Raw genomic sequence first — 111,929 nt, forward strand, 5'->3', positions numbered from 1 at the left:
CCGGATCCGTCGCTGCCTCAAGCGCTACATCGCCCGCCAGCTGTTCCGGACCCTGCACGTCAACGCGAACCCCGCGGAACCCGGACACGACGTGCCGTTGGCTGCTTGACAACCATAGAAGCGTCTCCGGCATGTCGCGGGGATGTCGTGCGCAGCCGAGGGTGACCCGGTCGAAGCCGCCGGGCGCCCCGCGTGGTCTGGACTGAGCGCAGCGAGGGAGGAACGAGCGAGCGAAGACCACACGCCAAAAGGGCGCCCGACATGCGCGAGCGGAGCGAGCGCCAAACGGCTCAGATGAGGGCGGCGTCCGGCGAATCGTGGATGACGAACACCTTGGCGAGGCCGGTGATCTTGAAGATCTTGAGCAGCCGGTCGGCGTTGCAGACCAGCTCGAGCGAACCGTCGTGGGCACGGACCTTCTTCAGGCCGCCGACGAGGACACCGAGGCCCGTGGAGTCGAGGAACTCGACCGCCTGCATGTCGACGACGATGTTGTACGTGCCGCCGGCAACGAGCTCGGTGATGGTGTCGCGGAGCTTCGGGGCGGTGTAGACGTCGATCTCGCCACCCACGGCAACGACGGTGCGCCCACCGACCTCGCGCGTCGACAGTGTCAGATTCACGACCTCACCCCGGGATAGCCCTTACTTCCTACGTCTGGTGACACTCATCAAACCATGCCCAGCACACGCACGTGCAAGGAGCGGACATCCTGTCGCTATGTCCCGGGTCTCGTGTCGGGGGTCCGGGGGACAATCGGAGGGTGAGCGCCCAGCCCGATCTCGACGTCGCCCCGGCCCGGCGACGCGACCCGGAGGCCCTGCTCGACCGGCTGGTCGCGCTGCCGTCCCGGGCCGATCGGCTGACCCACCGCGAGCACGTCCCGGCACGGCCGGCGGCCCTGGCGCACTGGCCGGCATGGGCGGATCCGGCAGTGGTGGCGGCGTACTCCTCCCGCGGGGTCGAGCGCCCCTGGCAGCACCAGGTGTCGGCGGCCGAGGCGGCACACCGGGGCGAGCACGTCGTCGTGGCGACCGGTACGGCGTCCGGCAAGTCGCTCGCGTACCTCCTCCCCGCGCTCTCCGACATCCGCGCCGCCCGCGGCCCGCGGGGGCAGCGCGGGGCGTCGGTCCTCTACCTCGCCCCCACCAAGGCGCTGGCCCACGACCAGTGGGCGTCGATCCGCGACCTCGGGCTCGACGTCCGGGTCGCGACCCACGACGGCGACAGCACCGCCGAGGAGCGGGAGTGGACCCGCGACCACGCGGAGTACGTCCTCTCCAACCCCGACATGCTGCACCGCTCCCTGCTGCCCGGGCACGAGCGGTGGACCTCGTTCTTCCGGTCGCTGCGCTACGTCGTGATCGACGAGTGCCACCACTACCGCGGGGTGTTCGGCGCCCACGTCGCCCAGGTCGTGCGCCGCCTGCGGCGGATCTGCGAGCTCCACGGGTCCTCGCCGGTCTTCGTCCTCGCGTCGGCCACGGTCGCCGACCCCGACGTCACCGCCCGGCGGATGACCGGGCTCGAGGTGACCGCGGTGACGGAGGACGGCTCGCCGCGCGGGGCGCTCGCGCTCGGGCTCTGGGAGCCGCCGCTGACGTCGTACCACGGGGAGAACGGCGCGCCCGTACGCCGGCCCGCCACGGCCGAGACCGCCGACCTGCTCGCCGACCTCGTGGTCGAGGACGTCCGCACCCTGGCCTTCGTGCGCTCCCGGCACGGCGTCGAGACCGTGGCCCGCCGGGCGGGTGAGCTGGTCGAGGAGGTCGACCCGTCCCTGGCCGGGCGAATCGACTCGTACCGCGGCGGCTATCTCCCCGAGGAGCGCCGCGCCCTCGAGCAGGACCTGCGCAGCGGACGGCTGCTCGGCATGGCCGCCACCAATGCGCTCGAGCTCGGCATCGACATCAGCGGGCTCGACGCGGTCGTCGTGACCGGGTACCCCGGCACCCGCGCCGCCTTCTGGCAGCAGGTCGGCCGGGCCGGGCGCGACGGCGGCGGTGCGCTCGGGCTGTTCGTGGCCCGCGACGACCCGCTCGACACCTACCTCGTCCACCATCCCGACGCGCTGCTCGGCCGGCCGGTCGAGGGCACGGTGTTCGACACCGACAACCCGTACGTCCTCGGGCCGCACCTGTGCGCCGCCGCCCAGGAGCTCCCGGTGACCGTCGCCGACGCCGCGCTGTTCGGTCCCCGGATGCGCGAGGTCCTCGGCTCGCTCGTCGAGCGCGGACTGCTCCGCCGCCGGGCGGCCGGCTGGTACTGGACCGACCGCGCCCGCGCCGCCGACCTCGCCGACATCCGCTCGACCGGAGGCGCCCAGGTCCAGCTCGTCGAGGCCGTCACCGGCCGTGTGGTCGGCACCGTCGACGGCGGGCGCGCCCACAGCACCGCCCACGAGGGCGCGGTCTACCTGCACCGCGGCGAGACCTGGCTCGTCGAGTCGCTCGACCTCGAGGAGAACGTCGCCACGCTGCACCGGGCCGACGTCGAGCACACCACGACCGCCCGCGATGTCACCGACATCGAGATCGTCGAGGAGCGCGAGCACGTCGACTGGGGTCCCTGCCGCGTCACGTTCGGCACGGTCGAGGTGACCAGCCGGGTCACGTCGTACCTGCGCCGGCGGACCCGCACCGGCGAGGTGATCGACGAGAAGCCGCTCGACCTCCCCACGCGGACCCTGTCGACCGCCGCGGTCTGGTGGACCGTCCCCGACGACGTCGTCAGCGACCTGCTGACCGGCGCCGGGCTGGTGCCCGCCCACCTGCCGGGCGCGGCTCACGCCGCCGAGCACTGCTCCATCGGCCTCCTTCCTCTCTTCGCGACCTGCGACCGCTGGGACATCGGCGGCGTCTCCACCGCCCGCCACCCCGACACCGGCGTGCTCACCGTGTTCGTCCACGACGGCCACCCGGGGGGAGCGGGCTTCGCCGAGCGCGGGTACCGCACGGCCGCGGCCTGGCTGCGCGCCACCCGGGCCACGATCGCGGCCTGCGAGTGCACGTCCGGCTGCCCGTCGTGCATCCAGTCACCGAAGTGCGGCAACGGCAACGACCCGCTCGACAAAGCAGGCGCTGTCGCCCTCCTCGACGCGCTGCTCCGTGAGGCGCCTGCCGCCGAGTAGCCGCCGTTGCACGGCAGGTCCTAGTAGCCTGCCGCCATGCTGCTGCTCGGACTGGTCGTCCTGGTCGTCGGTGTGATCGGGCTGGTGCTCAGCTTTTTCGGCGCCAGCATCGACTACAAGCACCGGTCCGCCGAGATCATGAACTGGGACGTCGCGCCCGGGACTCTCGTGCTGTGGGGCGCCGTCTCCACGCTGCTCGTCGTGCTCGGCCTGTGGCTGATGAAGGCCGGCGCGAAGCAGGGCTGGAAGCGCCGCAAGGAGCAGAAGCGACTCACCGAGCTCTCGGACAAGCTCGACCAGGTCGAGCTCGACCGTCGACGCAACGAGCTCACGGACGACGAGGGCTGACCGAGTCCGTCATCGCGACGGACCCTCCGGTCCGGCCCGCGCGGAGGCGGCCAGGTCCCGGTCCTGACCGAGCCACCGGGGACCGCTGACCCGTACCTCGACGACGACGTCGGATCCCTCGACGCCGCAGGTCACCAGCTCGGCGCCGTTGGCCTCGGCCACCTCGGCGGCCGCTGAGCACGGATCCCGCCCCGGGTGCCCGACCCGGCCGCCGGCGAGGGACGTGGCTCCGGCCAGCGCCGCCAGGTCGGCCGCCGCCTGAGCTCGCCGGTGGGCGACCACGATCGCGCCGACCACACCGGTCGCGGCCCCGACCAGCACCAGCACGCCTGCCATCGCCACGGCCAGCACCGTGGCCGCGCCTCGTTGACTCACGGTCCCCCTCCTTCCTGTCCGCCGCCCTGTCCGCCGCCGGTCTCGCCCTCGGTGATCGCGACCGCTTCCGCGCGGACAGTCGCCCCGGGGAACACCCCGAAAAGGCCGCCCGGACCGGAGACCCGGCCGCGGGCCCGGACCACCACCCGGTCGCCGGAGCGGGAGGCGGACAGCCGGACCCCGTCGGGCGCCACCTGCTCCCCCAGTGCGAGCGCCTCGCCGGGGTCGTCGCCACGGGCCAGCGCACGGGCGGCCTCCCGGGCGGCGTCGATCGTGCGGACCTGGGCGACGGCCACCGCGAGCAGCCAGACCAGGCCCGCGGTCACGGCGAGGAGGACGGGCAGGGCGAGGGCCAGCTCGGCGGTCACCGCACCGCGGTCGTCGGCGCGGCGACGCCGGGCTCCGCGCTCAGCCGAGCCCGAGCAGGTTGAGGACATGGTCGAACAGCGTCTTGATGAGCTTGTCGCCGAAGCCGCCGCTGAGCAGCTTGTAGAGCAGGCCCGCGAAGCCGGCGCCGGCGGCGGTCGCGACGGCGTACTCCGCGGTGGTGACGCCCCGCTCCGTGCGGCGGGAGGCGCGGGAGGTGCGCAGTGCCACGGTTCTCTCCGTTCGTCAGCAGCCGCCCGGTGCGGCTGTCGGAACGAGAGTGCGCGCCCCGGCCGACCACCGCCGTTCGTCGTGCCCCGGCCTGTGGACGGGACCCGGCCGATCCGTGGCCTGGGGAAGATCGATGGCTCCTGTCGGTACGGATGGGGCTCCTGAGCACGGTCAGCCCACGATGCTCTCGGCCAGCGACACCGCCAGCGGGACGATGCCCAGGAACAGGAAGGACGGCAGCAGGCACACCCCCAGAGGTACGGCGGCCCGGACTCCGACCGCCCGCGCCCGGTCCTCCACCTCGGCCCGGGCCCGGGCACCGAGCTCGTCGGCGAGCCCCTCGACGGCGGCGACCACCGGTGCGCCCGTCCGGTGCGCGCGGGCGAGCGCCCGCCCCAGGGGACCGAGGTCCGGGTCGTCGGCCAGGCGGCCCCAGGTCGCGCCGGCGTCGCCGCCCAGGCGCAGCCGCGCAGCGACGGCTGAGAGCCGTTCGGACGCAGCGCCCGGCAGCGCCCGACAGACCAGCTCGACGGCCTCGACGGGCGCCTGCCCGGAGCGCAGCGCGGCGGCCAGGAGGGTGACGACGTGGGGCAGGTCGCGGCGTACCTCCTCGCGGCGCAGGCGCACCGCCCGCGGCTCGAGGCGACCGGCCGCCGTACCGACGACGAGGCCCACCACGACGCCCGCGGGGACGGCGAGCGGACCGCCGAGAAGGACTGCCGCGCCGCCGCCGGCGAGCAGCGCCCAGAGGACGCGACCACGGCGCAGCAACCCGTCGCCGCCGTCCGGTGCGCCCGGGTGCGTCCGGGCCGGCGCGCCGGTGGGACGGGGCGCTCCGGGGCCGAGGAGTACGCCCGCGCCGACGAGCAGGCCGACCAGGACCGCCTCAGCCATGACGCTCGACGTCCCGGGCGAGGGCCTCGATCCAGACGAGACCGGCGTACCCGGCGGCCAGGCCGCCCGCGAGGCAGGCCAGCCCGAGCGGCTGTCCGAGCAGGAACCGCAGCGGGTCGGCGCCGGCGCCGGAACCCATCAGCAGCGCGAGCACCGGCAGGGCGGCGAGCAGCCGGGCGGTCGCGCGCGCCGACGCCAGCTCGCCGCCGACCACCCGGCGGGTGCGCTCCCCCGCACGCAGGTCGGCTGCGACGCGGCCGAGGGTGTCGGCGAGGCCGTGGCCGGTCCGGTGCGCGACCTGCCACGCGCCGGCGACCACCCGCAGTGCTTCGCCGCCGGGTGTGGTCGCGAGGGAGCGGAACGCGGCGACGACGTCACCCCCGGTCCGGGCGGCCCGGGCGGCCGGAGCGACCAGCGGCCACTCGACGGCGGCCCGGTCGAGCGCACCCACCGGGGTCTGTCCGGCGGCCAACTCGGCGCGCAGTGCATCGCACAGGTCGACCACGCGTCGACGTACGTCGGTCGCGGCCCGGTCCCGGCGCCGCGCGGCGAGAGCCCTGACGACGGCCGTGACGAGCGCGAGCGCCAGCAACGGCAGCACCAGGCCCGGCACCGATCCGTGCGAGAGCAGGGCCACCAGCGAAGCCCCGGCCCCGACCGCCAGGACCGGCCATCGGTGGCTGCCTCGGGGGTCGTCCGCAGGGCCGGGGAGCCGCGGCGCCGCGGGTACGGCGAGCAGCAAGGCCCCCGCGACGGCGGCTCCGAGCAGCAGCGGGCCCATCACGCCCTCCCGTCGAGCAGGTCGAGGAGCCGGTGGGAGCCGGGGCCCTCGGTCGGCGTACCGGAGGCGTCGAAGGCGACCGCGACCTCGGTCCGGGCCAGTCCGTCGGGACCGCGGACGACGACGGCGACCTCGCCGAGCCGGCGCCGGCCGGTGTGTCGATCGCGGCGTACGTGGAGGACGGCGTCGAGGCCCGCGACCAGTTGGCTGTGGGCGGCATCGCGAGCCAGCCCGGCGCCGAGGGCGAGCGCCTCGATGCGGGCGGGTACGTCGGCCGCGGAGTTGGCGTGCAGCGTGCCGCAGCCGCCCTCGTGGCCGGTGTTCATCGCAGCGAGGAGGTCGACCACGGCGGCGTCGCGGACCTCGCCGACGACCAACCGGTCGGGGCGCATCCGCAGCGCCTGCCGCACCAGGTCGCGCAGCACGACGGCGCCGGTGCCCTCCAGGTTGGCGGGACGAGCCTCGAGCCCGACCACCTGGGGATGCTCGGGGCGGAGCTCGGCGGCGTCCTCGACGACCACGATCCGCTCGCCGGGACCGACCGCACCGAGCAGGGCGGACAACAGCGTGGTCTTGCCGCCGCCGGTTCCACCGGTCACCAGGAACGCCAGCCGGGCATCGACGACGCGCCGGACCAGCTCGAGCCCGGCGTCGGTCAGCGCACCCGCCGCCCGCAGGCCCGTCAGCGTGAACCCGCCGCGGCGTGGGATCCGCAGGGAGACCGCGGTCCCCGGTTGGGCGAGCGGGGCGAGCAGGGCGTGGCAGCGGGTGCCGTCGGGCAGCCGTACGTCGGCCCACGGTGCGGCGTCGTCCAGTCGTCGGCCGCCGCTCGCCGCCAGCCGCTGGGCCAGCCGACGACAGGCCTCTTCGCTGGGCAGCACGACGTCCGTCTCCTCCACTCCGTCGCCACGGTCGATCCGCACCGGGCCGGGCCCGTTGACGAGGACGTCGGTGACGCCGGGCAGGGCGAGCAGCGGCTCGAGCGGACCGGCGCCGATGACGTCGCGGCGCAGCGCCTCGTAGACCGCGAGGACCGTCGCGTCGCCGACGGGCCGTCCCGCCGAGCGCAGCGCGTCGGCCACGCGGTGCGGGCTGAGGTCACCGGGAGCTCGGGCCAGCTGCGCGCGGACGTCCTCGACCAGCGCGGTGACGTCGGCATCGGCGATCACGCCGCGACCTCGACTGCCGTCGGGACGTCGAGGACCCGCGCCGCCGCCCGGGCGAGCGGCCCCCGCAGCGAGCGCAACGGCCCGAAGCCGAGGTCGACCGCCTCCGCGAGCGCGCGCTGGTCCCGCATCTGGGTGCGTACCGGCAGCCCGACCGCCCGGGCCACCTCCTCGGCGGTGAAGGCGTCGCCCCGCAGGACCACCCCGGGCGCCGCGTGGTCGGCGAACCGGGCCCGCATCCGGGCGGCGCCCGCCACCCCGACGACGCTGCCGAGGGTCACCACGAGCAGCTCGTCGCAGCGCGCGGCGACCTCGTCGACCAGCGGGTCCGGCGAGCGCGGGAGGTCGACGACGACCACCCGGTGCCCGCGGCGCGCGGCCGACAGGGCTTCGCGCACGGCGAACGCCTGCAGGCTCTGGGCACGCCCGTCGACGTACCAGGACAGCACGCCCAGGCTCCCCCGCCGTGGCAGCGCCTCCCGCAGCGAGCGGGCGGAGAGTCGGCCGGTCGTCTGGCACAGGGCGTCCCAGCGGAAGCCGTCGCTGCGCTCGAGGCCCAGCATCCGGTCCAGCCCGGGACCCTGCGGGTCGCAGTCGATGACGACGGCGTCGCCGGACCGGGCGGCCCACTGGCCGAGGGCGCAGGCGAAGGTGGTCGCCCCGGCGCCGCCGGTGCCGCCGATCACCCCGATCACCCGGGCGCGGTCGGGCTGGTGCTCGGTGAGGTCGGCGAGCAGCTCCACCAGCCAGCCGGCGCAGGTGGGCAGCTCGAGGACGTTCTCGGCGCCGAGGTCCAGGGTCGTGCGGAACAGCTGGTCGGGCGGGCGCGGTCCGCTGACGACGTAGCTGCGGGCACGGGGTTCCGGGGCGGCCCGGACCATCGCTGCCGCGAGGTCGGCGCCGACGAGGACGACCGGCGCACGACTCCACGTGACCAGGGCGGTCAGCGGGTCGCGCGCGATCGTCGGGGCCACGTCGGCCGCGGCGGCGAGCGGCAGCAGCTCGGCCAGCAGGTCGTCATCGGCGGTCACCACCAGGGGAGGGACGTCCGCGGGGCGGGCGTGCGGGGACGGGAAGGGTCGGTTGCGTGTCATGCCGAGGTTGTCGCCACCCTCCGACACGACCATGCCGGCGGCACCCACGCCTGGGGACGAGCCCTCCGCGACGCAGGCCTGTGGACACGCAGCGGCGGCATTCGCAACGGGCGGGACACGTGCGATCCCTAGGATGGAGTCATGGCCTCCGCGGGCACGCCGCCCACCGCCGCGTTCTTCGACCTCGACAAGACGATCATCGCCAAGTCGAGCGTGCTGGCCTTCAGCAAGCCGTTCCAGGCCGGCGGGCTGATCTCGCGCCGGGCCGTGCTGCGCTCGGCGTACGCCCAGTTCGTCTTCATGGTCGGCGGCGCGGACCACGACCAGGTCGAGAAGATGCGCCAGTTCATGTCGCAGCTGACAGCGGGCTGGGACGTCGCGACGGTCCGCGAGATCGTGGCCGACACCCTGCACAACGTCGTCGACCCGCTGGTGTACGACGAAGCAGTCCGGCTCATCGACGAGCACCACGCCGCGGGCCGGGACGTCGTCATCGTCTCGACGTCCGGCAGCGAGGTGGTCGAGCCGATCGGCGCCCTCCTCGGCGCGGACCGGGTGGTCGCGACCCGCCTCAAGGTGGAGGACGGGCGGTACACCGGTGAGATCGACTACTACGCGTACGCCGAGGAGAAGGCGAACGCGATCCGTGACCTCGCGCAGAGCGTCGGGTACGACCTGGCGAACAGCTACGGGTACTCCGACTCGGTGACCGACGTGCCGATGCTGGAGGCGGTCGGGCACCCGCACGCGGTCAACCCCGACAAGGAGCTGCGCAAGATCGCGGCCTCCCGCGGTTGGCCGGTCCTCGTCTTCACCCGACCGGTCGCTCTGCAGTCGCGGCTGCACCTGCCGCCCCCGAAGCCGACCCTCGCGGCGCTCGCCGTCGGCGGGGTCGTCGCGGTCGGTGCGGCGGTGTGGATCGGCGCCCGGCGCCGCTCCTTCAGCGCCTGACCGGCGCGAGAACGGGGTCTGCTCCCAACCGGCCAGCGTTCCCCGTCCCCAGGGAAAAGACAACCCTTGAAGGTGGCCCGCCAGCGGCGTACAAAGGACAACAAGAACTCAAGAGCAACACGTGATCCCGGTACCCACGCGGCGATCTACCCTTCTGAATTGGGCGCTTGCATCCGGAAAACTTCCGGGGCAGTTGTTGATGGTGCACGCCTGGTAACCAAGGTTCACGTGTCAGCGGTGGCACCCGAGACACTCGATGGCTCGGGTGCCACCTGCTTTTGCCGCCCGCGGCGCTGCGAGGAACGAGCAGCGGCGCGGATCAGGCGGGAAGGTCGAGTAGGCGCGCGGGTGCGAGCTTGCGAGCACCCGCGACCGCCGTATCGAGACCTCGGCGGGGCGTCTCGATACGCCCTCGCCCAGGGGCTCGGGCTACTCGACGACCTCAACTACTCCGCGTCACGCACCAGCGGACTCGCCTCGGCGGCGGCCGACCAGGCCTCGACGGCGTACAGCAGCCAGGCATGCATCCCGGAGGTGCTGCCACTGGCCCAGCCACGCAGGTTGGACTCGTACTCGGGGCGCAGGGCGAGGTGCGCCGCCTCGGGTACGACGAGGGACTTCTCGTCGACTCCGCGGGCAGCCGCGACCAGCCGCTCGGTGGCGCGGGCCACGATGCCGTTGTGGGAGCCGAAGGGCGCGGCGGCGACCAGCTCGGCGTGGACGACGGCGGCGACGGCGAGCGCCGGGGCCTCGGTCGGGGCGGTGATCAGCTCAGCGATGCCGCGCAGGCGGGAGGCGGACTCGCCGTCGCGCGGCCGGCCGAGCAGCTCGTCGGGGAGCGTGCCGCGGGCGGCGAGGGTGTGGATCCGGGCCAGCGCCTGCAGCGGCTGGCGGCGCAGGACGGGGACGAGGGAGAGCAGCTCGGTCGCCAGACGTACGGCGGCGGCCGCGATCTCGTCGCCCTCGCCGGCCCGCACCTCGGCCAGCGTGGAGCCCGAGCCCTCGAGCACCGCGCTGGCGTGCGCGCCGCGCAGCAGCGACTCGGCGGTCAGCTCGGGGCTGGTCCGGCGCAGGCCCCGGTCACGGAGCACCACGTCGATGCCGTCGCGGGCGCCGGCGAAGCCGGACGGGACGCCCTCGAGGGAGATCAGCCAGGCGTGCGGGTCGGTGGTCACCCGGCAACGTTACTGGCGCCCTCGCGTGCCTCCGTGATCCGGAGCCGCCGCCGCCGTACGCTCGCCCCGATGGCTACCGACTCCACCCCCGACGCACCGGGCCTCTGCTTCGGCAGTGTGGCCGAGGCCTACGACCGCGGCCGCCCCGGCTACCCGCGCGAGGCCGTGGCGTGGCTGACCGGCGACGAGCCGCTGGCCGTGCTGGAGCTCGGGGCCGGGACCGGCAAGCTCACCGAGCACCTGGTGGCGCTCGGCCACGACGTGCACGCGACCGACCCGGACCCGCGGATGCTCGACCGGCTCGGGACCCGGCTGCCGGAGCTGCGGGTCTCGCAGACGTCGGCCGAGGAGATCCCGGCGGCGGACGCGACGTACGACCTGGTGATCGCGGCAGACGCCGACGCCTGGTTCGACGCCGACAAGGCACTGCCGGAGATCGCGCGCGTCCTCAAGCGCGGCGGCACGTTCGCTGTGGTGCGCAACGTCCGCGACGAGCGGATCCCGTGGGTCAAGCGGCTCGGCAACCTGATCGGGCACCACACGACCGGCGAGGGCGTCGGCGACGCGATCGACTCGTCGCCGTACTTCGGGCCGGCCGACGAGACCGCCTTCAAGCAGTGGCAGGTCATCGACCGCTCGTCGGTGCAGGACCTGGCGCGCTCGCTGCCCGACGTCGCCGGTCTCGACCGCACGGGCCAGGACTCGAAGGTCCGCGAGGTGCTGGCCTTCTACGACGACTTCGGCCGCGGCATGGACGGCATGCAGCTGCCGTGGGTGACCGAGTGCTTCCGCGCGGTGGTCGGGATCCAGCCCAAGACGATCCGTCAGGAGCCGGCCCCCGCCATCGGTACGACGGCCGCGGAGCCCGCAGCCGAGGCCGCGCCGGAGGAGTTCGTCGGCGAGGACACCGTGCCGGTCGCGCTGGCTCCCGCCGTCGAGCCGCCGGCCGACGACGACTCGGGCATGCTGCTCATCGACTTCCGCTGAGCTGACCTCGGCATGGGGACCCGGGCGCCGGCACCGCTGGCCCTGGCCCTGCTCCTGGCCGCCTGCACCACGGGCGGCACGGACGTCCCGCGCGACGCCGAGCCGGTCCCGGTGCCGGCCGCCAGTCCCGCGGGAGCGGCGTACGGTCGGCTGATGGACGCGGACGGCCGGTCGGTGCCGGGGGGCAGCGTGACGCTGACCCAGCCGTTCGACGACAACGTCGTGACCATCTCGCTGCAGCTGGTCTCGCTCGGCCTGTTCTGCCTGATCCCGGACTCGGGGATCTGCCCGACCGCCCATGGCGCCGACCTGACCGACAACGGCCTGTGGAGCATCGGCAGCGAGGACGTCGAGCCCGACAAGGTGCTTCGCCTCGGCGGTGAGGGGCCGTCGGGGGCACTGGCCGCGGTCGCGCTGCCGAACGGTACGGCGCCCGTGCACGTGCCCGACCTGGTGCTCTGGGAGCCGACGCTCACCCTCGACCACACCAGGGCCGGGACCCGGGTGTCGTGGCCCGAGCTGGCCGGCGTACCGCAGGGAAAGGCCCGTACCTACACGGTTTTCGCCACCGTCGGCGACCCGACCTTCGCCCGACCGGTGGAGATCGCGCACGGGCTGCGGCGCACCTCGGCGGTCGTGCCGGACTGGCAGACCGAGGACCAGCCGTTCACGGTGAGCGTGGTCGCGAGCAGCAGGAAGGGCGACCGCGCGTTCACCTACACCTCGCCACCGGCGTCCGGTGTCGGCACCGCTGTGCCGCTCTCCCGCGGGCACGCCTGCACCTCCGCCGAGCACGGCTGCCCGCTCACCGACGGCGTCCTCGACAGCCACGTCGAGGTCGGGAAGACGACGCTGCACCGGATCTGCGTCGACCTCGGCACGCCGCAGACGGTGCGCCGCGTCGTCGTCCGCACCCCGTTCGGCGCGGTGGACCGGGTCGTGGAGCTGTCCCGCGACGGCCGGCAGTTCACGACCCGCGGACGCCTGGCCGATGCGAACGGCGAGGAGTCCGGGGTGTTCGACGTACCCGTGCGACCGGCGACGACGGCCCGGTTCGCCTGCGTGCGCAGCGACGACTTCGGGTTCGCCGGCGCGATCCTGTCCGAGATCTCGGTGTGGTGAGGACGGTGGGACTGCGATGAGGGGCGGACGGTTCTGGCGACACGACCACCTGGGCAGCGATGCGGACCGGGCCGCGTTCCGGGCGCTGCACCGGGCCTCCCTGGCCGCGCCGGCGCTGCGCGAGGGCCTGACGACGGTCAGTGCCGAGCGGGCGATCCGGCACCTGCGGGCCCTGCTCGGTACGCCGGCCCTGGCCATCACCGACACCGAGGCGGTCCTCGCGTGGGACGGCGTGGGCGACCACCACCTCGACCAGGCGGCCGTCGTGGGCCTGCAGGCGATCGAGAAGGGCAGCACGCGCACGGTCGACCGCGACCAGCTCGGGTGCTCGGTCGGCGGCTGCCCCGTTCGCACGGGTGTGGTGAGCCCGCTCGTGGTGGAGGGGCGCGTGCTCGGGACCGTGCAGGCGTTCGCGCCGACCCCGACCGCCGGCCTGGTGCGCGCGACCGAGGAGGTCGCCGAGTGGGTCTCGGGGCAGCTGGAGCTGGCCGAGCTCGACGCCCACCGCAACCGGATGATCGAGGCCGAGGTGCGTGCGCTGCGGGCCCAGATCAGCCCGCACTTCGTCTACAACTCGCTCAACGCGATCGCGAGCTTCGTGCGCACGGACCCCGACCGGGCCCGCGAGCTGCTGCTGGAGTTCGCCGACTTCACCCGCTACTCCTTCCGCCGGCACGGCGAGTACACGACGCTCGCCGAGGAGCTGCGCTCGATCGAGCGGTACCTCCTCCTCGAGCAGGCCCGCTTCGGTGACCGGCTGCAGGTGACCCTCAACATCGCGCCGGAGGTGCTCCCGGTCGTCGTACCTTTCCTGTGCATCCAGCCCCTCGTCGAGAACGCCGTCCGCCACGGCCTCGAAGGCGCCGACCAGGCGGGCCTGCTGACGATCAACGCCCACGACCGCGGGCACGAGGCCCTGATCGAGGTCGAGGACAACGGCGTCGGCGAGGACCCGGAGAGGGTACGGCGCGCGCTCGCCGGCGACACCGAGCTCGACTCGGTGGGCCTGGGCAACGTGGACGCACGGCTGCGCGCGAGCTTCGGCGACGACTACGGTCTGGTCGTGGAGACCGCTCCGGGGGCCGGGACCAAGGTGATCGTGCGCGTGCCCAAGTTCGCACCGGGAGTCACGGCATGACCGGCCTGCGCGTCCTCGTCGTCGACGACGAGCGACCCGCGCTCGACGAGCTGAGCTACCTCCTCGGCGCCGACGACCGGGTCGGCGAGGTGATCGCCTGCCAGTCCGCCACCGACGGGCTGCGGATCCTGCGCGAGCGCGAGGTCGACTGCGTCTTCCTCGACATCCAGATGCCCGGCCTGACCGGACTGGAGCTGGCCGAGGTGCTCGGCCGGTTCAAGCAGCCGCCGCCGGTGGTCTTCGTGACGGCTCACGAGCAGCACGCCGTGGACGCCTTCGACCTGCACGCGGTCGACTACGTCCTCAAGCCGGTGCGGCCAGAACGCCTCGCCGAAGCGGTACGACGCGTCCTCGGCGGCACCTCACCGGCCCCGGCGGCGACCGACGCCCAGATCGCGGTGGAGCGGGGCGGCGTCACCCGGTTCGTGGACCGCGGCGACATCACCCACGTGGAGGCGCAGGGCGACTATGCCCGGCTGCACACCACCGGCGGCGACAACTACCTCGTCCGGGTGCCGCTGACGACGCTCGAGGAGGACTGGGCCGAGGCCGGTTTCCACCGGATCCACCGCTCCCTGCTGGTCGCGCTGGCCCACGTCACCGAGGTCCGCAGCGACGCCGGCCGGACCTCGGTCGTCGTGGGTGCCGGGACCGAGCTCCCCGTCAGCCGCCGCCACACCCGCGCGCTGCGCGACGTCCTCGTCCGCCGGGCCCGCGCAGGAGGCTGAGAGCGATGACCGAGCGGGTGCGGGTCACCGGACCGCCACGGCACGCGCCGGCCGGGCGGGCGGCGAGCCGGCTCGGCGACGTGCACGAGCAGACCGCGCTCGGCGACGTCTACCTCCGCTCGCTGCTCCGCGCCCAGCTCGGCCTGGCCGTGCGGCTGCTCCTGCTGCTGGCGGTCACGGTCGGGGTCCTGCCCCTCGCGTTCCACCTCTGGCCGTCGCTGTCCGACGTCCGGCCGCTCGGGATCCCGCTGCCGTGGCTGCTGCTCGGCGTGCTGGTGCACCCGTTCCTGCTGCTGCTCGCGTGGCGCTACGTCCGCAGCGCGGAGCAAAACGAGCGGGTCTTCGCCGACCTGGTCAACGACCCCGAGTCCCCCACCGAGGGCGACGCCTGATGGAGCGCGCCGACGTACCCGGACTGATCGCGGTCGTGCTGGTCACCCTCGCCACCGTGGCGATCGGCACCTGGGGCCTGCGCTTCTCCCGCACGACGAGCGACTTCTTCGTTGCCTCCCGCACCGTCCGGCCGGGCCTCAATGCGAGCGCGATCGGCGGCGAGTACCTCTCCGCTGCGTCCTTCCTCGGCATCGCCGGACTGCTGCTGGTCGGCGGCGCGGACATGCTCTGGTACCCGGTCGGCTGGACGGCGGGCTACCTCGTCCTGCTGGTGCTCGTGGCTGCGCCGCTGCGGCGTTCCGGCGCCTACACGTTGCCCGACTTCGCCGAGGCCCGCCTCGGGTCGCGCACCGTCCGGGCCGCCTGCTCGCTGCTCGTCGTCGGCATCGGCTGGCTCTACATGATCCCGCAGTTCGAGGGCGCCGGCATCACGCTGCGCTCGGCGATCGGCGCGCCCGAGTGGGCCGGATCGCTCGTCGTGGCCGGGGTCGTGCTCGCGAACGTGACGTCCGGCGGGATGCGGTCGGTGACCTTCGTCCAGGCCTTCCAGTACTGGCTCAAGCTCACCGCGCTGCTCGTCCCGGCCGCCGTGCTGGTCGCGGTCTGGTGGGGCGACGGCCGCCCCGGCGGCGTCGGGGGCGGCGACTGGTCGAACCCGGTCGCGGGCGACGGCGGGGTCGGCCTCTACACGACGTACTCCCTCATCGCCGGGCTCTTCCTCGGCACCATGGGCCTGCCCCACGTGGTCGTGCGGTTCTACACGAACCCCGACGGCCGGGCCGCCCGGCGTACGACGGTCGTGGTCCTCGCGCTGCTGGGGCTGTTCTACGTCTGGCCGCCGGTGTACGCCGCCCTCGGTCGTGTGTACGGCGGCCGCCTGGTCGCCGAGGGCCGCTCGGACGTGCTCGTGCTGGAGCTGCCGCGGGCGATGCTCGACGGCGTCGGCGGCGACGTGCTGACCGGGCTGGTCACGGCCGGGGCGTTCGCCGCGTTCCTGTCGACGTCCTCGGGCTTGGCGATCGCCGTGTCCGGCGTGCTCACCCAGGACGTCACCAGCCGACTGGTCAGCGAGCAGCGCGGCGTCGCGGCGTTCCGGTTCGCGGCGTTGGTGGCAGTGGTCGTCCCCGTGCTGGCGGCGCTCCTGGTCCGCAACGTCGGCGTCGCCCAGTCCGTGGGCCTGGCGTTCGCGGTGGCCGCATCGACGTTCTGCCCGCTACTGGTGCTGGGCATCTGGTGGCGGCGCCTCACCGACGCCGGCGCGCTGGCGGGGCTCGCGGCCGGTGGCCTCGGCGCCGGAGGTGCGGCGATCACGACCCTCGCGGGCTATGCCCCCGGCGGCTGGACCGGCGCCCTGCTGGCCCAGCCCGCCGCCTGGAGCGTGCCCGTAGCGGTGCTCGTGATGGTCGCCGTCTCGCTCGCGACCGCCGACCGGGAGCCGGCGCACGCGCGCCGGTTCCTGGTCCGGCTGCACACGCCGGAGTCGCTCAACCGCTAGTCGGTGAGATCGCTGTAACACGCTGTCCACCCGACTGGTCACCGGTTGTCAGCACGATCCGGCCGCTCTCCGCGGCGTGTCGCACCGAGAACCGTCAGGTAGTCGGGTGGACGGCGTGTTACTTGCGGATGGGCGGCGACGGTCAGTCCAGTGGCGTGATCACCCACTCGGCGTCGACGTCCTCGTAGGACCCGTCCTTGTGCCAGCTCCCGGTGATCTCGCGCCGGGAGCGGTCCCACGCCACGGTCTCGGGGCCACCCTCGGTGGCCGTCCATGCCTGGAAGCCCTGCTCCTCGGTGTGCCCGCCTCCGCCCGTACAGCTGATCGTGTAGGTGCCGACCCCACCGGCCACGACGTCGAGCCAGTACAGGCTCTGTGCGGGCACCAGGCCCAGGTCGCCGGTGAAGTCGCGGTCGAGCGTGCCCTGGTGGGACCAGGTGCAGTCGTCGTCGTGGCCCTGGACCGAGAAGGTCCCACTGACGGACTCCTCGCGCCAGAACGAGCTGGTCGCCGGGTCGCCGGCACGGAGCAGCACCATCTGCAGCGACCAGGTCCGGGTCTCGGTGTCGGTCTTCTCGACCGCGCTCACCTTGGCCAGCCACCGCTGCGGGAACTCGTCGCCCTGGCAGGACTGCTTCACCTCGGAGGTGCAGATGTCCGGATCCGTCGGGGAGTTCCCCGGTCCGCCCGGGGCCCCGCCGTTGCAGTTGTCGCGCCCCGGGCCGCCGTCGCAGGTGTCGACACCGAAGCCGCCGTTGAGCTGGACGTCGTCCCCGCCGGCCCCGGACAGGTGGTCGTTGCCGTCGCCGCCGTTGAGCTGGTCGGGGTCGGCGCTGCCCAACAGCTGGTCGTTGTCGCCCTCCCCGTTGAGCAGGGTCACCGGCCACGCGGTCTTGAGCAGGTCGTTGCCCTCACCGCCGAACAGGGCCTGCCCGGTGGCGCCGGTCGCCATCGTGTCGTCGCCCGCGTCGCCGTACCCGATTCCGCCGTTGCCCGGCCCCAGCGCGACCAGGTCGTTGCCGGCTCCGCCGTGCACGTAGTCCTGGCCGGGCCCGCCGTCGATGGTGTCCTTGCCGCCATCACCGCAGATGACGTCGTTGCCGCCACCGCCGTCGATCCGGTCGTTGCCGCCGCGCGCCACGATCACGTCGCGCTTCTTGGTGCCCTTGATCTTCTCGGCCTTGTTGGTGCCGACGATGGTCGCCTTGACGCCGTTGCACCGCGGCTTGGCGGCCTCGGCGCTGGACGTGATGCCGATGCTCGCCGGCAGCGCGAGCGCCAGGGCGAGGACGGGGAGGAGTCTTCTGCTCATCCTCCGATGCTCGGGCGCACCGCTTGCGGCGGGCTTGCGGACGGCTTGGCGGGACTCCCGACCTCCGTCACACCCGAGTGACGGTCCCGCCCTCGGATCGGCGAACCGTGTCGCCGACCGCGACGGCGTCCCACACGTCGCGGTCGACGCGTGCCTTCACGACCGATCCGTCGGCGATGCGGACCTTCAGCCGGCGGTACATGTTGGCGCCGTCGTAGAGACCACGCGACTTCTTGACCACCACGCCTTCCCAAGTCTCAGCCATGCAACGACGGTAACCGAGGAGGTCCCGACTTCCGGAGAACCTTCCTCGGAACCCTGCGCAGCCGCCTACGGTCGTCCCATGACCGAGCTCGCGCCCTCCGTCCCGTCCCCACCCGCGCCCGCCAGCCACGGCCGAAAGCGCCGCGTGGCCGCGGTGGCCGGCGTGGTGGGAGCCGTGGCGGCGATCGGCGCCGGCGGATGGGCGTGGCAGGGCTGGATGGCGCAGGGACCGCAGGCGGCGCAGGCACTACCTGGTGACACGCTTGCGTACGTCGGCATCGACCTCGACCCGCCGGGCGGGCAGAAGCTCGAGGCCTACCAGGCGCTGAAGAGGTTCCCGAGCCTCGCCAAGCACCTCGGCCTCACCAGCCAGGACGACTTGCGGCGCTCGCTCGTGGAGCAGGTGACGGCCGAGAGCGGCTGCGACATCGGGTACGACGACCTGGCGGCCTGGGCGGGTGACCGCGCCGGTCTCGCCGTGGTGCCGGCGGCCGGCGGGAAGGGCGGCCCGGAGGTGGTCGCGGTGGTCCAGGTCAGCGACGTCGACAAGGCGCGGAGCGGGCTCGACGAGGTGCTGGCGGGCTGCGGGGACGAGGTCGGGTACGCCCTCGGCGACGGCTGGGCGGTGCTCGCGCGCACCGACGAGGTGGCCGCGAAGGTCGTCGCGGACGGCCGTCGTACCCGGCTCGGCGACGACGCCGACTTCCAGGAGCTGACCTCGGCGGCCGGCGATGCCGGCGTGGTGACGCTGTACGCCGCCCCCGAGGCCGGGCAGGCGCTGCTCGACGCGGCCGACGACCACCCGTTCCTCTCGATCGCCATCAGCACGCAGTCCGGCCTCTCGACCGACCCGGTCGACATGCTGCTCAGCCTCACGTCGCTGCACAGCTACGGCGTGGCAGCCGGGGACGACTTCATGGCGGAGATGTCGCCGAAGGAACGTCGGCTGTGGAAGCGGATGGAGCACGTCGAGGAGCTCACCCCCGCCGAGCAGGACCAGCTGATGAAGGAGATGGACGAGCTCTACCCCAACGAGCCGGCGATGGGCGGCGTGGTGTCGGAGGACGAGGTGCCCGAGATCGACGAGGACGAGCTCATGGAGGACCTCTCCGTCCCGATCCCGGACGACGTACGGCGCCGGCTCGAGGACTTCACCGGCCTCGGCGGTGTCGCGCGGTTCGACGACGGCGCCCTGGAGCTGGAGGTCGTGGCCGACCCGATCACCTACGGCGACCCGGAGCGGTACGACGGCACCGACGCCCTGACCGCGATCTCGGCCCTGCCGGGCGACGCGGCCCTCGCCTTCGGCGGCGGCTTCAGCGACGGCTGGGCGGAGCAGGCGATCACCCACGGACCGCTGTCCTTCGGCGGCGAGCCGAAGCAGCTGCTGGCCGACTTCGAGAAGTCCACGGGCCTGACCGCCCGGGACCTCGAGGACCTCGGCGGCGACAGCCTCGCCGTGATCGCCGGCCCCGGCTTCGAGGACGCCTTCGACTTCGAGGGGGTCGACGAGCAGGTCCCCGTCGCGGTGCGGATCACCGGCGACGTCGGCAAGGTCGAGGCCGCGCTGGCGAAGGCGCGCGTCACCGTCGGCGGCAAGGACCCCCTGCCGTCCGCGCGATCCGGCGACGCCGTGGTCATCGGCGCCGACCGCGGCTTCGTAGAGGAGGTCGCCAAGGCGAAGGGGACGCTGGGCGACACCGACCGGTTCGCGAACGTCGTGCCCGACGCCGAGGATGCGCTGACCATCATCTGGATCGACTTCGATCGCGGCGACTGGGCCGAGCAGCTGAGCGCAGGCCTGTCCCCCGCCGACGTGGCGCCGCTCGACGCGGCCGGCATCACGGTGACGGCCGAGGGCCAACGTCAGCGCACCGTGGTCCGGCTGACCTTCGACGACTGATCCGTCCACCGGGGCACGGTCGAACCCCCGACAATCGGTGATGCGCCGGTGGCGCCTTCACGTCACGATCACCGCATGGGCGGAATGCGGTACGCGGTGGCAACGGTGCTGGCCGTCGCGGTGCTCGCTGGCTGCGGCGACGACCCACCGCCACGCGGCCGCGTCACGACACCCGTCGCCGGCGCGGTCCCGGTGGCGGCCGAGGCCTTCGCCAGCGAGTACGGGGTCCGGATCGGGATCACGGTCAGGTACGCCGAGGACCGGGTGCTGGACGACGTGCGACTGATGTGGGCGGGCGGCAGCACCCCGGGCTCGTCGTACCCCATCGACGTCGGCTACGACAGCGACCATCCACCGGAGCCGGTCCCCGTGGCTGCCGGCACCCAGGTGCTGCTCGAGGGCACGGTCCTCGCGCCCTGCCCGGACACCCCGTCGACCCTGGTGTTCGAGGTCCGATCGACCGGGGCCGGCGGGCCCTGGACCGATCGCTACCTGGTCGACGACGAGGACACCCTCGGGCCGGCCTTCGCGGCCTGGTGCCGCCGCTCGCCGACGCTCTGGGCCGCCGGAACCCGCATGACGCCGGACGGTGACTACCGGCTGACCGTCGCGATCTCCAATCCCGGACCGAAGGCGGTGCGCCTGGAGTCGGCGGCCGTCACGGACGGCGACACGTCCTGGCGTGCCGCGGAGGTCGTCGTACCGGCGGGAGCGATCGAGAGCCTCACCATCCGCGGGCACGGGGCTTCCCCATGCCCGATCGCGCCGCCGTGGGACGACGATCACCTCCTGCTCGACGGGCGTCCGGTCCGCCCCACCGTCGACGACTGGTGCTGATCCTTCGGCACTCAGGCCGAGGCGCGGACCGCCGGCACCAGGGCGAGCGCCCGCTCGACGACCAGGTCGACCACCCGTGCGTGCGGGCCGATGACGTCGGCGACGACGACGGCACCGGCGGCGAGGGCGTCGTGGCGGGCCTTGCGGTGGAAGTGGCCCGTGGCGAGTAGGTACGGCGACACGGCGTCGCCGGCGCGCACCACCTCCGCGAGCCGCGGGCCGCGTCCGGACAGCGTCGCGAGCCGGACCGGCGCGCCCCAGGCGTGGGCAAGCAGGTGGGCGGCGGCGTCGAGGTCGGCGGAGGCTGCGGGGTCGGTGGAGCCGGCAGCGACCATGACGACCGGCCGGCCGGGACTGGCGCCGGCCGCGCGGAGCCGGTCGACCTGCGCGGCGGCGATCAGCCGGTCGGGGCCGAGCGAGCGGCCGAGCCGGACGTCGTCGCGGTCGGCGGCGGTTACGGCGGCGGGCAGGTCCTGGCGCAGGTGGTAGCCGGTCGACAGCAGCAGCGGCACCGCCACCGCGGGGGTGTCGACGGTCGCGACCACGTCGGCGAACAGCGGCGCGCACAGCTCGACGTACGCCGTCGTGGCCTCCCACCCGAGCCGCCGCGCGGCCGCCGACGTGAGCTCGCGGGCGACCTCGTTGCCGGCAGCGGTGCGGGTGCCGTGAGCGACGGTGACCAGGTGCGGCGTCACGGGGCGACCGCCAGGCGGTAGCCGCGTTTCACGACGGTCTGGATGCAGCGAGTGCCGAGAGCGGCGCGCAGACGGGCCACGGCCATCTCGACGGCGTGCTCGGAACCGGCGGTGCCGGACGGCAGGGCGGTGAGCAGGTCGCGGCGGGAGACGACGGTGCCGGGGTTGACGAGCAATGCCTGCAGGACGGCGTACGGCGCGGGCGAGAGCTTGACCTCGACGCCGTCGAGGAGCACGGCGTCGCCGTGCAGGAGCAGGGTGTGGCCGGCGACGTCGAGACTGGTACCGCCCGCGCGGGACGGGAGCTCGACCTCGAGCTGCTTGACCATCGCGGCCAGCCGCGAGCGCTCGGGGTAGATCGAGGGCACGCCCCACATCTCGAACGCGGCCGCGGTCACCGGTCCGACGCAGGCGGCGATCACGTCGGCCTGGAAGGCGCTGACCACCTCGTCGCGGTGGCCGGTCGACGTCGCGGCCTCCATCATCGCGGCGATCGCCGGCGCGGCGGTGAAGGTGACCGCGTCGACACGGCGCTCGGCGATGTCCTCGATCAGGCCGAACATCGGCTCGGGGTCGGCGGCGCCCTCGACCCGGTAGACGGCGACGGTGGTGACGTCGGCGCCGAGGCGGCGCAGCGCGTGGGCGGCCATCGACAGCGACTGGCCGTGCTCCTGGACGACGATCCGCAGGCCGGTGAGGTCACGGCCGCGCAGGTGCGCGAGGACGTCCTCGAACTCCTCCGACTCCGGGGACCACAGCTCGCGCAGCCCGAACCGGCGCAGCGCGCCGACGCTCTTCGGGCCGCGGGCCAGGATCTCCGCGCCTCCCAAGTGCTTGGTCAGGTCGTCGAGCAGGCCCCAGCGCTCCGCCGCGCCGAACCAGGACTTCAGACCGATGCCGGTCGTGGCGACGAAGATGTCGACCGGTTGATCGAGCACGTGCTTGGTGGCGGCGAGCAGGGCGGTCTCGTCGATCCGGTTGGGGTCGACGGACAACGCCGGGGCGTGCACCACGGTCGCACCGCGCCGCTCCAGCAGCGCGATCTGCTCCTCCGCGCGGCGCGCCGCGGTCACGCCGATCCTGAAGCCGGACAGGGGCTGGTCGCTCACGAATCGATTGTCTCGTGCCGCGCGCCCACGACCACCATGCCGTCGACCACACGGACGTTCCAGGTCGGTACGACGACCGCCGGGTCGTCGAGGCAGGCCCCGGTCCGCAGGTCGAAGCGCTGCTTGAGCAGCGGGCTCGCGACGAACGGCACCTCGTCGTCTCCGCGGGTCCCGACGATGCCGCGGGAGAGCACGGACGCCTTGCCGAACGGGTCGAAGTTGGAGAGCGCGAAGACCTGGTCGTCGTACGTCCGGAAGACCGCGACTGCCTCGCCGTCGACGAGCGCGGCGACCCCGGACTCGCGGGCGATCCGGTCGAGCGGGCAGATCGCGGTGCCGTGCGTCTCGATACGCTCGCTGGCCCTCGCTACTCGACGAGCTTGGGTCGTGGTCATCACGGGGCTCCTACCGGGATCGAGGCACCCAGCGACACCGGGCCGTCGGGGAGGTCGGCACGGATCTGGCCACGCTCCTCCCGGAAGGTGATGTTGGGGTCGGGGGTGCCGGGGGCGTTGACGAAGGACACGAAGCGGGCGAGCTTCTCGGGGTCCTCGATGGTGGCCTTCCACTCGTCGAAGTAGGAGTCGACGTGACGGTCCATGCTGCTCTCGAGCTCGGACCCGAGGCCCAGCGAGTCGTCGACGACGACCTCGCGGACCCGCTCCAGGCCGCCGATCTCGTCGAGCCAGGTGGAGGTGCGCTGGAGCCGGTCGGCGGTGCGGATGTAGTACATGAGGAACCGGTCGAGGTAGCGGATCAGCTCGTCGCGGGACAGGTCGCCGGCGAGCAGCTGGGCGTGGGCGGGGACGGCGCCGCCGTTGCCGCCGACGTAGAGGTTCCAGCCCTTCTCGGTGGCGATCACGCCGAAGTCCTTGCCGCGGGCCTCCGCGCACTCGCGGGCGCAGCCGGAGACGCCGCCCTTGAGCTTGTGGGGCGAGCGCAGCCCGCGGTAGCGCAGCTCGAGCTCGATCGCCATGCCGACGGAGTCCTGGACGCCGTACCGGCACCAGGTCGACCCCACGCAGGACTTCACGGTCCGCAGGGACTTGCCGTAGGCGTGGCCGGACTCCATGCCGGCGTCGACCAGGCGCTGCCAGATCGCCGGCAGGTCCTCCATCCGGGCGCCGAACAGGTCGATCCGCTGGCCGCCGGTGATCTTCGTGTAGAGCCCGTAGTCGCGGGCGACCTCGCCGATCACGATCAGCTTGTCGGGCGTGATCTCGCCGCCCGGGATGCGCGGGACGACCGAGTAGGTGCCGTTCTTCTGCAGGTTGGCGAGGTACGCGTCGTTGGTGTCCTGCAGCGTCGCGTTGGCGCCGTCGAGGACGTGGTGGTTGAGCAGGCTGGCCAGGATCGAGGCGACAGCGGGCTTGCAGATGTCACATCCGCGTCCCTTGCCGTGGCCCTCGACGATGTCGTCGAACCGGTTGTAGCCGTGGACGGCGACGACCTCGAACAGCTCCTGGCGGGTCATCGCGAAGTGCTCGCACAGCGACTTGTCGACGACCTTGCCGACGGACGCGAAGTGGTCCTCGACGATCTTCTTCACGACCGTCTTGCAGGAGCCGCAGGTGGATCCGGCCTTGGTGCAGGCGGTCACGCACGACGGGCTGTCGCAGCTGCCGCCGTCCGAGACGGCCGCGACGATGTCGGCCTTGGTGACGTTGTTGCACGAGCAGACCTGCGCGTCGTCGGGCAGCAATGCGGTGGTCGAGCCTGTCGCAACCCCACCACCGCGGGCGGCCGGGAGGATCAGCTCCTCCGGGTTGTCGGGCAGCTCGATGCCGGAGCCGACGAGCGGGCGCAGCACGCCGTACGACGACGCGTCGCCGACCAGAATGCCGCCCAGCAGCTCGTAGCCGCCGCTCGCGAGCTCCTTGACGACGAGCTTCTTGTAGACGCCGGCCACCGCGTCGGCGTACACGACCTCGAGGGCGTCCTCGTCGGTGGCGAAGGCGTCGCCGAACGAGGCGACGTCGACTCCGAGCAGCTTGAGCTTTGTCGACATGTCGGCACCAGTGAACGCGCCGGCCTCGCCGCCGAGCAGCGCGTCGACGACGACCTCGGCCATCGTGTAGCCGGGCGCGACCAGGCCGTACATCCGCCCCCCGGGGGCGGCGCACTCGCCGATCGCCCAGATGTGCTCGTCGCTGGAACGGCAGTGCTCGTCGACCAGGACACCGCCCCGCTCCGCGATGTCGAGGTCGGCCGCGCGGGCGAGCGCGTCACGGGGACGGATGCCGGCGGAGAAGACGACGAGGTCGACGTCGAGCGGGTTGCGGTCCTTGAGCGCGAGACCGGTGACCTTGTCCTTGCCGAGCACCGCCTCGGTCATCGCGCCGGTGTGCACCGTGAGGCCGAGGGTCTCGATGTGCCGGTTGAGCGTCGAGCCGCCGGCGTCGTCGATCTGCACCGCCATCAGCCGCGGCGCGAGCTCGACGACGTGGGTCTCCAGGCCCAGCTGGTGCAGCGCGTTGGCCGCCTCCAGGCCGAGCAGGCCGCCGCCGATCACCGCGCCGACCTTGGCCCTCTTCGACGCGGCCCGGATCGCCTCGAGGTCCTCGATGGTGCGGTAGACGAAGACGTTCTTGAGGTCCTTGCCCGGCACCGGCGGCACGAACGGGAAGGCGCCGGTCGCGAGCACCAGCTCGTCGTAGTGCAGGTCCTCGCCGCTGGCGAGCGTGATCACCCGCTGGCGCGGGGAGATCGCCACGACCTCGGCGCCCAGGCGCAGGCGGACCCGCGGGTCGTCGTACGCACCGCCGGGGAGGAAGGACAGCGCCTCCGCGCCGCGCTCGAAGAAGGAGGTGAGGGCGACGCGGTCGTACGCCGGGCGCGGCTCCTCGCCGAGGATCGTGATGTCGTGGGTCTCGGTGAGCCCGCGCTCGATCGCCGCCTGCACGAAGCGGTGGCCGACCATGCCGTGGCCGACGACCACCAGTTGCTTGCGCTGGTTCATGTCTCATGAGCCTTTCGTGACGAGGGCGGGGCGGCTGCTGAGCAGCTGTCGGACGGTGCTGGCGCAGCCACCGCAGCCGGTGGTCGCGCGGGTGGTGTCGCGGACCTGCTCGAGCGAGGAGCAGGCGCGGATCCGGCCGGCGGTGACGCCGGCGCAGGCGCACACCTCGGCGTCGTCGGGCAGGACGACGGCGCCGCTGGCGCCGTCCTTGGCTCGTTCGGGCAGGAGGAGGTCGCCGGGCTCGTGGGGCCCGAGGACGGTCTGCCGGTCGAAGTGCTGGGTGATCAGGCCGACCCGGGACAGGTCGCCGACCAGGGTGGCGGCGACGATCCGGCCCTCGCGCACGACGAGGCGCCGGTGCGATCCCGACACCGGGTTCGCGACCTCGACCACCTCACCACCGGCGGCGATCTCGGCCTCCGCGTCCCCGAGCACGGCGACGTCGAGGTCGGTCGCCCGCAGCCGGGCGACGATGCGCGCGCCGTCGTACTTCACCGCCTCGTCGCAGAGGATGCCGGCGAGGATGCCGGCCTGCTCCCACGCGGGCGGCACGAAGCCGGTGGTGCGGCCGTCGTGCTCGACGCAGTCGCCGAGGGCGTGGACGGACGGGTCGGTGACGCTGGCGAGGCGGTCGTCGACGACGATGCCGCGGCGGACCTCGAGCCCGGCTCCGCGGGCCAGCGCCGTCGAGGGCCGGCCGCCGGCGGTGAGCACGACGAGGTCGGTGTCGAGGGTGAAGCCGTTGTCGAGGCGGAGCGCCGGTCCGGTGGGGCCTTCGACGAGGCGGACGGCGCGGGCGCCGGTGTAGACGGCGACGCCGAGCTTCTTCAGGTCGCGGGCGAGGATCTTTGCGGCGGGGGCGCTCAGCTGCTGGTGGAGCAGGTGGTCGGCGCCCTCGACGACCTCGGTCTCGATGCCGCGCACGCCGAGGGCGCGGGCGACCTGGAGGCCGAGCAGGCCGCCGCCGACGACGACGGCACGGCGGCTGTAGGGCAGCGCGGAGAGCAGCCGCTGGCAGTCGCCGAGCGAGCGGAAGGCGTGCACGGCCTCGTGCAGGGAGCCGTCCATCCGGACCAGGCCGCGGATCGGCGGGAGCGAGGGGATGCTGCCGGTGGCGAGCACCAGGACGTCGTACTCCACCAGGGTGCCGTCGACGAGCATCACGTCCTTGCGCTCCCGGTCGACGCCGAGGACGCGGGCGCCGAGACGCAGGTCCACGCCGTTCTCCGCGTACCAGGCGGCGTCGCGCAGGGTCAGCGCCTCGGGACGGTGGGTCCCCTCGAGGACGGCGGACAGCAGGATCCGGTTGTACGGCGCGGTGTCCTCGTCGCCCAGGACGGTGATGTCCAGACCACCGCTGGTCGAGCTTGTCGAGACCGCCTTCCGGGCGACGAGCTCCTCGACCAGCCGGGTCGCGGCCATGCCGGAGCCGACGACGACGAGCCGCGGTCGCGGCAGGTCGGAGTGCGGTCGGCTGGTCATGGATCCATCGAACGACAGCGAGGTTTCGCAGCCGTGTGCTCGTGTTGCACGCAGATGTCAACGAGTCCTCACGGCCTCACCGACCGCACGGGATCACAACTTCATTGTCCCTTCATGGAGCCCGACCTAGCGTCGATGGTGTGCTGAAGCCCACCCCGCGCCGCACCCGGCCCACCCGGACGACGTACGTCGCCGGCACGGTCGCGTTCCTCGCGTGGCTCCCGTTCCTGTGGGTGCCGCTGGCCTCCGACGAGGCCGGTTTCCTCATGCTGGGGCGGCAGTGGTCGCCGGGCAGCTCGCTGTACGGCGACTACTGGGTCGACCGGCCGCCGCTGCTGCTGTGGCTGTTCCGGCTCGCCGACCTCGGCCCGGAGACGCTGCACTCCGACGGCCTGATCGCGCCGGGCGTGAAGCTGCTGGGCGCGGTGGCGAGTGCGGCGACGGTGCTGCTGGCGGGGATGCTGGCCGCCCGGGTCGCGCCCCGCAACTCGCGCTGGACCGCCCACCTGGCGCCGGTGCTCGCGGCCGCGCTCCTCGCCAGCCCGCTGCTCGGGATGCCGGAGACCGATGGCGAGGTGCTGGCGGTGCCGTTCGTGCTGCTGGGCGTCCTCGCCCTCGTCACGTCGCTGACGGGCACGGCGGACCGGCGTGCGCTGCTGCTGGCGGCCGGGGCAGGTGCGGCCGCGGCGTGTGCCGCACTGGTGAAGCAGAACATGATCGACGTCTTCGTCCTCGCGGTCGTGCTGCTGCCGTTGTCGCGCGGCCGGGTCCCCGACCTGCGCCGGCGGGCGGCGGCCTTCGCCGGTGGCGCGGCGGCAGTCGTGGCCGTCGTCGTCGCGTCCTCGGCAGCCATCGGGACCTCGCCCGCCGAGCTCTGGGACGCGGTGGTCACCTTCCGGCTCCAGGCCTCGGCCGTGATCGGGTCGTCCGCATCGCCCGCCACGTCGGAGCGCTTCATCGCCGTGCTGACGGCGTTCCTCGCCAGCGGCGCGGCACTGACCCTGCTCGTCACCGGCTTCCTCGCGGCCCGCACCGCGTGGCGCCGCGGCCCCCGGTCCGCACCCCTGCGGGTCGCGGCGCTCGCCATGGTGGCTTGGGAGCTGGTCGGCGTTGCCGCGGGCGGCAGCTACTGGCTGCACTACCTGACCGGCCTGATCCCCGGCGTGGTGCTGCTCGCGAGCCTGGTCCGGCCGACCGGCTGGCGACGCTGGGCCCTCGCCACCTGCCTCGGCCTCACCGTGCTCGGCACCCTGGGCGCCTGGGGACACGAGCTCGCCGTACCCGTCGACGACGCGATCGGCCGCGACGCCAGGGTGGCCGACTACCTGCGCACCCACGGCGATCCCGGCGACGGCGTCGTGGTGGCCTTCGGGCGCCCCGACATCGTCGCGGCCGCCGGACTCGACAGCCCGTACCAGTACCTGTGGAGCCTCCCCGCCCGCGTCCGCGACCCCCACCTGACCGACCTGCAGGCCGTCCTCTCCGGCGCCGACGCACCGCGCTGGGTCGTCGTGTCCGGCAGCAGCATCTCCGGCTGGGGCATCACGGCCCCGGCGGAGCTGCAGACCTGGTTCGAACACCACTACACCGAGCAGGCGTCGTTCGGCGACCTGCACGTCTGGAGCCGACGATGAGCACCTTCCTGCCCGCTCCCGCGTCCCTGCGCTGCGTCGCCGTCGTGCCGACGTACGACGAGGCGTCGACGATCCTCCCGCTGCTCGACCGGCTCGCGGCCGTGCGTCGCGGTCCGGGAGCGCCGCACCTCGACGTGCTCGTCGTCGACGACAGCAGCCCCGACGGCACCGGGGACCTGGTCCGCACCCACCCCGGCCACGGCGACTGGCTCCACCTGGTCACCCGGGTCGCGAAGGACGGCCTCGGGGCGGCGTACCGCGCGGGCTTCTCGTACGCCGTGGACGACGGCTACCACGCCGTGATCCAGCTCGACGCCGACGGATCGCACCCGGTCGAGGAGATCCCCGCGATGCTGGCCCTGCTCACCGACCACGACGTCGTCATCGGGTCACGCTACGTCCCCGGCGGGGGCGCCGAGGGCTGGCCGGTACGCCGGCGGGTCCTGTCGCTGGGCGCGAACACCTATGCCCGGCGGGCTCTCCGGCTGCGCACCCGCGACGCGACCTCCGGCTTCCGGGCCTGGCGGGTGGGCGCGCTGCTGCGCTGCGACGTGCTCCGCACCGAGTCGAACGGCTACGGCTTCCAGGTCGAGAACACCTGGCACGCCGAGCGCCGCGGCCTGCGGGTCGTGGAGCACCCGATCACGTTCACCGAGCGGGTCGCCGGTGCGTCGAAGATGACCGTCGATGTGGCGCGTGAGGCGGCGGTGCTGATCGCCCGGTGGCGGTGGGCGGAGCTGCAGGCCGCCCATCCCGCGCTCAGACCAGCAGCTCCGCCGCACACACCTTGAACTCCGGCATCCTGCTGGACGGGTCGAGCGCGTCGTTGGTGAGCCGGTTGACGCCGACCCAGTGGAAGGGCACGAACACCGTGTCGGGCCGGATCGTGGTGACGACGCGGGCCGGTGCCTTCATCTCCCCACGTCGGGTTCGGACGAGCACCGGCTGACCGTCGACGGCGCCGATCCGTTCGGCGAGCATCGGGTGCAGCTCGACGAACGCGCCGTCGTCGGCGAGCTCGCGGATCCGCCGCGTCTGGGCGCCGGACTGGTACTGCGCGAGCACGCGGCCGGTCGTCAGGTGCAAGGGGTACGACGGATCGGGCGCCTCGGCGGGGCCGGCGTACTCCGGCACGACGAAGCGGGCGCGGCCGTCCGGGGTGGGGAACCCGTCGGCGAACATCCGCGGGGTGCCAGGGTGCTCGGGGGTGGGACACGGCCAGAACACCCCCTTCTCGTCGGCGATCCGCTGGTAGGTGATGCCGGCGTAGTCGGCCTTCCCGCCGGCGGACGCGCGGCCGAGCTCCTCGAAGATGGCCTCGGGGTCGGTGGCGAACTCGATCGGGGAACCCAGCCGCGACGCGAGTCCGGCGATCACGTCCAGGTCGCTGCGCACGCCCTCGGGCGGAGTGATCGCCTGCTGGCGCAGGATCACGCGCCCCTCCAGGTTGGTCATCGTGCCGGTCTCCTCGGCCCACTGCGTGACGGGCAGGACGACATCGGCGAGCGCTGCGGTCTCGGACATCACGATGTCGCAGACGACGAGCAGGTCGAGCGACTCGAGGCGTTGCGTGATCCGGGTGGCGTTGGGCGCGCTGACCACGATGTTCGAGGCGTGCACGAGCAGCGCCTTCGGGCCGTCGTCCGTCCCCAGGGAGTCGAGCAGCTCGTACGCCGACCTTCCCTTGCCCGGGAGCGAGTCCGGCGAGACGCCCCACACCCCGGCGACGTGCTCGCGGGCCGCGGGGTCGTCGATCATCCGGTACCCGGGCAGCTGGTCGGCCTTCTGCCCGTGCTCGCGCCCGCCCTGGCCGTTGCCCTGGCCGGTGAGGCAGCCGTAGCCGGCGTACGGCTTGCCGGGCATGCCGAGCGCGAGGGCGACGTCGATCCAGCCGAGGACGGTGGCGGTGCCCTGGGCGTGCTGCTCGGCACCGCGGGCGGTCAGCACCATCACGCGGCCAGCGCCGGTGAGCAGCGCGACGAGGGCACGCAGCTCGTCGGTGGCGATGCCGGTGACCCGCTCGACGCGCTCGGGCCACCACGAGGCGGCGGCGCGTCGTACGTCGTCGAACCCGGTGGTCCGTGCCGCGACGTAGGCCTCGTCGACGGCGCCCTGCGCGTCGATCAGGTGCAGCACGCCCAGCGCGAGGGCGAGATCCGTGCCGGGGACCGGCTGGAGGAAGAGGTCCGCGCGCTCGCCCGTCGGGGTGAGGCGCGGGTCGATGACGACGACCTTGCCGCCGTTCTCGCGCAACCGGTCGAGGTGGCGCGCGGCCGGCGGCATGGTCTCGGCGAGGTTCGAGCCGACGAGGACGACCACGTCGGCCTGCTCGACGTCGGCCAGGGGGAAGGGCAGGCCCCGGTCGACGCCGAAAGCCTGGTTGCCGGCGCTGGCGGCCGAGCTCATGCACCAGCGGCCGTTGTAGTCGATCTGACTGGTGCCGAGGGCGACCCGCGCGAACTTGCCCAGCTGGTAGGCCTTCTCGTTGGTGAGCCCGCCGCCGCCGAAGACGGCGACCGCGTCGTTGCCGTGGGCGGCCTGCAGGACCGCGATCCGCTGCGCGATCAGGTCGAGCGCCTCGTCCCATTCGACGGCACGCAGCTCGCCGGTCGCGCGGTCACGCACCAGCGGCGACGTGAGCCGCTCCCGGCTGCCACGCAGCCCACCGGCCGTCCAGCCCTTGCGGCACAGCGCGCCCTCGTTGACCGGGAACTCCTCCCAGGCGCCGATCTCGATGCCGGCCCGGCCCTTGCGGGAGATCTGCATGCCGCACTGCAGGCTGCAGTAGGGGCAGTGGGACTGCGTCGGGCCGGTCATGACGTCCATTCCACGAGACCCGCGTTGCACATCGGGAGCGTGCCGGCGACGCCCGCGTCAAGGACTCCTCACGGTCTCACGAGCCGGGCCGCGGTCCGTCGTACCTCCGGGGGGATGAGACGGTGGGAACTTGTCGGAGAGGTCCCACCACTTGCGTCGGGCCTCTCCTGTGAACGTCTGGAGGAGTGACCCCGTGAACGACCTGAACCCGACCCTGCAGCCGGTCTTCGACGAGATCCTGGCCCGGAACCCCGGCGAGGCCGAGTTCCACCAGGCGACGCGCGAGCTGCTGGACAGCCTGGGTCCGGTCGTCGCACGGCACCCCGAGTACACCGACGCCGCGATCATCCGCCGCGTGTGCGAGCCGGAGCGGCAGATCATCTTCCGGGTGCCGTGGGTCGACGACGCGGGCCAGGTCCAGCTCAACCGCGGCTTCCGCGTCGAGTTCAACTCCGCGCTGGGGCCGTACAAGGGCGGCCTGCGCTTCCACCCGTCGGTCTACCTCGGCATCGTCAAGTTCCTCGGCTTCGAGCAGATCTTCAAGAATGCCCTCACCGGCATGCCGATCGGCGGCGGCAAGGGCGGCTCGGACTTCGACCCGAAGGGTCGCAGCGACGCCGAGATCATGCGCTTCTGCCAGTCCTTCATGACCGAGCTGTACCGCCACATCGGCGAGTACACCGACGTCCCCGCCGGCGACATCGGCGTCGGCGGCCGCGAGATCGGCTACCTGTTCGGGCAGTACAAGCGGATCACCAACCGCTACGAGTCGGGCGTCCTGACCGGCAAGGGCATCGGCTGGGGCGGTTCGCTGGTCCGCACCGAGGCCACCGGGTACGGCACCGTGTTCTTCGCCAACGAGATCCTCAAGGCCCGCGGCAGCTCCTTCGAGGGCAAGACCGTGGTCGTGTCCGGCTCGGGCAACGTCGCGATCTACGCCGCCGAGAAGGCCGCCGCGCTGGGGGCTCTGGTCATCGCCTGCTCCGACTCGAGCGGGTACGTCGTCGACGAGAAGGGACTCGACCTCGACCTGCTGAAGGAGGTCAAGGAGGTGCGGCGCGAGCGGCTGTCGTCGTACGCCGAGGCCCGGGAGTCGGCCCGCTTCGTGGCTGACGGGGCGGTCTGGGACGTGCCGTGCGACATCGCGCTCCCCTGCGCCACCCAGAACGAGCTGGACGGCGACCACGCACTCACGCTGGTCCGCAACGGCTGCACGGTCGTCGCCGAGGGCGCCAACATGCCCTGCACCCCCGAGGCCGTGAAGGTGTTCGCCGGGGCCGGCGTCGCGTTCGCGCCGGGCAAGGCAGCCAACGCCGGCGGTGTCGCGACCAGCGCGCTGGAGATGCAGCAGAACGCCTCGCGCGACTCCTGGTCCTTCGCGCACACCGAGGAGCGGCTCGAGCAGATCATGGTCGGCATCCACGCCCGCTGCCTCGAGACCGCCGACACGTACGGCGCTCCGGGCAACTACGTCGCCGGCGCCAACATCGCGGGCTTCATCCAGGTGGCCGACGCGATGCTGGCCCTCGGCGTCATCTGAGTGCGGAACGGTTCAACTACCGAATTGGTCGCGACCAGGCCGGTCTGACGACGAATTCGGTAGTTGCACCGCGCACGGGCTCAGCTGAGCGCGCCGCCGTAGCTGGGCAGCCGCAGCTTGCGCTCGTAGTCACCGCCGACGAAGTCGGTGCTGCGGTTGCCGACGTTGAGGACGAACGTCCAGCCCTGCGCGGCGTACTGAGCGCGGCAGCGCTGCTTGCCGTCGGCGATCGCCTCACCGTGGCGACGCCCGCAGATCCCGTCGTGGTGGTACCCGGCCGCGTCGAGGGCGTTCGTCACGTTGGCGAGGCTGTCCTCGAAGCGGCCGGTGACGAAGACGACCGCCATGCCGCGGCTCTCGGCCTTCCTGGTGAGCTTGAGGGTCCGCTTGATCGGCGCGGGCCAGGCGTAGTGGGTGGCCAGGGAGGTGTTGTCGATGTCGAGCACGACGGCCAGGCGCTTCTCGCCGCTGGCCGCCCGCTCCGTGAGGTAGGCGCCCGGGCGCTTCTTCGCGTAGACGGCCCGGACGTCGGCCTGCCACTGGGCCGCTGAGGGCAGCGGCCCCATGGCTGTGCTCCCCGCGCTGCCGGCCGCGGTGGCCGGCGACGCGGGGAGCAGGATCAGCAGGAGGACGAGTGCCAGGGTGCGCATCGCCCCATTCCAGCAGAGCAGTCAGAGCCCGAGCCCGGCGTACCCCCGCTCGGCCTTGGCGGCGGACGGCTTCCGCAGGAAGACCGTCCAGGTGACGAGCGTGCAGGCCACGTAGAAGCAGGTGAACACGACGAAGGCGGCCTTCGTGGCGGCCAGCGGGTCGGTCACCCACGGGGAGCCGAACGTGATCGGGATGAGGAATCCGCCGATCGCGCCGACGGCGCCGATGATGCCGACCGCGGCCGACGACCTCTTCGTGCCGTCGAGCAGCGCGAGCTCGCGCTCGGGGGTGCCGGCGGCGGTGGCGCGCTCGGCGTCGGTGCGGAAGATCGCCGGGATCATCTTGTACGTCGAGCCGTTGCCGATGCCGGTGCAGGCGAAGACGAACAGGAAGATGCCGAGGAACAGCGGGAACACGTCGGCGTTGGACTCGACCGCGGTGCGCACGGCGTCGGGGAACTGGAACGCGGCGGGGTCGGCGGCGATCTTCGCGAGGGTCGCCTTGTCGGGAGCCGGCGGGAGCGGCTCGAGCATGCCGAGGGTCACCAGGATGCCGAGCGTGCCGAGCACCATGCCGCCGAACGCCATCAGCGTGATCCGGCCACCGCCGAACCGGTCGGCGAGGTAGCCGCCGAGCGGGCGGGCGACGGAGCCCACGAGCGCACCGAGGAAGGCGTAGAACGCGAAGTTGATGCCGATGCCGTGCACCGCGGGGACCGGCTGGCGCCAGAAGTTGAGCTTGATGAGCAGGGGCATGGCTGCGGAGTAGCCGATGAACGAACCGAAGGTGCCGATGTAGAGGAACGACATCACCCACGTGTACCTGTGCTTGAGCACGCTCAGCTGCTGGCGGGTGTCGGTCTTCGCGTTGGAGAGGTTGTCCATCCGGAAGCAGGCGGCCAGCACGGCCACGACAGCCAGCCCGGCGTACACGAACGCGGCGCGCTCGAGGTGGATCCCGCCCTCGCTGGCCTTCACCAGGCCGAAGATGCCGGCGCCGCCCACGATCACCGGCAGGAAGAACTGGATGATCGCGACACCGAGGTTGCCGCCGGCCGCGTTGAGGCCGAGCGCCGAGCCCTTGAGGCGGGCGGGGTAGAAGAAGTTGATGTTCGCCATCGAGCTGGCGAAGTTGCCGCCGCCGAAACCGGCGGTCGCGGCGATCACGCAGAAGACGGCGTACGGCGTGCCGGGCTGGGTGACGAACCAGGCGAAGCCCAGGGTCGGGACGAGCAGGAGGCCGGCGCTGACCATGGTCCAGTTCCGCCCGCCGAACGTGCCGACCGCGAGGGTGTAGGGCACCCGGATCAGCGCTCCGACGAGGTTCGGGATCGCGACGAGGAAGAACAGCTGCTGGGGCGTGAAGGTGAAGCCCTGGGCGAGCAGGAACGCCGAGCTGACGCTCCAGATCAGCCACACCGAGAAGCCGAGGTGCTCGGCGAAGATCGACCAGATCAGGTTGCGCTTGGCGATCGGCGCGCCGGTCTCCTCCCAGAACTGCCTGTCCTCCGGGCGCCAGTCGTCGATCCAGCGACCCTTCCGTCGGCGGAGGGGTGCTTCGGGTGCGCGGGCGGCGAGGTCGCCACCGCTGGGACTGGTGAGGGTCATCTCAGGCTCCTGGCGGGCAGAGGTCCGGTTGTTGTCCCTGAGCCTGTGCCTCCGCGGTTTCGGCGCGATGTGCCTGCAGATTTCGTCTCGTCAACTCCGTCTCACGGGCTCACGCGCCTCACGGGATCACGGTTGTGGAGAGCGCGCGGGGTCTGTGTCGGACCCCGCGATGAGGGTCGGGTTCGCTTCTCCGTCTCGGGAGTTGCGTGCACACTGGAGGAGACCGATGTGTCGATTCGTCAGGATTCAGCGATGGATGTCGCCTACGCGGAGCGCTTTGAGCGAATCCCCATGTCCCGGGACGAGTTCGATCGGATACCCGAGAAGGTTCGGGCGGAGTACGTCGACGGGGTCGCGCTCGTGACGCCACCGGCGCGCGGCGAACACAACCACGTGGGCGTCAATCTCGTCGTGGTGCTGCGTCAGGCCTTCCCCGACGCGTTCTTGACCTATGAGCGAGGGCTCGAACTCCCCACCGGCTCGCTCCGCGTCCCCGACCTGGCCCTGCAGGTCGAGCGCGACGACGAGTGGTGGTCACCCTCAGTCCCTGTGCTCGTCGTGGAGATCCTCTCGCGATGGACCCGCGACGAGGATCTCTTCCGCAAGACCGACGACTACCGTCGGGCCGGCATCGCGCACTACTGGATCGTGGACCGGACGGCCCGCACGCTCACGGTCCTGGTCAACGCCAGCGAGCACTGGGACATCGGCCTGTCGCTCACCGACGAGAGTCCGACGGGGACGGTCGAGGTCGCCGACCTGGGCCCGGTCGAGCTCGACCTGCCGGCGCTACTGGCCTGACGAAGCGAATCCGCGAGCGGTCAGCAGTGCCTGCTCGCGGTCCAGGAAGATGAACTGCGCCAGCTTCTCGGCGATGCTCGTGCGCAGCTCGACGAGCGGGCCTCGGGTGCACCCGAGGCGCTCGAGGAGGCTGACCGACGCGGCGTTGCGGGCGTCGGGCTCGAACACGAGCCGGCGGCAGCCGGGCAGGTGGGCGACGAGGTCGAGCCCGGCGGCGATGACGTCGGGGGTGCGGCCGGCGCGGCGCGGGTCGTCGGCCAGGAAGAGGTGGACACCGACGTCGCCGGGGGCGCGGTCGTACCACTGGCCGATCTCGTCGACGGCGGGGTCGTAGGTCTGCAGCAGTCCGAGGGGGTGGTCGTCGGAGAGGAGGAGGTACGCCGCGAGGTGGGCCTGGTCGTGGATGTACGCGTAGACCAGCGCGACGTCCTCGACCGAGTGGTCTGTCATGCCCCAGAACTCCGCGCGCGGCTGGGTCACCCAGGCGTGCAGGAGGGCCGCGTCGGCGGCGGGGTCGACGGGGCGGACGGTGATGCTCATGGCTGCTCCAGGGGGTGGTTCACGGGGAGGGTGCCGCCGGCGGCCCAGGTGGTCTGCTGGTCGTGGTGGTGCGGGGACGCCGGGTCCCCGGATGCGCCGAGCGGGACGACCCAGCGGCTGTCACCGGCGAGGTCCCAGACCCAGCGGGCGACGGGGCCGTGCACGCAGGCGCCGGTGCCACCGAGCGCGCGCGTGGCGAGGACGCAGTCGTCGTCGCCGGACAGGGGGACGGAGGGCGGCGCGGTGCCGTCGGGTGCGGGCAGGCCGAGCTGCTGGTGCGGGGTGAGGGGTACGACGACGTGGTCGGCCCCCCACGGCGCGGGCTCCGGCTGCGCTGCGACCTGCTCGAGCGCAGCGGCCACGACCTGCAACGCGTCGACGCCGAACGGCTTCTCGGCCGTGAGGATCGTGGGCAGGCAGAGGCGGAGCCGGCTGCGCAGGTCGAACCACGGCGCGAACAGCTCCCCGTGCGGCGACCCGTCGACGCCGGCGAGCGCGGGGGTGGCGTGCAGGCTCTCGACGACGGCGGCGCGGACCCGGGCGAAGAGGGCGGCGTCCACACTGTCGGCCGCCATCCGGCGGTCCCAGGCGAGCAGACGATCGCGGAGTGTGGCGGCCGGTCCGGTGAGGTCGAGGAGGGAGGTGATGGTGTCGAGGAGGGCGGCACCTGCGGTCTGACGGTCGTCGGCGAGGACGGCGGCGACGGCCTCGGAGGTGAGCGGTCCGTCGGCGGCGAGGTCGTCGAGGAGGCCGCGGATCCGGCGGGCGCGGTGGGGCGGGGCGAAGTCGGTCCCGACCCGCTCGAAGGCCGGGGTGGCGCGGTCGTTGGCGGTGACGAGCACCGGCCCCGTCCGCCGCGGCAGGCCGGTGACCCAGCCGCCGGTCCAGCGGCGGTCGGCGTCCCGCTCGGGGATCCGGCCGACGACGCGGTGCTCGGTCGCGCCGTGCCGGTCGCCGACGACCAGGTTGTCGACCGGTCCCACCCAACCGGCGAAGGCGCTGGTGACGTCGGCGGTCGTGCGGGCGCGCAGCAGCGGGAGGATCGCGTCGAGGCCGAGGTCACCGAGGACGTAGGCCGGCGTGCGCAGGCTGTAGGTCTCCGGCTCCCCCGGCCCGCCGAGCACGACCGGTCCGCGGTCGGTGACCAGGACCTCGACCTCGTGCACGTCGTACCGGTCCTCGCCGACCAGGATCCGCACCTGCTCGACCCGCCGCGCGACGGGCCCCCAGCCCGACGTACCGCGGGCGATGACGGCGTCCTGGTGGCGGACCAGCTCTTCGGCGTACACGTCCTCGTCGTCGGCCACGGCGTTCGTGATCCCCCAGACGACGTCACCGGCGTGGCCGAAGTGCTGGACCCCCGGGACGCCGACGAAGGTCAGGCCGGCGACGTCGAAGGGGTCGTCGGGGTCGGTGCAGACCAGTCGGACCTGGGCGTAGCAACCGGGCGCCTCGATCACCCGGTGCGGGTCGCCGGCGACGATCGGGAGCCCGCTCGCCGTGAGCGAGCCGTCGACGACGAGGGCATTGCTGCCACCGGGCAGGCCCTCGGCGCGGAACAGCGGGAGCGACTCCTCGCCGGCGGTCGCGGCGAGGTGCTTGCGCCAGAGCTGGCTGGGGAAGCCGGAGAAGAGCAGGTGCTGCACGGCGAAGACGGCAAGGGGCGTCCACGGGCGCCAGGGGCGGTCGACGACCTCGTTGACCCCGTCGACGTACGCGTCGACGAAGGTGCGGCTCTCCGGTGACAGCGCGGCATACGCCCGGCGGGCGAGGTCGACGAGCAGTGCGCGGCGGGCCAGGACGTCCCACTCCAGCGCGGTCACGCCGAACAGCTCGGCGCAGGTCCCCTCGGCCCGGCGGCGCTCGACCTCGAGCTGCCAGGCCCGGTCCTGGGCGGTGGCTCGGCCCTGCTCGCGGGCCACCTCGAGCACGGAAGCCCCGACGACACGGGGGATTCCGTGGACGTCACGGACGATCACGGCTGCACCGCGACCGGGTTGGCCAGCGTCCCGGCGAAGATGAGCGACTCGGCCTGGTCGGTCAGGTCGACCATCTGCAAGGTGTTGCGCAGCTGGAGCCGGTTGAGGCAGCTGTGCCGGAACTCGGGCCGCAGCAGGTCGTACGACGCCGCCGCCTCCGCGAGCTCGGGGTGGTCGGCCGCGTGCTCCTCGATGGTGGCGCGGGCGATCGCCCAGAACTCCGCGGCCGGCAGCGTGCCGTCCTCGTCGAGGATCGCGGCGACGAAGCGCAGCACCCCGTCGAACACGTCGGTGTGGATCGCGAGCGCCTTGACGTCGTCGGGGAAGTCGCCGCGGATCCGCTCGACCTCGGCGGGCAGCGGCACGTCGCCCATCACGGCGACCTCCTCGCCGATGTCCTTCATGAACGCGCCGACCGGGATGTGGTCGCGCAGCCGCAGCAGGAGGTTCTCGCCGTGCGGCATGAAGGCCAGGTCGTAGGCGTAGAGGCAGTGCACGAGCGGGCGGAGGTACGCGCGGAGGTACGCCCGGACCCAGGTCGCCGCGTCGACCGGCGACGCCTTGATCCAGGCGGTGACGAGCGCGTCGCCGGCGGCGTCGCGGTGCAGCAGCGCGGCCATGGTGGTCAGCTGCTCGCCGTCGGGGGTGCGCGGGACGGGGCTCTCGCGCCACAGCGCCGCGATCATCTTCCGGTACGGCGACGGGCCGGCCGTGCGGTGGAAGGCGTCGCCGGTGTACCCGATCGCCGCCAGCTCGCGGAGCACCTCGAAGCCGCAGTCCTGCAGCTCCCCGTCAGCACGAACGAGGGAGGCGACCCAGTCGTTGATGGCCGGCGTCGCCGCCATGTACGCAGGCGAGAGCCCGCGCACGAAGCCCATGTTCTGGATGGCGAGCGCGGTCTTCACGTAGTGCCGCTCGGGCCGGCTGGCGTTGAAGAACGTCCGGATCGACTGCTGCGGGTGGTGGTCGTCGTCGCCCTCGCCGAGGTGGACGAGGTCGCGGCGCGCGACGTCGGGAGAGAAGGTGATCGCCAGCTTGTGCTGCCACTGCCACGGGTGGACCGGCAGGTAGAGGTAGTCGTCCGCGTCCAGGCCGAGGGCGCGGAGCCGGCCGGCGAAACGATGGCGTGCGCCGGGCGCCAGCTCGCCGTCGTACAGCCCGGCCTCGGAGCCGTCCGCGACCAGCGAGAGATGGGTCAGCGAGCGACGGGCGGCCAGCCAGTGCAGCCGGACGGACTGCCCGGTCTCGGGGGCGTAGGCGCGGTAGTCGTCGAGGCTGAACCCGATCCGCCCGTTGTTGGCGACGAACGCGGGGTGCCCCTCGGTCATCGCGGACTCGATCTCCTGGTACCCCGCGTCGACCAGCCCGGCGACCGGGAGACTGCGGCGCCGCAGCTTCCAGGCGCCGGCGGCGAGGGTGGAGGCGATCTCCTCGAGGTACGTCGGCAGCAGCTGGTCCGGGATGCCGAGCGTGGGCGCCAGCTCGGCGATGAGCTCCTGCGCGTCGGGGTGGGCCGGGGCGCCGTCACGAAGCCGCTCGATCGAGGCGGGGTCGACGACCCAGTGGTCGAGCAGGTGCCGTCGCGCCGTGAAGGTGTACGACGACGGGCTGGCCTCGACCCGCCACCGCTCCTCGCCCGGGACGGGCGCGGGGGCGATCAGCCGCTCGTGCGCGAGCTCCCCCAGCGCCTTGGCCACCAGGTGCCGCTGGGCGCGGTCCATCAGGTCCGGCGCGAGGTGGTCGGCCGAGCGCGTGGTCTCGAACGCCGCGCGGGTGCACACCGAGAGCATCGCGGTCTTGCCCGGCAGTGGGATCTCGCGGAGCTCGACGAAGCCCGCGGCCACGTTCTTGGCCCGGATCTTCGCGTTGCGGGCGTCCGGCTCGACGACGACCCGCTGCACGGCGGGGTCGGCGAAGCAGTGCTCCATCACCGCGTCGAAGACCGCCGTCGTGAGCCCCGCGAGCGCCGGGCCGGTCGGCGGCGCGACGAGGACGTGCATGCCCAGGTCGCCGGCGCGGACCTCGGGGAGGTCGGCCAGCAGGGAGTGCGCGGGGTCGTAGGTCTCGGCGAGGAAGGTCGGCCGGCCGTCGACCCGCCCCAGCCAGGCGTCATGGTGCGGATCGGACGCGATGCGCGCGTACTCGACGCGGACGTCGGCGCGGCTGGCGCCCTGCATCATCCAGTACGCCGAACGCGGGTGGGTGACCCAGGCACGGAGCAGGTCGAGGTCGCGCTCGACGTCGAGCGGCTCGAGGGTGATCTGCATTCAGCTCACCTCCGCCGGTCGTCGAGGAGGTTGCGCAGCAACCGTCTCGAGACGCAGGTGGTCGGGGACGCCGAAGGTCTGCACGGCGATCCGCTTCTCGATCGGGTACACCTCGCGGCCGAGCATGGCGGCGACGATGACCGAGTTCCGGTACGGGCCCATGCCGAGGTCCGGCGCGAGAAGGGAATGGGTGTGCTCCTCGGCGTTCTGCACGAAGACCTCGCCGCCGTTGACGTCGACCGAGTAGTCGGCGGCGACGTCGTAGCGGCCGCGGGCGTCGTACCGGATCCGGTCGCGGATGCCGTCGAGGAAGGCCGGCTGCGTGGGGGCGTACCCGGTCGCGAGCACCAGACCACCGGTCTGCAGGGAGAAGGGCTCGCCGGTCTCGACGTGGAGCAGGTCGAGCTCGCTGCCGCCACCCGGCAGCGGGCGGGCGGAGCTGACCTCGGTGTGCGTGAGCAGCGTGGTGCTCGGGCCGGTGCCGGTGACCCGCTGCTGGTAGTGCAGGTCGAAGATCGCGTCGACCAGGTCGCCGCTGATCCCCTTGAACAGGTGGCGCTGCTCGCGGGCCAGCCGGTCGCGGGTGTCGATCGGGAGGGCGCGGTGGTACTCGGCGTACTCCGGCGAGGTCATCTCGAGCGTGAGCTTGGTGTACTCCATCGGGAAGAACCGCGGGCTGCGCGTCAGCCACACCAGCTCGTAGCCGTGGTCGGGCGCCTCGGTGAGCAGGTCCTGGTAGATCTCGGCGGCGCTCTGGCCGCTGCCGACGATCGTGATCCGGTCCTGCTGCTGGAGCTCGGCCTTGCGGGCGAGGTAGTCGGCGGAGTGGGTCGCCCGGCCGTGCTCGAGGAGTGGGCGGAGCGGCTCGGGAACGCGCGGGGTGGTGCCGATGCCGAGGACCAGGCGGCGGGTGCGGTGCCGCTCGCCGGTGGAGGAGGTCACGACGTACGCCGTCCCGTCGTGCTCGACGCCGGTGACCTGCTGCCCGAACCGCACGGACGGCAGTCGCTCGGCGGCCCAGCGGCAGTAGTCGTCGTACTCCTTGCGCAGCGGGTAGAAGCTCTCCCGGATGTAGAACGGGTAGAGGTGGCCGGCCTGCTTGAGGTAGCTGAGGAACGACCAGCGCGAGGTCGGGTCGGCCATGGTGACGAGGTCGGCGAGGAACGGGACCTGGAGGGTCGCGTCGTCGAGCAGCATGCCGGGGTGCCAGGCGAACCGGTCGCGGGCCTCGAGGAAGACACCGTCGAGGTCGTCGCTGCTGCGGAGCGGATCGGTCAGGCAGGCGAGGCCGAGGTTGAACGGGCCGAGGCCGATGCCGACGAAGTCGTGCGTGATCACCGGGCCGCCTCCAGCTGCGCCGGTGCGAGCCGGGCACCCGTCTCCCGGACGAGGTCGAGGACCCCCGTGATGTCCTCGACCGTCGCCATCGGGTTGAGCAGGGTCAGCTTGAGGTGCTGCACCCCGTCGACCTTGGTGGCCGCGACCATCGCCCGACCCGAGGCGTACAGCGCCTCGCGGATCGCGTTGTTGAGCGCAGCGCTCTCCTTCTCCTCCAGCGGCGGCCCGTGCGGGACGTAGCGGAGGACGAGGGTGCTCAGCTCGGGGGCTGCGGCGAACCGGAGGTCGTCGGTGTCGCGGTGGGAGTCGTGGACGGCGGACGCGAGGTCGATCACCGCGTCGACGTACTGGCCGACGAGGTCGGGGCCCATCGTCCGCAGCGTCACCCACAGCTTGAGCGCGTCGAAGCGGCGCGTGGTCTGCAGGCTCTTGTCGACCTGGTTGGGGTTCGTGGCCTCGCGCGGGTTGAGGTAGTCGGCGTGCCAGGTCGCCGGGCGCAGCGTCGCGCGGTCGCGGACGATGATCGCGCTCGACGACACCGGCTGGAAGAACGTCTTGTGGAAGTCGATGGTCACCGAGTCCGCGCGCTCGATCCCCTGCAGCCTCGCCCGGCGGGTCGGGGAGACGAGCAGCCCGCCGCCGTACGCCGCATCGACGTGGAACCACGCGTCGTACGCCACGGCCAGGTCTGCGACCTGCTCGAGCGGGTCGATCGCGCCGAAGTCCGTGGTCCCGGCGGTGGCGACGATCGCCATCGGCCGCAGCCCGAGGTCGGCGCAGGCGGCGAGCGAGCGTTCCAGCGCAGCCGGGTCCATCCGGTGCCGCTCGTCGGTCGGCACGCTGACCACCGACTCGTCCCCGAGCCCGAGCAGCCGCGCGGACTTCTGCACCGAGAAGTGGCTCTCGGCCGACGCCAGGATCCGCAGCCGCTCGGCGGGGACCCGCTCGTGGCGGCCGCGGGCGAGCAGCAGCCCCTGCAGGTTGGACTGGCTGCCCCCGCTGGTGAACACCCCGTCCGCCTCGTCACCGAAGCCGATCCTGCGGGCGGTCCAGTCGATCAGCCGGCGCTCGATGAACGTCCCGCCGACGCTCTGGTCGAAGGTGTCGAGCGAGCTGTTGACCGACGCGACGAACAGCTCGGCCAGCAGCGCCGGCACGACGACCGGGCAGTTGAGGTGCGCGGCGTACGACGGCTCGTGGAACCAGACCGCGTCGTCGAGCCACAGCCGCGAGATCTCCGCGAGCACCTGGCCCGGGTCGTCGAGCGGCCGCTCGAGGTCGACCTCCGCGACCCGCTGCTCGGCCTCGTCGGGGCTCAGTCCCGTCGCGGGCCCGGCCACCCCCTTGAGCTGGCGCAGCAGGTGGTCGAGCCCCTCGCCGAGCGTCGCGGCGTAGTGGTCGGCGTGGTCAGGGTGGAACACGTGGTGCAGAGGGAGCTGGGGCACGGCAGGCACTCCTCGTCCGAGATCAGGTAAGCCTTACCTAAGCAGATCGGCGAAGGGGCGTGCCAGCCCCGTCTCGGGTGGCGCGCGTCACGTAGCGCTGTAACACGCCGTCCACCGCACTACTCGGCGGTTGTCAGCAGAAAGGCCGCGATTTCGGCCCGATTTCTGCGGAGAACCGGCGACCAGTCGCATGGACGGCGTGTTACAGCCACGGCAGAGGCGAGCGCGCGGCGCTACTTCGTCTGCCCCAGCAGCTCGGCCATCAGCGCCAGGTCGGCCCGCGGCCCACCCGGCGTGTCGGCGCCGTACGTCGCGATCTCGGCGTCGAGGTCCAGCGCGCGGGTGGGCGCGACGCCGGGGACCAGCTCCTCGCGCAGGCGGGAGTCGGGGACCAGCCAGGTGACCTCGAACTCGATGCCGTCGGGGTCGCGGCAGTAGAGGGCCTTGGTGCTGGCGTGGTTGGCCATGCCGGTCAGCGCACCGGCGGCCGCGAGCCGGTCGCGCGCGGCGACCATGTCGGCGAGGGTCTCGACCTCCCAGGCCAGGTGGTACAGGCCGACGGCGCCGTCGGCCGAGCGCGGGGAGCGCGCCTGGAAGAGGCCGAGGTCGTGGTCGTTGGCGGAGTTCTTGCCGCGGAGGAAGGCGCCGCCGGGGAAGTCGAAGGGCAGCTTCTCGAAGCCGAGGACGTCGCAGTAGAACTCGACGCTGCGCTCGACGTCGGAGACGAACAGGACAGCGTGGTTCAGGCTTCGGATCGACAAGGTTGCTCCCGGGGCAGGGCTGATCGCCCGGTGCGATCGACTCCCCGCGACGGTAGCCGCGGGGAGGTCGTCGACGCACCGGGCTCTCGCCCAGCGGAACCGCCCTGACGACGCGTCAGGGCAGGTAGGTCTCCCACGGCCCGGTGATCGCGAACGTCAGCCCGGGGGTCTGCATGTTCACGAACAGCACCTTGCCGTCCTCGGAGAACGTCGGGCCGGTGAACTCGGAGTCGTTGAGCATGTTCCGGGCGATCGCCTGCGTCGGCCCGTACGGCGTCGCGGACAGCACGTGCGAGGCACCGGCGCCGTCCTCGGCGAGCACGAGCGAGCCCCAGGGGGTGACGGTGACGTTGTCGGGGCCGTCGAAGGTCAGGTCGTCGTACTTCGCGACGGCGCCGGAGGCGGCGGTCTTCTGGTGCGGGAAGTAGCTGACCAGCTGGATGGTCTCGTCCCGGTAGTCGTAGAACCAGACCATCCCGTCGTGAGGTACGGCGTCCGCGGGCAGGTCGCCGTCGGAGAAGGCGTAGGAGTTGACGACGTACACGCCGCGGTCGGTGCCCCACACGCCCTCGAACTTCTTGCCGCGGGTGACCTCGCCGGAAGCGGCGAACTGCTTGCGCACCGAGGTGGTCCGGGCGTCGCGGTCCGGGACGGCCTTCCACTGCACGGGGAACGGCAGGCCGAGCTGGGCGGAGGTCAGGTACGCGACATCGGGGAGGACCGAACCGTCGGGCATCAGGATCTGCATCGCCTCGAGGACGCCGGCGTCGTCAGCGAGGCGGTCGGCGAGGTTCGGGCCCATCTCGAAGCCGCGCGGCGCGGACCAGCGGTAGAACAGGCCGTTCGGGCCGGAGGCGTCCTCGGACAGGAAGACGTGCTTGCGGGCACGGTCGACGGCGAGCGCCTCGTGGGCGTACCGGCCGAACGCCTTGATCGGCTTCGGGTTGGTGCGGCCGTCGTGGAAGACCTCGAAGACGTAGCCGTGGTCCTTGGCGTACGTACCGCTCTTGCCGTTGCCGCTCCACGCCTTGCCGGCGCGGTCCTCGGTCTCCTCGCAGGTCAGCCAGGTGCCCCACGGCGTCGGGCCGCCGGCGCAGTTGGTCGACGTACCGGAGATGCCGACGGTCTCGCCGAGGTTGCGGCCCCGGTCATCGGTGCGGATCACGGTGCAGCCGCCGGCGTCGACCGCGCCCTCGTCGTACACCGTGCCCGCGATGTGCGGTACGCCGAGCGGCGAGCCCGCCTTCAGCTCGTGGTTCTGGATCAGGCGGTAGCGGCCGCGGCCGGTCGAGAACACGGCCGTGCCGTCGTGCGCGTTGGGCGTCAGGGCGCCCTCGTCGAGGCGGGTGACGCCGGCGCGGGTGACGACCGCGTACGAGAAGCCGGCCGGCAGCGCGAGCAGCCCGGCGGGGTCGTCCTGCAGCGGCGGGAACGGGGTGACGCCGTTGCCGCGGCCGCGGCCGCGGTTGTCGTCGCCGCGGCCGGGCGTGGCCTGAGCGAGGGAGGGCATGGCGCCGGTGACGGCGAAGCCGACGCCGGCGGCACCGCCGGCGAGCATGGTGCGACGAGTAGCGGTCATCGTGAGAGCTCTTTCGGTGAGGCGGGGAGATGGGGGCCCAGCCGGCCCAGCCAACCCCGCCCCGGTGGCCCGCGGCTGTCGTCGAGGTGAACAGCGGCGATCCCCGTGCGGACCGACCGTTCGTCGCGTCGTACCGACCGCTGGTCGACAACCCCGACCCACTCGGCGCGCAGCCGGACCGCACCCCTCCCGGGCCCCGCACCACCGCTCCTAGCGTCGGAGGAAGCCCGTGACCCCGGTCACACCACCACCCCGAGGAGGCCCGTCGTGACGTCCGACATCTCGCCCCATGACCCCCATGCCGCCACAACGCGCCATGATCCCGTGTACGACGAGCTCCACGCCTCACCGGAGTTCGCCGAGCTGAAGCGCCGCTACCGGGGCTTCGCGTTCCCCGCGACCGCGGCCTTCCTCGCCTGGTACCTCACCTACGTCGTGCTCTCGATGTGGGCGACCGACTTCATGAGCACCAAGGTCGTCGGCAACATCAACGTCGCCCTGGTCCTGGGCCTGTTGCAGTTCGCGACGACGTTCCTGCTGGCCTGGCTCTACAGCAGCTACTCGACCAAGAAGCTCGACCCGCTCGCCCGCGAGCTCGACGAGCGGTTCGTGTCCCTGGCCGGCAAGGCCTCCCACGGCAGGAGCGAGCACTGATGGACCACCAGGTACTCACCGCGGGCCTCTTCCTCGGCGTCGTCGCACTGACCCTCTTCATCACGATCCGTGCCAGCCGCCAGACCAGCGGCGCGGCGGACTTCTACGCCGGCGGCCGCTCGTTCTCGGGCTTCCAGAACGGCCTCGCCATCGGCGGCGACTACATGTCGGCCGCGTCCTTCCTCGGCATCTCCGGCGCGATCGCGCTGGCCGGGTACGACGGCTTCCTCTACTCGATCGGCTTCCTCGTCGCGTGGCTGGTGGCCCTGCTGCTGGTCGCCGAGATGCTGCGCAACTCGGGCCGGTACACGATGGCCGACCAGCTGGCGTACCGGATGAAGCAGCGCCCGGTCCGCACCGCGGCCGCGACCTCGACGGTCGTCGTGTCGATCTTCTACCTGCTCGCGCAGATGGTCGGCGCGGGCAGCCTGGTCGTGCTGCTCCTCGGCATCGACAAGGAGAACACCCTCGCCATCAGCGCGGTCATCGCCGGCGTCGGCGCGCTGATGATCGTCTACGTCACGGTCGGCGGCATGAAGGGCACCACCTGGGTGCAGATCGTCAAGGCCGTGCTGCTGATGATCGGCTCAGCCGTTATCGTCGTGATGGTGCTGGCGAAGTTCGACTTCAACCTCTCCGAGCTCCTCGGCGCGGCGTCCAGCAACTCGGGCAAGCCCGGCTTCCTCGAGCCCGGCCTGAAGTACGGCATCGACACGACCCACAAGCTCGACTTCCTGAGCCTGGGCCTGGCCCTGGTCCTCGGTACGGCGGGCCTGCCGCACATCCTGGTCCGCTTCTACACCGTCCCGACCTCGCGTGACGCACGGAAGTCGGTGCTCTGGGCGATCGGCCTGATCGGCGTCTTCTACCTGTTCACGCTGGTCCTCGGCTTCGGTGCCGCGGCCCTGCTCAAGACGGGCGTCGGCAGCGACGTCGCCGCCAGCGAGGGCAACCTGGCCTCGCCGCTCCTCGCCGAGGCGGTGGGAGGTGGCGCCGGCTCGACGGGCGGCGCGATCCTGCTCGCCCTGATCTCCGCGGTCGCCTTCGCGACCATCCTCGCGGTGGTCGCCGGCCTGACCCTGACGTCGTCGACCTCGGTCGCGCACGACATCTACAACTCGGTCATCCGCAAGGGCCAGGCCACCGAGGCCGAGGAGATCAAGGTGACGCGGTACGCCGCGGCGGGGCTCGGCGTCGTCGCGATCCTGCTGGCCATCCCCGCCCGCAACCTCAACATCGCGTTCCTCGTGGCGCTCGCCTTCGCGGTGGCGGCCTCGGCCAACCTGCCGTCGATCGTCTACAACATGTTCTGGAAGCGCTTCAACACCCGGGGCGCCACCTGGAGCATCTACGGCGGCCTGGTCTCCGCGATCACGCTGGTGTTCTTCTCGCCGGTCGTCTCCGGCAAGACGGCGATCACGCCGGACGGCGAGATCATCAGCAAGGCGCTGTTCCCGCTCGGCGTGGACTTCCACTGGTTCCCGCTCGAGAACCCGGGCCTGCTGTCGATCCCGCTCGGCTTCTTCTTCGGCTGGCTCGGCACGGTCACCTCGAGGGAACCGGCCGCGGAGGAGCGGTTCACCGAGCTCGAGGTGCGCGCCCTCACCGGCGCCGGCGCCGAGCAGGCCGTCCAGCACTGACCCGCCGCACCACCACCGACCTGGAGGCCGGGACGGAAGGAACCCGTCCCGGCCTCCGGCACGAGCAACCCCCGTGCAACCCCTGGTGACCAGACTTCCCGTGGGTCCTAATGTGACCTGTGGCACCCGACTCGATCAGGAGAGAACCGTGAGCGACAACGCCGAGACCTTGGCCAACCTGCTGAAGGAGGACCGGCGCTTCGAGCCGCCGGCCGAGCTGGCGGCCGACGCCAACGTGAAGGCCGACGCGTACGCCGCCGCCAGGGCCGACCGCGAGGGCTTCTGGGCCGAGCAGGCCGAGCGGCTGTCCTGGGACACCAAGTGGGACCGGGTCCTCGACTGGGACAACCCGCCGTTCGCGAAGTGGTACGTCGGCGGCAAGCTCAACGCGGCCTACAACTGCGTCGACCGGCACGTCGAGGCCGGCCGCGGCGACAAGGTCGCCATCCACTGGGTCGGCGAGCCCGAGGGCGACACCCGCGACCTCACCTACGCACAGCTCAAGGACGAGGTCTCCAAGGCCGCGAACGCGCTCACCGCGCTCGGCGTCGGCAAGGGCGACCGGGTCGCGATCTACCTGCCGATGATCCCCGAGGCCGTCGTCACGATGCTGGCCTGCGCCCGCATCGGCGCCCCCCACACGGTGGTGTTCGGCGGCTTCTCCGCCGACGCGCTCGCCTCGCGCCTCGACGACTGCCAGGCCAAGGTCGTCGTCACCGCCGACGGCGGCTACCGCCGCGGCACCGCCTCCGCCCTCAAGCCCGCCGTCGACGAGGCCCGCACCAAGACCGACGTGGTCGAGAAGGTGCTCGTCGTCCGCCGTACCGGCCAGGACCTCGGCGAGGGCACCTGGGACGACGCGGTCGACGTGTGGTGGCACGACGCCGTCGACGGCGCGTCGAGCGAGCACACCCCCGAGGCGTTCGACGCCGAGCACCCGCTCTACGTCATGTACACCTCCGGCACGACCGGCAAGCCCAAGGGCATCCTGCACACCACGGGCGGCTACCTGACCGGCGCGGCGTACACCCACCACGCGGTGTTCGACCTCAAGCCCGAGACCGACGTCTACTGGTGCACCGCCGACATCGGCTGGGTGACCGGCCACTCCTACATCGTCTACGGCCCGCTCGCGAACGGCGTCACGCAGGTGCTCTACGAGGGCACGCCCGACGCGCCGAAGCCGGGCCGCTGGTGGAAGATCATCCAGGACTACAAGGTCTCGCTGTTCTACACCGCGCCCACCGCGATCCGGTCGTTCATGAAGCAGGGCAGCGAGGTCCCCGACCAGTACGACATGTCGTCGCTGCGGATCCTCGGCAGCGTCGGTGAGCCGATCAACCCGGAGGCCTACGTCTGGTACCGCCACGTCATCGGCGGCGACCGCACCCCCGTCGTGGACACGTGGTGGCAGACCGAGACCGGCGCGATCATGATCTCCCCGCTGCCCGGCGTCACCGCCGGCAAGCCCGGCTCCGCGATGACCGCCATCCCCGGCATCGAGGCCGACGTCGTCGACGACGAGGGGCACCCCGTCCCCAACGGCTCGGGTGGCTACCTCGTCGTCACCTCGCCGTGGCCCTCCATGCTGCGCACCATCTGGGGCGACGACGACCGGTACGTCGACACGTACTGGTCGCGCTTCAAGAAGGAGGGCTACTACTTCGCCGGCGACGGTGCGAAGAAGGACGACGACGGCGACATCTGGGTCCTCGGACGCGTCGACGACGTGATGAACGTGTCCGGCCACCGCCTGTCGACCACCGAGATCGAGTCCGCCCTCGTCTCGCACCCCAAGGTCGCCGAGGCCGCCGTGGTCGGCGCCACCGACCCCGACACCGGCCAGGCGGTCGTCGCCTACGTGATCCTGCGCAACGACGCGGGCGACGGCGGTCCCGACATCGTCAAGGAGCTCTCCGACCACGTCCGCAAGGAGATCGGCCCGATCGCCAAGCCGCGGCAGATCATGATCGTCCCCGAGCTCCCCAAGACCCGCTCCGGCAAGATCATGCGCCGCCTGCTGCGCGACGTCGCCGAGGGCCGCTCCGTCGGCGACACCCAGACCCTCGCCGACGCCTCGATCATGGACCTGATCTCCGCCGGCCAGGCCACCTCGACCGAGGACTGACGTCTCGTCCGCGCGTCCGGCCGGGGCTCAGCCCCGGTCGGGCGCACCGGTCGTGCGCAGCGCGGCCAGCGCGGCGGCGTACGGGTCCGCGCTCTGCTGGACGCGGCTCCCCTCGCGGAGCAGCACGACGTGGAGACCCTGGCCGTCGACCGGGATCCGCGACGCCAGGTAGGCGTGCTCCCACCGCAGCACGATCTCCAGGCCCGCCGCGTACGTCGGCTCCGCCATCGCGGTGGTGGTGAGGAACCGGGTCCGCTGGGTCACCCCGCCGAGGGCCGCGATCCTGGACCGGACCTCCTTGAACGACTGGACCGCCTTGGCGCCCGGCGCGAACACGTCGGCGAACACCCGTGCCGCGGCCACCTCGGTCCCGTCTGCGAAGAGGGTGTCGAACGCAGTGGGGGCGTCCGGCTCAGCCACCGTGCCGGCCCTGGCTCTCGGCCTCCAGCTCCGCGACCCGGGCCTCGAGTGCCCGGATCCGGTCGTAGAGATCGACCAGTGTGACGCCGTTGGCGACGACGCCGGAGCGGTTCCAGTGACGACGGACGTAGTCTTCGCGGGTCTCGCCCGCATGCTGGCGAAAGATGCCCATCGAGTTCTCCCGAGTGTCTGGACGGATCATCGCGGTTCGACTGCATCATCGCACCCGGGTGGATATCCGAGGAGGAACCTGCAATGCCTGTGTTGGAACCCGTCACCTGGACCGCTCTCCCACCCGCGCTGGCGGCGTTCTGGACCGAGCGCCACCTCTGCACGCTGAGCACCCTCGACCGCGACGGCGCTCCGCACGCGGTCGCGGTCGGCGCGGTGCTCGACCCGGAGCAGGAGTGCGCCTGGGTGATCACCGACGGCGGCTCGCAGAAGGTCGCCAACCTGCGCCGCGACGGCCGGCTCGCGGTCAGCCAGGTCGACGGCGCCCGGTGGTCGACGATCATCGGCACCGCCGAGGTGCTCTCTGACCCGGCGTCGGTCGCCCGCGCCTGCGAGAGGTACGCCGCCCGCTACCGCGAGCCCCGGCCCAACCCGAACCGGGTGGCGCTGCGGATCAGCGTGACGAGGTTCCTCGGGTCGTCGCAGGTGCTGCCTCGGGACTGAGCGGGCCTCAGCGCTCGATCTGGGCCAGCCGTGCCGTGAGGAACGCCCGGACCGCGTCCTCCGGCAACGGCCGGTCGGGCTGGAACCGGATGGTGCCCTTGGCGAGGTCGAACCCCTCCAGCAGGGGCGCGGCGGCGGCCACCGCATCCGGGCTGAACGGGTAGACGCCGATGTGCTTGCGCGCCCGCATCACCGAGACGAACGGCTTGCCGCGGTGGACCAGCGCCGGCATGCCGTAGCCGGTGCCCTGCTCCGCGTCAGGTGCCATCTCGCGCGCGATCGCGTAGACCCGTTCGATCACCGCGCGGTCGGTCTCGTCCAGTCCGGCGAGGTAGTCGTCGATCGTGCCCACGCCGGCATCGTTCCACGACGGACCCCACCGACGCCTCCGTCAGCTCTCGTCGTTCCGGCCTCTCCCCCCGTCGCACCCCTTGACACCCGGGACACCGGAAGCGCATTCTCCTAATTATGGTAGGCAATCCAACTCGCAATAGGATCGCCGAACGGCGTGCGGCAACGCGCCGGGAGATCCTCGACGCCGCGTGGGCGCAGGCCCGCGAGGTGGGGATCGCGAGCATCACGCTGCGCGACATCGCCCGCGCGGTGGGGATGCAGCCGCCGTCGCTGTACTCCCACTTCGACTCCAAGAACGCTGTCTACGACGCGATGTACGGCGAGGCGTGGGCCGAGTTCGAGGCTCACGCCTCCCGCGCCCTCGACGACCTCCCGGACCACCCCCGGGCGGCGATGCACCGCATGGCGCGGGTGTTCTTCGACTACGCGGTCGCCGACCTGGCCCGGCACCAGCTGATGAACCAGCGGACCATCCCGGGCTTCGAGCCGACGCCGGAGTCCTACGCACCCGCTGTCCGGGTGCTCGACGAGAGCGTGGCCTTTCTGACCGCCCAGGGCATCTCGGACCGGGCGGACATCGACATCTACATCTCCCTGATCGGCGGCCTGATCGACCAGCAGCTCGCCAACGACCCGGGCGGAGACCGCTTCGCGCGGTTGCTCGACCGGGCCATCGACATGTTCGCGGACGCCGTCGGACTCCTCCCCCTTCCCGAGAGGAGCTCCACCCTCCCCAAGGCAGGCAGCAGGAAATGAGCACCACCGAGAAGGACCCGTCGAACCGCCGGACGTTGCGCCGGCCCGCCCTGGACCGCAGCACCGCCATGACGCTCGCCGCCGACGAGTACCGCAGCTACGCCGACGCCGTCGCGGCGCTCGACGTGAGCGACTGGACCCGGCCGACCGCCTGCACCCTGTGGGACGTGCGGCAGATGACCGCGCACGTCGTGGGCATGGCCGAGATGGCCGCCGGGATCCGCGAGGGCGCCCGCCAGCGCCGAATCGCCGGGAAGGACGCCGCCGCGAAGGGGGTCGCGTTCCTCGACGCGCTGACCGACGTCCAGGTGCGCGAGCGCGCGGACCACAGCCCCGCCCGGTTGCTCGACGACGTGCGCGGGGTCGGACCGCGCGCGGTCCGCGGCCGCCGCATGGTCCCGGCCTTCCTCCGTCGACGCGACATGGGCATGCCGCAGGACGTCCAGGGTGTCGAGGAGAGCTGGGCGTTGGGATACCTCGTCGACGTGATCCTGACCCGCGACACCTGGATGCACCGCAGCGACGTCGCCGAGGCCACCGGCACCGCGATGGCGCTGCGGCCCGAGCACGACGGCGTCATCGTCGCGGACGTCGTGGCCGAGTGGGCACAGCGCCACGGCAAGCCCTACCGGCTGACCCTCACCGGACCCGCAGGCGGCGAGTGGTCGGCCGGGGATGCCGGCGAGGAGCTCGAGCTCGACGCCGTTCAGTTCTGCCGGCTGGTGTCCGGCAGGGGCACCGGCTCGGGGCTGCTGGCGACCGCAGTCCCGTTCTGATCGCCGCGACCCGCGAGCAGCAGCAGAACCACGCCGACCACCGCCGCGAGCACCGACGCCAGCAGGATGCCGACCTTCGCCTCCGCGGTGAGCAGCTCGGAGCCGGGGAAGGACAGCCCGGCAATGAACAGCGAGACCGTGAAGCCGATGCCGGCGACCGCGCCGATGCCGATCACCTGCGGCCACGAGGTGCCCTCGGGCATCCGGCCGATGCCGAGGCGGATCGCGAGGAAGCAGGCGAGGGCGATGCCGAGCGGCTTGCCGAGCACCAGGCCGGCGGCGATGCCGAGCGCGACCGGGGCCCGCAGCGCATCACCGAGCACGCCGTCGCCGAGGGCGACACCGGCGTTGGCGAGGGCGAACACCGGCAGCACGACGTACGACGACAGCGGGTGCAGCCGCGTCTGCAGGCGTTCGACCACGGGCACGGACTCGCCGATGAGGAAGCGCAGCCGGTGCAGCTCCTCGGCGTCGAGGTCGTTGTCGCGCAGCCCCTCGACGGCGTACTCCGTGGCGACCGAGGGGCGCAGCAGCGCGACGGCCGGGGAGAGCAGGCCGACGGCGACGCCCGCGAGCGTCGCGTGCACCCCGGACTGGAGCAGCGCGAACCAGACGGCGATGCCGAGCACGGCGTACACCGGGATCGCCCAGACCCGCGCCGCCCGCAGCACCGCGATCACCGCAAGCAGGGCGAGCGCGGCGAACAGCCAGCCGAGCGAGAGGTCGTCGGTGTAGAAGACCGCGATCACCAGGATCGCGCCGATGTCGTCGACGATCGCGAGGGTGAGCAGGAACAGCCGCGCGGCGGACGGGATCCGCGGGCCGAGCAGCCCGAGCACGCCGACCGCGAAGGCGATGTCGGTGGCCATCGGGATGCCCCACCCGGCCGAGCCGTCGCCGCCACCGACGACGGCGACGTAGACCAGCGCCGGCACGGCCATCCCGCCGATCGCGGCGACGATCGGCAGCGCCGCGGTGCGCGGGTCGCGCAGGTCGCCGTGGACCAGCTCGTACTTGATCTCCAGGCCCACGACGAAGAAGAAGATCGTCATCAGCCCGTCGTTGACCCAGTGCTGCAGCGACTCCTCGATCCGCCAGTCACCGATCTCGAGCGCGAGCGGGGTGTGCCAGAAGTGGTCGTACGCCGACGCCCAGCCGTCGAACGGCAGGTTCACCCACAGCAGCGCGATCACGGTGGCCGCGAGCAGCAGCACCGAGCCCGCCGACTCGACGTGGAGGAACTCCCGCAACGGGCGGGCGACGTACCGCGCCAGGGGACGTTCGCTCGCGGTCCAGACGGGGCCGCGACGCCAGAGATCGTCGGGGTGGTGCGAGGACCGGTGCGAGGACTGGTGCGGGGGCTCGGACACGGCGGGGTCTCCTGGCGTCGTGTGGGCAGGGGCGTTCACATGCCGACCAGACTTCCCGGCTCACCTGTAGCGATCCTAGCGATGTCGGTAAGGTCGGCCGCATGGCCACCGAACCGCTCCGCGAAGAGCCGACCATCGGACGTCTCATCAAGGACGCGCAGACCGACATCTCCACGCTCGTCCGCAAGGAGATCCAGCTCGCGAAGTCCGAGCTCAAGGTCAGCGTGACGGCCGGCGGCGTCGGGCTCGGCCTGGTCGCGGCGGCGGGCTTCCTGCTGGTGCTCGCGATCATCATGCTCTCGGTGGCGATCGCCTACTTCATCAACTGGAACGGCCAGGGCCTCGACCTGCACTGGGCGTTCCTGATCGTCTTCGCCTTCTACGTCCTGCTCGCGGCCCTCTTGGTGTTCCTGGCGATCCGCAGCTTCAAGAAGGTCAAGGCACCCGCCCGCGCCATCGAGCAGGGCTCGAAGATCCCGGCCGCCCTCAAGGGCCAGGCCTGACCCGGTCCTGACGGGCCGGACAGGGGGAGCCGATGGCGCGCCAGCCGGTCGTCGCCGGGAGGGCCGAACAGCTGCTCGGCGCTGCCGTCGTCGCCACCGCGCCGGTGGCCGGCGGCGACGTCTCCACGGCGGTCAAGCTGCGCCTGTCCAGCGGGCGCACCGCCTTCCTCAAGACGCTCAGCCCGGCGCCACCGCAGTTCTTCGCCCGTGAGGCCGCGGGCCTGCGCTGGCTCGCGGAGGCCACCCCGGGTGGCGGCGTCGCCACCGCCGGGGTGCTCGCCGTCGACACCGACTGCCTGATCCTCGACTGGGTGGAGGCCGGCCGCCCCAACGCCGAGGCCGCCGGCGCCTTCGGCCGCGCGCTCGCCGCCACCCATGCGTACGGCGCCGCCGGGTTCGGTGCCGACGCCGACGGCTACATCGGCCGGCTGCCCCTGCCCAACCGCACCCTGCCGAGCTGGGCGGAGTTCCACGCCGAGCGCCGGATCGCGCCGTACCTCAAGGTGTTGCGCGACAAGGACATCGTCAGCGCCGAGGACGCCGCGCTGATCGAGACCGCCGCCGCCCGGGCCCCGTCGATCGTCCCCGAGGAGCCGCCCGCGCGCCTGCACGGCGACCTGTGGAACGGCAACGTGCTGTGGGGGGCCGGCGACCGCGTGGTCGTCATCGACCCAGCGGCGTACGGCGGCCACCGCGAGGTCGACCTCGCGATGCTGGCGCTGTTCGGCCTGCCCCAGCTGCCGCAGGTGATGGCGGCGTACGACGAGGTGCGCCCGCTCGCCGACGGCTGGGAGGACCGGCTGGGCTACCACCAGCTGTTCCCGCTGCTCGTCCACGCCTGCCTGTTCGGCGGGCAGTACGGCGCCCGCGCGGCCCGGGTCGCGCAGCGCTACCTGTAGCGCCTCTCAGCCACCGCTCAGGCCCATCGGCCATGATGGGAGGGTGCCCGCCCGTACCCCCGTCCCGCACCGCGTCCTCGTCGTCGACGACGACCGTGCCGTGCGGGAGTCGCTGCGCCGCTCCCTCGCGTTCAACGGGTACGACGTCCACCTGGCCGGCGACGGGGCCGAGGCCCTCGCCGGGATCGGCGCGGTCGCGCCCGACGTGGTCGTGATGGACGTGATGATGCCCAAGCTCGACGGCCTCGAGGCCACGCGGGCGCTGCGGGCGGCCGGCAACGACGTACCGATCCTGGTGCTGACCGCCCGCGACGCCGTGGGCGAGCGCGTGGAGGGGCTCGACGCGGGCGCCGACGACTACCTCACCAAGCCGTTCGCGCTCGAGGAGCTGCTCGCCCGGCTGCGGGCGCTGCTGCGCCGGGTGACGCCGATCGAGGACGGCGCCGAGGAGGAGGTCCTCTCCTTCGCCGACCTCACCATGAACGTCACCACCCGCGAGGTGCGCCGCGGCAGCCGGCTGATCGAGCTGACCCGCACCGAGTTCACGCTGCTCGAGATGTTCCTGCGCCGCCCGCGCCGGGTGCTCGACCGCAGCTTCATCCTCGAGGAGGTCTGGGGCTACGACTTCCCCACGACCGCCAACTCCCTCGAGGTGTACGTCGGCTACCTGCGCCGCAAGACCGAGGCCGAGGGCGAGCCGCGGCTGATCCACACCGTCCGCGGCATCGGGTACGTCCTGCGCGCGACGGAGTCCTGAGCCTTGATCCACCGGAGGCTGGCTACTACGCGTCACCCCAGCGGCGCGCTCGCTGCGTTGCGGACGCTCGAAGGGCGGACAAGCACGTCGTCGCGCCCACGCCTTGCGATCACACCCCTGGGGCGGCGCTCGCTACGCCACCCTCCGGTGGATCAAGGCTGAGGGAGAGATGGCGACCTCCTGGGGCCTCGCGATGGGCCCGGGACCGGACGGGCGCTGGCACTACCGCCGCTCGCTGGCGAGCCGGGTCATCTGGCTGACCACGATCGCGGTCGGCATGTCGGTGGCCCTCGTGGCCGTGGGCGCCTACATCACCGCCCGCGTGCAGATGCAGGACACGCTCGACAACGCACTGGTCGACCGGGCCGAGAAGGCGGCCGCCTCCGACACCCTCCTGCAGGCGGGCTCGCAGGGCATCCCCTCGTGGGCGCTCGGAGCGGGCGACGTCCGGATCGCGATCCTCGACTACAACGAGCGCACGCTGCGGATCCTCGACCGCGGCCCGACCCTGGAGCTGGGCCGGTCCGAGCTCGAGGTGGCGCAGGGCAAGAGCGACCGCAGCCTGCGCACGATCGTGCTGGGCGGCGAGCGGTACCGCGTGGTCGCCGTGCCCACCCAGCAGAGCGGGCTGGCGCTGGTCATCGCGCAGCCGCTGGTCGACCAGGACCGGACGCTGCGTCGGCTGGGCTGGGTGACCGTCGCGTTCGGCGTGTTCGGCGTCCTCGCTGCCGGTCTGGCGGGCTGGGCGGTGGCGAGCAACGGCCTGCGTCCGGTACGACGACTGAGCGGCTCGGTCGAGGAGATCGCCCGCACCGAGGACTTCACGCCGCTGCCCGTCGAGGGCGACGACGAGGTCGCCCGGCTGGCCACGGCGTTCAACCACCTGCTGGTGGCGCTGGACGCGAGCCGGACCCGGCAGCGGCAGCTGGTCGCCGACGCGAGCCACGAGCTGCGCACCCCGCTGACCGCGCTGCGCACCAACATCGACCTGCTCACCATGACCGCCCGCAGCGCCGACGGCTTCGGCGGCCTGCCGCCCGACGCGCGCGACGAGCTGCTCGACGACGTCCGCGCCCAGATCGAGGAGCTCACCACCCTCATCGGCGACCTGACCGAGCTCGCCCGCGACGAGCCGATGCCGGTCCAGGTCGAGCCGGTCGACCTCGCCGACGTCGTCGACCACGCCGTCCAGCGCGTACGACGCCGCGCGCCCAGCATCGAGTTCGAGGTGTTCACCCGCCCCTGGTGGGTGATCGGCGAGGACGCCGAGCTGGAGCGCGCGGTGACCAACCTGCTCGACAACGCCGCCAAGTGGAGCCCCGAGAGCGGTCACGTGACCGTCCGACTCAGCGACGGCGTGCTGACCGTCGACGACCAGGGGCCCGGTATCGCCGAGGGCGACCGGACCCGGATCTTCGACCGGTTCTGGCGCTCCGACGACGCCCGCACCCTGCCCGGATCGGGCCTCGGGCTGGCGATCGTGCGCCAGGTCGCGGAGCGCCACTCGGGCTCGGTGATGGCGACCGCCAATGCCAGCGGAGGCGCCCGCCTCGTGCTCAAGCTGCCCGGACGGGAGAACAACCCCCATGCCTGACCTTGCTCGTCTCCGTCGTACCGCTCTCGTGGCGGCATCGCTCGCCCTCCCCCTCGCGCTCACCGCGTGCGGCGACGAGAAGGTCGGTGCGAAGCCGAGCCTTCCGACCGAGACACCTGCGCTGTGGAACCCCTGCGACGCACTGGATGCGGCGTTCGTGAAGGCGCAATTCGGCATCGACGCGACCGAGCACACCGGCACGCCCACCAAGCCGGAGTGCCGGTTCACTCCCGCCGAGGGCACCGGCGACGCCGTGATCAAGTCCAACTACCTGCTCTTCCCCGGCACCCTCGACCAGGCCTGGAAGACCATGGGGCAGCAGGCCGACGCCGACGTCCGTACCCCCGCCATCGAGCAGGCCGACGACGCGCGCGTGGTCGTCAACGCGACCAAGGAGCAGCTCTACGTCACCGGCTTCGTCCAGAACGGCGACCTGATCCAGCAGGTCGACGTCGTCGACCCGGCGCCGTACGACGAGAAGCGGGTGGTGCGCGGCGTGCTCGCCACCCTCACCACGCTGTCCACCCACGCCGCCGAGTCCCGGGCGGGGGCGGACCCCAGCGCATCGGCGAACTGAGGCGAGTCAGCTCTCCTCACCCGATCGAATCGCCGCGAGCACGACCGGATCACCGCACCCACGGGCGAAACCCTCGATCCGAGCCCGGATCTCCCTGCCGAGCAGGACCCGGCCGATCCGCTCCGCGACCGGTGCGAGGAGCCGCGGTCGGCAGGTGAAGCTGTACTTCCAGGTGGCGATGGTCCCCTCCCCGTCGGCCTCGAACCGCCAGCCGGCGCCGAGCTTCTCGAAGAACCAGGGCCCGCGCTCCATCACCATGCCGACGTTGCGGGGCGGGGCGTAGGACACGTAGCGGCTCACCATCGAGGGACCCAGACGCTGCCGCGTGAACGTCCGCACGCCCGTGGCCGCCTCGGTCGCCCCGTCGAGGAAGTGCTGCTCGCGAATGAACACGTCCCACCTGCGACGCACGGCGCCGGTGGTCTGGGAGACCGCGAAGGCGACCTCAGGCGGGACCGGGACGCGGATCCGGGACTGGACGACGGGCACGATCCAACGCCTACCCCCGGCCGCGACGTCGAACCCCGACGAGAGGCCCGGTCAGGGCTTGATCGCCTGCAGCAGCCGGGCGGCCTTCCACTCCGTCTCGGCCCACTCCTCGTCGACGTCGCTGGCGACGGTGATCCCGCCGCCGGTGCCGAGCACGTAGTCGTCGCCGGCCGTGGCGAGGGTGCGGATGACGACGCCGAGGTCGGCGCGGCCGTCGCCGGAGACCCAGCCGAAGGCGCCGGAGTAGACGCCGCGCGGCGTGGCCTCGACCTCCTCGATGATCTCCATCGTGCGCAGCTTGGGCGCGCCGGTCATCGAGCCGGCGGGGAACAGCGCCTTGAGCGCGGCGACGGTGCTCACGTCGTCGCGGAGCCTTCCCCGGACGGTGGACACCAGCTGGTGCACGGAGGCGTAGGACTCGACGTCCATCAGGATCGGGACGTCCACCGACCCGACCTCGCACACCAGCGCGAGGTCGTTGCGCAGCAGGTCGACGATCATCAGGTTCTCGGAGCGGAACTTCGGGTCGCTCGCCAGCCGGTCCCTGGCCGCGGCGTCCTCGGCCGGCGTGCTCCCGCGCGCGGTGGTGCCCTTGATCGGCTTGGTCTCGATGACCCGGTCCTCGTCGACGAGCGCGTACCGCTCGGGTGAGGAGCTGAGCACCCACGCCCGCGCGCCGTCGACGTCGTGCTGCAGGAAACCTGCGTAGGGAGCGGGATTCAGCGCCCGGAGCCGGAGGTACGCCGCCGCCGGGCTGAGCGGGCTGTCCGCCCAGAGCCGGTGGGTCAGGTTGACCTCGTAGGAGTTGCCGGCGTGCAGGTGCTCCTGGACCTTCGCGAAGGCCCGCGCGTACGCCGCCGGCGTGGCGGTCGGCTCACCGCCGGTGATCCCGAGAGTGGCGGCCGGGGCGGCGACCGGGTGCTCGTACTCCCGGATGTGCGAGGGCCGCAGCCACAGGGCGTCGGGCAGGTCCGGGTCGGGCACGGCGGGCAGGTCCGCACGGGCGGCGTACCCGAAGTAGCCGAACCACTGGTCGCTCGGCCGACCGTCCGCCAGCTCGGCCTCCAGCACGGCGAACGGGTCGTCGCCGACCACCACCGCACGGCCGCCGGCGTGACGGGTCACCTCACGGGTGGCGGCGTCGTACGTCAGGGACACGTCGTCGTCGTCGAGCCAGCCGAGCATCGAGCGGCGCCGCGACCAGGTGCGGGCACCGCCGCCGTCGAGCCACAGGCAGCGGGAGTGGCGTGCCTGGATCCGGGCGAACAGCTCCGCGGGCTCGCCCTGGATCACCATGCGATCACCCTCCCACCGCGAGGAAGTTCGCGACCAGCCGCGCGCCGTGCTCGGAGAGCACCGACTCGGGGTGGAACTGCACGCCCTCGAGGGGCAGGGTCCGGTGCCGGACCCCCATCACCGTGCCGTCGGCGGCCCAGGCGGTGGCCTCCAGCTCGGCGGGCAGCCGCGTCGCGGCCAGCGAGTGGTAGCGGACCGCGGCGATCGGGTCCGGCAGACCCGCGAACACACCGCGCCCGTCGTGGGTCACCGACTCGACCATGCCGTGCGCGGGCTCGACCCGCGCCACCTCGCCACCGAAGGCGACCACCAGGCCCTGCATGCCCAGGCAGACGCCGAGCACCGGCCGGCCCTCGTCGAAGCCCCAGGCGTACTCGCTCGGGTGGCCCGGACCGGGTGACAGCACGATGTGGGAGTACGCCGCGAGGTCGACGGCGTCGTCCCACTGGACGACCGTCGGCAGCACGCCGGTCACGCCGGCGACCAGGTGGACCAGGTTCCAGGTGTAGGAGTCGCGGTGGTCGACGACCACGACATCGGGGGTGGTCATCGCTCCACCGCGAGCTCGCCGCGCCGCAGCGCTGCGACCACACCCGCAGCGGGTACGACGTGCACCTCGGGCCAGTCCTTCTCGCCGGCAGCCGCGTCGACCGGCCAGGCCAGCCGCTCCTCGCCGAGCGAGAACTCGGCTGCGACGCCGGGCTTGTTGCCGCGCGGGTCCTGGCGGTGCCAGCCGCCGTCGAGGTGGACGGCGACCAGGCCGTGCACGACGTGGGCGTCGCCGTCGGCCAGCCACTGGTAGCACAGGCCGGTCGGCACGCCGCCCGCTCGCAGCACGGCGGCGAGCAGGTGGGCCTTGGCGTAGCACCAGCCGACCCCATCGGCGAGCACCTCCGTCGCCGACACCGCGAACCGCGGGTCACCGGCATCGCCGGCGTGAGCGATCTCGTCGCGCACCCAGGCGAAGGCGGCGGCCGCGAAGGCGACGTCGCCCAGCACGCCCGCGCCCAGCCGCTCGGCCAGGGCGACGATCGCGGGCGCGGTGGACTCGACGACCTCGTCCGCCACGAGGTACGACGCCGGCGACCCTGCGATCAGCTCCACGTCAGGACGCTCAGAGCAGGACGCCGGAGACCAGGTCGTGGACGATGTCGAAGCCGCGCTCGGTGAGGATCGACTCGGCGTGGAACTGGACGCCCCGGAAGTGCGGGCCGGCCAGCGCATTGACGTCGCCGGTGTCGGCATCGGCGTCCACCCGCACCCCGTCCGGCAGCGCCACGTCGTCACCGACGCGGCCCACGAAGGTGTTGTAGAAGCCGACCTTCTGCGGCCGCCCGTCGAGCAGCACGGTGGCCTGGGTGCCCTGGAAGACGATGTCCTTGTAGGCGAGCGGGATGCCGAGCTGGTGGCACAGCGCCTGGTGGCCGAGGCAGACCGCGACGAACGGCTTCTCGTTGGCGAGCAGCCAGGCGACGGCGGCGCGGAGCTGGCCCATCTTCGGGTCGGCGTCGTCGCGCGGGTCGCCGGGGCCGGGCCCGACGATGACCAGGTCGTAGCCGTCGAGCACGCCGTCGGCGTACTCCTCGTGGCGCACCACCGAGCTCGTCATGCCCATCCGGGCGAGCATGTGGCGCAGCATGTTCACGAAGTCGTCCTCGCCGTCGAGGATGACGGCGGACTTCCCGGCCAGGCGCGGGTCGACCGGGGTGCCGGCCTGGTCGGCGAGCCAGAATCCGGAGAGCCGGTTGTTGCGGGCGTTGAGGGCGATCAGCACCTCCTCGTCGGCGACGAGGGTGGCGATGTCCGTGGTCGGGATCGGCGCGGGCGGGACGAGTCCGAAGGCGGACAGGATCCCGCCGGCCTTGGCGTGCGTCTCGGCCACCTCGTACGCCGGCACGGAGTCGCGCACCAGCGTGGCACCGGCGGTCACCTTCAGCTCACCGGCCGGCGAGACATCGGCGGTACGGAGCACGATCGGGCTGTCGAGGACCGGCTCGCCGGCATCGTCGCGCCCGAAGAGGGCGAGCGCGGAGGCGTAATAGCCGCGGCCCTCGGGCTCGTACTGCTTGATCAGCCGGCAGGCGTTCTCGACGGGCGACCCGGTGACCGTGGCGGCGTACATCGTGTCGCGCAGGACCTCACGCACGTCGCGCGTCGTACGGCCGGCGAGGAGGTACTCGGTGTGGATCAGGTGGGTCATCGGCTTGAGGAACGGGCCGAGCACCTGGCCGCCCTCGGTGCAGATGTCGCACATCATCTTGAGCTCTTCGTCGACGACCATGAAGAGCTCGTAGATCTCCTTCTCGTCCTTGAGGAACTCGCGCATCCGGGCCTCGGTGCTGCGGGTCTCGCCGGCGGGCGGGCGCAGGTGGAACGTGCCGGAGATCGGGTTCATCCGGACGTCGCCGCCGTGGACGGAGACGTGCCGCTCGGGCGAGGCGCCGATGAGGAAGCGGTCGCCGGTGAAGAAGACGAAGGTCCAGTACGCGCCGCGCTCGCGCTCGAGCAGCCGGCGGAAGACGGTCAGCGCGACGTCGGGGCCGAAGTCGGCGACGACGGCGCGGTAGTTGCGGCCGACGACGAGGTTCGCGCCCTCGCCCTGGCCGATCTCGCCGTCGATGATCGCCGCGACGATCTTGGCGTAGTCCTCGTCGGAGGTCTCGAAGCCGCCGCGGTCGGTGAAGTCCACCTCGACCGGGTCGATCGCGTCGACGACCTCGGCCACGGAGAACTCGTGCTCGCTCTGCACGTCGACCACGACGAGCGGCGTACCGTCGTCGTGTGCCTCGAAACCGCGCTCGCTGACCTGGCGGAAGGGTACGGCGACCAGTCGGTCGCAGATGTGGCCCGGCTCCGGTACGCCGGTCTCGAGCGGGATGTCCATGATCGACTCGACCACGCTGCGGGTGCCGCCGAGGACGCCGACGGTGTCGCGGTCGCCCGCGCGGGTGGAGCGCCGGATGATCGCCCAGGCCTCGTGCCCCTGGACGGCCGTGATGGCTTCCCGGGCAGTGAGGCTGGTGCTGAGCTGATCTGGCATGACCGAAGCCTATTCGGCTGCGGCCCGCTCGCTCAGAGCAGTCCGGGGATCAGCTCGCCGACGAACGGCAGGACCAGGGCACAGCGGATCGGCCGCGGGTGCTCCGGGTCGAGCGCGTTGAGCACGGCCTGGGCGGCGTTGCGGCTCGACGCGATCTGGAAGTGCTCGGAGTAGTCCTGCTTGCAGACGTCCTGGAGGACCACGTTGTTGACGCCGGGCAGGGTGCCGTTGGTGTAGGGCAGCACCAGCTCGTCGTACTTCGTGACGATGCTCGTGTAGTGCACGCCGGGCTGGACCATGCCGCCCTCGTGGAGCTTCTTCATGAACGTCGAGGTGGGCGAGAACTGAAGGCAGGAGCGGCAGCCCGTGGGCAGGATGCCGTCCGGGAGGATGCCCGCGACGAGGCCGGTGAGCGAGGCGACGCCGGTGCCCTTGAAGGCGGACGCGAGGCCGACGAAGTTCTCGACCTTCTTCGCTCCGCCGAGGTACTTGAGGTACCACTGTGGCATCAGCGTGCCCTCGGAGTGGCCGACCAGGTCGACCTTGGTCGCGCCGGTCGCCCCGAGCACCTTCTTGACGAACCTCTTGAGCTGGCGGGCGCTCACCCGCATGTCGTCGAGGCCGCCGAACAGGTTGACCGGGGTGACGTCGTACTCGACGCCGTAGGTCAGCGAGAACACGCAGTAGCCGTTGTTCTTCAGCAGCGGGCCGTAGGTCTGCCAGTTGGTGGAGCGGTTGCCGAGGATGCCGTGCAGCAGGATCACCGGCCGCGGGTGGGCGGCGGTCGGCTTGCAGGTGAAGTCGTTGGTGCCGGGTGCGTTGGCGCCGGGCATGCCGCCGAACGCAGCGTTGGGCAGGAAGCTGTAGGGCACCGGCAGCGGCTTCGTGCCGGCCTGCGCCGGGGGCGCGGCGAGGAGGCCGCCGAGCAGGGCGAGCAGGACGGCGACGGTCGTCAGGGCACGGCGCAGCATGCCCTCCCAACGAGAACGGGTTCTATCGGTCACACGCCCAGCGCGAGGAACGCCGCTGCGGTGCCCGCCGCGACCGGGTCGCCGGCGACCTGGCGGCGTACCTCACACAGGGCCGTGGCCGGGTCGCTGCCCCGGGCGAGGGCGGCGTGCAGGTCGACCATCAGGGCGGCGGTGGCGGCGTCGTTGACCTCGCCGACGCTGCAGACCAGGCCCGCGGTGCCGAGCGAGAACAGCGCCGCCGCCAGCCCGAGCAGCTCCTCCGCCCCGACCGGAGCGAGGACGCCGGACTCGCAGGCAGAGAGTACGACGCGGTACGGCGCCCGCGGGACCCGTTCCAGGTCGTGCACCGTCAGCGGCCCGTCGGCCAGGTCGAGGGCGGAGAACAGCGGGCTGTCCGCCCGGAACCGGCCGTGGGCGGCCAGGTGGACCAGACCAGCACCGTCGAGGTGGGCCAGTACCGCGTCGAGCGTGGCGCCCGGCCCGTCGAGCAGGACGGCGTCCGGGTGTCGCGCGGCGAGGACCGGCACCTCGGCGCCGCCGCTCGCCAGGGACGGGCCGGCGACGAGAACCGTGCTGGCGCTCTGCGGGGGTGGGGTGGCCCGGGCGCGCAGCCACTGGCCCGCCGACGGCACGACCGCGAACGGCCGGTCGTGGAGCGCCGGCAGCAGCGACCAGGCGAGGCCGTGCAGGCGGGCGGTCGGCGCGAGCACGACCGGGGTGTCGGGGAGGAGGCGGACGGCGTCCCCGAGGATCGCCTCCTGGAGCGACTTCCCGATGGCGGTGGTGTCGGCGTGCCGGCCGCGGGCCGCGCGGCGCAGCAGCATCCCCGCCGGGCCCAGCAGGGCGGCGATCTCGGCCGTCGTGCCGGCGACCCGGCGTCGTACCTTCCCGGCGTGGGCGACCACGGCGTGCAGGCTCCCGTCGACGTCGACCAGCTCGACCAGGCAGGTCTCGCCGGTCGCCGCGAGGATCTCCTCCACGCTCGCCGGCCGCTGCTGGGCGGCCGTGGTCGCCGACAGCGTGTGGCTCTCCGCCCGCACCGCCCGCTCCAACCGCCGCCGATCCCGCTCGAGTTCCTCGGTCTCCGCGCCCTCCTGCCGGGCCTCCGCCAGCTGCCGCCCGTTGTCGCGCAGCGCCGCCAGGGACGCCGGGATCGTCGCCGCGTCGGAGGTCGCGGGCGGCTGTGCCAGCGCCGTCGCCCGCGTCCGCTCGCTCCACCGCAACAGGGTCCGGGCATCGCTGGCCGCGTGCCGCAGGGCGATGGTTGTCAGCTCGCGCCCGTGGGTCGTCGCCAGCGCCCGGAGCTCGGAGGAGCCGATCAGGCGCCGGTGCTCGTCGATCGCGTCCAGGCCCGCCGCCGCTGCCCGCAGCACGCTGCGCCTATCCCGGTCGTCCTCGCCCGCCAGCGCCCCCGCCGTCCACGCCGCCGCCCGGACGAGCGCATTCGGGTGGGCGCGGTAGGACATGGCGACGTTCCAGCACTCGTGTCGCGTGCCGTCTGCCGCACACCGCCCCGCCAACGCGAGTGCATGCGCTGCTTCCGCGGCCTGCTCCTCATGCAGCTCCACCGCGATGGTGCGCGTGTCCGAGGCCAAGGCTCGCCGCTCCCCGAGCTCCCACCGGGCACGCAACACCACCCAACGGGCTCGCCGCTCGAACCAGGTGCGGCCCTGGCCACGGAACGCTGCAGCAGCCTCCCGGCCCACGTGGACCGCGCGCTCCGGTTGGCCGGCGGCGACCAGCGCCTCAGCCTGCACCAGGGCGCGATCGGCCTGCTGCACAGCCGTCAGACCGTCGGCGTGGGCGTCCAGCAGCTGCACCGCGTCCTCGGCCAGACCCGCCGCCAGATATCCCGCGGCAAGGCTGGCGACCTCCTCGAAGCGAGGCGCGCGACCCGCCGCGCTCCACCCACTGACAGCCTCGGTGAGGCGACGCAGGCCGGACGGCAGGTCGCCGCGGGCGAGCGCGATCTCACCGAGGTTGGCCAAGGCACTGAACTGGTTCGCAGTCTCCCCGAGAGCTCCGAGCACTTCCATCGCCTCGTGGGCGTGCTGCTCGGCCGCGTCGAGGGTGCCGAGCACGAGCTCGATGTGCACCAGCCACAACAGGGTTCGCGCCTCCCAGACCAGGTTCTCGGCCGCGCGTAGTTCCGCCAAGGCCCTCCGCAGCTCAGGGACGGCGTCGTCGTAGCGCCCGAGTGTCGTGAGGACCCCGGCGTAGCGGACCGCAACCTTCGCCAGGGTCTCGCCCTGCGCCACTCCCAACGCATGGTCGAAGTGCCGCAACGCCTCGGTCGGTCGACCAGCGAAGGCCAGCGTCGCCCCAAGAGTTGCTCGAACGTCGGCCTCACGGTCATCGTCTCCGGACCGGGCTGCGGCCCGCACTGCCAGCCGCAGGGAGACCACGGCCTCGTCGGTCCTCCCGCTGTCCCTCAGCACTATCCCGAGCGCTTGGTGTGCGTAGGACTGCGCGACCGCGTCGGGATCTCCGCCCAACAACTCCCGGGCACGCCTCGAGGCTTCCTCGGGACGATCGATCGCCAGGTCCAGGAGCTCGTGCATGACCACCTCGGAGAACACCGGCGCAACCGCCCTTTACGGCGCGGAACGGCGCCACTAGGTTAGCCGTCGCGACAGACCCCGCGCTTGCCACATCTGCGAATCGTGAGGAGCCGAAATGTCCGAGCCAGCAGGTGTTTCCCGATCACTGGCGACGCTGCGGTCGCTCCTGTCCAAGCTACTCGGCCCGAAGGACCGGCCCAAGGTGCCCGATGCGCGAACCGAGGCCAAGAACCAGCGGGAGAAGCTGCGCATCCAGGCCGACGTGATCCGCCGCGCGTACGACGGCGAGGTGTCCGTCGCGACAGCCGGTGACGAGCTCGCTCGCGACGATGCCGACGCCCACTACCTGTTCCGGCCACACCACCTGCTCATCCGCGCGGACCGGTTGGAGGAGGTGAGTTCCTACATCGCCGCCCGGCCCGAGATCTTCGCCGGCGAGCTCGAGCACGTGGGCAGGCCCACGGAAGGCCTGGTCGTCGCTCGCGTCCCCGGTCGCCGCGACAACGGGGACCCCGTCCTGGCGACGCTCGACGAGCTGGACCGGGCGTTCTCACGCCAGGACGAGAAGGCAGCCCGCGGAGGCAAGGCTGCCGAAGCGCCGGTGGCATCGCCCGATCACGTGATCTACGTGACCAACCGGCCCACGATGTGCCCCGCCACGGAGCCGGAGCGTCCGCCCGGACGTGCTCCGGCTCCCTTCCCCCGCGCGCAAAAGGACCCGTCGCTCGGACGAGGCATCCGCGTCTCCGTCGTCGACACCGGCCTGTGGGACAAAGCGGTCACCAGCACGGCGACGCCCTGGATGCACGGTGTCCTCGCGGACCCGGAGGACCTCGAGGTGATCGATCCGCAGCACATCCACCCCTACGGCGGTCACGGCACGTTCGTCGCCGGAGTGGTGCGCTGCCTGGCCCCGGGCTCCCGGGTCGAGGTCGAGGGCGTGCTGACCCACGGCGGCGCCGTCTACGAGTCGGAGATCGTCGCTCAGCTCGACCAGGCCCTCCAGGAGTCCGACCACCCGCAGCTGATCAGCATCTCCGCCGGGTCCCGCACCAGGAGTGGCTACACGATGCTCTCCTTCGAGATGCTCGCCTCGACGTACGGGCTCGATGACGGCGAACAGACCCTGATCGTCGCGGCCGCCGGGAACGACGGCAGCAAGGAGCCCTTCTGGCCCGCTGCCTTCCCCTGGGTGGCAGCGGTCGGCTCCGTCGACCCTGACGGCAAGGTGTCCGACTACTCGAACCACGGTCCGTGGGTCGACGTCTACGCGCGAGGACGCGACCTCGTCAACGCGTTCCCCACGGGCACCTACACGTGCCACGAGCCGCCGAACGCCGGCCAGGTGCGCACCTTCCACGACTTGGCACAGTGGAGCGGGACATCGTTCGCAACACCCGTCGTGACGGGCCTGATCGCCGCACGGATGAGCGAGACCGGCGAGTCCGCACTCCAGGCGTACGCAGCCGTCAAGGCGGCCGGAAGCGCTCCGATCGACGCCAAGGCCGGTCAGAGCCGGACTGTCGGTCCCCTCACCTGACTACAGCGTCACCCAGGGCGTGGTGAGCGACCAGCCGCCCTGCTCGACCACGAACCGCACGGTGCCGGTGCGCACGCCCTCCAGCCGGAAGAACCCGGCGGCGTCGGCCTCGGCGCTCAGCGCGTCGGCCTCGGGGCGCTCCAGGAGCACCGACGCGGGCTCGGTCACGGACGCGGCGGCCCCGGAGCCGATCACCTGGCCGAGCAGGGTCTCGCCGTCGACCTCGACCTCGAGGGTGAGGCCGCTGTGGCCGAAGGACAGCGTGCGGGGCTCGGCGGCACCGGAGCGGACGGCGGCGCCGGCGTCGAGGGCGGAGTCGTGGAGCAGCTCGGCCAGCTCGGCGTCGACGGAGCGCCAGGTGAAGGCGGCGCGGGCCGCCGTACGCCGTCGGTCGCTGACGGCCGCCTCCTCGGCGACGGCCTCGCCGAGCAGGGCCATGAGCTCCTCGTCGTCCAGGGGATTGGTCACGGGGTCACCTCCACCAGTCGGCGCAGTGCGGGGGTACGGCGCAGCTGCTCGAGCGCGCGGGCGCGGGTCGGGCCGATGCTGCCGATGGGGATGCCGAGGCGGCGACTGATCTCCTCGTAGCCGACGGGTGGGTCGGCGAGGAGGAGCAGGAGCAGGGCCCGGCGGGCCTCGGGGAGCGCGGCGAGAGCCTCGCGGAGCAGTTGGCGGCTCTCGGCCGCGAGCAGGTCGGTGCCGGCGACGTCGTCGACGACGGCGTCGAGGCCGGTCGCGTCCTGAGGGTCGACGGGGCGGACCCGGCCGCGGGCGGCCAGCAGGCGCAGGCACTCGTTGCGGGTCGTCGTACGGATCCAGCCGGGCAGGGCCGCGGGCTCGCGCAGGTCGCCGAGGTGCTCGACGAGGCGCAGCCAGACGGTCTGGCTGACGTCGTCGCCGTCGGCCTCCGAGAGCCGGTGTCCGCGGATGATCGCGTCCACCAGCGGGAGGAAGCGGTCCACGATCGCGTCCCATGCATGCTGATCTCCTTCCCGCGCCGCGGGGACGAGCGCTGACAGCGGTGTATCGACGTCCACACCCGACCCCCAATCGCTCGACGCGAGAGCTTGCGGATGCATCGTCCCGCACATCTGACCCGCGAACCAGTACCGCTGATACGTCGAGATGGCGTGTATCAACCGGCCGCCCGCGCGGCTCCTCCTTCCATCCCCCCGGATCACCCGACACCACGCGGCACTCCCGCGGCTCCCCGGAAGGAACCTCGTCATGACCTGGACCGAGACCCACGAACGCACCCGCATCATCCGCGAGGTCGAGGCGGCCGCCGCGACCGACATGAGCGGCGCGGTGCCCTGGCGCGAGGAGTGGCGCCCGTACTTCGACGGCCCGACCGCGCTGGTCACGGCACTGCGCGCCCGGTGGCAGCACATGTGCGAGGCGCAGCTCGACGCCCAGACCGGCGAGGACGAGCTGCAGGCCACCTACACGCGCATGCGCCGTACCGAGGCCGCCGTGCTCCTCATCCTGCGGCGGTACGACGCCGGCACGCCCGGCGCGCCCGCCGTCATCGGCCTGGCGGGTCCGCGGCCCGTGTCCCTCCCGCCGCGGACCCGCCGGTTCCACCTGCGCGGTCCGATCCTCCCCGCCTGAGAGCCATGACGATGCTCGAGCTCACCTACCTCGCCGCGACCAGCCGGCTCGACCGGCTGGGCATCCGGGAGCAGCAGGTGCTCCGGCTGATCGCCCTGGGCCAGTCCGAGGCGGCCATCGCGGCCCAGCTCGGGCTGAGCCCGGAGACGGCCGCGGACCTGTGCTCGGGCGTCTTCCGGACCCTGGGGTTGCGGCCGACGCCGTACCTCGGCAAGCGACTGCTCGCGGTCCTGACGCTCCGCCAGTCGGAGCAGGACCCGTCCTCGCGTTCTCGGCCCGTGGGGGGTCGGTGCGACGCGAGCGGGTGGCCCGTCCGGACGCCGGACGGGCCACCCCCTTCTCCCGATCAGCTCAGCCCTCGCGCTCCTCGGAGCGCACCGTCACCTTCTTCAAGAGCCGGTTGAGGGTCGCGAGCTCGCGCTCGGTGAGCGCCTCCGCGAGGTCGTCCTCGGCGCGGCCCCGGAGGTCCATCGCCTGCCGCCAGATGGCCATGCCGGCCTTGGTCACCTCGACGATCACCCGTCGGCGGTCGTCGACGGCGGGGATCCGGCGGATCCAGCCGGCCTTCTCGAGCCCGTCGAGCCGGCCGGTCATTCCCGCACCGGAGACGCCCATCTCGGTCGCGAGCTCGGTCGGCGAGGCGGAGCCGGGGGTGTCCCGGATCATCAGCACGTGCAGGGTGTCGTACTCGAAGTCGGTCAGGCCGACCTCGGCGACGGCGCGCTGCTTGGCCCGGCGCAGGTAGCGGTCGATCCGGTTGACCCGGACGAACACACCCTCGACGACCTCGTCGAAGGCCAGGTCGAGCCAGTGGTCCTTCCACCGCGCGACGTGGCGGTCCGTCCAGTCCTCGGCCATGGCCGAACGCTACTGCGCCACCCGCAGGCGTCCCCGCCAGCGCCCCGCGAGACCGCTGCCGAAGCAGAGGACCGCGACCAGCGGGAACAGGTACGACGGCGAGCCGAACCAGAAGTACGTGGACGGCAGGTCGCGGGTGAAGTCGAAGAAGCTGCTGATGTCGGCGAGGAACCACACGAACGGAGCCACGCCCCAGACCAGGCCCGCGAGCACCGGCCCCAGGCCGGAGAGCCGGGCGGTTGCGCCGACGGCCACCAGGATCACGGCGCCGACCAGCATCAGCAGCAGCTCGCCGGTCGCCCCTGAAGTGTCGAAGCTCCGTGCTCGCTCGAGGTAGTACTTCCCGGCGCCGTAGTCGAACACCAGGACTCCGACCGGGACGAGGCCGAGAGCGAGGACGATGCTGGCGAGGTGCCGCAGCACCATGGACGAGCGGCGCGGGAGCCCGGGCGGCGGGAAGTACGGAGCAGCTGACTCGGTCATGCCCGCGAGCCTGCCCGCGCACGGTCCGGACCGAAACGGGTATTTCGTTGGCGAATACTTAGGTGGCGAAGTACTCTCCTCGGGTGAAGCCGCCCTCCCCGCTCCGCTCGCGCGACTTCCGGCTGCTCGTCGGGGGCGTCGCAGTCAGCGGGCTCGGGTCGGCGATGACCCCCGTGGCGCTGGCGTTCGCGGTCCTCGACCTCGGCGGCACCGCCACCCAGCTGGGCCTCGTCGTCGCGGCGTTCTCGGCGGCCGAGGTCCTCACGATCCTGTACGGCGGCGTGCTCGGCGACCGTCTCCCCCGCCAGCTCCTCATGCAGGGCTCGTCCGCGGCCACCGCGGTCAGCCAGGGCGCCTGCGCCACCGTGCTGATCACGGGCCACGGCTCGCTGTGGTTCCTGACCGCGATCGGCGTCGTCAACGGCTGCCTCGGCGCGATCGCCCAGCCCGCCTCCAGCGCGATGACCCGCTCGACGGTCACCGACGAGCAGCTCGGCCGCGCGGTCGTGCTCCGCAGCCTGGCCACGCAGACGGCGTTCGCGATCGGCTTCGCCATCGCCGGCGTGATCGTCGCGGTCACCAGCCCCGGCTGGGCGATCGCGGTCGACGCGGCGACGTACGCCGTCGCGGCGGTGCTGTTCGCGATGATCCGGGTCCCGGCCTCGGCGCCGGTCGAGCGCGAGCGGCTCCTCGCCGAGCTCGCGGACGGCGCGCGCGAGGTGTTCCGGCACGCCTGGCTGTGGCTGCTGATCGGGCAGGCGCTGCTCTACCACCTGTGCTTCGGCGGGGTGCAGGGCGTGCTCGGCCCGATCGTCGTCAGCGACACGTGGAGCAAGGAGGCGTGGGGCTGGGCGCTCTCGGCCCTGATGGCCGGCTTCGTCGCCGGTGGCCTCGTCGCGCTGCGCTGGCGACCGCGCCACCTGCTGCGCTGGGGCGTGCTGATGCTGTCGCTGACCGCCGCCTTCCCGCTCGCGCTGGCGGTCGCCGACGACCTGTCCGTCGTACTGGCCGGGGCGTTCGTGCACGGCGTCGGGCTGCAGCTGTTCAGCGTCAGCTGGGACCTGGCGATCCAGGAGAACGTCGCCGAGGACATGCTCGCCCGGGTCTACTCCTTCGACCTGGTCGGCTCGTTCGTCTGCCGCCCGCTCGGCCTCGCGCTCACCGGCCCGGTCGCCGCGCTCGTCGGCACCGACCGGTGGCTGGTCGCGGTCGCCGCCGTGATCGGGCTGAGCTCGATCGCCGCGCTGGGTGCGCCGTCGGTGCGGCGGCTGACCCGTCGTACGACGCCCGTCGTGGCGCCCGAGCCAGCCCCGCTGTAACACGCCGTCCTCCCGACTGGTCGGCGGTTGTCAGCAGCCGTACGGCGTGTCGCGCGGCGTGTCGCTACGTGGACGGCGTGTTACTTGAGCAGGGCCGTCAGCGAAGTCGTGCCCGTCGCGGGATGAACACCGGGGCGCCGGGCTCGCCGACCTCGACCGCGAGGACCGCGTGGTGGGAGGCGGTGCCGAGGATCGCGGACTGGTTGGCCACGAGCACCCGGGTGCCGAGGAAGGTCGCGTTGGACGGACTGTCGAACGGGATCGGCGAGCCGTTGGTGCCGAGGACCGGGCCGGGCGGGAACTTCGCGCGGACCTTCCCGTCGGGGCCGAGCCGCACCAGCTGGCTGGTGCCGAGCAGCGCGACGTAGATGTTGCCGGACTGCGCGACCCCGAAGCCGTCGGGCAGGTCGAGCGGGCCGGAGGTCCAGACCGTCGAGATCTCTCCCGGCGCGCCACCGGCCGCGACCGGCAGCCGGTAGAGGTGGCCGCGGAGCAGGTCGAGGGGGTCGCCGGTGGTCTGCTGGCTGATCAGGAAGGAGCGGCGGGAGCGCTCGTAGACGATGCCCGTCGTACCGAATCCCGCGCCCTCGAGCGCCTTCGACCGGAACCACGGCGTCGGCTCGCCGCCCTTCGCCGGGATCCGCCAGATCACGCCCTGGCCGTAGTCGGTCAGGTAGAGCTTGCCGCCGGGGCCCCACGCCGCGTAGTTGGGGATCGGGTGGCCCGCACCGGGGAGGTCGGGGAGGGTGGCCTGCACCTTGAACCGGCCGGTGCTCAGGTTGAGCGTGATCACCTGGGCGCGCGACTTCTCCAGCAGCACCAGCCGGCCGCGGGCGTCGGACGTCGCGACCTGCACGCCGCGCGGGGCGCCGAGGTCCTGCCCGGGCACGGTCCACGACCGCAGCAGGGTGCCGCTCGCGGTCCACTCGAAGACCCGGGAGGCCATCGTGTCGCCGGCGGGGTTCGTGTACGTCGCTGCGTAGACCCGCCCGTTCGGTGCGACGTGCACGTACGCCGGGAAGCCGGGCTTGCCGACGGTCGAGAAGACCGTCGTCGGCCACTTCTCCGGCGCCTGCTCACCCGCCGCCGGACCGGCGAGACCGGCGACGACACCGAGCAGGGTCAGGGCGAGCGCGAGCGCCCGCCTCACAGGGTGTCCAGCACTTCCCGGGCCGCGCGCTCGCCGGAGCGGACGGCGCCGTCCATGTAGCCGGTCCAGTACGTCGAGGTCTCGGTGCCGGCCCAGTGCACCCGGCCGTGCGGCGTACGGATGTGCTGGCCGTGGGTCGACATGACGCCCGGCGGGTAGATCGCGGTCGGCCCGCCGCCGGTCCACTGCTCGCGGGTCCAGTCGTGCTCGGTGTAGTCGATCGGGTGCAGCGCCTTCTCGCCGAACATCTTGGCGAAGCCCTCGAGGACAGCGGTACGACGCTCCTCGAGCGAGCGGTTGCCGAACTGCTGCCAGGCGGAGCCGCCGACGAAGGCGAGCAGCACGCCGTGGCCGGTGTCGGCGACGTGGTTGTCGAAGGCGACCCGGACCGCGCCGGTCTCGGCGATGCCGAAGCCGGTGAGCCCCTTGTCGCGCCAGAACGGCTTGTCGTAGACCGCGTCGCACTTCATCAGCCGGCCCATCTGGACCTGCTCGAGCAAGGCCTGCCGGCCGGCGGGCATCGCGGGCGAGAAGCCGATGCCGAGCACCTGCTTCGGCGGGGCCGCGACGATGACCCGGCGCGCCTTCACCTTGCCCCGGCGGGTGTGCACGCGGATCCGGCCGTGGGCGGGCTGCACGATCCTGGTGACCGCGGCGTTGAGCGCGATCCGCTTGCCGAGGCGGCGGGCGAGCTCGAGCGGGACCCGCTGGGAGCCGCCGACGAAGCGGCTCTCCTGGGCGCCGCCCGCGGTGTCGGAGTTGCGCTCGAAGGTGCCCGGGGTGGTCTCGTTGCCGGAGCAGGCGATGTAGTGCAGCACGAAGAGCAGCGAGATCTGGTCCGGGTCGGCGCCGAAGCCGGGCTGGGTCCAGGACTGGATCAGCTTCTCGATGCCCTGGCTGTTGACGGTGTTGCGGCGCAGCCAGTCGCCCAGCGAGACCGAGTCCCACTCCTTGGCGCGCGGGTGCGACCAGGGCGCGTCGACGGGCAGCTCCTTGGCGAAGCCGTTGAGACGCTTCAGCGCGAGCGCGGCGTCGAGCAGGATCGTCGGGTCGGGCGGGACGGTGCCGGTGAACTCCATCCGGCCCAGCAGCGAGGACAGGTAGACGTTCTTGCCCTTGACGTACTCGTCGAAGGTGCCGATGCCGAGCTGGTGCGCGAGCTGCTTGATGTGGTCCTGGGTGGGGCCGACGAAGGCGCCGCCGGCCTCGATGGTGCCGCCGGTCGGGAGCTCGTGGTTGAGCACGCGGCCACCGACCCGGTCCCGGGCCTCGACGACGAGGACCGAGTGCCCGGCGCCGCGGATCTGGCGGGCCGCGACCAGTCCGGCGATGCCGGCGCCGACCACGACGACGTCCACCTTGCGGGGCAGCTTGCCCTTGCGTACGCCGGCCTGGACCTCCGCCTCGAGCGCGTCGAGGGCGAGCAGGCCGAAGGCTGCAGCCCCTCCGGCGAGCAGGCCGCGGCGGCCCAGGGTGAATCGCGGGTCGATGGTCTGCACGTCGCCTCCGAAGATGAATCTGTGTCAGGTTCGGGTTCGGAGGCTACACTTCGTGCATGCCTTCCGCCACCGTTGGATCCAGCACGGGTCCCAGCCGCCGCCGGGTCCCCGCCCAGGCCCGGTCCCGGGAACGGGTCGAGCGGATCCTGGAAGCGGCTGCCCGGCTCGTCCTGACCAACGGCGTCGACGGGCTCACGACACGCTCCATCGCCGAGGCCGCCGAGCTTCCGGTCGCCTCGCTCTACCAGTACTTCACCGACAAGGAGGCCGTGCTCCTCGCGCTCTGCGAGCGGGACATGGCCGAGATGGACGACCAGGTCGCCACCGATCTCCTCGCCGTCGAGGAGCTCACCGTCGCGACGATGGTCGACACCTCGATGCGCGCGTTCGTGAAGGTCTACCACCGGCGTCCGGCCTTCATGCAGATCTGGATGCGCGGGCGCACCAACCCCGCCATCTACGACTACGGGCGCCACCACAACCGTCGCACGGCCGAGAACCTGCTGGCCTTCGGCATCGACGCCGGGCTGCTCGCCGCCGGGTCGTACGACGAGCAGCAGCTCGCGACGATCGCCGAGCTCGCCGTCGAGGTCGGCGACCGCGCCTTCCAGGTCGCGTTCGAGAACGACCCGCAGGGCGACGGCTTCCTCATCGACCAGGCGATCGCCCTGGTCACCGGCTACCTGGACCAGATCGCCACCGGCCGGTGAACGAGCTCAGGGCGGCGGTCGCGGCCGCGTCCCAGCAACTCGCCGACGCCGGACTCCTCGTCGGCACCGCCGGCAACGTGAGCGCCCGCGCCGGGGACCTGGTCGCGATCACCGCCACCGGCGTCCGGCTCGGCGCGTGCACCCCCGACGACGTCACCGTCGTCGCCCTCGACGGCAGCGTCGTCGAGGGCACCCTCGCACCCACCAGCGAGCTCTCCCTCCACCTCGGGGTGTACGCCGACGGGCCGGCCGCCGCGGTGGTCCACACGCACGCGCCGTTCGCGACCGCGCTCGCCTGCGTGCTCGACGCGCTGCCGGTGCTGCACTACCAGCAGCTCACGCTGGGCGGCGAGGTCCGCGTGGCGCCGTACGCCACCTTCGGGACACCCGAGCTCGCCGCTGCGGTGCGCACCGCCCTGGCGGGACGCAGCGCGGCGCTGCTCGCGAACCACGGCTCGGTCACCCTCGGCGGCTCGCTCGACCAGGCGGTCGAGAACGCCCTCCTGCTCGAGTGGCTGTGCCAGCTGCACCACCGGGCCAGCGCTCTCGGCACGCCGCGCGTACTCACCGAGGAGCAGCAGCTCGACGTCATCCGCGCCGCGATCGAGCGCGGCTACGGCTCCACCCGGAAGGCCTCCGAATGACCATGACCGTCGCCGCCGTCGGCGTGCACGTCCTCGACACCCACGTCCTCGGGATCGAGTCGATCCCCGCGGGCTCCGAGGGCCAGCTGGTCGAGACGATCCGGATGTCGCCGGCCGGCACCGCCGGCGGCACCGCCGTCGTGCTCAGCCGGCTGGGCGCCACCGTCCGGTCGTACGGCGCCGTCGGCACCGACCCCGTCGGCGACACCCTGCTCGCACTGCTGGGCCGTGAGGGCGTCGACGTCGCCGGCCTCGTCCGCAAGGACTCCGCGCAGACGTCGGCCTCGGTGCTGCCCGTGCGCCCCGACGGCGACCGCCCGGCCTGGCACTGCATCGGCGCCAACGGCGCGTTCACGCTCGGCGACCTGCCGGGCGACGTGCTCGACGGCGTGACGCACCTGCACCTGGGCGGACCGGAGTTCCTCGGCGGCGACGCGGCGGCCGAGCTGCTCGCCCGCGCCCGCGCCGCCGGGATCACCACGTCGGTCGACGTCCTCGCGCCCGGCGACCCCGACATGCTGGCCTGGATCGCCGCCGCCCTTCCCCACACCGACCACCTGCTGCCCAACGACGAGCAGGTCCTCGGCTTCACCGGCGCCGCCACCCTCGCCGAGGGCGCGCAGGCGTTGGTCGCCGCCGGCGCCGGCTGCGTCGCGGTCACCCAGGGCGCCCGGGGCGCGCTCCTCGCCACCGCCGACGGGGTGACCGAGGTGCCGGCGTACGCCATCGACGTCGTCGACACCACCGGCTGCGGGGACGCCTTCTCCGCGGGCTACCTGCGGGGGCTCTCGCTCGGCCGGACCCCGGTCGAGGCCGCTGCGCTCGGCTGCGCCACCGCGGCCCAGGTCGCCCAGGGGCTCGGGACCGACGCCGGGAGCTACGACCTGGCCGCGGTCGAGGCGTTCGCCCGCTCGGCTGCGACCATGGCGGGGTGAGCCCCGAGATCCGTGTCCAGCACCCCGACGAGAAGGCCGCGACGCTGCAGCTGATCGCCGCCGCCTTCGGTGCCGAGGGCGCCGCCGTCGTGGGGGTGTGGAGCGACGTGGTCGCACGCGGGCTCGACCGGGCCCAGCTCGTCGCGGTGGACGCGACCGGCCAGCTGGTCGGCCACGTGGGGCTCAGCCACGGCTGGCTCGACACCCGGCAGACGCTGGTCGACGTGCTGGTCCTCAGTCCGCTCAGCGTCGCTCCGGCCCAGCAGGGCCGGGGTGTCGGCAAGGCACTGCTCAAGGCCGCGGTCGCGGAGGCCGACCGCCTCGGCGCCCCCCTCGTGGTGCTCGAGGGCGACCCGGGCTACTACGGGCGGCACGGCTGGTCGGCGGCCGCCGACCTCGGCATCGAGGCCCCCACCCCGCGGGTGCCCGGGCCGGCGTTCCAGGCGGTGCCGCTGGCGGCGTACGAGAGCTGGATGACCGGCCGCGTCGTCTACCGCGACGTGTGGTGGGAGCACGACTCCACCGGCCTGCGCGACCCGCTGCTCGCCGAGGTCGAGACCGGTCTCGCGTCGCCCGAGCCGACCGCCGATCCGCCTCAGGCGTCGTAGTCGATCCGCAGCTCCTCGGTCACCGGGTGCGCCTGACAGGTCAGCACGACGCCGTCGGCGACCTCGCGCTCGCCGAGGACGTGGTTCTGGTCCATCACGGCCCGGCCGAGCACGACCTTGGCGCGGCAGGTGCCGCACGCCCCACCAGCACACGAGTACGGCGGATCGATCCCACGCTGGAGGGCGGCGTCGAGCACCGAGTCGCCGGTCGAGGTGAGCGGGAAGGTCGTCTCGGTGCCGTCCAGGGTGACCGTGACCCGGCTGGTGATCTCGGGCAGCTCCGGGACCGCTGCGGCCGTGACGTGGAAGACCTCGGTGAGCACCTGTCCGGTGCCGGGCACCCGGCCGAGCACGTCGCGGACCTCGTCGACCATCTCCTGCGGACCGCACAGGAACCAGGCGGCGACGTCGGCCGCGTCCGGCACGAGCTCGGCGACCAGGGCGGGCGTGATCCGGCCGGTGACGATGCCCGGAGCCGTCGCGCGGGAGCGCACGTGGTGCACGACCAGGCGCTCGCCGTACCGGTCCTGCCAGGCGGCGAGCTCGTCGGCGAACATGGTCGACGCGGACGTCCGGTTGCCGTAGACGAGGGTGAACCGGCTGCCGGGCTCGGCGTCGAGGGTGGTCGCGATGGTCGACATCAGGGGCGTGACCCCCGAGCCGGCGACGACCCCCACGTGATGGCGTACGGCGGCCGGGTCGAGGCGCACGTGGAAGGCGCCGGCCGGCGTCATCACGTCGAGCAGGTCACCGGCGACCAGCCGCTCGTTGACGTACGACGAGAACCGCCCCCCGGGCACGTGCTTGACCGCGACCCGCAGCGTGCCGGGCCCGTCCGAGGCCACCGGTGCGACGAGGGAGTAGCTGCGTCGCACCTCCTCGCCGTCGATCACCGCCCGCAGGGTGAGGTGCTGCCCCTGCAGGTAGCGGTACGACGCCACGAGGTCGTCCGGCACCTCGAAGGTGATCGCGACGGCGTCGCTGCTCACCGGCTCGACCGCGCGCACCCGCAGCGGGTGGAAGGTGGGGCGGCGGGTGATCTCGTCGGTCAGCCGGCGCCAGGTGCGGTACTCGCTGGGTGTCAGCGAGCGGCCGAACCACGTGGAGATCGCGGCGTTGCGGTCGAGGTAGGCCTGCTCGTTGCGCTTCCACGCCCGGACGTAGCGGTAGAAGGGGATGCTCGGGTGCAGGTGGTGCACCAGGTGGTAGTTCTGGTAGACGAACAGCGGCGTCAGCAGGCCCTCGCCACCGACCCGCACGCGGGTCGCGCGGTACTTGTCCTCGCGCTGGGTGACCGTCAGGCCGTGGTGCGGCAGGTAGTCGAACCACCAGGCCAGCACCAGCATGCCGAACCGCTGCGGAACCAGGAATCCCCAGAGCAGCTCGCTGCCGTGGCCGGCGGCAGCGACGGCCAGGAAGCCGCCGATCACGGCCGTGAAGACGGCGAAGGTCGCCGCGACCTCACGCCTCGGCCGGTCCGGCAGCCGGCGCAGGTAGAACACGACGTACCAGAGGTCGATCGTCGCCCAGCGCAACGGCAGCTGCCAGGCCGGGCCCTCCTCGCACCAGGCATCCGGGTCGATCGACTTGGACTCGTTGGTGTTGCGGTGGTGCTCGATGTGGATGAACTTGACCAGCGCGTAGGGCGCCCACGGGACCACCAGCAGCACCGACAGGTGACCGAAGGCGTTGTTGACCCACGTGTTGGTGCTGATGGCGTGGTGCGTCGACTCGTGCAGCACGCTGAACATCAAGAAGGTGACCGCCGCGCCCATCGGCACGGTGAGCCACCGCGAGAGGTCCCACACCAGCAGGCCCGCCATCTCGACGGCGAACAGTGCCAGCGTGCCGACGTACAGGGCGGCGGTCGGCCAGGCCATCACCGGAACCCGCTCGCCGGGGTCCGGCAGTCCCGAGACCGATTGGGGGAGCTGAGCGCGCGGCGCCGCCGCGGCGGTCGTGATCGGTTGGCTCTGCATGGGAGGTGACCGTAGGAGCCCGCACCCCCTCGGGGCCTTGGACGCGCGTCACAAAATCGCACACCGCATTTGTCCGAAGGCCCGTACCTGCGGGGATGTGCGATCCCGAGACTTGCCGCCATGACGACGATCGCGGTCGAGAACCCTGCCACCGGACAGGTCATCGGCACCGTCCCCGACCTGAGCGCTGACGACGTCGCTGCCGCGGCCCGCCGGGCCCGCGCAGCGCAGCCCGCCTGGGCCGCCCTCGGGTACGACGGCCGCGCGGACGTGCTGCTGCGGATGCAACGCTGGATCGTCGACCACACCGACGAGGTCATCGCGACGATCTGCGCCGAGACCGGCAAGGCCTACGAGGACGCGCTGCTGGCCGAGGTCAGCTACGGCGCGGCGGCCTTCGGCTTCTGGGCCAAGCAGGCGCCGCGCTACCTCGCCGAGACGAAGGTCCGCTCCAGGCAGCCGCTCGTCGCCGGCAAGCGGCTCGTCCAGCGCTACCGGCCGCTCGGCCTGGTCGGCGTGATCGGGCCGTGGAACTACCCGCTGACCAACTCGTTCGGCGACTGCATCCCGGCGCTGGCCGCGGGCAACGCGGTGCTGCTGAAGCCGTCGGAGGTGACCCCGCTGACGTCGCTGCTGCTCGCCGAGGGCCTGGCCGCGAGCGGCCTGCCGGACGGTGTCTTCGGCGTCGTCACCGGCCGCGGCGAGACCGGCGCGGCGCTGGTCGACGAGGTCGACATGGTTATGTTCACCGGCTCCACGGCGACCGGACGACGCGTCGCGGCACGGGCCGCCGAGCGGCTGATCCCGGCGTCGCTGGAGCTCGGCGGCAAGGATCCGATGATCGTGCTCGCCGACGCCGACCTGGAGCGCGCGGCCACGCACGCGGCGTACTACGCGATGTTCAACTGCGGCCAGACCTGCATCTCGATCGAGCGCTGCTACGTCGAGGAGTCGGTCTACGCCGAGTTCGTCGAGCTGGTGACCGCCAAGGTCGATGCGCTGCGCCAGGGGGTGCCGGGCGGGCCGGGCAGCGTCGACGTCGGCTCACTGACCTTCCCTCCGCAGGTGGACGTCATCGACCGGCACGTGAGCGAGGCGCTCGCGGCCGGGGCACGGGCGCTGACGGGCGGCGTGCGTCCCGAGCGCGAGGGTCACTGGTACCCGCCGACCGTCCTCGTCGACGTCGACCACTCGATGGCGATCATGCGCGAGGAGACGTTCGGCCCGACGTTGCCGATCATGGCGGTGCGTGACGCCGACGAGGCCGTGCGGCTCGCCAACGACTCGGAGTACGGGCTGTGCGCATCGGTCTTCGGTCGCGACCTCGCACGCGCCGAGGAGGTCGCACGCCGACTGGAGGCGGGCGCGGTGACGGTCAACGACGCCGTGGTCAACTACACCGCGCTCGAGCTGCCGATGGGGGGAGCCAAGCCCGCGTCCGGGATCGGTCGGCGGCACGGGCGGGACGGCATCACGAAGTACTGCCGCCAGCAGTCCCTGCTCGTCTCCCGCTGGCATCTGCGCCACGACGTGCACACCTACCCGTACCGCGCCGCACGGAGCCGGTTCCTCGCACGGGTCCTGGCCGTGCTCAATCGCGGGCGCCGAACGACCTGACCGGAACCGCCATGAACATCTCGTGGCACCGCAGCGCGACGTCGATCTCGGTGGACTCCTCGGCGACCCGGCGGCCCATCAGCTCCTCGGCGCGCTCGACGCGGTAGCGCACGGTGTTCTTGTGCACCGAGAGGTGGCGGGCAGCCGCGTCCACGTTCCCGGTCGAGAGCAGGGCCCGTAGCGTCATCCGCAGCCGGGCGGCCTGGTCGTCGTTCGAGGCGAGCCGCCCCAGCGTGCGGTGGATGTAGCGCCGGGTCGCCTCACCGTCGCCGACGAGGGTCAGCAGCTCCACGTCGGTGAAGTAGGTGACCGGCTCCTGGCGGTCCGACCCCAGGCACAGCCGCTGGGTCGCGAGGGCCTCGCTGTGGGAGGAGCGGAAACCGTCGACCCCGGGGGCGGGCGCGCCGACCATGGCCACCATGCTCCGCTCCCGCAGCCAGTCCGAACAGCTCGCGAGCAGGGCCAGGTCGGGCGCCTCCCCCGAGCTGATCCAGGCCCAGAGGTCGCGGCCGCCGGGATGGACCACGAGCGGCTGGCGCAGGCCGAGTGACGCGGTCAGCGCCTGCGCTGCCTGCGGCAGGTCGGCGATCCGGGCGTCGTCGTCGGTGTGCAGCAGCAGCGCGGTCTGGAAGGCGGACACCGGGTGTCCGCCGAGACCGGCGGAGATCTCCCGTGGATCGACCAGCGTGCCCGCCAGGACCGCGCGGACGACCTCCAGCCGGCGTGCCGCGTCGCCCTGGCGGATCCGTTCGAGCTCCTCCTGGAACAGTGCGACCGACATCTCGACGGACCGGTCGAACCACGTGCTCGACCGGGTCCAGAAGTGCACGAGCGCGTCGGCCTCGCTCACCCCCGAGGGCGACCCCTCCTTGACCGCCGCGGTGATGAACTCCCACACCGCCTGCTCCCCCGCTGTGTAGATCTGGAACAGCACGGGCAGCGGGTAGCCGTGCTGGGCGACCACGACCGGCACCTGCCTGGCCTCCTGCACCAGGTGGAAGGTCTGCTCGGGTTGCCCGAGGTTCGCCAGGAAGGAGCGCCAGTGCGCGTCGCACGCGTCGCGCACCACGCTCTGCAGCGCGGCGTCCTGACGGACCTCGGGAACGACGTCGACGATCCGGCCGAGCACATGCGCGACCCATGCGTCGACCGCGGTGTTGTCGGACGCGGAGCTGACGAAGTCGGCGATCCACTGCTTGAGGTCACTGGCGAACGACACGAATCCTCCCTCGGGTGGCCTCCACCCGGGTGCACGGTGCACAGCGGAGCCTGGTGTCGAGGACGAGGTTGTCACACCGGTCACACCGGCTTCAGCCCGGCGATGCGCCAGCCGTCGCCGACCCGCTTCATGGTGACCTCGACCCGGCTGCCGGAGACCGACGTACCGCCCTTGCCGCCGTCCTCGCCCGTGGTCGCGGTCGTGGTCTGGGTGAGGAACAGCAGTACGACGACCCGGTCGCGGGTGCCGCGGACGACGCCGGCCGCGTTCACGGCGGCGGTGGTGGAGATGCCGCGCTGGGTGGCGGTCGGCTTCACGACCTCGTCGAGGATCTTGCCGTAGTCGGTGTGGAAGCCGCCGGTGGTCTGCTCGTCGGCGGCGGCGAGGTCGGCGTCGAGCGTCGCGGCGTCGTACCCGAGCAGGGTGGGGACCCGTTCCTTCGCCGCCGCCAGCGCCTCGGCGCGGGCGTCGGTCACGGCGGCGGCGTGGTGGGCGGCGAGGGCGGCGACGACCGCAAGGACCAGGGCGAGGACGACGACGGCGAGGCCGGCGCGGCTGCGCAGGGCGGTCATGCGACGAACTCCAGTCCGGACACCAGCCAGTCCCCCTTCACCCGCTGCAGGTCGACCGTGAGCCGGTAGTTGCGCGGCTCGGCGGCGGCCGTCTGCTTGTTCTGCACGGACCCGGCAGCGGCGACGATGACCGTCGCGCGCTCGCCCGCGAGCTTCACGAGGCCGGCGGAGACGACGTCGCCGCTGGCCTGGACGGCGTTGTCGGTGAGTGCCTGCTGCAGCCGGTCGGCCTGGCCCTCCAGCTCGGTGCGGAAGCCGGCGGTCGCGCCGGCGAGCAGCTTCTCCATGTCGGCGTCCGAGGTGGCCGAGCTGATGTCGATCAGCCCCTCGACCTCGGCGGTCGCGGCGGCGATCGCGTCCTTCCCGTCGGCCACCTGCGCCCGCTCGTCCTGCCAGGCCAGCGCCCGCTGACCGGTGACGAGGAGCAGCGCAGCCGCAAGGAGGACGACGGCGCCGGTGCGCCAGGTGAGGCGCTCGACCACGGCCTTCACCGGACCCCCAGGGGTGCCAGCACGAGGATCTTCCACAGCTCGTCTCCTCCGGTCTCGTCGGTGCCCGTCGTGGTCGTCGTGCCGTCTCCGCGTCCCACGGCGAGGTCGTAGGCGACCGTGCCGCTCGAGTCCGGCCACACCCCGCCGCCGAAGTGCTCGCCGCAGGCCGCCGGGGTGTTGCCACGACCGTCGCCCTCCGGGCAGGGCAGGTTGCGGGCGCCTCGGATGGCGGTCGGGTTGTCGGGCGCGATCTCGCAGTGCGCCAGGGTGTCGACGTCGCGGACCTCGGTCGCCCGCGGGTTGCGGCGCTGCTTCGGCGACAGGTACCCGCTCTGGCAGGTCGGCGGGTTGTTGAGCGCGGCGCGCAGGTCGAGCTTCACGTCGCCGTACGTGGCCCGCGGGTTGATCGCCGACTGCAGCCGCGCGACGAGCGACGGGTAGACGACCAGGGTCTGGTGCACCTGCGGCAGGTAGGTGTTGAGCACCTGCGCGTTGGTGGTCAGGTTCGCCAGCATCATCGGCAGCACCGGCTGCAGGTCGGTGACGGTGCGGGTCGCGGCGTTCAGTCCGCCGGGTGCGTTCTTCAGCAGCGTGCGTAAGGCGGCCGAGTCGCCCGCGGCGAGGGCGGCGGTGAGCTGGTCCAGGGAGGCGGCGTACGACCGGGTCTGCGAGCCGAGGTCGCGCTGGGTCTCCAGCACCGGCTGCACGGTGGCGATCAGCGAGGTCGTGGTGTCGATCCGGGCCTGCGCCTCGGTCAGCACGTCGCCGGTGGCGTCGACCAGCTCGTTGAGGTCGGGACCGGCGCCGCCGAGGCCGGCGTCGACCTCGTCGAGGACCCGCTTGGTCTCGGCCTTCGGCACCGACTCGAGCAGCCGGTTGACCGAGTCGAGGACCGGCGTGATCTGCGGCATCTCGACCGCCCGGTCGCGCGGGATCCTCGCGCCGTCGGCGAGCACGTCACCGGAACCCGCGTCGGCCTTCCCCCCAGAAGGCTTCGAGCGCGGGTCGACCAGGTCGACGTACTGCTCGCCGACGGCGGAGGTGCTGTGCAGCTCGGCGGAGGCACCGGCCGGGATCTTCGCGTCGTTGTCGAGGCGCAGGGTGGCGATCGCGCCCTTGTCGGTGACCTCGAGCTTCGAGACCTGGCCGACCTCGACGCCGCGGTAGGTGACCGCGGCCTTCGGGTAGAGCCCGCTCGCGTCGCCGAAGTCGACATCCACGTTGTAGACGCCGATGCCGAGCATGGCCGGCACCCGGGCGTACTGGAAGAACGCGAGGCCGAGCGCCACCACCGCGAGCACGGTGAAGATGCGCAGCTGGCGCTTGATCAGGGGTGTGAGCAGCATCAGGCCATGTCTCCTTGGTCAGCGCCGTCGCGAGCGGCGGTTCGGGCCGATCTGGCAAGACTGCGGAGCGATGGCGTGCTGGATCGCACTTCGAGCGACGCGGGCGCCGCCAGATCGGATGCGAAGCGCCGCGTAGCAGGCGGGGTCCAAGGAGACATGGCCTAACAGCCTCCGAGGATCTTCTTGAGCAGGCCGCAGGCAGGCGCTTGCTCGGACGGCGTGGCCGGCGCGGGCGTGGCCTCGCCGGTGGGCGTCGACGGGGCGGCGGGTGCGGGCGTGCCGGGCGACGGGACCGGCGTCTCCGGGACTGCCGGGGTCGCCGTGGCCGGGGCGTCCGCCGGAGTGGTGGGCGGTACGCCGATCAGGCCGAGCCAGCTGCCCAGCAGGCTCTGGTCGCGCAGGTCGAGCGTGGCGAACAGGTTGGCGTAGTCGCCCCGCAACGCGTTGCGCGCGGTCATCACCGGGAACGGGATGGTGAGCGCGAGCTTGAGCGACTCGGGCAGCGACGCACTGGCCTGTCCGAGGTTGGTGAGGATCGGCCCGAGGGAGTCGAGGTTGGCGAGCAGCGCGGTCTCGCTGGCGTGGATGACCTCGCTCGCGCGGGCGCCGGTGCGGCTGGTCCGGGTGACCGCCTTGACCAGTCGGTTGCGCTCCTGGTCGAGCACCTTCAGGCCGGGGGTGATCCGGTCGATCGCAGTGGCGATCTTCTCCTGGTCCTTGCGCAGGCCGGCGCTGAGGCTGTTGAGCGACTCCAGGGCGCGGACGATCTCGGACCTGTTGGCGTCGAGGACGGAGAGCAGCTCGTTGGTGTGCCGGATCAGGCCGCGGGTGTCGGGCACCCGGTCACGCAGCGCGGTCGAGAGCTCGCCGGTGATGGTGCTGATCTGCGAGAGACCGCCGTTGTTGAGCAGCAGCGCGACGGCGCCGAGGACCTGCTCGGTGGCGGGGTAGGTGCCGGTCTGGGCGACGGGGACCACCGCCCCGTCGGCGAGGCGGGCGCCGGTGGGCTGGGCTCCGTCCGGTACGGCGGGGGCGGACACCTCGACGTACTGCGCACCGAGGAGGGTCTTCTGGCCGATCGAGAACACGGCGTCGGCGGGCAGCTGCACGTCGTCGAGCAGGTGGAGGTCGACGACCGCCTCCCAGCCCTCGGCGCGGATCTCGCCGACGGTGCCGATCACGACGTTGTCCTTCTGGACCGTCGAGTTCGGGACCAGGTTCTCGATCTGGTCGAAGTGCACCTGGACGGTGTAGCCGTCGTCGCCGACCGCGACCTGGCCGGGCAGGGTGTTGTCGTTGGGCTGGATGTCGCAGCCGGTGAACAGCAGCCCGGCCACCAGTGCGGCGGGGAGGAGGGCGCGGGAGAGACGGTTCACTGGGTGCCTCCGATCGAGCCGATCCCGAGCAGGTCGATGAGCGGCTGCAGCACCTTCGAGCACTGCTCGGCCGTGCCGCCGACGCCGAGGACCGCGCCGCAGAGCAGCTGCGGGACGTTGTCGAGCGCCGAGAGCGTGGCCCGGCCGGTGATCGCCTGGTCCTGGATGGTGTTGCTGAGGTCGACGATCGCGTGCGGTGCGACGTGCAGGACGCCGGCGAGCTCGTTGGACCGGTCGGCGAGGGCGGCGGCGAGCAGGTTGACGTCGGTGGTCGTCGTACGGATCTGCTTGCGGTGCTTCTTGAAGTACTTCTCCGTCACCGCGAGCACCTGGCCGAGGTCGGTCAGCGCGCCGGTGAGGTTGGTGCGGTTGTCCGCGAGCACGGTGCTGACGTCGTCGAGCTCGGTGGTGAAGCCCCGCACCGCAGCGTCGTTGAGGGCGAGGTTGCGGGTGAAGGTGTCGAGGTGCTCGATGGTCGAGAACAGGTCCGAGCGGCCGTCGGACAGGGCGGTCGCGGCGCCCCGGAGCTCGGCGATCGAGGTCCGCAGCTGGTCCGAGTTGCCGTCCGCGAGGCTCTGGTCGATCGCCTTGATCGCGACCGCCAGCGGGCCGTCCTTCTTGCCCGCATCCGGCCCGAGCGTGGTCGCGAGGTCGGTGAGCTGCTGCTTCACGTCGTCGAAGGTGACCGGCACCGCCGTCCTGTCCAGCGCGATGGTGGCGCCGTCCTCGAGACGCGGGCCGCCGTCGTACACCGGCTCGAGCTGGACGAACCGGCCACTGACCAGGCTGGGCGACACGATCGCGGCGTGCGCCTGGGCTGGGATCGGCTGACCGGAGTCGACCTTCAGCGTGACGAGGACGCCGTCGGGCTTGTTCTCGATCGCGGTGATCTTGCCGACCTTCACGCCGAGCACCTTCACGTCGTCGCTGACGTTGAGCCCCTCGGCGCTGGCGAAGTACGCCCGCACCGTGGTGCTGCTGGTGTCGCGGTTCCACGCGAGCCCGCCAACCAGCACGGCGGCGACCACGAGCGCGATCAGGATCTTCTTCTTCACGGCACGATTCCTGACAGGACGGGAGCGAGGGTTCCGGGCGACGTGAGGTTCTGGATGTAGGCGTCGAACCACGGCCCGCTCGAGATCGCCTCGCCGAAGGCGGTGGCGTAGCCCCGCAGGCCGACGATGCTGGCCTGCAGGTTCTTCTTGTTCCTGTTGAGCACGTCGACGACCCCGTCGAGCTCGTCGAGCGCCGGGCCGAGCACGTCGTCGGTGTCCTTCAGCAGCAGCCGCAGCTGGGCCGCCAGGGCCCGGGCACTCCTGAGCAGGCTGACGACGACGTCCTGGCGGGCGTCGAGCTCGCTGAGCAGCGAGCGCCCGCTGGTCAGCAGCGAGGCGATCTGCTGGTCCCGACTGGCCAGCACCCCGGTCACGCTGTCGGCGTGCGCGAGGAGCGAGCGCAGCTCGTCGTCGTTGGAGGACACCGCCCGGGAGAGAGCGGTGATCCCGTCGAGCGCCGGGCGCAGGTCGGGACTAGCGGAGCTCAGCGTCGTCGACGCCTGGTCCAGCGCGGCCGCGAGCTGCGCCTTGTCGATGTCGGCGGTGGTCTCGGCGAGCTCGTTGAGCGTGCTCGTCAGGTTGTACGGCGACGAGGTCCGCGCCAGCGGGATCGACTCGCCTGCCCCGAGCTCGCCGGAGCCGCGGGGCACCAGCTCGACGGCGGCCCGGCCGAGCAGGGTCATCGTGATGATCCGGGCCTCGGTCCGGTCACCGAGCACGATGTCGGGGTCGGTGAGGACGACGTCGGCGACGACGTGCTTCCGGTCCAGCCGGACCTCACGGACCTTGCCGACCTGGGCACCCGAGACCATGACGGCGTCGCCGCCCTTGAGCCCACCGGCCTCGGCGAACTGCACGTGCACGACGTCGCTGTTGCCGATCAGCGGCAGCTTGTTGATGTTGAGCGCCGCGAGCACGGCGAGGACGAGGACGACGGTGCCCAGCAGGCCGCGGACGGCCAGGCGGTCGGGGCTGGTCACGCGGCTCACTTCTTGCACCTCGGGGCGTCGGAGTAGATCCACGGGGTCGTGACGTTCGCGCCGGCGAGGCCGGTCTGGATCCGCACGCCGCAGAGGAAGAAGTTGAAGAAGTTGCCGTACGACGCGGTGTTCTGCACCGCCCGGTAGTGCGCCGGCAGGTTCTGCAGCACGGTCTCCAGGGTCCCGGCGTTCTCGTTGATGCCGCGGGCGGAGACGGCCAGGCCGTGGAGGTCGGTGCGCAGGTCTCCGCGCGCCTTCGTCACGAGGTCGGTCGTGGTGGTCGCGAACTCGTCGATCCGTGCGGCGGCGTCGAGGACCTGGGTGTCCTGCGCGTCGAGCCCGGTCAGCAGCTGGTCGAGCCGGTCGAGCAGCAGCCCGACGGTCGCCTTGCGGTCGTCGACGGTGCCGAGGACGCTGTTGAGGTTGCGGATCACCTGGCCGATCAGCTCCTCGCGGCCTCCGATCGTGGTGGTGAACGACGCGACGTGCTGCACCAGCGTGGCCACGGCGGCCTGCTGGCCCTGGAGCACCTGCACCAGCTGGCCGGACAGCTCGTTGACCTGGGTCGGGCTGAGCCCGGCGAACAGCGGCTTGAAGCCGTTGAGCAGGGTGTCGAGGTCGAGCGCCGATGCGGTCTGGCTGGCGGGCAGGGTGCCGCCGGCAGCGAGTACCTCGCCGGTGTCGCCCTCACCGCGGGTCAGCTGGACGACGCGGTCGCCGATCAGGTTGCGGTACTGGATCGTCGCGTGCGTGCCCGTGGTCAGCTGCTGGTCGTCGCGGACGTCGAAGGTCACCAGCACCGTGTTGTCCCGGCGTACGTCGATGCCGGTCACCTTCCCGACGTCGACGCCGGCGACCCGGACCTCGTCACCGACCGCGAGGCCGGACACGTCGTCGAAGACGGCCTTGTAGTCGTCGCGGTCGCCGGGCCGGTACTCGCCGGTGACGGCCGCGACCCACACGGTGAAGACCGCAGCCAGGGACAGGAACGCGGTGAACTTGACCAGGTCGGCGCGCTGGCGCCGCTTCTCGGGGCTCAGCTTGGAGCTCACGGCAGGTTCCCCACTCCCTTGAGGACGCCCAGCAGCGTGTCGGCGACGGCCTCGCCGGGCGTGGGCTGCGGGCCGACGTACGGATTGGCACCGGTGCGGAACGACGGCGGCACGGCCTTGCCCTCCTGGGCGTCGACGTACGGGAGGCCGTAGCAGGCCGGGCCGTTGTCGGCGCCGAGCTCGGGCAGGTTCTCCTGGTACGTGTACGGGTCGCGGCCCGGGATGATCCGGGTGAGCGTGGTGACGCCCGGGTGGGTGCCGCCGACGGCGGCCTCGGCGAGCTTGTTGGCCGAGGCGAGGCCGAGCACCAGGCAGGGCAGCTCGGGCGAGTAGCGCTCGAGGACGTCGGTCACCGGCTGCAGCAGGCCGAGCGAGGTGACCAGGCCGTGGCGCGAGCTGCGCAGCAGGACGTCGGTCTGGTCGCTGAACCCGGTCATGCTGCGCTCGAGCGCGCGCAGCGAGGCCTGCTGCCGCACCAGCGTCTGGGAGACCTCGCCGGTGTGCGTGAGCATGCCGACCAGGTCGGGCCGAGCGATGTCGTAGACGTCGGCCACGTCGTCGGCGACCCGGAGGTCGGCGGACAGCGTGCGCAGCGACGGGTTGAGCGACTGCAGGTAGGTGTCGGTCTGGGTGATCAGGTTGCCGATCAGCTGGCCGCGCTCCTCGACCGCGCCGGCCACCGCGGTCAGCGCGGAGTTCACCTCGGCCGGACGGGCCACGTCGAGCACCTTGGTGAGGTTCTCGAAGGCCTCGTCGACCTCGACGGTGACCCGGTCCGCCGGGATCACGGCACCGGCCCTGATCGCGCCGCTGCTGCTGTCGGCGGGCGGCGTGAGCTGGACGTACTTCGCACCGAACGCCGTCGGCGGCACGATCTGCGCGGTCACGTCGGCCGGCACCCGGTCGACCTTGTCGGCGTCGATCTCGAGCTCGATGCTCACCTTGCCGTCGGCGGTGAGGTTGTTGTCGATGTGGCTGACCCGGCCGATCTCGACGCCGCGCAGCTTGATCGGAGCCCCGGAGGCGAGGGTGAGGCCGGCCCGGTCGGACTGGACGGTGACCACGACGTTGTCCTCGAAGGCACCGCGGTACTTGGCGATGGTGCCGGCGATCAACGCCGCGACGAGGGCGATGAACAGGAAGCCGTAGACGACCTGCCGGTCGACGTGGTGGGCGTGCTTCTCGCGTGCGCTCATGCCCGCCTCACCCCGCGATGTGGACCGACGGACCGCCCCAGATGGCGATCGCGAAGATCAGGTCGATGAACATGGTCGAGATGAGCGCCGAGCGGACGGCCTTGCCGACCGCCTTGCCCACGCCCGCGGGGCCGCCGGACGCACGGAAGCCGTGGTAGCAGCAGATCGAGACGATCACGAGCGCCATCAGGGCGACCTTCACGATCGCGAGGAACAGGTCGCTCGGGATGAGGAAGGTGTCGAAGTAGTGCTGGTAGGTGCCCGGCGCCTGGTCGTAGCCGACGGTCACGACGACGTACGTCGCCAGCCAGCACATCATCAACGCGATCGCGAACAGCGGCACGACGGCGATCAGGCCCGCGATGATCCGGGTCGTCACCAGGTACGGCACCGGCGGGACCGCCATCACCTCGAGCGCGTCGATCTCCTCGGAGACCCGCATCGCCCCGATCTGCGCGGTGAACCCGGCGCCGACGGTCGCGGTCAGCGCGATGCCGGCGATGATCGGCGCGACCTCACGGGTGTTGAAGTACGCCGAGAAGAAGCCGGACAGCGTCGAGACGCCGATGTTGTCGAAGGACGTGTAGGCCTGCAGGCCCACCTCGATGCCGGCCGCGGCGGTGAGGAAGCCGATCACCAGCACGGTGCCGCCGATCAGGGCGAGCGCGCCCGAGCCGAGGGACACCTCGGCCAGCAGCCGGACGACCTCCTTCGGGTAGTGCTTGAGCGCACGCGGCATGTGCGCGTAGGCGTTGCCGTGGAAGCTCAGCTGGTCGCCGAGGCGACGCAGCGAGGACATCGGCTTGCCGACGTGGCGGGCGATGAAGCCCGGCGCCGTCGTACTCATGTCAGGCTCCCAGCTTGATCTGGAGGAACAGGGCACTGATCACGCTGTTGGCGGCGAAGAGCAGCATGAACGCGAAGACCACCGTCTGGTTCACGGCTTCGCCGACGCCCTTGGGGCCGCCCTTGGCGTTGAGGCCGAGGTAGCAGGCGGTGAGTCCGGCCAGCAGGCCGAACACGGCGGCCTTGGCCTCGGAGGCCAGGAAGTCCGGCAGCCCGACGAGCAGCGTGAGGTCGGAGAGGTAGAGGCCGGGTGTGGCGCCCTGGAGCACGACGGAGAAGAAGTAGCCGCCGACCAGGCCGACCACGGTCACCATGCCGTTGAGCGCGACGCCGACGAGGGTGGAGGCCACCACGCGGGGTACGACGAGCCGCTCGATCGGGTCGATGCCGAGGGTGACCATGGCATCGATCTCCTCGCGGATCTTCCGCGAGCCGAGGTCGGCGCAGATCGCCGTCGCACCGGCACCCGCGACGACCAGCACCGAGACGATCGGGCCGATCTCGCGGACCACCGCGACCGCCGCACCCGCGCCGGCGAGGTCGACCGCGCCGATCTGGATGAGCAGCTGGTTGACCTGGAAGATGATCACGACGCAGAACGGGATCGAGACCAGCAGCGCCGGCCCGAACGAGACCGTCGTGATGAACCAGGCCTGCGAGATGAACTCGCGGAAGTGGAAGCGGCGCGTGAACATCTCCGCGAACACCTTGCCGACGAAGCTGTAGAAGTCGCCGAAGGTGCCGAGCGTCTTGAACGCGAAGGTCGAGCGCACTGCCTCGCGGGCGACCTGCCGGGTCCGCTCGTCCATCCCGTCCGGGGCGGCGCGGCGCTTGCCCGGCGCCTCGACGGTGGGCGCCGCGGTCATGCGGTGACCTCCGCGTCGACCGGGTTCTTGACGACGTACAGCGGGAGGCGCAGCGCAGCCGGTGCGGTCGGGGGCACAGCCGCCCGCACCGGCGCGATCGGGGAGAGCCGCTCGTAGCCGGCTCCGAGGTCAGGGCGGCGGTCGGCCTCGCCCTGGTTGGGCCACACCGCCATCGCACGCTCGGCCTGCGCGGTGATGGTGAGGCTGGGGTTGACACCGAGGTTCGCGGAGATGGCGGCGCCGTCGACGACGTGCAGGCCGGGGTGCCCGTAGACCCGGTGGTAGGCGTCGATCACGCCGGTCTCCGGGGAGTCGCCGATCGGGCAGCCGCCGAGGAAGTGCGCGGTCATGGGGATGTTGAAGATCTCGCCGGCGGTGCTGTACGAGCCGCCATCGATCTTGTCGCTGATCCGGCGGACCACCTCGTTGCCGGCAGGGATCCAGGTCGGGTTCGGCTCACCGTGGCCCTGCGTCGAGGTCAGCCTGACCTTGCCCTCTCCACGCAGCCGGCGCTTCTTCGGCGACACCGTGATCGAGTTGTCGCTGGTCTGCATGACCAGCGCGATGATCGTGCGCTCGGGCCAGCTGCCGAGGCCGGCGTACACCGACAGGAGCAGCAGCGGGTGGCGCAGCGCCTGGCCGATCCAGCGCAGCCAGCGCGGGGTCCGGCCGCCGCCGTCGGTCATCAGGGTGAGCAGCAGGCCCATCAGGCCCGAGCCCTTGCCGTAGCGGACCGGCTCGACGTGGGTGACCTCGTCGGGATGGATCGAGGAGGTGATCGCGACGCCGTGGTGGAAGTCGTACTCACCCTTGTTGCGCAGCTTGGTGCTCGACGCGCACAGCGCCTCGGAGTTGGTGCGGGTCAGGTGACCGAGCCGGTCCGACAGCTCGGGCAGGTCGCCGGAGCGGCGCATGCCGTGCAGCAGCTCCTGGGTGCCCCAGGTGCCGGCGGCCAGCACGACCTGGCCGGCGGCGATGGTCGTCGTACGACGGGCGGAGCGACCCGAGGCGTGCGTGACGACGTCGTACCCGCCGTCCGGGCGCGGCCTGATCGTGTCCACGGTGGTGCGCTCACGGACCTCGGCGCCGATCTTCTCGGCGAGGTAGAGGTAGTTCTTGAGCAGCGTGTTCTTGGCGTTGTGGCGACAGCCGGTCATGCACTCGCCGCACTCCAGGCAGCCACGGCGCTCGGGCCCGGCACCGCCGAAGTACGGGTCCGGGATCGCCTCGCCCGGCGTGCCGAAGCAGACGCCGACCGGCGTGGCCCGGTAGGTGTCGCCGACGCCCATCTCGTCGGCGACCTCCTTCATGACCACGTCGCTGGGGGTGACCGTCGGGTTCTCGACGACGCCGAGCATCCGGCTCGCCTGGTCGTAGTACGGCGCCAGCTCGGCCTTCCAGTCGGTGATGTGCGACCACTGCGGGTCGTTGTAGAAGGCGTCCGACTTCGGCTGGTAGAGCGTGTTCGCGTAGACCAGCGATCCGCCGCCGACGCCCGCGCCGGCGAGCACGACCACGTCGCGCAGCAGCAGCCGGATCCGCTGGATGCCGAAGCAGCCCAGGCGCGGCGCGAAGAGGAACTTGCGCACGTCCCAGGAGGTCTTCGCGAACTCCTCGTCCTCGAACCGGCGGCCGGCCTCGAGCACGAGGACCCGGTAGCCCTTCTCGGCGAGGCGGAGGGCGGTGACCGAGCCGCCGAAGCCGGAGCCGACCACGACGACGTCGTACTCGAAGTCAGCGCGCATGCGGCTGCACCCCCATGAGAACGGCAGGGCCCCTGTGCCAGGCCCGCCTGTGACCGCCAAGTCCACCCGGTGACGGTGGTCACGCTCTCGTGGTGACGGTCCAAAGAACCGCGGGCGCGTTGTCTCCGTGCACAAAGACGTCGGCCCACCCTAGGGTGGGCCGGGTGAGCAGCGAGTCCGTGCCGTCCGACCTCGCACCGTGGCTGCTGGCGTACGTCGCCGAGCAGGCCCAGCCCGACCAGGTCGACTCCTGGGTCGACCGGGTGACCAACGCGATCCTGCGCGAGATGCCCGAGGTCACCTTGGTCGAGGGGCTGCCGGACACCCTGCGGGTGACGGTCCGCGAGCACTGGGTGGCCTTCCTCGGTGACTTCGCCCAGCCGGAGCAGCACTTCCACCTGCCCGAGGCGGCGCGACGGCTGTCCGTCGACATCGCCGACCGGCAGCTGCCGCTGGAGTCGCTGATCCGCTTCTACCGGGTCGCCCAGCAAGAGGTGTGGGCGTACGTCAGCGAGGTCATCAAGGAGCTGCCGCCGGCGGACTTCGACCGGGCCGACCTGCTCATGTACTTCTGGAACCGGGCCGGGGTCTGGCTCGACCAGTCGATCACCGAGTCCATCGCCGCCTACCAGGCCGCCCGCTCGCGGGTGCTGGCCGGCGCGGCGGCGCAGCGGTTCGAGTCGGTCCGCTCCATCCTCGCCGGCGAGCTGAGCGATGCCCGCGAGGCGTCCGCAGCGCTGGGCGGGTACCCGATCTCGGTGCACCACACGGCCGTCGTCCTCTCGGTCGGCGACGCCGAGCAGGCCGGGTCGCTCGAGTCGCTGGCGGCCGACCTGGCCCGCCGGATCGGCGCCGCCAACCCGCTCGTCGTCAAGCCCGGCGGCCGCCAGCTGTGGATGTGGCTCGGCACCCGCGACCAGCCCGACCTGTCCGGCCTGGTCGCCGCGGCCGCCGACCTGCGGGCCGAGAGCGTCGTCGTCGGTGTCGGCTCCGCGACCCCGAACGTCGCCGGCTTCGTCGCCTCCCACCGCGAGGCGCAGGGCACGCTGCGGGTCACCGCCCCCGACACCGACGACTGGCTCGCGGTGTACGCCGACGTCGAGCTGCCCGTCCTGCTGGGGTGCTCACCGGAGGTCGACCGGTTCATGACCCGCCGGCTCGGGCCGCTCGCGGGCGAGGAGGAGGGGGTCCAGCGGATCCGGGAGACGCTGACGGCGTACCTCGACAGCGGCGGCAGCGCCGAGGAGGCCGCGCGCACGCTGGTGGTGCACCGCAACACGATCCGGTACCGGCTCGGCCAGGCCGAGGAGATGCTCGGCCAGCCGATCACCCGGATCAGCCCGCAGCTCGCGGTCGCGCTGCGGCACCACCAACTGTTCCACCGGAGCTGATCAGCGCGCGTCCCAGCTCCAGGTCGCGGTGACGGTGTCGTCGCCGCGGGGGTGGTAGCTGCGGTCGCCGCGGATCCACGACATGTCCGGGTGCAGGGGGACGTTGCCGGTGTTGGCCGCGTCCCCGTCCAGGGGCCAGACCTCGGTGGTCGTGGTCCCGCTCCACGGGCAGGTCACCTGCACCTTCACCGGCTCGGTGCGGGCGGGGTAGAGCTGACCGGTGTAGTAGCCGAAGTCGAGCCACACCATGTACGACGCCCGGCCGGTCAGGGTCGCCGACCCGGCGTACGTGCAGTCCTCGCGGTCCGTGCCACTGATCGACCACTGGAACGACGCCGAGCCCTCGATCAGCTGCGGGGTGTCGTCGGCGCTGTCCATCGTGAACGTCGCGCTCCAGGTCTCGACGACCCCGGTGCCGTCGGCGAGGGTGCCGTGGGCGGTTCCGGAGTACGCCGACGAGTCGGCCGAGCGGCACGACCTCATCTGCTCCGCGTCGCAGCGGTCCGGGTCGGTCGGGGTGTTGGCCTCGCCGCCCGGCGCACCGCCGTCGCAGCGGTCGCTGCCGGCGCCGCCGGTGCAGATGTCGTTGCCCTCGCCGCCGTCGATGGTGTCGTCGCCGGCACCGCCGCGCAGCACGTCGTCACCGGCGCCGCCGTCGACGGTCCCACCGCGCCCGTACACGTCGACGTAGTCGGCGCCCGGCCCGGCGAGCGCGTTCGAGGCCTTCCCCTCCAGGACCAGGTGGTCGTTGCCGGGGCCGCCGAGCGCGAGCTCGCCCGTGCCGCCACCGGTCCACACCACGTCGTTCCCGCCCTGGCCGTCGACGACATCGCGGCCGCCACCGGCGTCGACGTAGTCGTCACCGCCGCCGGCGAGCACCTTGTCGTTGCCGCCGCCGGTGCAGATCACGTCGTCCCCACCGAGGCCCGTGACGACGTCCTTGCCGCCCTTGCCGACGATGACGTCGTGGCCACCGGTGCCGGTGATCCGGTCGGCGCGGTTGGTGCCGACGATGGTCGCGGTCTCGCCGTGGCAGCGGGGCTTCTTCGTTGCGGCCTCGGCTGCGCCGGCCAGGGTGGTGGGGGTGGACAGCGGGACGAGCAGGGCGGCGAGCAGGCCGACGGTCGCCGTACGACGGCGGGCGGGGCTGGACAACAGGATTCCTTCCGGGAGTTCGGATGACGTCCCGATCCTGCTGGGGTCGCGCGGCCCGGACCATCCCAGAACACTGGGAAAACGGCACTGAAGGCGCCCCCGGCAGGTGGGAGCGCCTTCAGTGGTCTGGGTGCCGGTGCGTCTGGCTGTGCCTAGCCCTCGAGGGTCAAGGCCAGCACCGGGCAGGCCTGGACGGCGGCGTACACGTGGGCCCGGTCGGACTCCGGCGGGTCGGCGTCGAGGACGGTGACCAGCTCCTCGTCCTCGTCCACCTCGAAGTAGTCGTTGGCCATGGACTCGCACATCCCCAGGCCCTCGCACTTCTTGAGATCGGCCACGATGCGCATCGCACTCACGCTCCGACCTTGCCGATGAGGTGGTGGCGCGGCTCGACGGCCTTGAAGTCGACCTTCTCGCGCACGCCGCAGTCGGGGCAGCACCAGTCGTCGGGGATGTCCTTCCACGCCGTACCGGCGGCGAAGCCCTCGAGCTCGTTGCCCTCGGCGACCTCGTAGGTGTACTGGCAGCCGGGACACTGGGCGGCGAGCACCTCGCCGACGAAGTCGTGGGCGCTGGTGTCGGCCTGGACGGCGGCCTCGGCGGCGAGCAGCTCGGCCGGGACCGGGTACTTCTTCAGCAGCTTCTCGCGCTTGGCGGGGTGCAGGTTCGCGAGGCGCAGGTCGCCGTCGTAGTGGGCGATGACGCGCTTGTCCATGAGGGCCCGGAAGGCCGGCGGGAACATCGCGACCACGATCATGCCGGTGTAGCCGGTCGGCAGCACCGGCGCGTCCTTGAAGTCGCGCAGCGTCTGGTAGCGGCGGGTCGGGTTGGCGTGGTGGTCGCTGTGGCGCTGCAGGTGGTAGAGCAGCACGTTGGTCGCGATGTTGTTGGAGTTCCACGAGTGCGCCGGCGTGACCCGCTCGTAGCGCATCTTGCCCGGCGTACCGACCTTCTGGCGGACCATGCCGTAGTGCTCCATGTAGTTGACGACCTCGAGCAGCGAGAAGCCGACGACGGCCTGGAGGAGGAGGTACGGCAGCAGGCCGAGCGGGTTGACGTCGTACGCCAGCCCGAGCCAGAGCATCAGGCCACCCCACAGGGCGACGGTCATCAGCCAGGCGTTGAGCACGTCGTTGCCGAGGTGGAACGGGTGCGTGCCCTTGCGCTGGTAGCGCTTGGCCTCGATCTCCCACGAGCTCTTCAGCGAGCCGGAGACGGTACGCGGCCAGAACCGGTAGACGCTCTCGCCCATCCGCGCGCTGGCCGGGTCCTCCGGCGTCGCGACGCGGACGTGGTGGCCGCGGTTGTGCTCGATGTAGAAGTGGCCGTAGAAGGTCTGCGCGAGGGCGATCTTCGACGCCCACCGCTCCACCGACTCACGCTTGTGCCCGAGCTCGTGCGCGGTGTTGATCGCCACGCCGCCGACCACGCCGACCGAGATCGCGAGGCCGACCTTGGCGAGGACCGACATGTCGGTGGTGGCGAGGTACCAGATCGAGGCCACGAATCCGCCGTACTGCACCGGGAGGTAGAGGTAGGTCACCCAGCGGTAGAACCTGTCGTTCTCGAGCGCGTCGATCACGTCGTCCGGCGGGTTGGTGCTGTCGTACCCGGCCACCAGGTCGATCAGCGGGATCAGCCCGAAGAACACCACCGGCGTCAGCCAGAAGAAGAGCGCCTTGTCGGTCGCCTCGAACAGCGCGATCCCCACGATCGGCGTCAGCGGTACGACGAGGCCGAGGATCCACAGGTAGCGCTTCTTGTCGCGCCACGAGACGACGGTGCCGTCCGCTCCTCGCGTTTCATATGTGGCCATCGGGTGCCTCCTTGGACGTGGCGACGGCGGCGTCGCCGGGTAGGCCTCAACGGTCGCAGCGCGGGCGGTTCCGGCTCTCGGGCGAGTTGCACAACTTGGGCGCGGGGCGTTGGCTGGCTGCACAACGCGTAAATCCGGGACCGTGCGTCATCTCCGTGGCTAGGGTTCGGGCGTGGCCCGCCAGTACCTCGACGACGCCGTCGGCCCCGACGGCACCCGGGTCACCATCGCGATCGAGCCCGCGGTCGACCAACTGGTCCGGGCCAACGACAAGCTCGGCGGGTCCTTCCTACTGCGCGGTCTCGGCGGGCGCGGCAGGGCGACCGTCCAGCAGGTCGTGTACGACGGCGCCTGGGTCGTCGACGTCGAGACGGACACGGGCGAGCGGGTCCGGGTGAGCCGGCCCGATCACGCCTCCGCGGTCGAGCTCGCCAAGGCGACCTGGCGGGAGGTCCGCGCGCGAGGTGTGGGGGCGGTCCGCGAGCTCGGTTGAGCCGAGGCCTCCGGCGCCCTGCGCGCGGTCCGGTCGGGAAGTAACACGCCGTCCACCCGACTACCTGACGGTTCTCAGCACGACACGCCGGGCCAGCGACCGGTTTGCTGCTGAGAACCGGCGACCAGTCGGGTGGACGGCGTGTTACCGCGGGCGAGCGCACGGCCGCGCATCGGCGAGATCAGCGCGAACCGTGGGTCGTCGGTCATCGTCCGGCCCGCACCAGCACGACCAGGCCCGCCACCCCCGCGGCCGGTACGGCGACCAGCGCCGCCAGCACGCCCCACAGGCTGTCCGGCGCCAGCCAGGTGAGCCCACCGCACAGGACGACCGGCGCCATCAGCCCGACCGCGATCCAGGGCGAGCGCCCCATCACCAGCCAGCCGTGGGCCGCCGCGAGGGTCAGCAGCACGCACGCCCACGCGATCAACGCCGCCCCGTGCCGGGCGGCGAGGACTGCTTCGGAGGTGTTCTCGACGTAGATCTGCTCGCCGAGGCCCCGGACCATGAGGGCCAGCGCGCAGACGACCACGATCGCCAGGAGGATGCGACTCATCCTCCGATGGTCAGCGGCAGCCGCCCCCGGAGGCGTCCGTCGGCGTACTCACCGGGCCTGGCCCGTCCGGGTCAGCCGATCGTGGTGAGCAACTGGGTGGCACGGGTGAGGACGACGTACAGCGTGGCGCGGCCGGTGGCCGACTCGTCCTCGATCTCCTGGGGGCGGACGACGACGATGGCGTCGAACTCGAGGCCCTTGGTGTCGAGGCCGGTGAGCACGACGACCCGGTCCTCACCCGAGGGGGTGACCGAGGAGTCGATGGCGGCGCGGGCGCCGGCGGCGTCGGCGGCCAGCTCGGGCCAGGAGGCGAGCCAGGCGTTGACCTCGGACCGCCGGGCCACGGGTACGACGATGCCCACCGTCCCCGAGACCTGCCCGGCGACGTCGAGCACGGCGGCGCGGGTGGCGGCCTCGAGCTCGGCGGCACTCGCGCCGACCGGCAGGTCGACGAGGACCGGCTCCTCACCTGTACGACGCACCGCGTCGGGCAGGTCCGCGTCGAGACCGACGCGGGAGGCGTAGGCCGCCGCGAAGGCGTAGATCTCGGCCGAGTTGCGGTAGTTGGTCGACAGGTGGAACGAGTGCACCTGCTTGCGCTCCAGCGCCGCCGCACGAGCGGCATCCGACTCGGCGGGTACCGGCCAGGACGACTGGGCGGGGTCGCCGACGATGGTCCAGGAGGCGGTGCGGCCACGGCGGCCGACCATCCGCCACTGCATGGGCGTGAGGTCCTGGGCCTCGTCGATGAGGACGTGGGCGTACCCGTCGTCCTCGATGCTCGAGATCGGCGGGCGCCAGGCGCGACCGGACGGTGCGTACTCGCGCTCCGAGGCGGTCATCAGCTCCTGGATGTCGACGGCACCCTCGATCAGCGCGATCGGGTCGTCCCGCTCGTCGTCGGCCTTCTGGGGGAGGTCGCCGAGGGCGTAGCGCAGCTCGTCGAGCAGCGGCACGTCCTCGATCGCGATCTGCGGGCTGATCGCCCGCGTCGGGTCGAGGTGGGCCCAGGTCTTCGCCAGCAGCCGCTGCTCCTCGCCGGAGAGCAGCCCCTCGCCGACCCGGGCCAGGAACTCCGGCTCGCGCAGCCAGCACAGCACGGTGGGCGCGTCGAGCGGCGGCCACCAGCCGAGGGCGAAGTCGAGGAAGTCGTCGCGCGAGAGCATCTCGTCGTTGAACTTCTCGCGGCCCTGCTCGCGGCCGCGCTCACCGCGGACCTGGCGCCACAGCGCGTCGAGGAGGGCGTTCGAGACCCGCGGGAGCTGCTTGTTGCGAAGGCCTTGCGACATCAGCTGGCGGCGGACCTGGCCGAGCTTGCCGCGGTCGAGGACCAGCCGGTCGTCGCGCCAGAACACGCGGTACTCCCGGGGGCTGCCGGGCGCCTGCTGGCGCGCCGTACGACGCATCAGCTCGGCCATCCGCGCGGAGCCCTTGATGTCGGCGACGGCCGGCTCGTCGTGACGGGTCGCGCGGACCTCGTCGACGACCTCACCGAGGCTGCGCAGCGCGACCGCGGTCTCGCCGAGCGACGGCAGCACCCGCTCGATGTAGCGCATGAACACGCCGGACGGGCCGACGACGAGCACGCCGCCGCGCTCGTAGCGCTGGCGGTCGGTGTAGAGCAGGTACGCCGCCCGGTGCAGGGCGACGACCGTCTTTCCCGTGCCGGGACCACCGGAGATCGACACGACCCCACGCGAGGGCGCCCGGATCGCCTTGTCCTGCTCGGCCTGGATGGTCGCGACGATCGAGTGCATCGAGCGGTCGCGGGCGCGGGAGAGCTGCGCCATCAGCGCGCCCTCACCGATGATCGGGAGGTCGCGACCGGCGGCCTCGGCCGCCTCCAGCCCGGCCGCATCGAGGAGCTCGTCCTCGACGCCCACGACCGAGCGTCCGGCGCTGCGCAGCACCCGCCGGCGCAGCACGCTGTGGGGCTCGGCCGCGGTCGCCTGGTAGAAGACCGCGGCAGCCGGTGCGCGCCAGTCGATCAGCAGTGACTCGTGGTCGTCGTCACGCAGGCCGATCCGGCCGACGTACCGCGGCGCGGCGTCGACCGCCGCGTCGAGGTCGAGCCGCCCGAACACCAGGCCCTCGTGGGCGGCGTCGAGCTGCGCGATCCGCTTCGCGGCCTGGAAGACCATCGCGTCGCGCTCCACGAGACCGCCCTCGTGGCCGAGCCGGCCCCGGGAATGACCTTCCTTCGCCAGCTGCTGGGCGGCTTTGCCCGCCTGCCCCAGCTGCCGGTAGACCCGGTCGACGAAGGTCTGTTCTGCCGCGACCTCGCGCTCCACCAGCTCGTCTGCCACCGCTCGTGACCCCTGCCGTCCGTACTCGTTTCCTGACCGCCGCACAAAAGCGGCAAGCCACCAACTCTACAGGCGCCGATGAACGGTCAGCGGACGGGACAGCGAACTCCCACCAAAGGCAGTACCGTGGTGGTGAATTGCCCGAAGCATCGCGTGTCCAAGGGGGGAACACGATGAGCATGACCACCGGGGCGACGATGTCCCGCAAACCCAATCGCCGCGGCGTGGCCGCGCGCGAGAAGCTGTTGTCCACGGCGGTCGAGATGCTCGGGACCGGCCGCCCGGAGACGGTGTCGATCAACATGGTGGCGAAAGAGGCCGGCCTCAGCTGGGGCTCGGTGCAGAACCTCTTCGGTGACTCCGACGGGTTCTGGTCGGCGGTCGCCGACCAGGTCGCCGAGCACGGGGCGGAGCTGTGGAGCAGGCCGCAGAGCACGACGCTCGCCGGCCGGGTGGCCGAGGTCGCCGAGCTCTACAGCGCGGTCCTCGGGTCGCCGTACGCCGTCACGATCGAGACCATGCGTTGGGCGCTGCCGCGACCACTCGAGCTGCTCGCGGAGACCCATCCGCGCACGGCCGCCTCGATCCGGCACCTCGACGAGCTCTCGGTCCTCGCGTTCAACCGCTTCTTCGACGGGGTCGAGGGCCTCGACGAGGAGCGGCGGGCTGCCATGTCCGAGCTGATGCCCGCGATGCTGCGCAGCCTGCGCAACGAACGGCTGCTCGGCACCCACATCGACATCGACCGCGCCCACCGCGTGATCGTGTCGCTGCTGACCGCCTACCTCGAGGGCTAGACCGGCTGCGCGAGCAGGGCCCGCGTCGGCGCGATGACCTCCGCGCCGAACCGGGCGATGCCGTCGAGACGCTGCTCCAGGGTGGCGTCCGGCGGGTAGTAGTACATCCACGGCATCGTCATGCACATCGTCACGCCGCCTCGGGCGGCGCGGGCGAAGTCCTCGGGAGCGAAGGCGTCCGTGAGCGCCGGTACGACGGCGAACGGGTCGTCCGGGTCCTTGCCCTCCTCGCGCCGCAGCGCCTGCAGCCGCTCGACGATCTCGATCGCCTCGTCGACGGTGGCCATGTCGCCGATCCAGCCGTCGTTGCGCGCCGCCCGACGGAAGGCGACGTCGGACAGCCCGCCCACCCAGACCGGGATCGGGCCCGGCGGCTTCGGCAGCATGACCAGCCGCTCGCAGCTGTAGAACTCGCCGGCGAACTCGGTCCAGCCCGGCGCCCACAGCTCGCGCATCAGGTCCAGTCCCTCGTCGGTACGGCGCCCGCGGGTCGCGAAGTCCTCCTCGAGCAGCTCGAACTCCTCGCGGCACCAGCCGACCCCGACGCCCAGGGCGACCCGGCCGCCGGACAGGGCGGCCGCCGTACCCACTGCCTTGGCGACCACGAACGGGTTGCGCATCGCCGCGACGTAGATCGAGGTGAAGAACTGCAGCTCGGTCGTCACCTGCGAGAGCGCGCCGATGGTCACCCACGGGTCGGGCCAGTCGACGTCGGGCTTCCAGCGCCGGTCGCCGTCGCGGGTGTAGGGGTACGGCGTCGCGAGCGTCTCCAGGTCGACCACGTGGTCGGCGAGGCTGAACGCGGAGAACCCGGCCTCCTCGGCGGCGCGTGCCAGCGGCACCAGCTGGTCGATCGGGTGGTAGGCAGTCACCATCGCGAAGTCCACGCGTGCACCCTAGGCGACAGGTAGAACATGTTCTAGGGGTGCGACACGGCGGAGTACCTCACCAAATCGGGCGGCTGATGCAACCCTCGGACCCACGAACGGCCTTGGGGTAGTCGTGAACACGAGGTCTCGGGAGGGGGTGAGCGGCGCGTGGACGCCGAGTTCGCCGCATTCGTGGCGGCGAAGCAGCACGGCCTCCTGCGCTACGGCATGCTCCTGACTGGAGGCGACCCGCACACGGCCGCCGACCTCACCCAGGAGACCTTCCTGCGGCTCGGTCGGCGCTGGCGGCACGTCCGCGACGTCGAGCACCAGGACGCGTACGCCCGCCGGACCATGACCCGGCTGTGGTGGACCCGCAGCAAGCGGGACCGGCGCGAGCAGCTGCGCGCCGAGCCCGAGGACCGGGCCGCCACGGCGACCGGGCCGGACTGGGAGTCCGACGTGTGGGCCGCGCTCCAGCAGCTCCCGCCGCGGCAACGCGCCGTGCTCGTGCTGCGCTACTACGAGGACTGCTCCGAGAAGGAGATCGCCGAGGTCCTCGCCTGCCGGCCGGGCACGGTCAAGAGCCAGGCCAGCCGCGGCATGGCGAGCCTGCGCCGGCTGATGGGCGTGCAGCTTCCCGACGAGGACGTCGTGGGGAGGTCGGTCGATGAGTGACCTCGAGCGGCAGCTGCGGGCCTTCGTCCACGACGGCGACGTCCCGGTGCCCCACGTCCCCGACCTGCTCGAGCGGGTCGCGGCCGGCCAGCGCCGGCACCGGCGGCGCCGGGTGGCCGTGGTCGCGGCCGCCGCGTGCGTCGTGGCCGGGCTCGGCGTGGCGGGCGTCATGCTCCGGGGCGAGCGGGACCACGCCCCGAACCCGACCGTGTCCCCGGCCTGCGCCACGGTGACCATCCGCGCGACCGGGGTCAATCCCGACGAGCTCCTGCTCGTGCTCGACGGCCCCGCGGCTCGCCCGTGCACCCTCGGCCCGGGTGTGCGGATCACCGTCGGCACCGGCTCGGCGGCGACCAGCAGCACCGTCCCCGCGACCTTCACGCCGGTCCTGCTCGGCGTCGGGCAGCACGCCGCGGTGCACGCGACGTGGCGCAACTGGTGCGGCGAGGCGAACCCCGTCGCGCGGGTCGACTTCCCCGACGGGTCGACTGTCGAGATGCAGCTCGGCGACGACCTCCCGGCGTGTACCGATCCCGCGACACCGTCCGTGCTGGAGTTCCGGACCGCCCAGCTGGCGGACGTGCAGGGCGGCGGACAGCGCCCCTAGGACTAGCGCATCCGCACCGAGTTGGCCGCCCCGTCGAGCGCCCCGAAGTACCCGGAGCTCGCGACGAAGCCGTACGCCGCGCCGGCGTACCAGGCGTGGTTCCAGACCTTGAAGTCGCAGCGGGCGTAGCCGACGCCCGAGCGGATCCGGTTGCGCCACTCGGGGGTGAGCGTCGGCCAGGCCCACTCGACGCCGGGGTCGTCGTCGCAGCCGGTGGGCGCTTCCATGACCAGCGCGGCGCCGGTGGCGTTGATGCCGTCGTAGAAGACCGCCGTCACGACCGGCGTCAGGGGGACGCCGGGCGCCCGGTAGCCCTCGTTCGTGCCGGAGTCCGCCAGCCCGGACTCGATGGCCGCCACCGTGGCGGGTGCCGCGAGGTCGGCGGTGCTGAACCCGTCGGCGGGCTCGCCCGTCACCGCCTCCAGCAACGCGTCGGCGCTCGGGTAGCACTGCACCCGCCCGGTCGTCGCCTGCATCAGGCAGGCCTCGTCGGTCGCTGTTGCCGGCGCCGCGCCGGCCGGCGTACCTCCCGGCAGGGCCACCACCGCCAGCGCCGCCACTCCCACGGCGAACCTGCTCGTCATCGTGCGCACCGCTCCACCTCCACCCGTGCCCATGCTCCGGATCGGTCCGACGCAAACGCCTTCGCGGGCGCGGATCAGCCCTTCTTGCGGGTCAGGAACGCGGTCATCGCCTCGCGGGCCTCGTCGGAGCCGAACAGGCGGGCGCTCAGCTCGACCAGCTCCTCGCCGTGGGTGTCGATCCGCTCGAGGAGGTCGGCGGCGAGCAGCTTCTTGGTCTCGCGCAGGCCCTGCGCGGCGCCGGTCGCGAGCTTGCCCACCACGTCGTCGACGCTCGCCTGCAGGTCGGCAGCGGGAACGGCGAAGGTCGCCAACCCGTACGACGCCGCCTCGGCCCCGGAGAAGACCTCGCCGCCGAGCGCGGTCCAGGCCAGGCCGCGCGGGGTGAGCCGTGGGAAGACGGTGAGCGAGATGACCGCGGGGGTCAGGCCGAGCTTGACCTCGGTCAACGCGAAGGTGGCGTCGTCCGCGACGACCACGACGTCGGAGGCGGCCACGATGCCGATGCCGCCGGCGCGGGCGGCACCCTCGACGACCGTGACAACCGGCGTGGCCGAGGCGACGATCTGCCGCTGCAGGGCCACGATCGCCCGCGCGCCCTCCTGCATCGGCACCGTCGAGGCCTCCGAGAGGTCGGCTCCCGAGCAGAACACCCGGCCCGACGACCTCAGCACCACCACGCGTACGTCGTCCGCCGCGTCCGCCGTCGCGAGGTGGCCGACCAGCTCGGTGACCAGCTGGCGCGAGAGAGCGTTGCGGTTGTGGGGCGAGTCGAGGGTGATCGTCGCGATGCCGTCCGCGACGTCGAGGTGGACCAGCTCGGCGGGTGCGTCAGTCATGCCGCCATCCTGCCGCCTCCCGCAATCGGCCTTCCGTCATGATCGCTGCGTGGGCCTCTACCTGCCGAGCCGCGAGGAGATCCTCACCGTTGCGGGACACGCGCACCTCAACAATCCGCGCCCGGCCGCGAGAGAGTCGCTGCGCGCCAAGGTCGAGGACCCGCGGGACGACTGGGACGAGCGCTCCGTCCTCACCGTGCCCGGCGTCGTCTGGACGGTTTCCAGCGACACCTGCGCGACGGGACGCCTGAACGCCCCCGACAACGTCGCCTACGACGACCTGTACCGCGAGTTCGTCTTCCGCCAGCCCGCGAACGACGACGAGCTGGCCGCTGTCATGGGCGCCGAGGCCGACGAGGTGTTCTCGTGCTACCGCTTCGACGGCCTCGACCGGTGGACCGGGCGCAGCGTCGGAGCATGGATGGCAGACCTGCACGTCGTCGTCGGCTACGTCCGCCAGATCCTCGCGACCAGCGAAGACCCGGAACTCCTCGACTGCCTCGGTCGCTACGAGGCCTACCTCATCAGCAAAGAGCTGAGCAGCTATCTCAGCGGTCTCCGGCGACACCTCGACTCACCCCAGCGCGGGCGGAGGCACGCAGGCTCCTGAAGCACGCCCCGCGTCGGCGGGGCTCACGCCTCGTGGTGGATCGGCGTCTTCGGCAGCTTCTTGACCCGGGCCCGGCGCTTGGGCCGCGCGGGGATCATCGAGCGCATCTCCTCGAGCTTGCCGAAGCACAGCAGCCGGTCCTCGGCCTCCAGTACGTGGTGCGGGAAGGGGTTGGGGATCACGATGGTGCCGCGGTGGAGGGTGAGCACGGTGATGTCGCGGTCGCGCAGGCCCGAGTCGCCGATCGACTTGCCGACGAGGTCGGCGTCGCCGTGGACGACGAGCTCGGCGACGCCGTACCCGGTCGAGACGGAGAGCCGCTCGCGGACGTCGATCTGCGGGAAGGCGACCTGGTTGTCGATGTAGTCGATGATCGCGCCGGCGACGTCGAGCTTGGTGGCGGTCTCGATGCCCTCGAGGCCCGGGGAGGAGTTGACCTCCATGACGAGCGGGCCGGACTTGGCCTCGAGCATGTCGACACCGGCGACCTTGAGGCCCATGATCTGGGCCGCGCGTACGGCGACCTGCTCGTACTCCGGGTCCAGCTCGACCCGCTCCACGCTGCCGCCGCGGTGCACGTTGGAGCGGAACTCGTCGCCCTGCGCGACGCGGCGCATCGCGGCGACGACGCGGTCGCCGACGACGAGGGCGCGCACGTCGCGCCCCTTCGACTCCTTGACGAAGCGCTGGATGAGGACCTGCTGCTTGGTGCTCTGCAGCGTCTCGATGATCGCCTCGGCGACCTTGATGCTGGGCGCGAGGATGACACCGATGCCCTGGGTGCCCTCGAGCAGCTTGATCACGACCGGCGCGCCGCCGACCCGCTCGATCGCGGGGATCACGTCGGCGCGGTCGCGGACGAAGGTCGTCGCGGGCATGCCGATGTTGTGGCGCGAGAGGATCTGGGTGGCGCGCAGCTTGTCGCGCGAGTTGGCGATCCCGTTGGCGGTGTTGGGCGTGTAGACGTCCATCTGCTCGAACTGGCGCACGACGGCGGTGCCGAAGTAGGTGATCGAGTTGCCGATCCGGGGCAGCACCGCGTCGTAGTCGGACAGCTGCTTGCCGCGGAACTGCAGATCGGGCTCGTCGCCCGACAGGTCGATGGAGAAGCGGAGGGTGTTGAGCACCTTCACCTGGTGCCCCCGGTCGAGGGCGGCGGTGCGCAGACGCTGGGTGCTGTAGGACCGCGGGGCGCGGGAGAGGATCGCGAGCTTCATACCCGACCTGATTGGATTGGCTTGTGGACGCCGCCCATTCAACCAGCCCTCCGGTGGTCGCCGGTTGGCGCGAGTGGGTGCGCCTGCCCGCGCTGGGGGTCGGGCCGGTCAAGGCCAAGCTCGACACCGGGGCCCGCACGTCGGCGCTGCACGCCTTCGACCTCCACGAGTTCGAGCGCGACGGCGTCGCGTGGGTCCGGTTCTCGATCCACCCGTGGCAGCGCTCGGCCGAGGATGCGGTGTACGTCGAGTGCGCGGTCCACGACCGCCGCACGATCCGCAGCTCGACGGGCCACACGCAGCAGCGCATCGTGGTCCTCACCGAGCTCGAGCTGCTCGGGCGCACCATCACGACCGAGGTGACGCTGACCCGGCGCGACGAGATGGGCTTCCGGATGCTGGTCGGCCGCGAGGCGCTGCGCCAGGGCTTCCTCGTCGACTCCGGCCGCTCGTACCTCGGCGGCCGCCCGCCGCGGAAGGTGCGGCGCAAGAACCGCGGACGAGCGGAGGCAGCAGCCGATGGCCCTGCGTGAGTCGTTCGCCATCGGCAACGTGCGCGTCCGCGCCGGCTCGGCCAAGGAGGTCGAGCTCCCGATCACCCGGCTGGTGACCGGCGGTGACATCAGCCTGCCGGTGCGGGTGGTCCACGGTCGCGAGCCCGGGCCCACGGTCTGGGTCAACGCCGCCATCCACGGTGACGAGGTGATGGGCGTCGAGGTGGTGCAGCAGATCGTGGCGAGCCTGTCGCCGAAGACGCTGCGCGGCACCGTGCTCGCCGTCCCCGTCGTCAACGTGTTCGGGTTCATGACCGGCGACCGCTACCTGCCCGACCGCCGCGACCTCAACCGCTCGTTCCCCGGCTCCGCGCGCGGCTCGCTGGCCAGCCGGATCGCGCACCTGTTCATGACCGAGGTCGTCAGCAAGTGCGACGTCGGCATCGACCTGCACACCGCCGCCGACCGGCGCAGCAACCTGCCCCAGATCCGCGCCGACCTCGACGACCCGCGCACCCGCGAGCTCGCCGACACCTTCGGCGCCCCGGTCATGCTCCACGCCCGGCTGCGCGACGGCTCGCTGCGCCAGGCCGCCCGCGACCGCGGCGCCCGGGTGCTGCTCTACGAGGCCGGCGAGGCGATGCGCTTCCAGGCCGAGCCGATCGCCGTCGGCGTCGCGGGCGTACGACGCGTGCTCGCCTCGCTCGACATGATCGAGCCCGACCCCGCCTGGGCCGACCACCCCGCGCCCGCCGAGTCCCGCTCCAGCGCCTGGGTCCGGGCCCGCGGCACCGGCATCCTGCACCTCGAGGTCAGGCTCGGCGACCGGGTCGAGACCGGCCAACGCCTCGGCGGCCTCTCCGACACCTTCGGCCGCCGGGTCCGCCTGGTCCACGCCGACCGCGACGGCATCGTGATCGGGCTGACCCGCGCGCCGCTCGTCAACGCCGGCGACGCGCTCGTCCACATCGCCACGCCCGTCTGACCCATCCCGGACCGGGGTCCGCGACGAACCCCTGTCATGCGAAGACTCCTCTGGGCCGGGTACGGCGTCCTGGCGACCCTCGTCGGCATCGGGCTCGCCCACCTGGCGGCTGCGCTCACGGACCCGGCGACCTCGCCGGTGCTGGCGGTCGGCTCGGCCGTCATCGACCGGACGCCCACACCGATGAAGGAATGGGCGATCCGGAACTTCGGGAGCGCCGACAAGACGATCCTGGTCGGCTCGGTGCTGGCAGGCGTGCTGGCGCTGGCCGCGGTCGCCGGCGTGCTGGCCCGCCGCCGGTTCGCACTCGGCGCCGGGCTGCTGGTGGCGCTGGTCGGGATCGCGGCGGTCGCCGTGGCCACCCGCCCGGAGGCGTCGGTCACCGACCTGCTCCCCTCGCTCGTCGCCGCACTCGCCGCCCCGGCCGCGCTCGGGATCCTGGCCCGAACCGGGACCCGGGCCGGCGAGGAGGGGCGACGGACCGTGCTCCGCACGGCGCTCGCGCTGACCGCCGTCGCCGTCCTGGGTGGTGCGGCCGGGCGACTGGTGACGCGGCTGCGTGCCCGTCCCGAGGACGTCACCCTCCCGAAGCCGACCGATCCCGCGCCGCCCTTCCCGCGCGGCCTCGACGACCAGGTCCCGGGCATCACCCGGTTCCGCACGCCGACCGCCGACTTCTACCGCGTCGACACACGCCTCGACGTGCCCGTCATCGGCGCCGACGACTGGACCCTCACTATCGACGGCGACGTGGACCGGACGGTGAAGCTGACCTTCGACGAGCTGCTCGCGATGCCCATGGTCGAGCGCGACATCACGCTGACCTGCGTGTCCAACAGCGTCGGGGGCCCGTACGTCGGCGGCGCCCGCTGGCTCGGCGTACGGCTCACCGACGTGCTGGACCTGGCCGGCATCGGCCGGACGAAGGCCGACCAGATCCTGTCGACGGACTTCGCCGGGATGACGATCAGCACCCCGCTCGCCCTCGCGACCGACGGGCGCGACGCCCTGGTCGCCGTCGGCATGAACGACAAGGCCCTGCCCCGCGAGCACGGCTTCCCGGTGCGGCTGGTGATCCCCGGGCTCTACGGGTTCATCAGCGCGACCAAGTGGCTGCGCCGCCTGACCCTGACGACGTACGACGACCAACAGGCGTACTGGACCGAGCGCGGCTGGGCGACGGACGCGCCGATCAAGATCTCCGCCCGCATCGACACCCCGAAGGCACTGGCCGAGCTGAAGGCCGGCGACGTGGTGGTCGGGGGCGTCGCCTGGGCCCAGGAGCGCGGCGGCATCGCCGGCGTGCAGGTCCGCCTCGACGGCGGTCCGTGGGTCGACGCGCAGCTGGGGCCGGACGGCGGCGACGACTACTGGCGGCAGTGGTTCCACCGCTGGTCCGCCGAGCCCGGCTCGCACCGGATCGCGGTCCGCGCGGTCGCCGGGAACGGCGAGCCCCAGGCCGCCGTACGCGCCGAGCCGTTCCC

General features: G+C 72.5%; 109 protein-coding genes and 1 pseudogene (1 of these 110 running past the window's edge). 44 read left to right on the top strand and 66 right to left on the bottom strand.

Going from position 1 to position 111,929, the window contains the following annotated elements:
- Positions 1-290 precede the first annotated feature (290 nt).
- Positions 291-623 carry an STAS domain-containing protein gene (locus ACZYRU_RS20850; RefSeq protein WP_488959013.1) on the bottom strand — a complete coding sequence of 111 codons (333 nt, stop codon included), beginning with the start codon at positions 621-623 and terminating at the stop codon, positions 291-293.
- Positions 624-763: 140 nt separating this feature from the next.
- Between ACZYRU_RS20850 and ACZYRU_RS20855 the strand changes: the two genes are divergently transcribed.
- Positions 764-3,130 (top strand): DEAD/DEAH box helicase, encoded by a 2,367-nt coding sequence (locus tag ACZYRU_RS20855; RefSeq protein WP_488959014.1) that lies wholly within the window; start codon positions 764-766, stop codon positions 3,128-3,130.
- Between the two features lie 36 nt (positions 3,131-3,166).
- Positions 3,167-3,478, top strand: coding sequence for a hypothetical protein (locus ACZYRU_RS20860; RefSeq protein WP_488959015.1), 312 nt, complete (start codon positions 3,167-3,169; stop codon positions 3,476-3,478).
- Between the two features lie 9 nt (positions 3,479-3,487).
- Here the strand turns inward: ACZYRU_RS20860 and ACZYRU_RS20865 are convergent, their stop codons facing one another.
- The 7 genes from ACZYRU_RS20865 to ssd all read right to left on the bottom strand — a co-directional run bounded on the left by ACZYRU_RS20865 (position 3,488) and on the right by ssd (position 8,385).
- Positions 3,488-3,853 carry an Rv3654c family TadE-like protein gene (locus ACZYRU_RS20865; RefSeq protein ID WP_488959016.1) on the bottom strand — a complete coding sequence of 122 codons (366 nt, stop codon included), beginning with the start codon at positions 3,851-3,853 and terminating at the stop codon, positions 3,488-3,490.
- Positions 3,850-4,290, bottom strand: a complete 441-nt coding sequence (locus ACZYRU_RS20870; protein WP_488959017.1) for a TadE family type IV pilus minor pilin — start codon at positions 4,288-4,290, stop codon at positions 3,850-3,852. Before ACZYRU_RS20870 ends, ACZYRU_RS20865 begins: the two co-directional genes overlap by 4 nt.
- On the bottom strand, positions 4,262-4,450 hold the full coding sequence (locus ACZYRU_RS20875; protein ID WP_488959018.1) for a DUF4244 domain-containing protein: 189 nt from the start codon (positions 4,448-4,450) through the stop codon (positions 4,262-4,264). Before ACZYRU_RS20875 ends, ACZYRU_RS20870 begins: the two co-directional genes overlap by 29 nt.
- 171 nt (positions 4,451-4,621) lie before the next feature.
- Positions 4,622-5,344, bottom strand: a complete 723-nt coding sequence (locus tag ACZYRU_RS20880) for a type II secretion system F family protein (protein ID WP_488959019.1) — start codon at positions 5,342-5,344, stop codon at positions 4,622-4,624.
- The gene (locus tag ACZYRU_RS20885; protein ID WP_488959020.1) at positions 5,337-6,125 is read right to left on the bottom strand and encodes a type II secretion system F family protein; all 789 of its coding nucleotides are present in this window, start codon (positions 6,123-6,125) and stop codon (positions 5,337-5,339) included. Before ACZYRU_RS20885 ends, ACZYRU_RS20880 begins: the two co-directional genes overlap by 8 nt.
- Entirely contained in the window at positions 6,125-7,291 is a 1,167-nt protein-coding gene (locus ACZYRU_RS20890; RefSeq protein ID WP_488959369.1) for a TadA family conjugal transfer-associated ATPase, read from the bottom strand. Before ACZYRU_RS20890 ends, ACZYRU_RS20885 begins: the two co-directional genes overlap by 1 nt.
- A complete protein-coding gene (ssd, locus tag ACZYRU_RS20895; RefSeq protein ID WP_488959021.1) occupies positions 7,291-8,385 on the bottom strand; it encodes a septum site-determining protein Ssd in 1,095 nt (364 codons plus the stop codon). The genes ACZYRU_RS20890 and ssd overlap by 1 nt, the downstream gene beginning before the upstream one ends.
- 141 nt (positions 8,386-8,526) lie before the next feature.
- Between ssd and ACZYRU_RS20900 the strand changes: the two genes are divergently transcribed.
- Complete coding sequence (locus tag ACZYRU_RS20900; RefSeq protein ID WP_488959022.1) at positions 8,527-9,336, top strand: HAD family hydrolase; 810 nt, start codon at positions 8,527-8,529, stop codon at positions 9,334-9,336.
- Between the two features lie 446 nt (positions 9,337-9,782).
- Here the strand turns inward: ACZYRU_RS20900 and ACZYRU_RS20905 are convergent, their stop codons facing one another.
- Positions 9,783-10,511 carry an oxidoreductase gene (locus ACZYRU_RS20905; RefSeq protein WP_488959023.1) on the bottom strand — a complete coding sequence of 243 codons (729 nt, stop codon included), beginning with the start codon at positions 10,509-10,511 and terminating at the stop codon, positions 9,783-9,785.
- A 69-nt stretch (positions 10,512-10,580) separates the two neighbouring features.
- On the opposite strand from ACZYRU_RS20905, the gene ACZYRU_RS20910 reads away from it, so the two are divergent.
- From ACZYRU_RS20910 to ACZYRU_RS20935, 6 genes are read left to right on the top strand one after another with little or no spacing between them, the layout of a single operon-like run.
- Positions 10,581-11,498, top strand: coding sequence for a class I SAM-dependent methyltransferase (locus tag ACZYRU_RS20910; RefSeq protein WP_488959024.1), 918 nt, complete (start codon positions 10,581-10,583; stop codon positions 11,496-11,498).
- A gap of 12 nt (positions 11,499-11,510) precedes the next feature.
- Positions 11,511-12,620, top strand: a complete 1,110-nt coding sequence (locus tag ACZYRU_RS20915; RefSeq protein WP_488959025.1) for a hypothetical protein — start codon at positions 11,511-11,513, stop codon at positions 12,618-12,620.
- Between the two features lie 16 nt (positions 12,621-12,636).
- Positions 12,637-13,758, top strand: coding sequence for a sensor histidine kinase (locus tag ACZYRU_RS20920; RefSeq protein ID WP_488959026.1), 1,122 nt, complete (start codon positions 12,637-12,639; stop codon positions 13,756-13,758).
- On the top strand, positions 13,755-14,486 hold the full coding sequence (locus ACZYRU_RS20925) for a LytR/AlgR family response regulator transcription factor (protein ID WP_488959027.1): 732 nt from the start codon (positions 13,755-13,757) through the stop codon (positions 14,484-14,486). The genes ACZYRU_RS20920 and ACZYRU_RS20925 overlap by 4 nt, the downstream gene beginning before the upstream one ends.
- Positions 14,487-14,491: 5 nt before the next feature.
- On the top strand, positions 14,492-14,878 hold the full coding sequence (locus tag ACZYRU_RS20930; RefSeq protein WP_488959028.1) for a hypothetical protein: 387 nt from the start codon (positions 14,492-14,494) through the stop codon (positions 14,876-14,878).
- Positions 14,878-16,374 (top strand): sodium/solute symporter, encoded by a 1,497-nt coding sequence (locus ACZYRU_RS20935; protein WP_488959029.1) that lies wholly within the window; start codon positions 14,878-14,880, stop codon positions 16,372-16,374. Before ACZYRU_RS20930 ends, ACZYRU_RS20935 begins: the two co-directional genes overlap by 1 nt.
- Positions 16,375-16,516: 142 nt before the next feature.
- Here ACZYRU_RS20935 and ACZYRU_RS20940 read toward each other — a convergent pair whose 3' ends face one another.
- Together ACZYRU_RS20940 and ACZYRU_RS20945 are read right to left on the bottom strand one after the other, a co-directional pair.
- Entirely contained in the window at positions 16,517-17,686 is a 1,170-nt protein-coding gene (locus ACZYRU_RS20940) for a calcium-binding protein (protein ID WP_488959030.1), read from the bottom strand.
- 67 nt (positions 17,687-17,753) lie between these two features.
- Positions 17,754-17,951: a DUF7489 domain-containing protein gene (locus ACZYRU_RS20945; RefSeq protein WP_488959031.1), complete on the bottom strand. Its 198-nt coding sequence runs from the start codon at positions 17,949-17,951 to the stop codon at positions 17,754-17,756.
- 78 nt (positions 17,952-18,029) lie between these two features.
- On the opposite strand from ACZYRU_RS20945, the gene ACZYRU_RS20950 reads away from it, so the two are divergent.
- Positions 18,030-19,853, top strand: a complete 1,824-nt coding sequence (locus tag ACZYRU_RS20950; protein ID WP_488959032.1) for a hypothetical protein — start codon at positions 18,030-18,032, stop codon at positions 19,851-19,853.
- A 75-nt stretch (positions 19,854-19,928) separates the two neighbouring features.
- Entirely contained in the window at positions 19,929-20,690 is a 762-nt protein-coding gene (locus ACZYRU_RS20955) for a hypothetical protein (protein WP_488959033.1), read from the top strand.
- A gap of 11 nt (positions 20,691-20,701) precedes the next feature.
- On the opposite strand, the gene ACZYRU_RS20960 is transcribed toward ACZYRU_RS20955, so the two are convergent.
- The 5 genes from ACZYRU_RS20960 to ACZYRU_RS20980 are packed head-to-tail and all read right to left on the bottom strand — an operon-like array spanning position 20,702 to position 26,935.
- Positions 20,702-21,385: a sirohydrochlorin chelatase gene (locus ACZYRU_RS20960; RefSeq protein ID WP_488959034.1), complete on the bottom strand. Its 684-nt coding sequence runs from the start codon at positions 21,383-21,385 to the stop codon at positions 20,702-20,704.
- Positions 21,382-22,494 (bottom strand): uroporphyrinogen-III synthase, encoded by a 1,113-nt coding sequence (locus tag ACZYRU_RS20965; RefSeq protein ID WP_488959035.1) that lies wholly within the window; start codon positions 22,492-22,494, stop codon positions 21,382-21,384. Before ACZYRU_RS20965 ends, ACZYRU_RS20960 begins: the two co-directional genes overlap by 4 nt.
- Complete coding sequence (gene nirD, locus ACZYRU_RS20970; RefSeq protein ID WP_488959036.1) at positions 22,491-22,889, bottom strand: nitrite reductase small subunit NirD; 399 nt, start codon at positions 22,887-22,889, stop codon at positions 22,491-22,493. Before nirD ends, ACZYRU_RS20965 begins: the two co-directional genes overlap by 4 nt.
- Entirely contained in the window at positions 22,889-25,453 is a 2,565-nt protein-coding gene (gene nirB, locus ACZYRU_RS20975; RefSeq protein ID WP_488959037.1) for a nitrite reductase large subunit NirB, read from the bottom strand. The genes nirD and nirB overlap by 1 nt, the downstream gene beginning before the upstream one ends.
- Positions 25,454-25,456: 3 nt before the next feature.
- Entirely contained in the window at positions 25,457-26,935 is a 1,479-nt protein-coding gene (locus ACZYRU_RS20980; RefSeq protein ID WP_488959038.1) for an FAD-dependent oxidoreductase, read from the bottom strand.
- 140 nt (positions 26,936-27,075) lie between these two features.
- On the opposite strand from ACZYRU_RS20980, the gene ACZYRU_RS20985 reads away from it, so the two are divergent.
- Both ACZYRU_RS20985 and ACZYRU_RS20990 read left to right on the top strand, forming a co-directional pair.
- A complete protein-coding gene (locus ACZYRU_RS20985; protein WP_488959039.1) occupies positions 27,076-28,569 on the top strand; it encodes a hypothetical protein in 1,494 nt (497 codons plus the stop codon).
- On the top strand, positions 28,566-29,360 hold the full coding sequence (locus ACZYRU_RS20990; protein WP_488959040.1) for a polyprenol monophosphomannose synthase: 795 nt from the start codon (positions 28,566-28,568) through the stop codon (positions 29,358-29,360). Before ACZYRU_RS20985 ends, ACZYRU_RS20990 begins: the two co-directional genes overlap by 4 nt.
- Here the strand turns inward: ACZYRU_RS20990 and ACZYRU_RS20995 are convergent.
- Complete coding sequence (locus tag ACZYRU_RS20995) at positions 29,329-31,386, bottom strand: molybdopterin oxidoreductase family protein (protein ID WP_488959041.1); 2,058 nt, start codon at positions 31,384-31,386, stop codon at positions 29,329-29,331. The genes ACZYRU_RS20990 and ACZYRU_RS20995 overlap by 32 nt on opposite strands.
- Before the next feature lie 202 nt (positions 31,387-31,588).
- On the opposite strand from ACZYRU_RS20995, the gene gdhA reads away from it, so the two are divergent.
- Positions 31,589-32,926, top strand: a complete 1,338-nt coding sequence (gene gdhA, locus ACZYRU_RS21000; protein WP_488959370.1) for an NADP-specific glutamate dehydrogenase — start codon at positions 31,589-31,591, stop codon at positions 32,924-32,926.
- An 80-nt stretch (positions 32,927-33,006) separates the two neighbouring features.
- Here the strand turns inward: gdhA and ACZYRU_RS21005 are convergent, their stop codons facing one another.
- Complete coding sequence (locus ACZYRU_RS21005) at positions 33,007-33,576, bottom strand: HAD family acid phosphatase (protein ID WP_488959042.1); 570 nt, start codon at positions 33,574-33,576, stop codon at positions 33,007-33,009.
- A 21-nt stretch (positions 33,577-33,597) separates the two neighbouring features.
- Complete coding sequence (locus ACZYRU_RS21010; RefSeq protein WP_488959043.1) at positions 33,598-35,184, bottom strand: MFS transporter; 1,587 nt, start codon at positions 35,182-35,184, stop codon at positions 33,598-33,600.
- Between the two features lie 252 nt (positions 35,185-35,436).
- On the opposite strand from ACZYRU_RS21010, the gene ACZYRU_RS21015 reads away from it, so the two are divergent.
- A complete protein-coding gene (locus tag ACZYRU_RS21015) occupies positions 35,437-35,985 on the top strand; it encodes a Uma2 family endonuclease (RefSeq protein ID WP_488959044.1) in 549 nt (182 codons plus the stop codon).
- Here ACZYRU_RS21015 and ACZYRU_RS21020 read toward each other — a convergent pair.
- The 7 genes from ACZYRU_RS21020 to ACZYRU_RS21050 form a co-directional block, all read right to left on the bottom strand.
- On the bottom strand, positions 35,974-36,525 hold the full coding sequence (locus tag ACZYRU_RS21020) for a GNAT family N-acetyltransferase (protein WP_488959045.1): 552 nt from the start codon (positions 36,523-36,525) through the stop codon (positions 35,974-35,976). The two genes, ACZYRU_RS21015 and ACZYRU_RS21020, sit on opposite strands and share 12 nt — an antisense overlap.
- Complete coding sequence (locus ACZYRU_RS21025) at positions 36,522-38,504, bottom strand: penicillin acylase family protein (protein ID WP_488959046.1); 1,983 nt, start codon at positions 38,502-38,504, stop codon at positions 36,522-36,524. The genes ACZYRU_RS21020 and ACZYRU_RS21025 overlap by 4 nt, the downstream gene beginning before the upstream one ends.
- A complete protein-coding gene (locus tag ACZYRU_RS21030; RefSeq protein ID WP_488959047.1) occupies positions 38,501-40,771 on the bottom strand; it encodes a GNAT family N-acetyltransferase in 2,271 nt (756 codons plus the stop codon). Before ACZYRU_RS21030 ends, ACZYRU_RS21025 begins: the two co-directional genes overlap by 4 nt.
- Positions 40,772-42,109, bottom strand: coding sequence for a lysine N(6)-hydroxylase/L-ornithine N(5)-oxygenase family protein (locus ACZYRU_RS21035; protein WP_488959048.1), 1,338 nt, complete (start codon positions 42,107-42,109; stop codon positions 40,772-40,774).
- Positions 42,106-43,554, bottom strand: a complete 1,449-nt coding sequence (locus tag ACZYRU_RS21040) for a pyridoxal phosphate-dependent decarboxylase family protein (RefSeq protein ID WP_488959049.1) — start codon at positions 43,552-43,554, stop codon at positions 42,106-42,108. Before ACZYRU_RS21040 ends, ACZYRU_RS21035 begins: the two co-directional genes overlap by 4 nt.
- A gap of 233 nt (positions 43,555-43,787) precedes the next feature.
- Complete coding sequence (locus tag ACZYRU_RS21045; RefSeq protein WP_488959050.1) at positions 43,788-44,315, bottom strand: VOC family protein; 528 nt, start codon at positions 44,313-44,315, stop codon at positions 43,788-43,790.
- Positions 44,316-44,430: 115 nt separating this feature from the next.
- On the bottom strand, positions 44,431-45,894 hold the full coding sequence (locus tag ACZYRU_RS21050) for an alkaline phosphatase PhoX (RefSeq protein ID WP_488959051.1): 1,464 nt from the start codon (positions 45,892-45,894) through the stop codon (positions 44,431-44,433).
- A 267-nt stretch (positions 45,895-46,161) separates the two neighbouring features.
- Between ACZYRU_RS21050 and ACZYRU_RS21055 the strand changes: the two genes are divergently transcribed.
- The 3 genes from ACZYRU_RS21055 to acs all read left to right on the top strand — a co-directional run bounded on the left by ACZYRU_RS21055 (position 46,162) and on the right by acs (position 50,316).
- Positions 46,162-46,548: a DUF485 domain-containing protein gene (locus tag ACZYRU_RS21055; RefSeq protein WP_488959052.1), complete on the top strand. Its 387-nt coding sequence runs from the start codon at positions 46,162-46,164 to the stop codon at positions 46,546-46,548.
- The gene (locus ACZYRU_RS21060) at positions 46,548-48,188 is read left to right on the top strand and encodes a solute symporter family protein (protein ID WP_488959053.1); all 1,641 of its coding nucleotides are present in this window, start codon (positions 46,548-46,550) and stop codon (positions 48,186-48,188) included. The genes ACZYRU_RS21055 and ACZYRU_RS21060 overlap by 1 nt, the downstream gene beginning before the upstream one ends.
- Before the next feature lie 148 nt (positions 48,189-48,336).
- Complete coding sequence (gene acs, locus ACZYRU_RS21065; RefSeq protein WP_488959054.1) at positions 48,337-50,316, top strand: acetate--CoA ligase; 1,980 nt, start codon at positions 48,337-48,339, stop codon at positions 50,314-50,316.
- A 27-nt stretch (positions 50,317-50,343) separates the two neighbouring features.
- Here the strand turns inward: acs and ACZYRU_RS21070 are convergent, their stop codons facing one another.
- Together ACZYRU_RS21070 and ACZYRU_RS21075 are read right to left on the bottom strand one after the other, a co-directional pair.
- On the bottom strand, positions 50,344-50,736 hold the full coding sequence (locus ACZYRU_RS21070; RefSeq protein ID WP_488959055.1) for a hypothetical protein: 393 nt from the start codon (positions 50,734-50,736) through the stop codon (positions 50,344-50,346).
- Complete coding sequence (locus tag ACZYRU_RS21075; RefSeq protein ID WP_488959056.1) at positions 50,729-50,908, bottom strand: hypothetical protein; 180 nt, start codon at positions 50,906-50,908, stop codon at positions 50,729-50,731. Before ACZYRU_RS21075 ends, ACZYRU_RS21070 begins: the two co-directional genes overlap by 8 nt.
- An 83-nt stretch (positions 50,909-50,991) precedes the next feature.
- Here ACZYRU_RS21075 and ACZYRU_RS21080 point away from each other — a divergent pair, with 83 nt between their 5' ends.
- Positions 50,992-51,411 carry a pyridoxamine 5'-phosphate oxidase family protein gene (locus tag ACZYRU_RS21080; RefSeq protein WP_488959057.1) on the top strand — a complete coding sequence of 140 codons (420 nt, stop codon included), beginning with the start codon at positions 50,992-50,994 and terminating at the stop codon, positions 51,409-51,411.
- 7 nt (positions 51,412-51,418) lie between these two features.
- On the opposite strand, the gene ACZYRU_RS21085 is transcribed toward ACZYRU_RS21080, so the two are convergent.
- On the bottom strand, positions 51,419-51,763 hold the full coding sequence (locus ACZYRU_RS21085) for an iron chaperone (RefSeq protein ID WP_488959058.1): 345 nt from the start codon (positions 51,761-51,763) through the stop codon (positions 51,419-51,421).
- A 116-nt stretch (positions 51,764-51,879) separates the two neighbouring features.
- Between ACZYRU_RS21085 and ACZYRU_RS21090 the strand changes: the two genes are divergently transcribed.
- Complete coding sequence (locus ACZYRU_RS21090) at positions 51,880-52,521, top strand: TetR/AcrR family transcriptional regulator (RefSeq protein ID WP_488959059.1); 642 nt, start codon at positions 51,880-51,882, stop codon at positions 52,519-52,521.
- Positions 52,518-53,297, top strand: coding sequence for a maleylpyruvate isomerase family mycothiol-dependent enzyme (locus ACZYRU_RS21095; RefSeq protein ID WP_488959060.1), 780 nt, complete (start codon positions 52,518-52,520; stop codon positions 53,295-53,297). Before ACZYRU_RS21090 ends, ACZYRU_RS21095 begins: the two co-directional genes overlap by 4 nt.
- On the opposite strand, the gene nhaA is transcribed toward ACZYRU_RS21095, so the two are convergent.
- The gene (nhaA, locus tag ACZYRU_RS21100) at positions 53,228-54,667 is read right to left on the bottom strand and encodes a Na+/H+ antiporter NhaA (protein ID WP_488959061.1); all 1,440 of its coding nucleotides are present in this window, start codon (positions 54,665-54,667) and stop codon (positions 53,228-53,230) included. The genes ACZYRU_RS21095 and nhaA overlap by 70 nt on opposite strands.
- A gap of 101 nt (positions 54,668-54,768) precedes the next feature.
- Between nhaA and ACZYRU_RS21105 the strand changes: the two genes are divergently transcribed.
- From ACZYRU_RS21105 to ACZYRU_RS21125, 5 genes are all read left to right on the top strand, one after another.
- Complete coding sequence (locus ACZYRU_RS21105; protein ID WP_488959062.1) at positions 54,769-55,170, top strand: phage holin family protein; 402 nt, start codon at positions 54,769-54,771, stop codon at positions 55,168-55,170.
- Positions 55,171-55,202: 32 nt separating this feature from the next.
- Entirely contained in the window at positions 55,203-56,069 is an 867-nt protein-coding gene (locus tag ACZYRU_RS21110; RefSeq protein ID WP_488959063.1) for a fructosamine kinase family protein, read from the top strand.
- Positions 56,070-56,112: 43 nt separating this feature from the next.
- On the top strand, positions 56,113-56,826 hold the full coding sequence (locus tag ACZYRU_RS21115; RefSeq protein ID WP_488959064.1) for a response regulator transcription factor: 714 nt from the start codon (positions 56,113-56,115) through the stop codon (positions 56,824-56,826).
- Between the two features lie 169 nt (positions 56,827-56,995).
- Positions 56,996-58,420: a sensor histidine kinase gene (locus ACZYRU_RS21120; RefSeq protein WP_488959065.1), complete on the top strand. Its 1,425-nt coding sequence runs from the start codon at positions 56,996-56,998 to the stop codon at positions 58,418-58,420.
- A complete protein-coding gene (locus ACZYRU_RS21125; protein ID WP_488959066.1) occupies positions 58,413-58,997 on the top strand; it encodes a hypothetical protein in 585 nt (194 codons plus the stop codon). The genes ACZYRU_RS21120 and ACZYRU_RS21125 overlap by 8 nt, the downstream gene beginning before the upstream one ends.
- A gap of 6 nt (positions 58,998-59,003) precedes the next feature.
- On the opposite strand, the gene ACZYRU_RS21130 is transcribed toward ACZYRU_RS21125, so the two are convergent.
- From ACZYRU_RS21130 to ACZYRU_RS21165, 8 genes and pseudogenes are all read right to left on the bottom strand, one after another.
- A complete protein-coding gene (locus tag ACZYRU_RS21130; RefSeq protein WP_488959067.1) occupies positions 59,004-59,486 on the bottom strand; it encodes an SRPBCC family protein in 483 nt (160 codons plus the stop codon).
- A gap of 51 nt (positions 59,487-59,537) precedes the next feature.
- The gene (gene pabB, locus ACZYRU_RS21135) at positions 59,538-60,782 is read right to left on the bottom strand and encodes an aminodeoxychorismate synthase component I (protein WP_488959068.1); all 1,245 of its coding nucleotides are present in this window, start codon (positions 60,780-60,782) and stop codon (positions 59,538-59,540) included.
- Between the two features lie 4 nt (positions 60,783-60,786).
- On the bottom strand, positions 60,787-61,332 hold the full coding sequence (locus ACZYRU_RS21140; protein ID WP_488959069.1) for an anthranilate synthase component II: 546 nt from the start codon (positions 61,330-61,332) through the stop codon (positions 60,787-60,789).
- Positions 61,329-61,886, bottom strand: coding sequence for a transglutaminase-like domain-containing protein (locus ACZYRU_RS21145; RefSeq protein ID WP_488959070.1), 558 nt, complete (start codon positions 61,884-61,886; stop codon positions 61,329-61,331). Before ACZYRU_RS21145 ends, ACZYRU_RS21140 begins: the two co-directional genes overlap by 4 nt.
- A 10-nt stretch (positions 61,887-61,896) precedes the next feature.
- Positions 61,897-63,822 (bottom strand): anthranilate synthase family protein, encoded by a 1,926-nt coding sequence (locus tag ACZYRU_RS21150; RefSeq protein ID WP_488959071.1) that lies wholly within the window; start codon positions 63,820-63,822, stop codon positions 61,897-61,899.
- A 32-nt stretch (positions 63,823-63,854) separates the two neighbouring features.
- Complete coding sequence (locus tag ACZYRU_RS21155; RefSeq protein WP_488959072.1) at positions 63,855-64,793, bottom strand: esterase/lipase family protein; 939 nt, start codon at positions 64,791-64,793, stop codon at positions 63,855-63,857.
- Between the two features lie 29 nt (positions 64,794-64,822).
- Complete coding sequence (locus tag ACZYRU_RS21160; RefSeq protein ID WP_488959371.1) at positions 64,823-67,051, bottom strand: CHAT domain-containing protein; 2,229 nt, start codon at positions 67,049-67,051, stop codon at positions 64,823-64,825.
- A 6-nt stretch (positions 67,052-67,057) separates the two neighbouring features.
- Positions 67,058-67,354 (bottom strand): annotated as a pseudogene (locus ACZYRU_RS21165) (tetratricopeptide repeat protein); the annotation flags it as partial.
- Positions 67,355-67,556: 202 nt separating this feature from the next.
- Between ACZYRU_RS21165 and ACZYRU_RS21170 the strand changes: the two are divergent.
- Entirely contained in the window at positions 67,557-68,894 is a 1,338-nt protein-coding gene (locus ACZYRU_RS21170; RefSeq protein ID WP_488959073.1) for a S8 family peptidase, read from the top strand.
- Here ACZYRU_RS21170 and ACZYRU_RS21175 read toward each other — a convergent pair whose 3' ends face one another.
- Both ACZYRU_RS21175 and ACZYRU_RS21180 read right to left on the bottom strand, forming a co-directional pair.
- Positions 68,895-69,362, bottom strand: coding sequence for a hypothetical protein (locus ACZYRU_RS21175; RefSeq protein WP_488959074.1), 468 nt, complete (start codon positions 69,360-69,362; stop codon positions 68,895-68,897).
- Positions 69,359-70,192: an RNA polymerase sigma factor gene (locus tag ACZYRU_RS21180; protein WP_488959075.1), complete on the bottom strand. Its 834-nt coding sequence runs from the start codon at positions 70,190-70,192 to the stop codon at positions 69,359-69,361. Before ACZYRU_RS21180 ends, ACZYRU_RS21175 begins: the two co-directional genes overlap by 4 nt.
- Between ACZYRU_RS21180 and ACZYRU_RS21185 the strand changes: the two genes are divergently transcribed.
- Together ACZYRU_RS21185 and ACZYRU_RS21190 are read left to right on the top strand one after the other, a co-directional pair.
- Positions 70,122-70,505 carry a hypothetical protein gene (locus ACZYRU_RS21185; protein WP_488959076.1) on the top strand — a complete coding sequence of 128 codons (384 nt, stop codon included), beginning with the start codon at positions 70,122-70,124 and terminating at the stop codon, positions 70,503-70,505. The genes ACZYRU_RS21180 and ACZYRU_RS21185 overlap by 71 nt on opposite strands.
- 5 nt (positions 70,506-70,510) lie before the next feature.
- Complete coding sequence (locus ACZYRU_RS21190; protein WP_488959077.1) at positions 70,511-70,909, top strand: response regulator transcription factor; 399 nt, start codon at positions 70,511-70,513, stop codon at positions 70,907-70,909.
- Here the strand turns inward: ACZYRU_RS21190 and ACZYRU_RS21195 are convergent.
- Both ACZYRU_RS21195 and ACZYRU_RS21200 read right to left on the bottom strand, forming a co-directional pair.
- On the bottom strand, positions 70,857-71,363 hold the full coding sequence (locus tag ACZYRU_RS21195; RefSeq protein ID WP_488959078.1) for a MarR family winged helix-turn-helix transcriptional regulator: 507 nt from the start codon (positions 71,361-71,363) through the stop codon (positions 70,857-70,859). The two genes, ACZYRU_RS21190 and ACZYRU_RS21195, sit on opposite strands and share 53 nt — an antisense overlap.
- Positions 71,364-71,372: 9 nt before the next feature.
- Positions 71,373-71,846 carry a hypothetical protein gene (locus ACZYRU_RS21200; protein WP_488959079.1) on the bottom strand — a complete coding sequence of 158 codons (474 nt, stop codon included), beginning with the start codon at positions 71,844-71,846 and terminating at the stop codon, positions 71,373-71,375.
- An 83-nt stretch (positions 71,847-71,929) separates the two neighbouring features.
- Here ACZYRU_RS21200 and ACZYRU_RS21205 point away from each other — a divergent pair, with 83 nt between their 5' ends.
- Positions 71,930-73,165, top strand: coding sequence for an MFS transporter (locus ACZYRU_RS21205; protein ID WP_488959080.1), 1,236 nt, complete (start codon positions 71,930-71,932; stop codon positions 73,163-73,165).
- Positions 73,166-73,262: 97 nt separating this feature from the next.
- Here the strand turns inward: ACZYRU_RS21205 and ACZYRU_RS21210 are convergent, their stop codons facing one another.
- Both ACZYRU_RS21210 and ACZYRU_RS21215 read right to left on the bottom strand, forming a co-directional pair.
- Entirely contained in the window at positions 73,263-74,315 is a 1,053-nt protein-coding gene (locus ACZYRU_RS21210) for an SMP-30/gluconolactonase/LRE family protein (protein ID WP_488959081.1), read from the bottom strand.
- A complete protein-coding gene (locus ACZYRU_RS21215; protein ID WP_488959082.1) occupies positions 74,312-75,814 on the bottom strand; it encodes a flavin monoamine oxidase family protein in 1,503 nt (500 codons plus the stop codon). The genes ACZYRU_RS21210 and ACZYRU_RS21215 overlap by 4 nt, the downstream gene beginning before the upstream one ends.
- 56 nt (positions 75,815-75,870) lie before the next feature.
- On the opposite strand from ACZYRU_RS21215, the gene ACZYRU_RS21220 reads away from it, so the two are divergent.
- From ACZYRU_RS21220 to ACZYRU_RS21235, 4 genes are read left to right on the top strand one after another with little or no spacing between them, the layout of a single operon-like run.
- Entirely contained in the window at positions 75,871-76,524 is a 654-nt protein-coding gene (locus ACZYRU_RS21220; RefSeq protein ID WP_488959083.1) for a TetR/AcrR family transcriptional regulator, read from the top strand.
- On the top strand, positions 76,521-77,168 hold the full coding sequence (locus ACZYRU_RS21225; protein ID WP_488959084.1) for a class II aldolase/adducin family protein: 648 nt from the start codon (positions 76,521-76,523) through the stop codon (positions 77,166-77,168). The genes ACZYRU_RS21220 and ACZYRU_RS21225 overlap by 4 nt, the downstream gene beginning before the upstream one ends.
- Positions 77,165-78,103, top strand: coding sequence for a carbohydrate kinase family protein (locus ACZYRU_RS21230; RefSeq protein WP_488959085.1), 939 nt, complete (start codon positions 77,165-77,167; stop codon positions 78,101-78,103). Before ACZYRU_RS21225 ends, ACZYRU_RS21230 begins: the two co-directional genes overlap by 4 nt.
- Complete coding sequence (locus tag ACZYRU_RS21235; protein ID WP_488959086.1) at positions 78,100-78,711, top strand: GNAT family N-acetyltransferase; 612 nt, start codon at positions 78,100-78,102, stop codon at positions 78,709-78,711. The genes ACZYRU_RS21230 and ACZYRU_RS21235 overlap by 4 nt, the downstream gene beginning before the upstream one ends.
- Here the strand turns inward: ACZYRU_RS21235 and ACZYRU_RS21240 are convergent.
- On the bottom strand, positions 78,699-80,690 hold the full coding sequence (locus ACZYRU_RS21240) for a fatty acid desaturase (RefSeq protein WP_488959087.1): 1,992 nt from the start codon (positions 80,688-80,690) through the stop codon (positions 78,699-78,701). The two genes, ACZYRU_RS21235 and ACZYRU_RS21240, sit on opposite strands and share 13 nt — an antisense overlap.
- Before the next feature lie 120 nt (positions 80,691-80,810).
- Here ACZYRU_RS21240 and ACZYRU_RS21245 point away from each other — a divergent pair, with 120 nt between their 5' ends.
- Entirely contained in the window at positions 80,811-82,307 is a 1,497-nt protein-coding gene (locus ACZYRU_RS21245) for an aldehyde dehydrogenase family protein (protein ID WP_488959088.1), read from the top strand.
- Here ACZYRU_RS21245 and ACZYRU_RS21250 read toward each other — a convergent pair.
- From ACZYRU_RS21250 to ACZYRU_RS21305, 12 genes are all read right to left on the bottom strand, one after another.
- Entirely contained in the window at positions 82,282-83,526 is a 1,245-nt protein-coding gene (locus ACZYRU_RS21250) for a PucR family transcriptional regulator (RefSeq protein ID WP_488959089.1), read from the bottom strand. The genes ACZYRU_RS21245 and ACZYRU_RS21250 overlap by 26 nt on opposite strands.
- Positions 83,527-83,606: 80 nt before the next feature.
- The gene (locus ACZYRU_RS21255) at positions 83,607-84,098 is read right to left on the bottom strand and encodes a hypothetical protein (protein ID WP_488959090.1); all 492 of its coding nucleotides are present in this window, start codon (positions 84,096-84,098) and stop codon (positions 83,607-83,609) included.
- Complete coding sequence (locus ACZYRU_RS21260; protein ID WP_488959091.1) at positions 84,095-84,589, bottom strand: hypothetical protein; 495 nt, start codon at positions 84,587-84,589, stop codon at positions 84,095-84,097. Before ACZYRU_RS21260 ends, ACZYRU_RS21255 begins: the two co-directional genes overlap by 4 nt.
- Positions 84,586-85,935, bottom strand: coding sequence for an MCE family protein (locus ACZYRU_RS21265; protein WP_488959092.1), 1,350 nt, complete (start codon positions 85,933-85,935; stop codon positions 84,586-84,588). Before ACZYRU_RS21265 ends, ACZYRU_RS21260 begins: the two co-directional genes overlap by 4 nt.
- Positions 85,936-86,096: 161 nt before the next feature.
- Positions 86,097-87,311, bottom strand: a complete 1,215-nt coding sequence (locus tag ACZYRU_RS21270; RefSeq protein WP_488959093.1) for an MCE family protein — start codon at positions 87,309-87,311, stop codon at positions 86,097-86,099.
- Positions 87,308-88,366, bottom strand: a complete 1,059-nt coding sequence (locus ACZYRU_RS21275; protein ID WP_488959094.1) for an MCE family protein — start codon at positions 88,364-88,366, stop codon at positions 87,308-87,310. Before ACZYRU_RS21275 ends, ACZYRU_RS21270 begins: the two co-directional genes overlap by 4 nt.
- Positions 88,363-89,346, bottom strand: a complete 984-nt coding sequence (locus ACZYRU_RS21280; RefSeq protein WP_488959095.1) for an MCE family protein — start codon at positions 89,344-89,346, stop codon at positions 88,363-88,365. The genes ACZYRU_RS21275 and ACZYRU_RS21280 overlap by 4 nt, the downstream gene beginning before the upstream one ends.
- Before the next feature lie 5 nt (positions 89,347-89,351).
- Positions 89,352-90,398: an MCE family protein gene (locus tag ACZYRU_RS21285; protein ID WP_488959096.1), complete on the bottom strand. Its 1,047-nt coding sequence runs from the start codon at positions 90,396-90,398 to the stop codon at positions 89,352-89,354.
- Complete coding sequence (locus ACZYRU_RS21290; protein WP_488959097.1) at positions 90,395-91,594, bottom strand: MCE family protein; 1,200 nt, start codon at positions 91,592-91,594, stop codon at positions 90,395-90,397. The genes ACZYRU_RS21285 and ACZYRU_RS21290 overlap by 4 nt, the downstream gene beginning before the upstream one ends.
- Before the next feature lie 7 nt (positions 91,595-91,601).
- Positions 91,602-92,441 carry an MlaE family ABC transporter permease gene (locus ACZYRU_RS21295; RefSeq protein WP_488959098.1) on the bottom strand — a complete coding sequence of 280 codons (840 nt, stop codon included), beginning with the start codon at positions 92,439-92,441 and terminating at the stop codon, positions 91,602-91,604.
- A gap of 1 nt (position 92,442) precedes the next feature.
- A complete protein-coding gene (locus tag ACZYRU_RS21300; RefSeq protein WP_488959099.1) occupies positions 92,443-93,306 on the bottom strand; it encodes an MlaE family ABC transporter permease in 864 nt (287 codons plus the stop codon).
- Positions 93,303-95,051, bottom strand: coding sequence for an FAD-dependent oxidoreductase (locus ACZYRU_RS21305; protein ID WP_488959100.1), 1,749 nt, complete (start codon positions 95,049-95,051; stop codon positions 93,303-93,305). Before ACZYRU_RS21305 ends, ACZYRU_RS21300 begins: the two co-directional genes overlap by 4 nt.
- Positions 95,052-95,215: 164 nt before the next feature.
- Between ACZYRU_RS21305 and ACZYRU_RS21310 the strand changes: the two genes are divergently transcribed.
- Positions 95,216-96,442: a PucR family transcriptional regulator gene (locus ACZYRU_RS21310; RefSeq protein ID WP_488959101.1), complete on the top strand. Its 1,227-nt coding sequence runs from the start codon at positions 95,216-95,218 to the stop codon at positions 96,440-96,442.
- On the opposite strand, the gene ACZYRU_RS21315 is transcribed toward ACZYRU_RS21310, so the two are convergent.
- The 3 genes from ACZYRU_RS21315 to ACZYRU_RS21325 form a co-directional block, all read right to left on the bottom strand.
- Positions 96,443-97,597, bottom strand: coding sequence for a calcium-binding protein (locus tag ACZYRU_RS21315; RefSeq protein WP_488959102.1), 1,155 nt, complete (start codon positions 97,595-97,597; stop codon positions 96,443-96,445).
- Positions 97,598-97,749: 152 nt separating this feature from the next.
- The gene (locus ACZYRU_RS21320) at positions 97,750-97,944 is read right to left on the bottom strand and encodes a ferredoxin (protein WP_488959372.1); all 195 of its coding nucleotides are present in this window, start codon (positions 97,942-97,944) and stop codon (positions 97,750-97,752) included.
- 5 nt (positions 97,945-97,949) lie between these two features.
- Positions 97,950-99,413, bottom strand: a complete 1,464-nt coding sequence (locus ACZYRU_RS21325) for a fatty acid desaturase (protein ID WP_488959103.1) — start codon at positions 99,411-99,413, stop codon at positions 97,950-97,952.
- 172 nt (positions 99,414-99,585) lie between these two features.
- Between ACZYRU_RS21325 and ACZYRU_RS21330 the strand changes: the two genes are divergently transcribed.
- Positions 99,586-99,906: a hypothetical protein gene (locus ACZYRU_RS21330; RefSeq protein ID WP_488959104.1), complete on the top strand. Its 321-nt coding sequence runs from the start codon at positions 99,586-99,588 to the stop codon at positions 99,904-99,906.
- Between the two features lie 205 nt (positions 99,907-100,111).
- Here ACZYRU_RS21330 and ACZYRU_RS21335 read toward each other — a convergent pair whose 3' ends face one another.
- Positions 100,112-100,462 (bottom strand): hypothetical protein, encoded by a 351-nt coding sequence (locus tag ACZYRU_RS21335; RefSeq protein WP_488959105.1) that lies wholly within the window; start codon positions 100,460-100,462, stop codon positions 100,112-100,114.
- A gap of 71 nt (positions 100,463-100,533) precedes the next feature.
- Positions 100,534-102,768, bottom strand: coding sequence for a HelD family protein (locus tag ACZYRU_RS21340; RefSeq protein ID WP_488959106.1), 2,235 nt, complete (start codon positions 102,766-102,768; stop codon positions 100,534-100,536).
- 173 nt (positions 102,769-102,941) lie between these two features.
- On the opposite strand from ACZYRU_RS21340, the gene ACZYRU_RS21345 reads away from it, so the two are divergent.
- Positions 102,942-103,565 carry a TetR/AcrR family transcriptional regulator gene (locus tag ACZYRU_RS21345; protein WP_488959107.1) on the top strand — a complete coding sequence of 208 codons (624 nt, stop codon included), beginning with the start codon at positions 102,942-102,944 and terminating at the stop codon, positions 103,563-103,565.
- On the opposite strand, the gene ACZYRU_RS21350 is transcribed toward ACZYRU_RS21345, so the two are convergent.
- Positions 103,562-104,452, bottom strand: a complete 891-nt coding sequence (locus ACZYRU_RS21350) for a TIGR03619 family F420-dependent LLM class oxidoreductase (protein ID WP_488959108.1) — start codon at positions 104,450-104,452, stop codon at positions 103,562-103,564. The genes ACZYRU_RS21345 and ACZYRU_RS21350 overlap by 4 nt on opposite strands.
- 150 nt (positions 104,453-104,602) lie before the next feature.
- Here ACZYRU_RS21350 and ACZYRU_RS21355 point away from each other — a divergent pair, with 150 nt between their 5' ends.
- Together ACZYRU_RS21355 and ACZYRU_RS21360 are read left to right on the top strand one after the other, a co-directional pair.
- Positions 104,603-105,112, top strand: a complete 510-nt coding sequence (locus tag ACZYRU_RS21355) for a SigE family RNA polymerase sigma factor (protein WP_488959109.1) — start codon at positions 104,603-104,605, stop codon at positions 105,110-105,112.
- The gene (locus ACZYRU_RS21360) at positions 105,105-105,719 is read left to right on the top strand and encodes a hypothetical protein (protein ID WP_488959110.1); all 615 of its coding nucleotides are present in this window, start codon (positions 105,105-105,107) and stop codon (positions 105,717-105,719) included. The genes ACZYRU_RS21355 and ACZYRU_RS21360 overlap by 8 nt, the downstream gene beginning before the upstream one ends.
- Positions 105,720-105,721: 2 nt before the next feature.
- On the opposite strand, the gene ACZYRU_RS21365 is transcribed toward ACZYRU_RS21360, so the two are convergent.
- Both ACZYRU_RS21365 and ACZYRU_RS21370 read right to left on the bottom strand, forming a co-directional pair.
- Positions 105,722-106,303, bottom strand: a complete 582-nt coding sequence (locus tag ACZYRU_RS21365; protein ID WP_488959111.1) for a hypothetical protein — start codon at positions 106,301-106,303, stop codon at positions 105,722-105,724.
- Positions 106,304-106,377: 74 nt separating this feature from the next.
- Positions 106,378-107,139: an enoyl-CoA hydratase-related protein gene (locus ACZYRU_RS21370; RefSeq protein ID WP_488959112.1), complete on the bottom strand. Its 762-nt coding sequence runs from the start codon at positions 107,137-107,139 to the stop codon at positions 106,378-106,380.
- Positions 107,140-107,188: 49 nt separating this feature from the next.
- On the opposite strand from ACZYRU_RS21370, the gene ACZYRU_RS21375 reads away from it, so the two are divergent.
- Positions 107,189-107,749, top strand: coding sequence for a ferredoxin (locus ACZYRU_RS21375; RefSeq protein WP_488959113.1), 561 nt, complete (start codon positions 107,189-107,191; stop codon positions 107,747-107,749).
- 23 nt (positions 107,750-107,772) lie between these two features.
- Here ACZYRU_RS21375 and ACZYRU_RS21380 read toward each other — a convergent pair whose 3' ends face one another.
- Positions 107,773-108,966 carry a RimK family alpha-L-glutamate ligase gene (locus tag ACZYRU_RS21380; RefSeq protein WP_488959114.1) on the bottom strand — a complete coding sequence of 398 codons (1,194 nt, stop codon included), beginning with the start codon at positions 108,964-108,966 and terminating at the stop codon, positions 107,773-107,775.
- A 23-nt stretch (positions 108,967-108,989) separates the two neighbouring features.
- On the opposite strand from ACZYRU_RS21380, the gene ACZYRU_RS21385 reads away from it, so the two are divergent.
- The 3 genes in view from ACZYRU_RS21385 to ACZYRU_RS21395 are tightly spaced (at most 36 nt apart) and all read left to right on the top strand, a layout consistent with a single transcriptional unit that may run on beyond the window.
- Positions 108,990-109,499 (top strand): ATP-dependent zinc protease family protein, encoded by a 510-nt coding sequence (locus ACZYRU_RS21385; protein WP_488959115.1) that lies wholly within the window; start codon positions 108,990-108,992, stop codon positions 109,497-109,499.
- Positions 109,486-110,445, top strand: a complete 960-nt coding sequence (locus ACZYRU_RS21390; protein WP_488959116.1) for a succinylglutamate desuccinylase/aspartoacylase family protein — start codon at positions 109,486-109,488, stop codon at positions 110,443-110,445. Before ACZYRU_RS21385 ends, ACZYRU_RS21390 begins: the two co-directional genes overlap by 14 nt.
- 36 nt (positions 110,446-110,481) lie before the next feature.
- Positions 110,482-111,929, top strand: the 5' portion of a protein-coding gene (locus tag ACZYRU_RS21395) for a molybdopterin-dependent oxidoreductase (RefSeq protein ID WP_488959117.1). It continues 46 nt past the right edge of the window; 1,448 of the gene's 1,494 nt are visible here — the first part of the coding sequence; its start codon is at positions 110,482-110,484; its stop codon lies beyond the right edge, outside the window.

It is taken from the genome of Nocardioides sp. F233 (assembly GCF_057813895.1).

Coding starts and splice junctions, on each gene's coding strand:
- ACZYRU_RS20860 (WP_488959015.1), top strand. CDS start 3,167: ATGCTGCTGCTCGGACTGGTCGTCCTGGTCGTCGGTGTGATCGGGCTG.
- ACZYRU_RS20870 (WP_488959017.1), bottom strand. CDS start 4,290: ATGTCCTCAACCTGCTCGGGCTCGGCTGAGCGCGGAGCCCGGCGTCGC.
- ACZYRU_RS20880 (WP_488959019.1), bottom strand. CDS start 5,344: ATGGCTGAGGCGGTCCTGGTCGGCCTGCTCGTCGGCGCGGGCGTACTC.
- ACZYRU_RS20885 (WP_488959020.1), bottom strand. CDS start 6,125: ATGGGCCCGCTGCTGCTCGGAGCCGCCGTCGCGGGGGCCTTGCTGCTC.
- ssd (WP_488959021.1), bottom strand. CDS start 8,385: ATGACACGCAACCGACCCTTCCCGTCCCCGCACGCCCGCCCCGCGGAC.
- ACZYRU_RS20900 (WP_488959022.1), top strand. CDS start 8,527: ATGGCCTCCGCGGGCACGCCGCCCACCGCCGCGTTCTTCGACCTCGAC.
- ACZYRU_RS20910 (WP_488959024.1), top strand. CDS start 10,581: ATGGCTACCGACTCCACCCCCGACGCACCGGGCCTCTGCTTCGGCAGT.
- ACZYRU_RS20915 (WP_488959025.1), top strand. CDS start 11,511: ATGGGGACCCGGGCGCCGGCACCGCTGGCCCTGGCCCTGCTCCTGGCC.
- ACZYRU_RS20920 (WP_488959026.1), top strand. CDS start 12,637: ATGAGGGGCGGACGGTTCTGGCGACACGACCACCTGGGCAGCGATGCG.
- ACZYRU_RS20925 (WP_488959027.1), top strand. CDS start 13,755: ATGACCGGCCTGCGCGTCCTCGTCGTCGACGACGAGCGACCCGCGCTC.
- ACZYRU_RS20930 (WP_488959028.1), top strand. CDS start 14,492: ATGACCGAGCGGGTGCGGGTCACCGGACCGCCACGGCACGCGCCGGCC.
- ACZYRU_RS20935 (WP_488959029.1), top strand. CDS start 14,878: ATGGAGCGCGCCGACGTACCCGGACTGATCGCGGTCGTGCTGGTCACC.
- ACZYRU_RS20940 (WP_488959030.1), bottom strand. CDS start 17,686: ATGAGCAGAAGACTCCTCCCCGTCCTCGCCCTGGCGCTCGCGCTGCCG.
- ACZYRU_RS20945 (WP_488959031.1), bottom strand. CDS start 17,951: ATGGCTGAGACTTGGGAAGGCGTGGTGGTCAAGAAGTCGCGTGGTCTC.
- ACZYRU_RS20950 (WP_488959032.1), top strand. CDS start 18,030: ATGACCGAGCTCGCGCCCTCCGTCCCGTCCCCACCCGCGCCCGCCAGC.
- ACZYRU_RS20955 (WP_488959033.1), top strand. CDS start 19,929: ATGGGCGGAATGCGGTACGCGGTGGCAACGGTGCTGGCCGTCGCGGTG.
- nirD (WP_488959036.1), bottom strand. CDS start 22,889: ATGACCACGACCCAAGCTCGTCGAGTAGCGAGGGCCAGCGAGCGTATC.
- nirB (WP_488959037.1), bottom strand. CDS start 25,453: ATGAACCAGCGCAAGCAACTGGTGGTCGTCGGCCACGGCATGGTCGGC.
- ACZYRU_RS20980 (WP_488959038.1), bottom strand. CDS start 26,935: ATGACCAGCCGACCGCACTCCGACCTGCCGCGACCGCGGCTCGTCGTC.
- ACZYRU_RS20990 (WP_488959040.1), top strand. CDS start 28,566: ATGAGCACCTTCCTGCCCGCTCCCGCGTCCCTGCGCTGCGTCGCCGTC.
- ACZYRU_RS20995 (WP_488959041.1), bottom strand. CDS start 31,386: ATGACCGGCCCGACGCAGTCCCACTGCCCCTACTGCAGCCTGCAGTGC.
- ACZYRU_RS21005 (WP_488959042.1), bottom strand. CDS start 33,576: ATGCGCACCCTGGCACTCGTCCTCCTGCTGATCCTGCTCCCCGCGTCG.
- ACZYRU_RS21010 (WP_488959043.1), bottom strand. CDS start 35,184: ATGACCCTCACCAGTCCCAGCGGTGGCGACCTCGCCGCCCGCGCACCC.
- ACZYRU_RS21015 (WP_488959044.1), top strand. CDS start 35,437: ATGGATGTCGCCTACGCGGAGCGCTTTGAGCGAATCCCCATGTCCCGG.
- ACZYRU_RS21020 (WP_488959045.1), bottom strand. CDS start 36,525: ATGAGCATCACCGTCCGCCCCGTCGACCCCGCCGCCGACGCGGCCCTC.
- ACZYRU_RS21030 (WP_488959047.1), bottom strand. CDS start 40,771: ATGCAGATCACCCTCGAGCCGCTCGACGTCGAGCGCGACCTCGACCTG.
- ACZYRU_RS21050 (WP_488959051.1), bottom strand. CDS start 45,894: ATGACCGCTACTCGTCGCACCATGCTCGCCGGCGGTGCCGCCGGCGTC.
- ACZYRU_RS21060 (WP_488959053.1), top strand. CDS start 46,548: ATGGACCACCAGGTACTCACCGCGGGCCTCTTCCTCGGCGTCGTCGCA.
- ACZYRU_RS21075 (WP_488959056.1), bottom strand. CDS start 50,908: ATGGGCATCTTTCGCCAGCATGCGGGCGAGACCCGCGAAGACTACGTC.
- ACZYRU_RS21080 (WP_488959057.1), top strand. CDS start 50,992: ATGCCTGTGTTGGAACCCGTCACCTGGACCGCTCTCCCACCCGCGCTG.
- ACZYRU_RS21090 (WP_488959059.1), top strand. CDS start 51,880: ATGGTAGGCAATCCAACTCGCAATAGGATCGCCGAACGGCGTGCGGCA.
- ACZYRU_RS21095 (WP_488959060.1), top strand. CDS start 52,518: ATGAGCACCACCGAGAAGGACCCGTCGAACCGCCGGACGTTGCGCCGG.
- ACZYRU_RS21105 (WP_488959062.1), top strand. CDS start 54,769: ATGGCCACCGAACCGCTCCGCGAAGAGCCGACCATCGGACGTCTCATC.
- ACZYRU_RS21110 (WP_488959063.1), top strand. CDS start 55,203: ATGGCGCGCCAGCCGGTCGTCGCCGGGAGGGCCGAACAGCTGCTCGGC.
- ACZYRU_RS21120 (WP_488959065.1), top strand. CDS start 56,996: ATGGCGACCTCCTGGGGCCTCGCGATGGGCCCGGGACCGGACGGGCGC.
- ACZYRU_RS21125 (WP_488959066.1), top strand. CDS start 58,413: ATGCCTGACCTTGCTCGTCTCCGTCGTACCGCTCTCGTGGCGGCATCG.
- pabB (WP_488959068.1), bottom strand. CDS start 60,782: ATGGTGATCCAGGGCGAGCCCGCGGAGCTGTTCGCCCGGATCCAGGCA.
- ACZYRU_RS21140 (WP_488959069.1), bottom strand. CDS start 61,332: ATGACCACCCCCGATGTCGTGGTCGTCGACCACCGCGACTCCTACACC.
- ACZYRU_RS21150 (WP_488959071.1), bottom strand. CDS start 63,822: ATGCCAGATCAGCTCAGCACCAGCCTCACTGCCCGGGAAGCCATCACG.
- ACZYRU_RS21155 (WP_488959072.1), bottom strand. CDS start 64,793: ATGCTGCGCCGTGCCCTGACGACCGTCGCCGTCCTGCTCGCCCTGCTC.
- ACZYRU_RS21185 (WP_488959076.1), top strand. CDS start 70,122: ATGACCTGGACCGAGACCCACGAACGCACCCGCATCATCCGCGAGGTC.
- ACZYRU_RS21180 (WP_488959075.1), bottom strand. CDS start 70,192: ATGTCGGTCGCGGCGGCCGCCTCGACCTCGCGGATGATGCGGGTGCGT.
- ACZYRU_RS21190 (WP_488959077.1), top strand. CDS start 70,511: ATGACGATGCTCGAGCTCACCTACCTCGCCGCGACCAGCCGGCTCGAC.
- ACZYRU_RS21195 (WP_488959078.1), bottom strand. CDS start 71,363: ATGGCCGAGGACTGGACGGACCGCCACGTCGCGCGGTGGAAGGACCAC.
- ACZYRU_RS21200 (WP_488959079.1), bottom strand. CDS start 71,846: ATGACCGAGTCAGCTGCTCCGTACTTCCCGCCGCCCGGGCTCCCGCGC.
- ACZYRU_RS21220 (WP_488959083.1), top strand. CDS start 75,871: ATGCCTTCCGCCACCGTTGGATCCAGCACGGGTCCCAGCCGCCGCCGG.
- ACZYRU_RS21230 (WP_488959085.1), top strand. CDS start 77,165: ATGACCATGACCGTCGCCGCCGTCGGCGTGCACGTCCTCGACACCCAC.
- ACZYRU_RS21240 (WP_488959087.1), bottom strand. CDS start 80,690: ATGCAGAGCCAACCGATCACGACCGCCGCGGCGGCGCCGCGCGCTCAG.
- ACZYRU_RS21245 (WP_488959088.1), top strand. CDS start 80,811: ATGACGACGATCGCGGTCGAGAACCCTGCCACCGGACAGGTCATCGGC.
- ACZYRU_RS21255 (WP_488959090.1), bottom strand. CDS start 84,098: ATGACCGCCCTGCGCAGCCGCGCCGGCCTCGCCGTCGTCGTCCTCGCC.
- ACZYRU_RS21265 (WP_488959092.1), bottom strand. CDS start 85,935: ATGCTGCTCACACCCCTGATCAAGCGCCAGCTGCGCATCTTCACCGTG.
- ACZYRU_RS21290 (WP_488959097.1), bottom strand. CDS start 91,594: ATGAGCGCACGCGAGAAGCACGCCCACCACGTCGACCGGCAGGTCGTC.
- ACZYRU_RS21295 (WP_488959098.1), bottom strand. CDS start 92,441: ATGAGTACGACGGCGCCGGGCTTCATCGCCCGCCACGTCGGCAAGCCG.
- ACZYRU_RS21300 (WP_488959099.1), bottom strand. CDS start 93,306: ATGACCGCGGCGCCCACCGTCGAGGCGCCGGGCAAGCGCCGCGCCGCC.
- ACZYRU_RS21305 (WP_488959100.1), bottom strand. CDS start 95,051: ATGCGCGCTGACTTCGAGTACGACGTCGTCGTGGTCGGCTCCGGCTTC.
- ACZYRU_RS21320 (WP_488959372.1), bottom strand. CDS start 97,944: ATGCGCATCGTGGCCGATCTCAAGAAGTGCGAGGGCCTGGGGATGTGC.
- ACZYRU_RS21325 (WP_488959103.1), bottom strand. CDS start 99,413: ATGGCCACATATGAAACGCGAGGAGCGGACGGCACCGTCGTCTCGTGG.
- ACZYRU_RS21335 (WP_488959105.1), bottom strand. CDS start 100,462: ATGAGTCGCATCCTCCTGGCGATCGTGGTCGTCTGCGCGCTGGCCCTC.
- ACZYRU_RS21345 (WP_488959107.1), top strand. CDS start 102,942: ATGAGCATGACCACCGGGGCGACGATGTCCCGCAAACCCAATCGCCGC.
- ACZYRU_RS21360 (WP_488959110.1), top strand. CDS start 105,105: ATGAGTGACCTCGAGCGGCAGCTGCGGGCCTTCGTCCACGACGGCGAC.
- ACZYRU_RS21365 (WP_488959111.1), bottom strand. CDS start 106,303: ATGACGAGCAGGTTCGCCGTGGGAGTGGCGGCGCTGGCGGTGGTGGCC.
- ACZYRU_RS21370 (WP_488959112.1), bottom strand. CDS start 107,139: ATGACTGACGCACCCGCCGAGCTGGTCCACCTCGACGTCGCGGACGGC.
- ACZYRU_RS21380 (WP_488959114.1), bottom strand. CDS start 108,966: ATGAAGCTCGCGATCCTCTCCCGCGCCCCGCGGTCCTACAGCACCCAG.
- ACZYRU_RS21390 (WP_488959116.1), top strand. CDS start 109,486: ATGGCCCTGCGTGAGTCGTTCGCCATCGGCAACGTGCGCGTCCGCGCC.